Source organism: Hoeflea sp. YIM 152468, assembly GCF_029210485.1.
Lineage (GTDB): Bacteria > Pseudomonadota > Alphaproteobacteria > Rhizobiales > Rhizobiaceae > Hoeflea.
On sequence record NZ_JARGET010000021.1, the window covers coordinates 171040 to 260834 of the forward strand.

Below are 89795 nucleotides of genomic sequence, written 5' to 3' on the forward strand. Positions count from 1 at the left end.
AGCCGGTGTCGGCGTGGTGCATCCGGTGAATGCGCCACAGCCATGGCCATTTGTGACTGACCAGATGTTCGAGCCAGACGGCGAAATCCAGAATGATAAAGGCCAGAACTCCGGCCATCCACACGGGCAGCCCCAGCATCGCAAACAATCCCAGCCCGTTCGAATGAGCCCACAGCGCGGTGCCCACGGCAGCCAGCGGGAACAGGATCCGCAACGCCACCGAGGACAGCACCACCATCGCCACATTGGTGACCCAGCGCCGGGATTTCAGTGCGCCCCGCATCTCGTCGCGCTCAAGCCGTGGCGCCAGCAACTCAACCGCTGCGAGCGTGATGAAAATGGTTGAAAAAGCCAGGAGCCGGAGCACCGGCTCGGACAGTCCGAACAAGGTCATTGTGTGCCTCCAGGTGATGTTCTGGCGCTTTCATGCCACAAGCTGCCGGCCGCAGGCGAAACACGATCTGGTGAACCCCGGATCTGCCGGGTGCGCCTGTGCGTGCTCCGCCGTCTGCAACGCCTCAGGGACTCTTGAACCGGGCCATGGCACTGCGCTCGATGGCAGCACAAGTCAGCTTGTCCAGCCCCAGGCGGTCGCGCAACATCTGCAGCAGCCGGATTTCTTCCTGCTGAATATTGTAATCCGCCGATGCGACTTCCACAGCCAGCGCGTAAGCTGTGTCGTAGAATCGGTGTGGCACCGCGTCGCGCACCACTTCGAGCACGATGTCGAGCCCTTCAGGCCCCTTGAGCAGTTCGGCGGCGGCGCGGGTGACGCCGACGAGGCGATCTGCGTCAAACCCTTCAAACACCGGAAGAAAAGTCACCAGACGGCCTATGCGCGCCAGTTCCGCGTCATTCATCGCCTTGTCGACAGCGGACATGGTGACCATCAGATAAATCAGCGCGTCGTGGGTGGTGATACGGTCAGTCATCGGCAGATTATCTCCTGAGTGCTTGATGCAAGATAAGAAGCCCCCCTCCGCCGCGCAAGCGGGCCTTGGTCGATTGGGCCGGTCTGCGACAGTCTGGCGACCCCTCGGCTACTGGCTGGCCCAGATGATCCTGGCAATCCAGTCGATCTCGCTGACGTCAAAGCTGCGGTTGGCGTGATCGGGATTGAGCGAGATCAGCTCCACCGATCGCGGGCTCTGGCGGTTGAGCACCTTGGCCATGACTTCGCCTTCACGCGAGCGCACCACCACCCGGTCGCCGCGGCGGATCTGGGCGCCTGGCTCGACGATCAGTATGTCGCCGTCGCGGTACAGCGGCATCATGCTGTCGCCCTGGACTTCGAGCGCATAAACGCCGGGCCGGTCGGAAGCCTGGGCCGGAAAATCCACCACATCCCAACCCTGACCGGCGGGAAAGCCGCCATCGTCGAAAAAACCGCCGGACCCGGCCTGGGCGAACCCGAGCAGCGGGATCGAACCGGTCTGTGGTGGGAAGGGGCCTTCGGGAAACAGAGCCTCGGTCGGCTGCTGCTCGCCGCGCACCAGGCTCATGAAGTCTTCGAGCGAAGCCCCGGTGGCGTCCAGCACCTTGGCAAGAGATTCCGTCGACGGCCAGCGGTGGCGGCCATCGGCGCCGGAACGCTTCGACTTGTTGAAGGCCGTCGGGTCCAGGCCGGCACGCCGGGCAAGCCCCGAGGCTGTAAGCCCGTGGCGCTCCGCAAGCGCGTCGAGCGCTGACCAGATGCGTTCATGCGAGAGCATGGTCCAGGATCCCGCTGTTTCAGAACAGGGCCGGGCGTAGGATGCTCGGGCCCGACAGCTCTCTTTCTACATGATCAGCCGCTGCCGAGTAAAGAGCGATAGGAAAAATATCCTCACTGGCATGGCGCTCGGACAAGGTCTGCATCCGGCTCAGTGTGCCCGGATCGGTTTGCGGCCGGAGCTCAGAGCTTCGTCGAGCAACTCGATACGGTCCTGTCCCCAGAACGGTTCGCCGTTGAGCACATAGGTCGGCACTCCCACGGCGTCGGCGGCGATGGCTTCGCTCGAGTTGCGTTCGCGGATCGCGGCGATTTCGTCTGTCTTGGCCTCGGCAATGGCCGGCGCCGCATCGAGCCCCACCTGCGAAAGATAGGAGATCAGCACGGCTTCATCGGCGATGTTCTCGTCATAGGCCCACACGCCGGACAGCACCTTGGACATGAAGTAGCGAGGGTCATGACCGGAGTTGACCAAAGCGATGATGATCCGGTCGGCAAGGGCCGCATCCACCGGCCAGTACTTGGGTGTCGTCTTGATCGGCAGGTTGCGCCAGGCGGCGAGGCGCTGCAACTCGATCAGCCGCAACCGCTGCCGCACCGGTGGCCTCTGCCCAGGCGGAACGGCGCCTGAAATGTCCCACAAGGCGGCGAGGTTGACCGGCTTGTAGTTCAGCGTCGCCTTGTGGCGTTCCGCGACTTCGCAAATCCGATTGTGCCCCAGATAGGTGAAGGGCGATGCGCAGTAGAAATAGTAATCGATGACGGACATTGAACGGACCTCGCTTTTGACCGACAGTGCCGAATGGACAAATCCCGGCAAGGCTCTTTGGTATCATGCGTTTGCCCGGTTAATTTTCTGGCTATCAAGCCATACCGGCGTCAGCGCCCAGCTTCCGCTCTGTTATGCGCTGGTGGCAACAAGGCCCTGAAACAACAAACGGGCCAGAAGGCCCGTTTGAAGTTCCGTGACAAGCACCACCTGATCAGGCGGCGGCCTTGTCGTCGCGGTAGGGATTGAAGCGCCCGTAGAAGGTCTCGCCGTTCGCCGCCATCTCAACCAACAGCTTCGGGGCACGGAACTGCTTGCCGTATTTGCGCGCCAGCACCTTGCACATGTCGACAAAGGCCTTGGCGCCCATATTGTCGATGTAGCTCAGCGCTCCGCCGGTGTGCGGGGCAAAGCCGAAGCCAAGGATGGTGCCGAGATCGGCTTCGCGGGGATCGGTGACAATGCCTTCCTCCACGGTGCGGGCAGCTTCCAGTGCGATCACCGCCAGATAGCGGTTCTGCAATTCCTGCACGTCGATCTTGGCCGGGTCGAGCTGCGGATAGAGCGTCTTCAGCTCGGGCCACAGGTGTTTTTTGGCGGGTTTGGCCGGATAGTCGTAAAAACCCTTGCCGTTCTTGCGGCCCAGACGGCCCTCCTTCTCGACCATGCGCTCGACCAGCGCCAGGTGCCGCGGGTCGACCGCCTTCTCGCCCAGATCGGCAACGGCCGCGCGCAGGATCTTCAGCGAAAGATCAATCGCCACCTCGTCATTGAGCGACAGGGGTCCGACCGGCATGCCGGCCATTTTGGCGGCATTCTCGATCATTGCCGGCGGCACGCCTTCAGCCAGCATGTTGTAGCTCTCGTTCATGTACCGCAGCACACACCGGTTGACGAAGAAGCCGCGGGTGTCGTTGACCACGATCGGGGTCTTCTTGATCGCCGCAACATAATCGAGCGCCACGGCCAGCGCCTTGTCCGAGGTCTTGCGGCCAAGAATGATCTCGACCAGCAGCATCTTGTCCACCGGCGAGAAGAAGTGGATGCCGATGAAGTTCTTCGGCCGCTTCGAGTTCTTGGCGAGCCCGGTGATCGGCAGCGTCGAGGTGTTTGACGCATAGACCGTGGTCGGGCGGATCTGCGCCTCGATGGATTCGGTCACCGCCTTTTTGACCTCACGGTCTTCGAACACCGCTTCGATCACCAGATCCGCATCCGCCAGATCGGCGTGATCGGTCGACGTGCTGATCAGCGACAGCAGCTTGTCGCCCTCTTCCTTGGTGGTCTTGCCCCTCTGGATGCCCTTTTTCACCAGTTCCTCGGAGTAGGCCTTGCCCTTTTCAGCCGCCGCGACATCGCGGTCGATCAGCACCACGGGGATGCCGGCCTTGGCCGTCACATAGGCAATGCCCGCGCCCATGAAGCCGGCGCCGACAACGCCGATCTTGCGGAACTTGGTCGGCTTGATGCCCTCGGGGCGGCGCGCGCCCTTGTTGATTTCCTGCAGCGAGACGAACAGCGAGCGGATCATCGACTGGGCTTCCGGCGTCTGCAGGATATGGCTGAAATAGCGCTGCTCGATCCGCAAGCCGGTATCGAAGGGAACCTGCAGGCCTTCAAACACGCTCTGCAGGATCGCCTTGGCGGCGGGGTAGTTGTTCTGTGTCTCGCGCCGCAAGATGGCCGAAGCCGCAGGCCACAATTGCGCGCCCTGCGCAGACCAGATCTTGCCGCCGGGCAGCTTGAACCCCTTGACGTCCCAGGGCGCGACCGCCGACAGCCCGCCCTTGATCATCGCCTTGGCGGCAGCCACCAGTTTTTTCGGTTCGACCACCTCGTGGACAAGACCCATCGCCTTGGCGCGGGCCGGCGTCAGCGACTGCCCGGTGGTCATCATCTGCAGCGCGTCCTGCGCATTGGTCAGGCGCGGCACCCGCTGGGTGCCGCCGGCGCCGGGGAAAATGCCGACCTTGACTTCCGGCAACGCCATTTTGACGGCAGGCGAATCCGCCACCACACGGCCATGGCAGGCCAGCGACAATTCGAACGCGCCGCCCATGCACACACCGTTGATCGCCGACACCCATGGCTTGCCGCAGGTTTCGATCTTGCGGAACAACCCGCTCATCCGGCCGACCTGGTCGAACAGCATCTGTTGCGCCTTCTCCGGATTGTTGCGTTTCTCCTCTTCCATGCTGGCCAGCATGGTCTTCATCATGGTCAGGTCGGCGCCGCCGGAGAAGGATGATTTGCCGGAGGTGAATACGACGCCTTTGACATTGTCGTCGGCGACGAAGCGGTCAACCAGTCCGTCAAGTTGCTCCAGTGCCTCTTGTGTGAACACATTCATCGACCGGCCGGCCATGTCCCAGGTGACCAGCGCGATGCCGTCATTGTCGACGTCTACGGTGTAAATCTCATTGCTCATATCGGTTCTCCGGAAATCAGACGCGTTCGATGATCGTCGCGGTGCCCATGCCCGCGCCGATGCACAACGTCACAAGGGCGGTGTTGAGATCGCGGCGCTCAAGCTCGTCGAGCACGGTGCCCAGGATCATGGCGCCGGTGGCGCCGAGCGGGTGACCCATGGCAATGGCGCCGCCATTGACATTGATCTTGTCGGACGGAATGTCGAAGGCCTGTTGGAAGCGCAGCACTACCGAGGCAAACGCCTCGTTGAGTTCGAACAGATCGATGTCCTCGACCTTCATCTTGGCCCGCTTGAGCAGCTTTTCGGTCACGTCAACCGGACCGGTCAGCATCAGCGCCGGATCGGAGCCGATATTGGCGAAGGCGCGGATCTTGGCGCGGGGCGCCAGCCCCATCGTCTTGCCGCCGCGTTTGGAACCGAGCAGCACCAGTCCGGCGCCATCGACGATGCCGGACGAATTGCCGGCATGGTGGACATGATTGATGGACTCGATCTCGGGATGGGCCTGGATCGCAACCGCGCCGAAGCCGCCCATTTCCGCCATCATGCCGAAGGAGGCATTGAGGCTGGCCAGCGCCTGCATGTCGGTGCCCGGCCGCATGTGCTCGTCCCGGTCCAGAATGGTCAGACCGTTGATGTCCTTGACCGGCACGACCGACTTGTCGAAATAGCCCTTCTCCCAGGCCTGCGCGGCGCGCTTCTGGCTTTCCACCGCATAGGCGTCGACGTCGTCGCGGGAGAAGCCGTATTTGGTGGCGATCAGGTCGGCCGAAACGCCCTGCGGCATGAAATAGGCCGGAATGTTGACCGACGGATCCATGAACCAGGCACCGCCCTGGGCGCCGATGCCGATGCGCGACATCGATTCCACGCCGCCAGCGATGACGATGTCATCGGCGCCATAGGCAATCTTGCCGGAAGCGAGGTTGATCGCATCGAGACCGGAGGCGCAGAAGCGGTTGATCTGGATGCCCGGCGCCTCGGTGGCATAACCGGCTTCAAAGGTCGCAGCCCGCGCAATGTCGCCGCCGGCCTCGCCGATGGCATCGACGCAGCCCATGATGATGTCGTCGACCTTGCTGGTGTCAAGGCCGTTGCGGTCGCGCAGCGCCTCGAGCATGTGCGACCCAAGCCGCACCGATGGAACCTCGTGCAGGCTTCCGTCTTTCTTGCCGCGGCCCCGCGGGGTGCGGACGTGATCATAGACAAATACATCAACCATTGCGGTGATCTCCAGTGTTATCGTGTTCGGGTCAGGCGGTTGCCGTTGCAGGGTTCAGCCCGCTCGGCATCAGGTCTTCAGGTCGTTTGTAGCCGGGCAGGGCGGCAATGCGGTCGAGCCAGGCGGCAATATTGGGATAGGCTTCCGGATTCATGCCGATCTGATCGGGCCAGAACAGGTAGCCGCACAGCGACAGGTCGGCGATTGTCGGGTGTCCGCTGGCCACGAAATCGCGATCGGCGAGATGCGCTTCGAGCACCTTCCAGGCGCTGATGGCGCGGGCTTGCAGGAACTGCGTCGCCGGGTCGTCCGGCTTTTTCTGAAAGTGGCTCATGAAACGGGCGGTTGCGGTGTAGCTGGTCAGTTTATGGTTGTCCCACAACAGCCAGCGCAGAATCTCGCGGCGCTCGTCTTCATTGGCCGGTCCGAAGCGGTCAAACTCCCGCGACAGATAATCGAGAATGGCGCCGGACTGGCTCAGGACCAGATCGCCGTCCACCTTGTGGTGGGTGAGCACCGGCACTTCACCCATGACGTTCAAGGCGCGGAAATCCGCCGAGCGGGTCTGTCCGGTAAAGAAAGCCACCCGGCGTGGCTGCCAGTCAGCGCTGCACAATTCCAGCATCAGTGCCGCCTTGTAGGCGTTGCCACTTTCCACAAAACAATCGAGAGTGAAGTCGGTCATCGGCTTACAGACTCCGGGCTATCAGCAATTTCATGATTTCGTTGGTGCCGCCGTAAATCCGCTGCACGCGGGCATCGCGGAACATCCGTGCCACCGGATATTCGTTCATGTATCCATAACCGCCATGCAGTTGCACGCATTCATCCACCACCTTGCATTGCAGATCCGAGACCAGATATTTCGCCATCGACGCCGTGGTTGAGGTCAATTGGCCCTTGAGATGCTCGCCGATGCAATGGTTGACGAACACCCGTGCCATCACCGCCTCCGATTTCAGTTCCGCCAGCTTGAACTGGGTGTTCTGAAATTCGATCACCGCCTTGCCGAAGGCGCGGCGCTCCTTGACGTAATCGATGGTGATCGCCAATGCCCGCTCGATCATCGAGATTCCCTGGTTGGCAATCAGCAACCGCTCCTGCGGCAGTTCGGTCATCAACTGGGCAAAGCCTTGGCCTTCGTCAGTGCCGAGCATGTTGGCAGTCGGAATCCGCACGTCGTCGAAAAACAATTCCGACGTGTCGTTACTCTTGAGCCCGACTTTGTCGAGATTGCGGCCACGGCGGAAGCCGTCGACCTCTTCGGTCTCGATCACCATCAGGGAGACGCCCTTGGCGCCCTTGGTCGGGTCGGTCTTGCTCACCACGATGATCAGATTGGCGTGCTGGCCATTGGTGATGAACGTCTTGGAGCCGTTGATGACGTAGTGATTGCCATCCTTCCTGGCCGTCGTCTTGATCCCTTGCAGATCCGAGCCGGCGCCGGGTTCGGTCATGGCGATGGCGCCGATCATCTCGCCCGTGGCCATTTTCGGCAACCATGTCCGCTTTTGCTCTTCCGAGCCGAAATGCAGGATATAGGGGGCGACGATGGCATTGTGCAGCGCGATGCCGAAACCGTCGGTGCCGGTGCGCCCCAGGGCTTCGGTGATCGCCGCTTCGTGGGCGTAGCTGCCGCCCGAGCCACCGTAGTGTTCCGGCATCGAGGCGCAGAGAAGTCCGGCTGCTCCGGCACCTTCCCAGGCGCTGCGGTCGACCATTTCCTGCTTTTCATAGCGGTCGTAATGCGGCACGATTTCGGATTCAAGCCAGCGCTTGGCCATGTCCTCGAGCATCGCGACATCATCGTCCATCCAGTCCGGACGCGGGACACCGAGAACTTCAGATGGCAAGGTTGCCATGTCTTCCTCCCGAATTTTCAAGCGGGCGGCTCAGTCCGCCCGCTGACGTCACAAAGTCATCTGTCTGACGCAGCTCAAAAAGCCTCTTCGGCCAGGTCCATCATGGTCTCGCAGCCGGTTTCGATGCGGGACTTGCGCAAGACTGTTTCCGGCATGATGCGTTCCATGTAGAATTTTCCGACCAGCAGTTTGGCGGCGAGGAAGTCTTCCTTGCCGTCAGCGCCGTTGGCGCGCTTTTCGACAGCGGCCTTGGCCATCAGCGCCCACATGTAGCCGAGCGACACCAGACCGAAGAGATGCATGTAATCGGTCGAGGCGGCACCGGCATTGTCCGGCTTGGCCATGGCATTTTCCATCAGCCACATGGTCGAAGCCTGCAGATCATTGAGGCCCTTCTTCAGCCCCTTGGTGTAAAGCGTCAACTCTTCATTGCCGCGGTTTTCCTCGCAGAAGTCGCCGACTTCCTTGAAGAAGGCCATGACGGCGCGGCCCCCGTTCTGTCCGAGTTTGCGCCCGACCAGATCCAGCGCCTGGATGCCGTTGGCGCCCTCATAGATCATTGCGATGCGGGCATCGCGGACATACTGGCTCATGCCCCATTCTTCGATATAGCCGTGGCCGCCAAACATCTGCTGCGCCATCACCGCGTGGTCAAAGCCCTTGTCGGTGAGCACGCCCTTGACCACCGGCGTCACCAGGCTGAGCAGGTCGTCGGCTTCCTGAACCTCGCTCTCGACATCGGACTTGTGCGCAACGTCGGATTTCAGTGCTGTCCACAGCATGAAGGCGCGACCGGCCTCGTTGAAGGCGCGGATGGTCAACAAGGTCCGGCGCACGTCGGGATGCACGATAATCGGATCGGCTTTCCTGTCAGGATATTTGGGCCCGGAAAGCGACCGGCCCTGAAGCCGTTCGCGTGCATAGGCAACCGCATTCTGATAGGCGATTTCGCCCATGGCCTGGCCTTGCAGGCCGACGCCGAGACGCGCTTCGTTCATCATCACGAACATCGCCTTGAGACCAGCGTTTTCGGCACCAAGCAGATAGCCCTTGGCATCATCATAGTTCATCACACAGGTGGCATTGCCGTGAATGCCCATCTTCTCTTCGAGAGAGCCGCAGGTCACCGGGTTGCGCTCGCCCAGCGAGCCGTCTTCGCCGACCATGAATTTGGGCACGATGAACAGCGAGATGCCCTTCACCCCTTCGGGAGCGCCCTCGATGCGCGCCAGAACCAGATGGATGATATTGTCGGACATGTCGTGTTCGCCGGCGGAGATGAAGATCTTCTGGCCGGAAATCTTGTAGCTGCCGTCATCCTGCGGCACTGCTTTGGTGCGCAACAGCCCCAGATCGGTGCCGCAATGCGGCTCGGTCAGGTTCATCGTCCCGGTCCAGGTGCCCTCGATCATCTTCGGCAGATATTTCGTCTTCTGCTCGTCCGAGCCGTGTTCATTGATCGCGGCCACGGCGCCCTGGGTCAGGCCGGGATACATCAACAGCGACAGGTTGGCCGAGATCATGTATTCCGAAACGGCAGTGTGCAGCGTGTAAGGCAGGCCCTGCCCACCATATTCGGTCGGCGCCGCAAGGCCGAGCCAGCCGCCTTCACAATATTGCCTGTAAGCCTGCTTGAAGCCCTTCGGAGTCGAGACCGTCGCATCGTCATGCCGGGTGCAGCCTTCCTGGTCACCGATCTGGTTGAGCGGCAGCATCACCTCTTCGGAAATCCGCGCACCTTCCTGAAGGATGGCTTCGACGATGTCCGGGCTCGCATCCGCAAAGCCGGGCAAATTCATGTAGCGCTCGTAACCGAGCACATCATTGAGAATGAAAAGCGTATCGTCGACTGGCGCCTTGAAGACTGGCATGGACCCTCATCCCTTTTAGGTTCGTCGCATCAGGCACGATAGCCCGGCGAACTGCATGAAGATTGCATACTAAATTTTGACGTTCGCGTAAACGTAAAAAAAGGCTCTAATGGCCAGTGTCCTGTCACTGCGACCCTGAAAACCATCAATAATCGGCATTTTCAGGCCATTCCTTCAGGGGATGTGAAGAAAACGGGAGCCGAGGTGTTTTTCGAATTCAGGACAAGGGGCGTTGAAATCGCGATGAAAACAGGCATTCGAGGATGAAGGGGGATTGGGATAATCGTGCTGACTGCACGTTAGCCAGAATCCGGGTCAGAGATTGCCGGTGATCAATGACAAAACCCGCCTTTGGGGCGGGTTGGGAGGGCGGGACGTCTGTATTGCGATGGACTACTCTGATTCGGCCAGCATATCGCGGACCACCTGGATGGTACGCTCCAGCTCGGCAATCGCGACATGGATGTTGTCACGCTGCTGTTCAAGAACGCGCATCTGCTCTTCCCCTTTTGTCAGGGCGACCTTGAGCTGGGTGACATTCTTGCCGCGCGGATCATACAGGTCGATCATCCGCTTGACTTCAGTCAGGGAGAATCCGACCCGCTTGCCCAGCAGTATGAGTTTGAGACGGGCGCGATCGCGTTTGCTGAACAGCCGGGTGACGCCGACACGTGTCGGCTTGAGCAGGCCCTTGTCCTCGTAAAAACGCAATGTGCGCAGCGTCACGCCGAATTCTTCGGCCAGATCGCCAATTTTGTAGACCGCTTGATCGTGGTCCGCGCTGGTGTCGGTCATCTCATTCATCGTTGGCCAAATTCGCCATAGTGCAGTTTCGCCCCAGGGGTTTCCGGTGTGACACTATATCTTCCGGTACGTCAAGTCGTGCCAATTGCCCGCTGCCGGGTTGAAGAAAAGTAACTTTGGTTAACGGGTTGTTTACCACGTTTCGCCGAATGTGCGTGGGAAGAGCAGTGTGGCCGGGGTGCTTGTATCTCGTTTTACCCGTTTGAAATTTGGTCATCAGTGACGGGAGATTTGCCCGGCAAGCTGAAGAGCGGAACGGATATGCTGCGGACGGGGTGGAGTGGCAAGCTCCAGAATATAACGCGAAGCGGAAACGAAAATGAACGGATCGCGATCTCATTCCAATCGGCCTGGCGTCAGCGAATCCAATCTGGATGCGCTCAATCGTACCATCGAGGGGCTGGAAGCACGAATTGGAGACATCCTTGGCCGGAGCGGTACGGCCGCCGCCGGCCGGTCTGCGTCAGGTCCGCAGAAATCGTCTGTGCAGACTGTGCAGCCCGACGGTTTGGGCGCCGATCTGCTCGAAGGCATTCGCGCCAGACAACGAACCCTTGAAGGCGCGCGCCGTGGTGGGGCAACTCCCTCATCCGGGCCAGGACATTCGTCCCATGGCATCTCAGAACACGGCGCCGATCACCGTCAGCCTGCAGCAGGAGCCGCTGCAGATCCGACCTCGCCTTCGTTTCCGGGTCCCAGGCCTGATCTCAATCAATACCTGATCAGGGAAATGAGCGCTTTGCGCCAGGAAATGAACGATCTGCGCATGGAAGCGCGCAATCAGGCCCTGCCGCAGGAGTTGCGCCGTGATCTCGCTGGAATTTCCGCATCGATCGATGCGTTGGGTGAGCAGGGCAGTGGAGCCGATGCGCTTCGGCTGGAACTGGATTCCATGCGCTCGATGGTCGATCAACTGGCCCGTGAAGACAGTGTTCGTTCTCTCGAAACCCGCTGGCAGGCAATGGAGGAGCAGGTTTCTGGCCTCGATATCGGTGCTGTGCGCGATGAACTCGTCAACCTGGCTTACCGGGTTGATGATATCCGCGAATTTCTTTCGGCAATGCCCGCAAGCGGTCAAGGGCAGGCGATTGAAGACAAGGTTGCCGAGCTTTCACACGCAATCGAGGCAATGACCCGGCAATCAGCTCTGGCCAGTCCCGACTTTCCCCAGCAGTTCGATCTGCTGGGCGCAAGGCTCGACGAAATCACCCGTGCCATTGCGGCTATGCCCGCTCCCGTCGTGCCCGCGATGGACAATGCGCCGTTTGAGCGTCTGGAAGCGCGTCTCGCCTCCCTGGCCCGCAAACTTGATGATATGGAGCCTGCCGCGGCCGAATCGGAGATCGGCAGCCGGATCGAAAATCTGGCCGCGCGTGTGGCGCAGCTGGCGGATGACGAGGCGGTCACCCGGCTGGATGCCCGGATCGAAAACCTTCAGGCCTATATAGAGAACGGCAGCCGTGAAGACCGTATGCCGGAACTGACCGATTACCTCAACGACATCAACAGCAAGATCGAAGCTCTCGATGCACGCGGCGTCGATGAATCACTGATCTCCCGGCTTGATCAGCTCGCCCATCAGATTGAGAGCCTCTCGATCCCGCAGCAGCAGCAGCCCAGTGCTGTGCCCGAAGCTGTCATCGGTCGCCTCGAAGCCCTGATCGGCCGCGCCGAAGCCACCGCTTCGCGCACCGTTGATCCGTTGCCGGGCCTTGAAACACTGGAGGCCAGACTGGCCGAGATAGCATCCAGGCTTCAGCAAGCGGAACTGTCTGCGGCCAGCGTGGCCATGCAGCCGGTGAACGGGCTGGAAAATGTCGAGGCGCAACTGGCCGAGATAGCTGCCCGCCTTGACCGGCCGCAGACGGAGCATGCTCCGGTGATGATGCCCGGAATCGAAGATCTTGAAGCCCGGTTGGCCGATATTGCCAACAGGCTGGATATGTCGAGCAGCCAGCAGTCTGGCCACAGCGATGACGCCCTGCGGGGCCTGGAAGACCAGATCGCCAACCTCTCCCGACTGGTGAGCTCCGCACCTGCAACCGCAGGAAGCGAGATACTCGATGAGCGGTTAGCCTCGATCGAGGAGCATCTGGCCACCAGCGATGAGTTCGTCGTCGAGGCCGCCCGCCAGGCGGCTGAAGCGGCTCTGTCGGCCTATGCCGGCCGGATGGGCAGCACGCCGACGCCGCAGTCGATCGCCAACATAGAAATTATCACGGCCCTGGCGGATGACCTGAAAGCACTGGAAGGCCACAGTCGAAAGACTGAAGACCGGACCACCCGTGCCTTCGAGGCCGTTCAGGACACTTTGTTGAAGATATCGGGACGGTTGGAAAGCCTTGATGGCGCAGCTGTCGCGCAGCGCTTGGCTGCCAGCCCCATGCCGCAGGCTTCAACCAAAGCGCTTGATAACGACATGATGCCGGCCGGGTACGAGGACGATCTTGTCGCAACCGACCGCTCCCGCGCCGATCAGCAGAGCCAGGTCGGCCGTTCGCCGTCTGAAGCAGCGGCGCAGGCAGCAGCCTTTGCAATCCGCCAGAAGGCCGGAAATGGCGATGGCCCCGAGGCGTCGGAAACCACCACCGACAAGTCTTTCCTCTCCGGCTTGGCGGCGCGCATAAGGCCCGGCAAGGAAAGCGTCGACGCGCCGCGCGAGCCTCAGTTTGCCGTGGATGATTCCCCGCCGCTCGATCCATCCTTGGAGATGGATCAGGAGACAGCAAACATGCCGCTCGAACCCGGTTCGGGCGCACCGGATATAAACCGTATTCTGCAAAAGGTGCGTGAAGCTCAAGCCGCCGAACGGCAACGGGACACAGCAGGCGACGACGGATCGGGCAAGCCGGAATTCCTGGCCTCGGCACGCCGGGCCGCCATGGCGGCTGCAGCCGAAGTCGAAACCATCGGCAACAAGCGCAAATCTGGCGGCGGTATGCTCGATGTGCTCAAATCCCGCCGTCGCCCGATCCTCATGGCTGCCGGCGCGGTGTTGCTCGCGATCATGTCCTATCCGCTGGTCTCGGGATTGCTGCAGGATGGCAGCGAAGATGTGGCCACGGTTGAACCAGTCGTCATCGAACAGGCGGATCCGCTTGAACTGCCGACGGCGTTGGAGGGCGGTGACACCTCGCTTGACGATCTCCAGCCGCCGGAAGCTGCAGCCGAAGCGCGCTTGCCCGAGGTCCGGCTGATCGAGCCTGGCGAGACGCCCATGGCAACGGACACGCCGCAGGCCCTGCCCAGCCAGACGGCGGAAGTGGCCACCTCGCTCGAGGACACCGTGGCCATGCAGGCAAATGAAGCTCAGGCCCCGGCAGCCGACAGCCTGCTTGCAACGGAACTCGATGCTCTCCCCGAGGGGGCGGTCTCCGACACGCTCAAGGCGGCCGCGGCTTCGGGAAATCCGTTGGCATTTTACGAAATCGGCGCTCGCTTCACCGAAGGGCGCGGCGTCCCGGTCAATCTTGAGACCGCAGCTAGCTGGTACCAGCGCGCTGCCGATCTCGGGCACGCTCCCTCGCAATATCGTGTTGCCAACTTCTACGAAAAGGGAAGCGGCCGCGAGCGGGATCTCGATGCTGCCAAGAAATGGTACCAGATGGCTGCGGAACAGGGCAATGCGAGCGCCATGCACAACCTTGCTGTCCTCTATGCGACAGCCGGCGCGGTGCCGGATTTCGTCAATGCAGCGGAATGGTTCAGCCGCGCGGCTGAAGTCGGCGTTCGCGACAGCCAGGTCAATCTTGCGATCCTCTACGCCCGCGGCGACGGTATCGAGCGCGATCTCGAAAAATCCTATAAATGGTTCGCCATTGCCGCCAATGAGGGCGACAAGGATGCCGCGGTCAAGCGCGACGAAGTCTTCAACGCGCTCCGGCCCGAGCAGGTGGAGGCAGCCCGTGCCTCTGTTGCCAATTGGTCTGCAACTGAAGTCAGCCCGGACGCCAATATCGTTGAAGTGCCGGCATCGTGGGAAGGCGAATCCACTGAAACCGCATCTGTGGACATGACCAAGGCCGTGCGCAACATTCAGGCTATTCTCAACAACAATGGCTTCGACGCAGGCAAGCCAGACGGCGTGATGGGCAAGAAGACGATCGCGGCGATAAAGCAGTTTCAGGCCTCGATCGGCCTGGAGGCCACCGGGGAAATAGATGACAGGTTGGTCAGGGAGTTGCTCGACCGCAATAGCTGACCTCCAGGCTTGGAGCCTCGCCGGAATTGCAGCGCCTTCAGCAGGCGTCGGCTTTCTGCTTCTGCTGCGGCGCCCGAGTGCTGCCGTCGCAAATCCGCGGCCATGTCTCGCGACTGTTTGACAGGCATCGACGGCGCTGCGGCGTCTTTTTGCGGTCTTGCCGACAGTGTGGACAAGCATGTCAGGCGCAGCGGTAAAAAAATTTGGAAAATCAAGTACCTTGTGCTTCCAGAAGTGGCCATGCGATTTGACTCCCACGGCTGAAACGCGCAAAACCTTGTTGTCGGATAATCCCCGGCGTAACCCTTTTCCCAGTCATTGACGCCCGGGGGCGCAAGGTGACCATCTACCTGCCGATTGCAGAATTGTCGGTTAACATCTTCGTCATCCTCGGGATGGGCGCGGCGGTAGGATTTCTGTCGGGAATGTTTGGAATCGGCGGCGGATTTCTGATCACGCCGCTTTTGATATTCTACAATATTCCGCCGGCTGTGGCCGTTGCCACCGGCGCCAACCAGGTCGTCGCATCATCGGTTTCCGGTGCATTGGCGCATTTCCGCCGCGGCACGCTCGACATGAAGCTGGGGCTGGTTCTTCTCGTCGGTGGACTGGCCGGCGCAACGGTCGGCATACAGATATTTTCAATGCTGCGACGGCTTGGTCAGCTCGATCTGATCATTTCGCTGCTCTATGTCGTTTTTCTCGGTTCGGTCGGCGGACTGATGCTTTGGGAGAGCGTGATTTCGCTTCGCCGTGCCGCCAACAACAAATCAGTGTCGATGCGCAAGCCCGGACAGCACAACTGGGTGCATCGGCTACCGTTCAAGATGCGTTTCAAGCGCTCGAAGCTCTATCTCAGCGTCATTCCGGTCATCCTGCTTGGTTTCGGCATCGGCATTCTGACGTCCGTCATGGGCGTCGGCGGCGGGTTCATCATGGTTCCGGCGATGATTTACCTGCTGCGCATTCCGACCAATGTGGTCATTGGAACTTCGTTGTTCCAGATCATTTTCGTCACGGCCTTTACCACCGTCGTGCAGGCGACGACCAATTTTTCGGTCGACATCGTTCTGGCCTGGTTGTTGATGATCGCAGGCGTGATCGGTGCCCAGTACGGCGTTCGCGTCGGCCAGAAAATGCGTGGCGAACAGTTGCGCGCCGGTCTGGCGATTCTGGTTCTCGGCGTTGGCATTCGTCTCGGGTTCGAGCTGGTGCTGCCGCCCGATGAGGTTTACTCGGTGGTCAGTGGGAGCTTCGGATTCTGATGCGTACCGCGATATTTATGTTTGTCGGATCCCTTTTTGCCAGCCTGCCCGCTGCGGCCCAACTCGCTGACCCGACAGTCACCATCAACGAAAAATTTTCCGAGCGGATAGACATCGGGATCTCCACCAATGAAATTGCCATAACATCGGATTTCTCCGGTGCCGACATCACCGTCTTTGGCGCCATTGATCGCGCTGACGAGCTGCTGCTGGCAACCTTCGCCTATGACATTGTCGTCGCCCTTGAAGGACCTCGCCAGTCGACCACCGTTCGCCGCAAGGAGCGCGTAGCCGGAATCTGGATGAACCGCCACTCGATCCGGTTCGAACCGATCCCGGCGTCCTACTCGTTGTCCAGCACGCGACCACTGGCCGATATTGCCAATCTGATGGAGCTTGCCGCCCACGACATAGGCATCAACAATGTGCGGCTGGTGCCCACCGGTGTGGTCGGTGACGGCTCGAGGCTGACCGAGTTCCGTGAAGCGCTGCGCCGCATCAAGCAGAGCGACGGCCTGTATCAGCGTGCCCCGACCGGCGTCCAGTTCATATCCAAATCCCTGTTTCGCGCCTCGGTAAGGCTTCCGGCCAATATTCCTGTGGGCCCGCACAAAGTCCGCGCGGTGCTCTACAAGAACAGCCAGTTTGTCATGGAAAAGGTGATTCCGCTCCGGGTGGTCAAGACTGGCCTCGAGCAGTTCATCTACAATTTCGCCCATGCCAATTCGCTGGCCTACGGTCTGGTCGCGGTGCTTCTCGCCATGCTGACGGGATGGCTGGGAAGTTTGATATTCCGCAAGAATTGACGTTCGATGGCGTGCCGGGACGGGAGCGGCTCCGCCATGGGCCTTGTCAGCCATTCATCCGGGTGAAGGCAACCGAATACATCCGTTCACGGCCAATCAGATGGGCCACCAGTGCGTTCTGGTCGAACAGCCCACGCATCGCTGAATGTCGCAACTCGAGCCCGCCCGTGGTCGAGCCGAATGCTGGCATCAGCATCCGTTTGCCATCGCTGGCAAAACAGGGTCGCCGCACTCCCTTGCCGCGCCTGACCACGCGCGCCACCGGATGCAGATGACCGGCGATCTCGCCGTCGGCTGCGCCGTAGTTTGGCTCGTGGCGAAAAACCAGAGTTTCAACATGCAATTGGCTGCACCAGTCGCCCTCGAGGCCGGCGGGCCGTTCGGGATCATGGTTGCCTTCGATCCAGCTCCACTGCCGGCCCCGCTGCAGACCAATCAATTCGTCACGGTAGCAGTCGGGGAGATACTGGGAGCCGCTGCGGTCGTGAAAGCTGTCACCGAGGCTGATCACCAGCCGCGGATTGTAGCGCGCGATGGCAACCGCCAGCCGGGCCAGCGTGGCCGCCGTGTCGTAGGGCGGCAGCAACATGCCGCGCCGGGCATGGGCAGCCCCCTTTTCCAGATGCAGATCCGACACCACCAAGGTGCCGCTGTCGGGCAGCCAGATCACCCCTGTCCGGTCGCAGACGACAGCCGTACCGTTGACGGTCACATCGACCGTTGTCGGACCGCTTGCCGGAGTTCGGGTCTTGAGCGCCGCAGTCGCACCGGGCATGGCTGTTCCGTTTCGTTCAACTCAGGGTCTGTGCTTCGGCAAGCAGATCCTCCGCCGCCTCCGCCAGAATGCTTTCATGGGCTTCGCCGACCACCGGCTCACGTCCGATTTCCAGCATGATCGGGACAGCCAGAGGCGAAATGCGCTCAAGCGCGCGGTGCCTGATATGACCCTTGATTCGCTTCAGCATAGCCCCGAGCCTGTGAATATCCAAAAGCCCCTGCGCGGCGTCGGCACGGGTGGCGCGGAGCAGAATATGGTCAGGCTCGTGGCTTCTGAGCACATCATAGATCAGGTCGGCGGACACGGTGACCTGACGGCCGGATTTTTCCTTGCCGGGATGCCGCCGCTCGATCAGCCCGGAAATCACCGCGCAGGCGCGAAAGGTGCGTTTGAGCAGCCAGGATTCGTTCAGCCAGGCGTCGAGATCGTCGCCCAGCATGTCTTCGTCAAACAGATCACCGAGACTTAGCCGCCCATCGGCAATCATCGCTCCCGTATCTTGCAGTGCCCAGATCGCCAGCGAATAATCGGTCGCCACAAAGCCGAGCGGCTGGGCCCCCATTCGTTCCAGTCGTCGCGTCAGCAGCATACCCAGAGTCTGGTGGGCCACCCTTCCTTCGAAGGGATAGAACACCATGAAGTACCGCTCAGCCCTGGGAAAGGTCTCGATCAGCAGACTGTCGGCGGCGGGCAGCTGGGAAACCTGTTGTTGCAGCTGCAGCCAGTCGCTCACCTGGTCGGGCAACGCGCTCCATTTCGACGGATCAGCGATCATGGCGCGGACGCCTTGGGCCAGATAGGTCGACAGCGGAAATTTGCCGCCCGCATAGGCCGGCACCTTCGGATCCTGGTCCCAGGCTCTGGAGACCAGGCATTCGTTTTCGCGAATTCCTTCAAATCTGAGGATCTTGCCCGAGAACAGAAAGGTGTCGCCGGGGGAAAGCGTTTCGAGAAAATACTCCTCGACCTTGCCCAGCGGCGGGCCGCCGCGTCCGGACAGGGTGCCAGTCTTGCGGCTGGTCATGCGCACATTGAGCATCGGCGCCTCGATGATGGTGCCGATATTGAGCCGGTACTGCTGCGCCACCTGCGGATTGGAGATCCGCCACAGCCCGTCCGCCCGTTTGCGGATTCGGGCGTAGCGTTCATAGCTCTTGAGTGCATAGCCACCGGTTGCGACGAACGCGATGATCTTGTCGAAGGTGTCGCGGTCAAGATACGCATAGGGTGCTGCGCTGGTCACTTCCGCATACAGATCATCGGCAGCGAAAGGTGCTGCCGCCGCCATGCCGAGCACATGCTGGGCCAGCACGTCGAGCCCGCCATCGCCGCCCGGCGGTGTGTCTTGCGCACCGACATAATTGGCATCAATCGCAGCCTGGCATTCAAGCACCTCGAACCGGTTGGCAGGCGTGAGAATGGCCCGGCTTGGCTCGTCCATGCGGTGGTTGGAGCGGCCGATGCGCTGCGCCAGCCGGCTGGCGCCCTTGGGCGCACCGACATGGATGACCAGATCGACATCACCCCAGTCGATCCCCAGATCCAGCGTCGAGGTGGCGACCACGGCGCGGAGCTCGTTGCGTCCCATTGCCGCTTCCACTCGCCGCCGTTGTGCCGCATCCAGCGATCCGTGGTGCAGGGCAATGGGCAGATTGTCGTCATTGCTACGCCAAAGCTCCTGAAACAGCAGTTCCGCCTGGCTGCGTGTGTTGACGAAGATCAGCGTGGTGCGATGGTCCTTGATGGTCTGGTAGACCTCTGGAATCGCGTAGCGGGCCGAATGGCCGGACCAGGGAATGCGCTCGGCGCTTTCGAGAATGGTGATCACCGGACTGGCTCCGCCCGTCACCGTGATCCGTCCCGCCATCGCGTCGGATCCCGGCGATTGCGGCACCAGCCAGCGCTGCAGCTCTTCCGGGTCAGCCACGGTCGCCGACAGCCCGATCGTGCGCAGGTCCGGCGCCAGTTTGCGCAGCCGCGCCAGCGCCAGTGACAGCAGATGCCCCCGCTTCGACGCAATCAGCGAATGCAGTTCATCGAATATCACGTAGCGCAGACCCGCAAACAGCCTCTGGGCGTGCGCGTTGGCGATCAGCAGCGACACCTGCTCCGGCGTGGTCAGCAGGATATCGGGCGGATCACTGCGCTGCCGGGCGCGCTTGGATTGCGGCGTATCGCCGGTTCGGGTTTCAATCCGCACCGGCAAGCCCATTTCCGCGACCGGGCGGGCGAGATTGCGCTCGATATCGACCGCCAGCGCTTTCAGCGGCGAAATGTAGAGCGTATGCAGCGATCTGAAACCAGCAGCGCCGGGTTTGGGTGTGCTGCGCGCGGTCAATTCGGCGAGGCTGGGGAGAAAGCCGGCCAGCGTCTTGCCGGCGCCGGTGGGGGCAATCAGCAGCATCGAGCGCCCGGCCGCGGTTTCCGCCAGCAGCTCAAGCTGATGCGCGCGCGGTTCCCAGCCACGGCTGGCGAACCAGTCCGAAAACGGCTCGGGCAGTATAAGACCGGAACTGTTGATGACAGGTTTGGATCTGACTTTCACGATGGGTAATGTAGTGCAGCACCTTTGCCTCTCCAAGCCGCTCACTGATGATCAGGTCAGATGTTCACATCAGCGGCAACGCATGCGGCTCGCCGGTTTCCGCCATTGCGTCTGCGAAAGCCTGGTCTGAGGCTGCGGTCAGGTCCGCATCGGCAATTCGGGCACCGTCGGGCCTGCGGGCAATCACCAGAAGGCCCTCAATCGGCATTCCGCAATCGCGACGTATGGTTTCCCGCACCATTCGCTCGAGGACCAGGCCTTGCCGCTCCACAAGCCGGCGCAAATAGACCGCGCTGTGACAGTAGCGCAGCGACCCCTGCAACAACCAGTCGGCCGCGTCCGGTCCGGCCTCGCAGGAGAACGCGAGGAGCCCGCCGGGCTTGACCAGGGTCGAGGCAACAACAAGGACGCCATCAAGATCGCCGAAATAGGCAAACACGTCGGCAGCAGCGACCAGATCGGCCTGCGCCGCGTCTGCCGGCTGCGAGGCGAGACAACCATGCAGAATGTCTGCTTGGTCGAGATGATCGTAAACGCCCTTTTCGACGGCCTTCGCCAGCATGCCCTGCGACAGATCATATCCCTCCAGCCACGAGGTCATGTGCCGGATTCGTTCTCCGAACAGCCCCGTGCCGCAGCCCAGATCAATGGTCTTTGCAAACAGGGCGGCTTCACCGGCAACCTCGCCGATCAGGCAAGCCAGGCGTTCGGGGACGCAGTAGCCCAGCCTGTTGACAAGCGCGGTGTCGAAGCGCCCCGAGTACTCATCGAACAAGGCTTCGACATATTCAGATGGCGGAATCGCGGGCGGCGCAGCCTGGCCAGTCAGCGAGAGTTTCAGGCCGGCACCGAAAATGTCGACGGGAGACAGTGTCAGCACCTTGCGCCAGGCTTCGGCGGCTCCGGCCAAATCGCCCGCCTTCTCGCAATAGTCACCAAGCCCGTGCCATCCCGCCGCCCAGTCCGGTACAAGCTTGAGGGCCTGGTGCTGCAGATCGACGGCAGCCACCAGATCTCCGCCCTCGGCATAAAGACGTGCGTACTGGGCGCGACGATCGGCAGTCAGATCGCCCGAAGAAAGCTGATGAGGTGTCATGTATGGACCGGTAACTCCAGAGGAACCCGCCTATGCGGCGATTGATCAAGGAACGCAAGCCCTTTTACGTCCGGCAATACCGCCCTACTTATCTGCGATGTTGATGAAACCCGAAGATCTGCTGATCCCGCGCCGCGAAGGGCTGTATTGCCCACCCGGAGACTTCTACATTGACCCGGTGCGCGCTGTGGACCGGGCCTTGATTACCCATGGCCATGCAGACCACGCCCGCGCCGGCCACGGCCATGTGCTGGCGACGCCGGAGACGCTCGACATCATGTCGATCCGGTATGGCACCGATCATGCGCACCAAACCCAGCCGGCGGGACTTGGTGAATCCATCCGCATCAAGGACGTGACCGTGCGGTTTCATCCCGCGGGCCACGTGCTGGGTTCGGCACAAATTTCCGTCGAGATGAACGGACTGCGCATCGTAGCCTCTGGCGACTACAAGCCGAGGCCTGATCCGACCTGCGCCACGTTCGAACCGGTGGCGTGCGATGTCTTCATCACCGAGGCCACGTTTGCCCTGCCGGTGTTCAGGCACCCCGACGCAGCCCACGAAATCGCTCGGCTGCTGCGCTCGGTCGGGCGAAATCCGGAGCGGGCGCATCTGGTCGGGGTCTATTCGCTGGGCAAGGCGCAACGGGTGATCCGGCTGATCCGCGATGCCGGCTATCACGGGCCCCTGTTCATCCACGGCGCATTGCAGAAGCTGTGTGCGTACTATCAATCCCGCGGCATCGCCCTTGGTGATCTGCGTCCCGCCACCGTCGAATCGGGCGCCAAGGGAGATTTCGCCGGCGCCATCGTGCTTGGCCCGCCTTCGGCCTTCGGCGACAAATGGGCGCGTCGCTTTCCCGATCCGCTGGTAAGTTTCGCCTCGGGCTGGATGCAGGTGCGGGCGCGGGCGCGCCAGCGCGGGGTCGAGCTGCCGCTGGTGATTTCCGACCATGCCGATTGGGATGAACTGGCCGCCACCATCCAGACCGTCGCGCCGGGCGAGGTCTGGGTCACCCACGGCCGCGAGGAAGCGCTGGTGCGCTGGTGCGAGATGCAGGGCATCGCCGCCAGGCCGTTGCATCTGGTCGGTTATGAAGACGAGGGTGATTGAACCGTGAACCGTTTCGCTGACCTCCTCGACATGCTGGCGTTCACACCCTCGCGCAACGCCAAGCTCTCGCTGTTGCAGGACTATTTCCGCACGGTACCGGATCCCGAGCGCGGCTATGCGCTGGCCGCGATCGCCCGTGAACTCGACATACCGGCGGTCAAGCCGGCGCAATTGCGCCAGCTGATTGCGTCGCGCATGGACGCCCAACTGTTTGCCTATTCCTATGACTATGTCGGTGACCTGGCCGAGACCATCGCCCTGGCCTGGCCGGAAGCGTCCGGGTCGGCGAGGGGGCGCAACGATGCGCCGGGACTGACTGAAGTGGTCGAAACCTTGATGGCATCCTCGCGCCGTCAAGGTCCGGGGCTTGTCGAGGACTGGCTCGACCGGCTCGACCCGTCCGGCCGCTACGGTTTGCTCAAGCTGGTCACCGGCGGCTTTCGCATGGGGCTTTCGGGACGGTTGATCAAGCAGGCACTGGCGGCCTTTGGCGGTGTCGACGTCAATCAGATCGAGGAGCTCTGGCACGGTCTGACGCCACCTTATGTCGAACTGTTTGCCTGGCTCGAGGGTTCTGGCGAAAAGCCGGTCAATGCGAGCGCTGCCCCGTTCCGCCCGGTAATGCTGTCACACGCGATCGACGGAAAGGATTTCGAGAAGCTCGATCCGGCGGAATTCGTCGCCGAATGGAAATGGGACGGCATTCGCGTCCAGGCGACATCCGAGCGCGGCATCAGCCGGCTCTACACCCGCACCGGCGATGACATCTCGGCGACCTTCCCGGATCTGGTCGACGCGATCAGCTTTGATGGTGCTCTGGACGGCGAATTGCTGGTGGCGCGGCCATCCGGGGCGGGAATCGAAACCGGCAGTTTCTCCGACCTGCAGCAACGCCTCAACCGCAAGACGGTAAGCGCCAAACAGCTGCGTGAGTTTCCGGCCTTCTTTCGTGCCTATGATCTGTTGCAGGACGGAGCCGAAGATCTGCGTGCCCGGCCGTTCCTTGATCGCCGAACACGGCTCGAAGCGTTTGTTTTAAAGCTCGATCCGATGCGCTTCGATTGCTCGGAAATGCTGGAATTTGACAACTGGGACGACCTTGCGGCGCTGCGTGCCGAGCCCCCCTTTGCCGTCATTGAAGGCGTGATGATCAAGCGCAAGGCTGCGCCCTATCTGGCGGGCCGGCCAAAGGGCGAATGGTTCAAGTGGAAGCGCGATCCGTTTCTCATTGATGCGGTGCTGATGTATGCGCAGCGCGGCCACGGCAAACGCTCCGGTTTCTATTCTGACTACACCTTCGGGGTCTGGCGCGAGCCGGGCGAACTGGTGCCGGTCGGCAAGGCCTATTTCGGCTTCACCGACGATGAGCTGGTCGAGATCGACAAATACGTCCGCAACAACACCGTCGAACGCTTTGGCCCGGTCCGGTCGGTTCGGGCCGGCCTCGACAAGGGGCTGGTTTTCGAAGTCGCGTTCGAGGGCATCAACCGCTCGAGCCGCCACAAATCCGGTGTCGCGATGCGCTTTCCGCGGATCAGCCGCCTGCGCTGGGACAAGCCCCCGGCGGAAGCGGACCGGCTCGAAACGCTCGAGCGGATGATTGACGGCGGACCGTGATGGACTTGCCCGCCGCCACCGCCATGACTATGTGAGAGCCAACCGAACATGGGAACTGCCGTCATGAGCAATGGTTTGACACGATTTCTGGGAGATACGCCCGGCCGCACTGCACTCAAACTGCTGGTGGCATCCTTTGTGGTCGGCGTGATCATGGCGGCGTTCAACTGGTACCCGGTTGATCTTCTTTACATCGCCCGCGATTTTGTGCTGAACCTCTGGGAAACCGGCTTTGCGGCACTGGGCCGCTTTGGCGGCTATCTGCTGCTCGGCGCCGGCGTGGTGATTCCTGTCTTCATCGTCATTCGGCTTTTGAGCCTGCGGAGATAGATTCAGGCAAATTCGGCGGCTGCCTCGAAGGTCAGCAAATGCCGCCGCGCGACTGCGTCGACGTCGCGGCTGTAGCCGCCGCCGATCACGGTGGCGACCGGAATGTTGCGCTGCCTGAAAAACCAAAACACCCGGCGATCACGATCCTTGAGTCCCTGATCGGTCAACGACAGCCGCCCCAACCGGTCGTTTTCGTGCGGGTCCACGCCGGCATTGTAGAACACCAGATCCGGCGAGAACCCTGCGATGGTTTGAGGCAGCAGCCAGTCGAGCGTTTCCAGATAGGCGTCATCGCGCACCCCGTCCGGCAGGGAAACATCGATTGTGGAGGGCTGCTTGCGCGCCGGGTAGTTTTTCTCGCTGTGCATCGACACGGTGCGGATGGCGTCGATGCCTGCGCAGATTTCCGCCGTGCCATCACCCTGATGCACATCAAGATCGACAACCAGCACCCGGCCAATGTCACCGTCTGCAAGCAGCAGATGCGCCGCCACTGCCACATCATTGAAGGTGCAGAACCCGGCGCCTTGCGCGCGCCGCGCATGGTGGCTGCCGCCGGCCGTATTGCAGGCAAGCCCTGTGACCAGCGCCAGCCGTGCCGCCATCACGGTTCCCGCGGTTGCAAGCTGCGCCCGCATGCTGACACGCGCATCAACCGGAAAGCCGATCTCGCGTTCAATCAGGGCCGGTACATTGCAGGCCAGCACCTGATCGACATAGGCGCGGTCATGCGCAAGCGCCAGCCATTCGGCCGAAGCTGGCGCCGGCGCGTGACAGGCTGCGCGCGCACCCAGGGCACTTGATCTGATCAGCTCCATCAGACGGGTATATTTGCCCATCGGGAAACGGTGGTCGGGGGCGAATTCGGCGTCATAGGCTGGCGCATGGACGATTGGCAAGTAAGGCATCCGGAATGATGTGACGCAGGAATGTGATTTCGTCCATTCCTGCGGTGGGCTTTCCCTTGCGCCCGGTCTAGTTTCGATCTGACTTTCGTCAGAATCGCGTTTTTAACGGACATCTCCATGCAGCACCCACAAGCGCGGACCGAACCGCCGCAGCCAATTGCCCTGCTGGTCACCAACCGTATGGTGCTCGCCATCGCAGTGCCCATGACGCTGGCGTTTCTGACAACCCCGCTTCTGGGCCTGGTCGACACAGCGGTTGTCGGGCGTTTGGGTGACGCCGCGTTGCTCGGCGGGCTGGCGATTGCGGCAATCCTGTTCGATCTGGTCTTTACAAGCTTCAATTTCCTGCGTTCGGCGACCACCGGCCTGGTTGCCCAAGCCATGGGACGCGAAGACCCGTGCGAGGAGCAGGCCGTGTTCTGGCGGTCGCTGATGATCGCCGTGGTCGCCGGCGTCGCAATCATCGCCGCGACACCATTCTTGCTGTCAGCCGGCCTGGCCTTCATGGGCGCCAAAGGCGATGTCGCCGCAGCCGCCTCGACCTACCTGCTGATCCGTGCGCTCTCGGCGCCGGCAGCGCTCGCCAACTATACCATCCTTGGCTATGTGCTCGGCCGCGGCATGGGGGGAACCGGGCTGTTCCTGCAAACCGTCATCAACGGCACCAACATCGTCTTGTCGATCTGGCTTGGCCTGGGTCTTGGATACGGCCTTCAGGGGGTGGCACTGGCCACGGTAATCGCTGAAATCACCGGCTGTGTGACGGGCTTCTGGATTATTCATCGCCGGTTTGAGAAGCCCCATCGCCCGACGTGGAAACAGGTCATTGACCGCACGTCGATCAAGCGGCTGATGGCGCTCAACGGCGATATCATGATCCGCTCCTTCGCGCTGATTGCTGCCTTTGCCTGGTTCACCCGGCTGGGAACCGGCTTTGGCGACACGACATTGGCGGCCAACGCCATCCTGATGAATTTTTTCATGGTGGCTGGCTACTATCTCGATGGGTTTGCCACCGCCGCCGAACAGATATCGGGACGTGCGATCGGTGCGCGCAACCGCCAGGCTTTCACCAGGGCCGTCAAACTGACGCTGCTCTGGGGCTTCGGATTGGCCGGTTTCACAACCGTGTTTTTCCTGGTTTTCGGGTCCACGGTTGTGGCCTGGATGACAACGCTGGAAACCGTGCGCGTGGAAGCCGGCAGCTATCTGTTCTGGGCGGCGCTGACGGCGCTGTCCGGCGTGCTCGCGTTCGAAATGGACGGTGTCTATATCGGCGCCACCTGGTCACGCGACATGCGCAACATGATGCTTGTTTCGCTCGCCCTGTTTATCGGCCTGTCCGTCGCTCTCACCGGCCTGTGGGGCAATCTCGGGCTGTGGATATCCTTGAACATCTTTCTGGCAGCCCGCGGCTTCACGCTGCTGGCGCTCTTGCCGCGCCGCACCCATCAGGCCTTTGGCGCGGCGTGATCCTATTCGGGAATTGCCAATGCCGCGTAATCGGCCGTGCGGGAATCACGCAGATCCGACAGGTGAGCCAGGTTTTCGCGGTCGCAGATGCGTGAGAGACCGCGCAAAATGCGCCCCGGCAGCAATGGTCCGCCATAGATGAACCCGGTGTAAAGCTGGACCAGATCCGCCCCGGCGCGGATTTTCTCCGCCGCTGTGTCGGCGCTGTCGATGCCGCCGACACCGATCAGGGGCATATCGGGACCAAGCTTCTGCCGCATCTTGGCAAGCACGATTGTCGAGCGCGCGAACACCGGACGGCCCGACAAGCCGCCGGCCTCGCCTGCTTTCGGGTCTGCTGCCAATCCCGCACGTGACAATGTCGTGTTGGAGACGATGACGCCGTCGAGGTTTTGCGCCAGACATTCTGCGGCAATGTCATCGAGATCGGGCTCGGTCAGATCCGGTGCAATCTTCAGGAACACCGGAATCCGCCTTGTCTTTGCGTCGCGCTCGGCCAGAACCCGTGTCAGCAACCCGGCCAGAGCTTCGCGGGTCTGCAGGTTGCGCAATCCCGGCGTGTTCGGCGAGGACACATTGACCGTGAAATAATCCGCCACATCGGCAAAACAGGAAATACCGGCGGCATAGTCACCGACGCGATCGGCGGCATCCTTGTTGGCGCCGATATTGATCCCGAGAAGGCCTGTTTTCCGGCGCTGTGAAATCCGGGCATGGGCGTCGGCGTGCCCCTGATTGTTGAAGCCAAGCCGGTTGATCACCGCATGATCCCTGACCAGACGGAAAATCCGCGGTTTCGGATTGCCCGATTGCGGTTTCGGCGTCAGCGTGCCGACCTCGACAAAACCGAACCCCAGCCGCGCCAGTTCTGAGGCAACCTCGGCGTTCTTGTCATAGCCCGCCGCCATGCCCAGCGGATTGGGAAACGCAAGTCCGGCGACGGTGACCGCAAGCCGCGGGTCCCGGTCAGGCTGGCAAGCCGGCACGAGCCCGCTCTTGAGTGCAGTCAGGGAAAGCCCGTGCGCGGTTTCGGGGTCCAGCTTGAACAGCGCCCGCCGGGCAAGGTCATCCATCAGGCGGCTCATGGTTCCATGTCCGGAAATACATGGGCGCCGTCCGCTCCCAGTGGCAGCGGCTTGACCCATTTCACTGCCGACAGCGGCATCTCGGCGAACAGATGCGGGAACAGCGCACCGCCGCGCGAGGGTTCAAAAACCAGCTTCTCCCCCAGCGCGCCGGCATCGACGGCCACCAGCAGCAGGTTGTCCTGACCGCTGAAATGGCGCTTTGCGGTTTCGATTGCCTGGTCGCGGGTTGAAAAATGAATGAACCCGTCCGCAAGATCCACCGGCGCACCGGTAAACCGGCCTTCGGTTTCGGCAGTGCGCCAGAGAGCTTCCGGTGTGATTTTATAGATCGTCGCATGCATGGCAATGTGTCCCGCTTCTGTGCTGTCTGGCCTGAAACACCCTCGTGAAGGCCGCCTTCAGGAGGGTATTCTCGATTCTGACGCTATTGCATGCCATCACATACCCAATCAGGAGAGGAACGTCATGACCCGTTTTGCAATCTTGTCGGCTTTCGCCCTTTCATCGCTGATCCCGGTTGCGGCTCTGGCCCAGGAGTCCGCGACACATCGCTTTATCATGGAAAAGTCGGAAACCGGATTTGTCCGCATGGATGTCCAGACCGGCGAAATGTCGATCTGCACTGAGCAGTCCGGTCAACTGGTCTGTAAAATATCAGCCGACGAGCGCCGCGCCTTTGAAGACAGCCTCTCGCAGCTCTCGGGCCGGGTGGCCGATCTCGAGGCGCGACTTGACGCGCTCGATCACGCGGACGGCAGCCCTGGTGCAACTGACGAGGCCGAGCTGGATCGCGCATTGGGAACAATGGAGAAAATGATGCGCCGTTTCTTCGGAATGGTCGATGAACTCCGCAAGGATTATGAAGACGGCCCGGATGTGCCGCCCGAACCCGTGCCGGATCGGACCTGACGGCGTGGGACGGTGAGCAAGCCCGCTGGTCGGCAGATCATCGCTGTGCCACTCTTGCGTCAACGCTTGGCGCGCCGTTAAGGTGATTTTCGAGTACGGCGTCGCGCCAGACCCATTTTGACTGCGCGATCGGGAGGGGGAGCACGTATGACGCAATTGACTTTCATCATTGCGGACGATCATCCATTGTTTCGGGGTGCCATGCGGCAGGCCCTTGAGGGGATCGGTGAAGCCATCGATATTCTCGAGGCCGGAGATCTCGAGAGCGCCCGCAAGACCGCAGTTGATCATCCCGAAGCAGACCTCATCCTTCTCGATCTGACCATGCCTGGCGTTTCGGGTCTTTCCGGCCTGATCGCCTTCAGGGCCGAATTTTCCAGCCTGCCGGTGGTGGTGGTCTCGGCCAGCGACGATGTGTCCACCATGCGCCGCGCGCTGGAACTGGGCGCATCCGGCTTCATCTCGAAATCAGCCAGCATTGATGAGATCCGCCAGGGTGTGCGTACGGTGCTGGATGGCGGCATCTGGTCTCCGCCTGACGTCGATCTGGGGTCGGAGCACGATCAGGAAATTGCCGGCCTGATTGCCCGGATCCAGACACTGACCCCGCAGCAGGGGCGGGTGCTGGGCATGCTGGCCGAAGGGCTGCTCAACAAGCAGATCGCCTATGAGCTCAATGTTTCCGAAGCCACGATCAAGGCGCATGTCTCTGCGGTGTTGCAAAAACTTGGTGTCGACAGCCGCACCCAGGCGGTGATCCAGCTTTCCAAGATCGGTGCGGAAGTGCTGATCCAGAGTGACTGAAACATTCTATTCGGCAGCAGTGCGCTTTGAAACGGTCGCCTGATTGAGAAATGCGCGCAGGGCCGCAGGCTTGATCGGCTTGTTCTGAACGCCAATCCGGTGGGCTTCTGCCATACCGCGAATCTCGGGCGTGCGGTCTGCAGTCACCAGCAGGGCCGGGATATCCATTTTCCACAATTGGCGAAGCTCGATAATGGTGTCGATGCCGGTGCCGTCATCGAGATGGAAGTCTGCGAAGATGACATCCGGCGCATCTTCTGTTTCGGCAAGACTGAGGCTTTCGCCGAGGGAACCGGTCGCCAGGACCGTGCAGCCCCATCCGCTCAGAAGCAGCGCCATGCCCTCAAGTATTTTGGGTTCATTGTCGATGCACAAGACCCGCAGCCCCTTCAGGTTGGAGTTCGCCGCATCTGGTCCTGCACGTTGTGGTTGCGCCTGGATCCGTTCGGTATTGGTTTCGACAGGCAATTCTACCCGGAACTCGGTGCCTTTGCCCGAACGCGAGGCGATATCTACCGAATGCTTGAGAACCCGGGCTATGCGGTCGACAATCGACAAGCCAAGCCCCAGCCCCGAGGCGGTGCGCGCGCCTTCCTCAAGTCTGGCGAATTCACGGAAAACTGTGCGGAACTTGCTGGAGGGAATTCCGATCCCGGTGTCGATGACCTGGATCAGCACCTTGTCGCCGCGCCGCCGCACGCCGACCAGAACCCTGCCTTCGCGTGTATACTTGATCGCGTTGGAGACCAGATTCTGGATCAGCCGGCGCAACAGGTTGGGGTCGGAGCGCACATAGACACTTGTGGGCATCACCGTGAATCTGAGGTTCTTCTCGCGCGCCACCGGAGCGAAGTCGGTGACCACCCGCTGCAACAGCTCATTGAGGGGAAAGCTGGTCACTTGCGGCTTCATTGCCCCGGTATCGAGCCGGGAGATATCCAGCACCGCGCCAAGGATGGCTTCGACCGATTCCAGAGACGAATCGATGTTCTGGACAAGCTTCTGATCGGGAGAGTTGCCGAGCCGCTCGACCAGGGTTGAGGAATACAGCCGGGCGGCGTTGAGCGGTTGCAGGATGTCGTGCCCGGCTGCGGCAAGGAACCGGGTCTTGCCGATGTTTGCGTCTTCCGCCGTCAACTGCGCCTTTTCAAGCTCGTGGTTCACGCGGGTCAGTTCGGCGGTCCGCTTGCTCACCCTTTGCTCAAGCGTTTCATTGGCCTGTTTGAGAGCCACATCGGCTGCCACACGCTCTGTAATGTCGGCATAGGTTGTCACGATGCCACTGTCAGGCATCGGATTGGAACGGATCTCAATGATCCGTCTCTCGAGGCCGATGGTCAGCGAGAACGCCTGATCCATGGTCAGAAAACGGTCCAGCGTGGTCTGCTCCTCGCCGGCTTCGAGATCACCGCGATCAACCAGGATCGATATGATGTTCTCAAGCGAGAATCCGACCTGTCCCACCAGTTCGGGCAGTTCCAGCAGCGAGCGGAACCGCTTGTTCCAGACGGTCAGCCGGTTGAAGCTGTCAAACACGGTGATGCCCTGGTTCATCTGCCCAAGTGCAGTCTGCAGGAGATCGCGATTGTACTGCAGCGCTTCGGAGGCTTCATCCAGCAGCCGCGCCGTGTCGCCGGGAATGTCATCGGCGCGTTCGAACAACAGCGACAGCACCAGCCGGGCGGAGGCCGACCCGATGGCGCTGCCCAGCAGTTGTTCGGCGAACCGCAGCAGCCCCATATCGGCGGGGTCCTGATCGTTGATCCAGCGGCCGATGGCGCGCTCATGCGAATGAAAGGAACGCTCCGTGCGCTCTTGTCCCAGATAACGGCTGATGGTCTGTTTCAGATCGCCGACGGTCACTTTGGTTTTCCAGCTGCGTCCTGACGTCGTCAGCCGCTGGCTTTCCGGTATGAACATCGCAGCCTGGATCCGCTCGATCGATTTGGGGCGCCGCGACAAGGAGCCGAGCACATAAAACAGACAATTGACACTCAGGCTGAGAACCACCGCATTGAACAAGGGATCCGCGCCCGGTCCGTCGAAACTGTTGCTGCCTGGACTGATGAAATCCAGAAATTCTGCGGCGAGATGACTGTTGTCCGGACCGCCCAGGCTTGGCAGCATCAGGATATAGGCCCAGATGGCTATGCCGCTGGACAGGCCGGCGATTGCTCCCCGGGCATTGGCCTGGCGCCAGAACAAGCCGCCGAAAAAAGCCGGTGCGAGCTGGGCGATGGCGGCAAAGGACAAGAGGCCGATGGAGGCCAGTCCGGCATTGATGTCGGCGGCGCGATAATAGGCAAACCCCAAAAGCAGGATTCCGACAATCGCCGTGCGCCGGATGATCAGGATCCGGCCGGAAAAATCGCCGCCCTGACCGCGCCGGTCGCGCTGCCGCAACACCACCGGAACGATAATGTCATTCGACACCATGATGGCAATGGCGACAGAGGCCACGATCACCATCGCCGTGGCCGCCGAAAATCCACCAATAAACGTGACCAGGGTGAGGTAGGGCATGTCATTGGCCATCGGCAGGGCAAGAACAAACAGGTCGCTCGCGCCACCCGAGCCGAATTGCAGCACGCCCGCAATCGCAACCGGCAGCACGAAGATATTGATGGCGATGAGGTAAAACGGCAGCAGCCAGCCTGCCAGCTTGAGTTCGCCAGGTGTCCGGTTTTCCACCACCGCGACATGAAACTGGCGTGGCAGCAGGATGATTGCGAAGGCTGACAGCACGATCAGCATGATCCAGCGCATCAGCGGCGTTTCGTGAGACAGCGCCACCATCACTTCAGCATTGGCGGTGGCGGCGCGGAGCAGATCCCAGGGGCCGTCGAACATGACAAACACAACCGACAGCCCGATGAGTGTGAAAGCCAGCAGTTTGACCAGGGATTCCATCGCAATCGCCAGGATAAGCCCGTCCTGATGCTCCGTTGCGTCGGTGTGACGGGTGCCGAAAATGGCGGCGAAGGCAGCGAGCACCAGGGTGACGAAAAACGAGATGTCGGACAGGAAGAATGTCCCGGTTACCCGGTTCAATTGCTCGACATCGATCATGACTGCGACCGAGGAGGACACCGCCTTGAGCTGCAGGGCGATGTAGGGAATGGTGCCGATCACGGCAATCAGCGCCACCAGCGCTGCCACCGCCGGGTTTTTGCCATAACGCGCTGCCATGAAATCCGCGATCGACGTCAGTTTTTCGGCCTTGGCCAGCGTCACAATGCGTCGCAGGATCGGCATTCCCAGAGTGAACATCAGGATTGGGCCGATATAGATCGCGGTAAATTCGAGCCCGCGCGAGGCAGCCAATCCGACGCTGCCGAAATAGGTCCAGGACGTGCAGTAGATCGCGAGGCTGAGAGAATAGATGATCGGGCGGCCCGCTGTCCGTCGTTGCCTTTGCCGCGCCGACCGGTCGCCATAAGTGGCGATGGCAAACAGCATCAGCAGATAGAAAAGCGCTGATCCGAACACCAGCCAGCTAGGCATCATGATCTGTCTCTCTCCCCCGATCCAGCTCAGCATAGCCTTTAAGGCAAGCCAGACAAGACAGCCTTTGGTTGAGCATAGCCATGACTAGTTTTCCTGTGTTGAGCGCCGGGCCGGTGGTTATTTACTGTCACAACTGTGTTAGCTTTCAAAACCGATGTGGCGAGGCATACAGGCCAGTCGGGATTTCAAGAGGGACACTTGCGTCAAATGGAGAACTACCATGTTGAATGAGTTCAAGGCGTTCATCGCCAAGGGCAACGTTATGGACCTTGCGGTCGGTGTTATCATCGGTGGCGCGTTCGGACTTATTGTATCGTCGCTGGTCGATGACGTCATCATGCCGATCGTCGGCGCGATTTTTGGCGGCATCGATTTTTCCAATTTCTTTATTCCGCTTGCCAGCGGCGTGACCGCGACAACGCTGGAAGCCGCCAGGGAGCAGGGCGCCGTACTTGCTTACGGTAATTTCATCACTGTTCTGATCAACTTCCTGATCCTTGCCTGGATCATTTTTCTGATGGTCAGGGCGGTCAATTCATTGCGCAAGGGAGAAGAGGTCGCGCCGGCAAAGCCTGCCGCGCCGCCGGCTGACATCGCCTTGCTCAGCGAAATCCGGGACCTGTTGAAAAAGTAGGCCCCTGAAGCAAGCCGAGTGTGACGGGCACCGGCGGGCCTACAAGTCTTGCGAAGCCTCGGCCACCGGTCGGGGCTTTTTCGCTTGCGGTTTTGCGCCCATCAGAAACTTCAATGGATCGATGAACTCACGGATGATGCGAACCCGCGCATGAACGGCTATGAGAGGCAAACGGAGTTTTGCTATGAGTCAGTTCGACAGCCTTAGCCGCCGCGCCCTTCAATCCCCCGAAAGCGGCATCGTGGCCGTGGTCAATCACGGCCGTCTCAAGCCGGGACTGATTCCGCTCTGGGCGGGTGAGAGCGACGAAAAAACCCCGGATTTCATCAGCCGCCCCGCCGCCGACGCACTTCTGGCGGGCGAAACATTCTACACCTGGCAACGCGGACTTCCCGAGCTCCGCCAGGCGCTGGCCGATTACCATGCCCGCCTGTTCGGGCGCGAGCTGCCGCTTGATGCCTTCTGTGTCACCGGATCGGGCATGCAGGCCATCAAGATTGCCATCGAGGCTGTGACCAATCCGGGCGACGAGGTGCTCCAGCTCACGCCGGCCTGGCCCAATTTCTCGGCCGCGCTGGGCATGTCCGGCGGTGGATCTGTGGCGGTTCCGCTGGATCATGTCGACGGCGGCTGGAGTCTCGATCCGGACCGCCTGGCAGCGGCGATAACACCGAAAACCCGGGCCATCTTCTTCAATTCGCCCTCCAATCCGACCGGCTGGACCGCGACGCGGGAAGATTTGGTCGCCGTCCTTGATCTGGCGCGCAAGCATGGTCTCTGGATCATCGCCGACGAAATCTACACCCGGTTCTTCTATGCTGGCGGACGGGCGCCGTCGTTTCTTGACATCATGGATGATGCGGACCGGATCATTTTCGTCAACACGTTCTCCAAGAACTGGTCGATGACCGGATGGCGCATCGGTTGGATCGTCGCGCCGCCATCGCTTATTCAGGTGCTTGAAAACAGCGTCCAGTACCAGACCTCCGGTGTGGCGCAATTCATGCAAAAGGGTGCGCTCGCGGCACTTGAGCATGGCGAGGATTTCGTTCACTCCCAGATCGCCAAAGCGGCTGCGGCCCGGGATCTGTTCTGCGATGCGCTGACGGGCACCAACCGTGTGGTGACGCGCAAACCCGATGGCGCATTCTATGCATTTTTCCGGATCGATGGTATCTCCGATACCAGGGCCGCGGCAATCGACATTGTCGACCGGGCCAACGTCGGACTGGCGCCGGGGACGGCATTTGATGCAGGTGGCGCCACATTCCTGCGCGCCTGTTTCCTGCGCCGCCATGATCATGTCGAGGAGGCGGCTGGCCGGTTGGCAGCTTATATTTCCTCTCTGTAAACCCGGTCCGTGCTACGCTCCACTATGGAGACAGGCGCCATTTATGGTTTCTTGAAACTTGAGGGTCATCCTGTGGTGGGCAGCAGGCAACATCGAGGGTTGGCATGACGGTTCTGGTGACCGGCGGAGCCGGATATATTGGTAGCCACATGGTCTGGGCGCTCATCGACGCGGGTGAGAATGTCGTTGTCGTCGACCGGCTGTCGACGGGGTTTGACTGGGCTGTGGCGCCTGAGGCGAAGTTCATCCAGGCTGATGTTTCCGATACAGGCGCCATCGCCACCATCATCCGGACACACGATGTTACGGCGATCATCCACTTTGCCGGCTCGATCTCCGTGCCCGAATCAATTGCTGATCCACTCGGCTACTACCAAAACAACACTGCGAATTCCCTGGCCCTGCTCCGCACCGCGATCGAAACCGGGGTGGGTCAGTTCGTCTTTTCCTCGACTGCCGCTGTCTATGGCAGTCCGGAGGGTGACGACCCCGTCTCCGAAACCACCCCGACGGTGCCGCAGTCGCCCTATGGCTCATCCAAGCTGATGACCGAGACGATGCTCGCCGATACAGCCGCAGCACATGATTTCCGCTATGTCGCGCTGCGTTACTTCAATGTCTCTGGCGCCGATCCCCAGGGCCGCACCGGCCAATCCACTCGTGGTGCGGTCAACTTGATCAAGGTGGCGACGGAAGCCGCCATGGGCAAACGCGATGGTATTGAGGTCTTCGGCACCGATTATCCCACCCGTGACGGCACCTGCATTCGTGATTTCATCCACGTCACCGATCTGGTTGCGGCCCATCGCGATGCGCTGTCCTATCTGAGGGCGGGCGGCGACAGTCTGATTGCCAATTGCGGCTACGGCTGTGGTTATACGGTTCGCGAGGTGCTCGATTCGGTCAGGCGCATTTCCGGGCGTGATTTCGCCATCCGCCTTGGCCCCCGCCGGCAGGGCGATATCGTCACGTCGATCGCTGATTCAACCCGCGCCCGGAGCATTCTCGGCTGGAAGCCCAGTCACCAGGATATTGATGAAATCGTGGGGACCGCCCTGGCCTGGGAGGCCGCGTTGCAGCGAAGCAACCACGCCATATTCCCGTAGGCTGCCACCGGACGGGGGCTTCGGTTGTGACCGGACGCTGCGCTGTGGTGATCGGGACAAAGCGTCCTGCACTGCGCCGGCGTCAGGCGCCACGCTGTTGCGGCACCGTGTTGCGCCACCATGTTGCGACTGCATGAAATTTGATTGTCGGCATTGTCAGTCGAACCAACCCCGTCCGCAGCGCGTCAAATTGGCTTGGCAGGGCTTATTCAGTCGAGGCACCTTCAATGTTGCAAAAAACAAGCCTATAGCGTTGGTTAAGCCTGCATATGGACTGGCCTATTGGAAGAGGAGTTGAGGGAATGAATATCATGGCATCACCAGTGGATCCCGACGGTCTCATGGAGTTCTCGGTGGTCTTCACTGACCGCTCTCTCAATCACATGTCAAAGACATTTCAGACCGTCATGAATGACCTCAACACCATATTGCGCGAGGTCTATCAGGCCGATGCCGCCATTGTTGTGCCCGGTGGCGGAACGTTCGGCATGGAAGCGGTGGCGCGCCAGTTTGCCACCGGCCAGAATGTGATGGTCATCCGCAATGGCTGGTTTTCCTATCGCTGGACCCAGATCTTCGAAATGGGTGACATTCCGTCGGCAACAACCGTGATCAAGGCGACCCAGACCGGCAATGAAAGCACCTCGGCTTTCGCGCCGCTGCCGGTTGACGTGATTGCCGCCAAGATCCGCGAAGAGCGTCCAAATGTTGTGTTCGCACCGCATGTGGAAACCTCTTCCGGCGTCATTCTGCCGGATGAATATCTCAAGGCCATCGCCGAGGCCGCCCACGATGTCGGGGCCCTGTTCGTGCTCGACAGCATTGCCTCGGGAAGCATCTGGGTCGACATGAAAGCAACCGGTGTCGATGTGCTGATCTCCGCCCCGCAAAAGGGCTGGAGCGCCTCGCCATCTGCAGGGCTGGTCATGCTCGGCGCCCGTGCGCTTGCACGGCTGGATGAGACACGGAGTTCGAGCTTTGCGGTGGATTTGCGCAAATGGCACGACATCATGCAGGCCTATGTCGGTGGCGGTCATGCCTATCATTCGACGATGCCGACTGACGCCCTTCTGGTGCTTCGCGACCGGATGTTTGAAACCCGTGATTTTGGCTTTGACCTAGCCCGCGAACGGCAGTGGGAGCTTGGCCGCAAGGTCCGCGCGGTGCTGGCCGCGAGCGGCTTCAAATCTGTCGCGGCGCCAGGCTTTGAGGCACCGGGCGTTGTGGTCAGTTACACCAGGGACCCTGATTTTCAGAACGGCAGGAAATTCATGGCCGAAGGCATGCAGATTGCCGCCGGCGTGCCGCTGATGTGTGACGAACCCGCGGACTTCCGCACCTTCCGAATTGGCCTCTTCGGCCTCGACAAGCTTGCTGATGTCGATGCTACGGTGGCCAAACTGGAAACCGTCCTCGACAAGCTCGCTGAAGCGTGACGGCAAGCCGGCAGCAACCCGTTTGCCTGTCTCAGTTTCCGGTGCAGGTGCGGACAGGAGCCCGTCCGTGATGGCATTCCGCTACGGGCAAGCAGCTTCATCTGCGCGGTCTCCCGTATCCGCTGCGGGTAAGCAATATCGAGGCCTGGGTTGGCGGGGGCTGTTGCTTTGGCCACCTATTGGCTATTTGCTGACACGCAAACCAACCAGAGCAGACACCCATGCCCGACCATGACCTAGACGAGCCCCTTGCGGTTCGAGATCTGATTGCAGCACTTCCCTTGCCAACGCTGCTCATCGGGCGCACGGAAAAGGTCGAACTCGTCAACAGTGCGGCCGAAATGCTGCTGGGCACAAACCTTGCGGGACGGCATTTCACCACCACTCTGCGCCACCCCAAGCTGGTTGATGCGGTCGAGCACTGTTTGCTCGATCAGGAGCCGAGGCGTGTATCGTACCAGATTGTGGAAAACGGCAGCGACGCCTTCTATGATGTGCATCTGCAGACGATTGCCAATTCCGGTTTGCTGTTGCTCAGCTTTCAGAATGCCACAGAGATCGCCCAGGCTGAGCAGATGCGCCGCGACTTTGTCGCCAATGTCAGCCATGAATTGCGCACTCCGCTCACGTCTGTCATGGGGTTCATTGAAACCTTGCGCAACTCTGCCCGAGACGACACCAGGGCGCGAGACCGGTTTCTCGGCATTATGGCGGGTGAAGCCGAGCGCATGAACCGTCTGGTGGGGGAGTTGTTGACCTTGAGCCGGGTCGAGGCAGATCAACACGTGCGCCCGACGACACACCTTGACTTGCGGGATGTCCTGCGAACAGCGCAGCGCAATCTTGAGCCGTTGGCGCGGGAGAATGGCGTCGTTTTTCGCTATGATCCGGAGCCGCTGCCGCTGCGCATCATGGGGGATGCCGATCAGTTGTTGCAGGTCTTCACCAACCTGGTGGAGAATGCCATCAAATATGGCGGTGCGGATCGCCCGGTCGAGATCAGGGTGTTGTATTGCCTGCATGATCCGGTTTTGCGTGGTCCAGCGATCGAAATCGCGATATGCGACCAGGGGCCGGGCATTGACCCCATTCACCTGCCCCGCCTGACCGAACGGTTCTATCGCGCCGACAGCCACCGCAGCCGTGAACTGGGCGGCACTGGCTTGGGCTTGGCGATTGTAAAACATATCCTCAATCGTCACCGGGGCCGGCTAAAGATTACAAGCCAACCGGGACAGGGCTCACAGTTCACAGTCGTTTTGCCGGCCGGCAAATAGCACACGACATTCTGCCCAGATGCAGCCAACTGCTCAACTGTCATATAACTGTAACACACCTGTCACAAAACCGAGACGAGCGGCGCCGATAAGCGCGTCACGATCACCAGGGGGAGCGGGCTTTGATCAGGATTCGACAGGAGCCGTCATGTCATTCTTAAACCAGATGGCACCCACACGCCCCTGTGCGGCCATCATTGCCGGAGCCTTTGGTGAAAACTACGATTTTCCGGCGCCAATGGGTGAATCAGGCGGGGCGTCCGTGGCTCAAGCGGTTCTGATGCTCACCGCCCCGCTCGATCCCGGAACGGAAAGCTATATAACAGGCAGGATTGGATGATCTATGAAAGACAAGCACACATCATCGGCTTTTGATGCCGATCTTGAGGAGGTTCAGGCGCAGATCATGAAAATGGGCGGCCTGGTCGAAAATGCCATTCATCTCGGTATGAAGTCGCTCGAGACCCGCGATGAACACCTGGCGCAACAGGTGCGCGCGGCCGATGCCGCAATCGATGCGCTCGAAGAGACAATTAATGAGAATGCCGCCCGTATCATCGCATTGCGCGCACCAACGGCCATCGATCTGCGTCTGATCCTGAGCGTGATCAAGATCAGCGCCAACCTTGAGCGGATCGGCGACTATGCCAAGAACATGGCGAAGCGGACCGAGGTTTTGTCACAGGTTGCGCCAGTCAGCGAGAGCACCGGAACGCTTCGTCGCATGACACGTGCCGTCGAGGTGATGCTCAAGGACGCGCTGGATGCCTATATTCACCGCGACGCGGCATTGGCGGCCGATGTGATAGCGCGCGATGTTGATGTGGATCAGATGTACAATGCGCTGTTTCGCGAATTGCTGACCTTTATGATGGAAGATCCGCGCAACATCACGGCCTGTCTGCATCTGCACTTTATCTCCAAGAACACGGAACGCATGGGGGACCACGTGACCTCGATTGCCGAACAGGTCATCTATCTGGCGACCGGAAAGCGACCGGACGAGGCGCGCCCCAAGGCAGACACCACATCCATAAGCTGAGGGGCCTAAGTGATGACATCAATGCAAGCGCAAGTGTTGCTCGTCGAAGACGAACCGGCCCAGCGTGAGGTCTTGATCTACAACCTGGAAGCAGAAGGCTTCGCGGTGCGCTGTGCGGGAAATGGGGAGGAGGCGATGCTGATGGTTGCCGAAGCCCCGCCCGATTTGGTGATTCTGGATTGGATGATGCCGCTAATGAGCGGCATTGAAGTCTGCCGCCAGCTGAAAACCCATGAAGACACAAGGCACATTCCGGTTATCATGCTCTCAGCGCGCTCGGAGGAAGTTGATACCGTGCGCGGCCTGGAAACCGGTGCGGATGACTATGTGGTCAAGCCTTACTCGGTCAATGAGCTGATGGCACGTGTGCGCACGCAATTGCGGCGCAATCGTTCGGGGGCCGTTGGAGCCCTGTCATTCGAGGATATTACCGTCGACACCGAGAGCCATCGCGTCAGCCGTGGAAAACACGATTTGAAACTGGGGCCGACCGAGTTTCGACTGCTGGCCAGACTGATGGAACGACCGGGCCGTGTCTTCAGCCGCGACCAGCTTCTCGACCTCGTGTGGGGGCGTGACGTTTACCTCGATTCGCGCACCGTCGATGTTCATGTCGGGCGGCTGCGCAAGGCACTGACCCGGTTTGGCGGCACCAATCCGATCCGGACCGTACGCGGTGTCGGATATTCGCTCGGTTAGATATTGGCGCGGCAGGGCATGTGTTTTTCAATGCGTTCAATGCGTTCAATGCGTTCAATGCACTGGTGTCAAAAAGGCGGCGGCTGAAGAAGGCCGGTTTTGCGCGATGATCGCTCGCGTTCCGGCCGCAATCCAGAAAAAAGCCGAAATGGCCACAATGCGAAAGCTGGGCGCACCGACCAGCGCCTTGCGGCGAAGGGCAGGTCTGTCCGCATGTCGATGCTTGGCGAAACAATTCTGCACAAGGCACGACGGGTCGCCATGACGGGCCGACCATGCACGCTGAAAACACACTGTACAGGTTTTGCACGTTTCCGGGCGATTTCGGGTACAGTTTCGCGTTATGTTCCGCACAGTAGCGCGGCCACACGTAAACCTACATTTCTGTAATTGATTGATTTTACTAGTCTTAATGGTGCTGCCGGAGAGATTCGAACTCTCGGCCTCTCCCTTACCAAGGGAGTGCTCTACCCCTGAGCTACGGCAGCCCCGCGCCTCAAGTCCCGACGGACGGTCATGTTTCCGTCCCCCGTGTCCGTGTTACGCTCCCGGCACGACCGGAAGGCTGTAAACGACTGAAGCGGCCCGCTATTGCCACAGCTTTGGCATCAGCGCAAGCCCAAACGGGCTATTGGCGCAGCTAGTTTCAAAAAGCCCGGGAAAGCTCTGTCTGCACCTGCGAAATTGTGCGCTCCGCCGCCTCACTCTGACGCTCCAGGCCGCAGATACGGTTCAATGCCCTTCCGTCTGCCGCCGAGCCAGCCCCGGTTTGCGCTCGGTTACGGCGAAACGCCGGCGCACAACGCTGCTCAGGCCTGCCAGATCTTCACCTGCGCCGCAAATTGCGCTATCGATCCGGCATCATGACCGAGAAAACGCCCCCCGACTCGCCAGCGGCTGATCGCAAAAGCGAGGCCGAGATCCAGGCCGAACGGCGCAGCAAGCGGCTTGCCGAACAATTGCGGACCAATTTGCAGCGCCGCAAGGCGCAGGTTCGTGCCCGCCGCGAAGGCCGCGCGGACGAGGCGGAAGGCTTGCCCTCCGCCGGTGGTCCAGGCGCAGCCGACGATTCCGGCGATACCGATTGACCCCGAAGCCCGGCCTTGTATTGCCGCATTCCAGCTGATGGTCTAAACAGCGCCGCAGAGATGTTTCAGGACTCGGCTGCCAGACTCGGCGCAGTTTGAAAATCAAGAGGACAGTATGGATCGCATCAGGATCGTGGGCGGCAATCCGCTCAATGGCGTCATTCCCATTTCCGGCGCAAAGAATGCGGCGCTGCCGTTGATGATCGCCTCGCTGCTCACCGATGACACGTTGACGCTGGAAAATCTGCCGCATCTGGCTGATGTCGAGCAGTTGCAGCGAATTCTCGGCAATCATGGCGTCGATATCGCCGTGGTCGGCCGTCGTGAACGTCAGGACGGCGCCTATGCCCGCACGGTGCACTTCACCGCCCGCACCATTGTCGATACCACCGCTCCCTATGAGCTGGTTTCCAAGATGCGCGCCAGTTTCTGGGTCATCGGCCCGCTCCTGGCCCGGATGGGAGAGGCCAGGGTCTCGTTGCCCGGCGGCTGCGCGATCGGAACCAGGCCAGTGGATTTGTTCATTGACGGTCTTCGCCATCTTGGCGCCGAGATCGATATCGACAACGGCTACGTTGATGCCCGCGCCCCCAAGGGCCTGATCGGCGGACGCTATGTGTTCCCGAAAGTCTCCGTCGGCGCCACCCATGTCATGCTGATGGCGGCCACGCTTGCCAGGGGCCAGACGGTGATCGAGAATGCCGCACGCGAACCCGAAGTGGTCGATCTTGCCAATTGCCTGATTGCCATGGGCGCAAAGATTTCCGGCGCCGGCACCTCCATCATCACCATCGATGGCGTAGCCGCGCTCTCCGGCGCGCGCCATCGTGTGTTGCCCGACCGCATCGAGACCGGCACCTATGCCATGGCGGTCGCGATGACCGGCGGCGACGTGCTCTTGCAGAACACCTCCGAAAAACTTCTCGAGAACGCCTTGCTGGCGCTTCGCCGCAGCGGCACCGAGATCACAGCGGAAGCCGGCGGCATTCGTGTTCGCCGCAATGGCGGCGACATATTGCCGGTCGACGTCACCACTGACCCGTTCCCCGGCTTCCCCACCGACCTGCAGGCGCAGTTCATGGCGCTGATGAGCCGGGCCAATGGCATCTCGCACATCACCGAGACGATTTTCGAGAACCGCTTCATGCATGTCCAGGAGCTGGCCCGTCTTGGCGCGCAGGTATCCTTGTCCGGTCAGACCGCGACGGTGACCGGTGTACCGGTTCTGCGCGGAGCGCCGGTGATGGCGACCGATCTGCGGGCATCGGTGTCGCTGGTCATTGCCGGACTGGCGGCCGAGGGCGAGACCGTCGTCAACCGGGTCTATCACCTTGATCGCGGCTTCGAGCGGCTGGAAGAAAAGCTGACCAATTGCGGCGCCGTCGTTGAGCGCATCAGCGGCTGATCCGGTGCCGCCGATCGACCCATCGCCAGCTACGAATTATTGCAACTTGTCCCTGGTGCACCTACCTTGCACTGCAGCAGCACGCGCTGTGCGGTAAACACAGAAATTCCGAGGATCCCATGGGCAGCCTGAAATTGATCGCACTTGACGAAACCGACCTGGCTGTCGTTTCCGCCTGCCTGCAGGACGCCGTCTTCAAGACCGGCGACACGGCGTTTGAGGGAAAAGACAGCATTTTCACGCTTGAGACCAACCGGTTTGTCTGGGAAGACGGCAAGAACGACAAGACCTTCGAGCGCCGTCGCGCCCTGCTGGCGCTCAAGCAGGTCTCGGGTGTAAAATCCCGTGGCATAAATCTCAAGGCAACTGATGCGGTGCATTCGCTGCTTGCAGTGCGGTTTCTGCCCGGCGAGGAAGCGCCTGCGGGTGTGATCGAACTGGTCTTGTCCGGTGGCGCCGTGATTCGGCTTGAAGTCGACTGCATTGAAGTGCAATTGGCCGATATCGGCGGTGGATGGGAAACGAAATTCAAGCCGCGTCATCCTCTGGGCGACTGATCACGAGAACACGGCATGTGTATGGGGGCAGGGCATTGGTATTGAGGCTTGACTATGGGCAACCGGATTTTGAAAGCCGGTTCGCGGCTTTCCTGACCACCAAGCGTGAGGTCTCCGAGGATGTCGAGGCCGATGTGCGCGCCATCATCAAGGAAATCCGCGCCCGCGGTGATGCGGCCCTGCACGACTTCTCCCTGCGCTTTGACCAGATCGACACCCGTAAGCTGGGTCTCGCGGTCGATCCTGAGGAAATCGAAGCGGCCTATCAGGCAGCAGATCCCGAGATTGTTGCAGCCCTCGAATTTGCCCATGACCGCATCTTCAGCCACCATAGCCGGCAGATGCCCAGCGATGATCACTATGTTGACGCGCTGGGGGTGGAACTCGGGTCGCGCTGGACCGCCATCGAAGCGGTCGGACTCTATGTGCCGGGCGGCACGGCCAGTTATCCAAGTTCGGTGTTGATGAACGCGGTGCCGGCCAAGGTGGCCGGCGTCGAGCGCATCGTCATGGTGGTGCCGGCGCGCGACGGTGTGCTCAATCCGGTGGTGCTGGCCGCGGCCCGGATTGCCGGCGTTACCGAAATCTACCGCATCGGCGGCGCTCAGGCGATTGCAGCCCTGGCCTATGGCACGGAATCGATCAGGCCTGTGGCCAAGATCATGGGTCCCGGCAATGCCTGGGTTGCAGCCGCCAAGCGCCAGGTCTTCGGCACCGTCGGCATCGACATGATCGCCGGTCCGTCGGAAGTGCTGGTGATGGCCGACGCCGATAACAATCCCGACTGGATTGCCGCTGATCTGCTGGCCCAGGCCGAGCATGATGCGGGCGCGCAATCGATTCTGATGACCTGCGACGAGGCCTTTGGCGAGGCGGTGATCGAGGCGGTCGAGCGCCAGCTAGCCACCCTTGGCCGCAGCGAGACGGCGCACAGGAGCTGGACCGATTTCGGCGCGGTGATTCGCGTGCCTGACTGGGAGACGGCGATCCCGCTGGCCGACCGGATTGCAGCCGAGCACCTGGAGATTGCCACCGATGACGCCGAGGCGCTGGCGGCCCGGATCCGCAACGCCGGCGCGATCTTTATCGGGCGGCATACGCCCGAAGTGATTGGCGATTATGTCGGAGGATCCAACCATGTGTTGCCGACAGCCCGCTCCGCACGGTTCTCCTCTGGCCTGTCGGTGCTTGATTATGTCAAGCGCACCTCTTTGCTCAGGCTTGGACCGGAACAGTTGCAGTCGCTCGGGCCTGCTGCCATAACATTGGCAGAGGCTGAGGGATTGGACGGCCACGCCCGTTCGGTGTCGATCAGAATGAACCGCCGGTAAGGGAGCCACATAGGGGAATGACAGCGGCGGACACCCAACGGCTCTCGGATGTGGTTCTGGACGAAACCATCGGCCGTGCTACCCCCGATGTGGAGCACGAACGCGCCGTCGCGATTTTCGATCTGATCGAGGAAAACAGCTTCGCCCCGGCCGGCCACGATGCCGGTCCCTACAAGCTCAACCTGTCGCTGGTCGATTCCAGACTGGTGTTTTCCATCGTCAGCCAGACCGATGAGCCTGTCGCTATCCATATCCTGTCGCTGACGCCGTTTCGCCGGATCGTCAAAGACTACTTCATGATTTGCGAAAGCTATTACGAGGCCATTCGCTCATCGACCCCCAGCCAGATCGAAGCGATCGACATGGGCCGGCGCGGCATTCACAATGAGGGCTCACAGACGCTTATGGATCGGCTGGACGGCAAGATCAGCATGGATTTTGACACCGCCCGGCGTTTGTTTACACTCGTCTGTGTGCTGCACTGGCGCGGATAGAGACTGCCATGGCAGAGAGCAGCACGGATCCCGCCAAAACGCCCGGTGCGGTGCTGTTTGTCTGTGGCATGAACTCCATCAGGTCGCCGATGGCCGAAAGCATCGCCCGCACCATGCTGCCGGCAGGCACCTATATCGCGTCCGCCGGTGTGCGGCGCGGCGAGCGTGATCCCTTCGTCGATGTGGTGCTGGGTGAAATCGGGCTGGACCTGGGGGGGCGGCAACCGCAAACCCTGGACGAACTCGAAGACGACTATTTTGACGTCATCGTCACTCTGGCGCCCGAGGCTCACCACCAGGCTTTGGAACTGACGCGCAGCAATGCCGTTGACGTGATCTACTGGCCGACCCCGGATCCGACAGTGGCGACGGGAACGCGTGAGCACATCCTTGATGCGTATCGCGATGTGCGCGATATGCTGAAATTGCGCATCAGCTCCGGCAAGGGCTGGTCGCGGACTCCTGCGGGCATGTGAATCAATTTGGTTCACAAAGCGCTCGTCTTTGTGTAGGTTCCGGCCAAAAATAAGGCCCGCGCATTATGCGCCGCCTTTTGCAATAGAAAGACAGACACTGAATGGCGAAAGAAGAAATTCTAGAATTCCCGGGCGTGGTCACCGAACTGCTGCCGAACGCAACCTTCCGGGTCAAGCTCGAAAACGAGCACGAAATCATCGCCCACACCGCTGGTCGCATGCGCAAGAACCGCATCCGCGTGCTGGCTGGCGACAAGGTGCTGGTCGAGATGACGCCTTACGATCTGACGAAAGGCCGCATCACCTATCGCTTCAAATAGGCGTTAGGTGTAAGGCCTGACCATGGCACGACCGCAAAAACTGATCCTCGCGTCCGGATCCCCGCGCCGGGTTGAATTGCTTGGCCAGGCCGGCATCGTCCCCGACCGGCTGATGCCGATGGATCTCGATGAAAACCCGCAGCGTTCCGAACACCCGCGTTCTCTGGCCCGGCGGCTGTCGCGCGAGAAGGCCGCGGCGGCGTTGAGCCAAACCCGGCTGGACCCGGCCTGGAAAGGTGCGCATATCCTGGCAGCCGACACTGTCGTTGCCGTCGGTCGGCGCATTCTGCCCAAGGCGGAACTGATCGATGAGGCGTCGAACGCGCTCTACCTGCTCTCGGGCCGCAATCACCGTGTTTTCACCGGCATCTGCCTGGTGACGCCTGATCACACCATCCGCCAGAAAATTGTCGAGACCCGGGTGCGCTTCAAGCGGCTCTCCAGGGTCGAGATCGAAAGCTATCTGGCCTCGGGCCAGTGGCGCGGCAAGGCCGGCGGTTACGCCATCCAGGGCCTGGCGGGGAGTTTCGTGGTCAAGCTGGTTGGCTCCTACACCAATGTGGTCGGATTGCCGCTCTATGAGACCGTTGGTCTGCTGACGGGTGAGGGCTATGATGTCCATTTCAAATGGCTTGAAGGTTGAAGCGATGCCGGACTCGAAGGTGACACCATTGCGCAAGGCGCAGCCCTGTCCTGAATGCGGTCGTCCGTCGACCCGTGACAACTATCCGTTCTGCTCCGAGCGGTGCCGCGCGGTGGATCTCAATCGCTGGCTGGTGGGCGGCTATGCCATTCCGGTCACCGAAGGCGAGGACAATCAGGACGAGGATTACGACGACCGCGGCTAGGCCGGGCCGCGATTTCTTCACCGATTGCAAGAAACAGCAAAAGGGTGCTGGACAGTGCCTTCCAAGATGGTATAACGCGCTCGCTTTCGGTGTTGGAAAACTCCCTTGCCGGCAAGCCGCTGATCCCGCCTTCTGGCACTCGGATCGGATGCCCGGATAGCTCAGTTGGTAGAGCAGCGGATTGAAAATCCGCGTGTCGGTGGTTCAAATCCGCCTCCGGGCACCACTTCATTTTCCTAAGATACCCGAAAGATCAGGTCGTTAGCGGCCTTGATGCGAGCCCTGCACGGCATGACCCCAGGATCGGGTGCCACACCTTCCTGCCCGTCGCTATGACACCCGCGTGACTGGCTGTGGTTTCTGTCGACGGCACAGAGCGGCGCCGGGGGAGGCTCGGTCGGCACGCTTGGTTATCGCCTTCAACCACCCCGCCTGGAAGGGCGTGATGAAGGCCTCGGGCCGGATGTTGGATGCGCGCGGTTCCGGCGGCGGGGGGCAGGGCAGGCGCGGGCTCGGCGACAACGTGTTTGCCGGTTTGGTCGATCCGGCAGGGTTTGTGGTCGAGCGCACGACCGAAGTGCCGCAGGGCCTTTGTCCTGCCTTACATGTTCTTTTACGGCCCGGCGTTGATGCTGCAGGGAACCCCACTTCAAATCGGCATGGCCGTCATCAGCGGGCTCGCTGGCGTGTTTTGCGTGGCGGCAGGCGTGGTTGGTTATTTCAGAGTATCACTTGCCTTATGGCAGCGGGCTGTCATCTTCTGCTCCGGTATTGCGCTGATGGATCAGGGAGTTGAGTCCAATCTTTTGGGTGCGGCAGGAATTGCCATCGTCTGGGTCGCCGGTTCGATCGCACTCAAGCATGCGGGAGCGAAAATCGATGCTGTACAGGAGAAATGACGTTGGCATTTGAAGCGAGGAAATTCAGGCGCGTGGTCACCGGCCACGATGCAAGCGGTGTCGCGAAAGTTATCCGCGATGATACGGCCGCATGTGTCTTGCAGCGCCCGACCCGGCCCGGCGTGACGCTGACCAATTTCTGGCAACATAGCCAATCGCCCGCGCCGATGGAAACTCACGCCGATCCCGTCGAGGGTCCGCTGGTTCTGCATCCGCCAAAGAACGGTGCGGTGTTCCGGGTGGTTCAATTTCATCCCGAAGACCCGGATGTCATCGCCAACATTGACGGCAGGAAAGCGTTCGCAGAGATGGGAGCCGGCGCAAACGTGGTCGAAAATGCCCGTCATCCCTACATGCACCGCACGGATTCTCTGGATTATTCGATCGTGGTGCAAGGCGAGATCTGGATGCTGATGGATGAGGAAGATTTACTCGTAAGGCAGGGTGATGTGATTATCCAGCAGGGCACAAACCATGCCTGGGCCAATCGCGGCACCGAACCCTGCATCATCATGTTCGTGCTTAACGATGCGGTGAAATAACTTTCATGCCTCCCCAAATCTCATTCACCGATGGCTGGGGCCTGGCAGCCATTGCGGTCGCCATGATCCTCGGCGGTATTTTGAAAGGCGCAACCGGGGCCGGAATTCCCATCATTGCCATCCCGGTCATTGCGGCTGTCTACGATGTCAAGATTGCGGTTGCGGTGATGGTGGTTCCGAACCTGATTTCCAATTGCTGGCAGATTTACAGGTTTCGTGGCAATCCGACCGACAAGGGGTTTTGCTGGCAGTTGGCGGCCTTTGGAGCAATTGGTGCGGGCATCGGCACCGTTGTGCTGGCGGAACTGCCATCCAGCTTTCTGAGCCTTTGCATGGCCGCCATTGTCATCGCCTATATTCTGCTGCGCATTGCCAAACCCAGCGTTCATCTGTCCATGGCCAGCGCCAAGAAAATTGTTGCAGCGATCTCGACGCTAGGCGGCATATTGCAAGGCGCAGTCGGGATTTCCGCCCCGGCAGTCGTCACGTTTCTCAGCGCCATGAAACTTGCCCGTCCGGCCTTCATCTTCACGGTCTCGATATTCTTCGCATCGATGGCGGCTGTGCAAATTCCGGTACAGATCTATTATGGTCTCTTGACCACAGATATCGCGACGCTTGGGCTTCTCGCCTTCGTTCCGTTGTTTGCCGCATTGCCGGTCGGAGATTGGATTGGCAGGCGCATGAGCCCGAGAGTCTTCGATGCGCTGATTCTGACATTCCTCGCCATCCTGGCGATCCGCTTGATTTATGTGGAATTGTTCTGACAGGCAGTGCGCCCGGACGCCTAAGCTTTTGTCTTCGGCGTCAATTTCGCCTTGAGGAAATTTCCGGTTGTTGCGTAGTGCGACATCAGAAGCTCGACAGCGAGATCGGCATTCCGCTCAAGCACGGCGTCCGTAATGGCGTTGTGTTCGGCGTTGATGTCACGCGAGGGATATGCCTTGGATCCGGACAAATGACGGTAACGCACGTTCTGATCGTAAAGCTGGTCACAAAACTTGAGCATGATCGAAGACGGGCAGGCGGCGATCAGCGCCATGTGAAAATGCTTGTGACGGATTTCCCACTCCTCATTGGCGACAAAATGGTCATCCGTCTGCGAACGCGGCACGCGTGAAAGCCGGTAGGCGGAAAGGACGACTTGTTCTTCCCAGTTGCTGTCTCCATGAGCGATCGATTCGCGCAATGCCCGTTCTTCCAACCAGCGGCGGGTGCGCAGAAGCTCGTCAAATTCCTTTTCGCTGACATCGGCAACGCGAAAACCGCGCTGGTCGATACGCTCTACGAACAGATCCGAAGTCAACATGCTCAGCGCTTCGCGAATTGGGCTTGAGCCGAAATCATAAAGGCTGCGCAACTCCTCGATTTTCAGTTTCTTGCCGGGCGTAAGCACGCCTGACATGATGTCGGCGCGAAGTCTGGTATAGGCCTGACTGGTTATCGAGCTTGAACCGGATGGATCCTCATACTGCGCAAGCGCGGGGTCATCCTGGATTGCCGTGTCGTTTTTCTGGGCTAGCTCGTCCAATTCAATCCCCGTGCCGAGTACAGATTTGCGATGCATCATGGCATTCCCGCTGATTCGATGGAAGAAGACTCGCCGCGTAACGAGGCTTCCACCGGTTTTTGCCTGGCAAGGATACTGCCATAGGTTTTTGCCGCCTTTATAACGGCAGGTGATGCTACGACCACTCCATTGTTGGCAAACATCTCGTGATTGCGTTCGATTGCATCCAGTTGGTAGCGATAATTGACCATAATGCCGAACGAGCCGGCCATGCCCTTTTTCGACAGGTCTGCCGCCCAGTTCAGACGGTCCAGCCGTGCGCCATTCCCCAGGTGGAAACGGGCAACCGGATCGACCCGGTGGCGGTTGGCGCTGCTGTTGCAAAAGAACCATGCCGCCAATGGCATGAGTTGCGCCTGAACCACCGCAGCGGTCTTCGCATCGTCTTGCCAGCCTTCCGTCTGCGTCAGCTTCAGCGCCTTGATCGTCGTGCGGGGCAACCGAACTTGGGATTTTCCCTCAAGCGCATCTGTAACCCATTGCCTGAATGAGGGGGCCGGCGAAAGGGTGACAAAGCTCTTCAAGCCCGGATATTCGGCGCGCAGTTCCTCGACGACCTGTTTGATCAGGAAGTTGCCCAGCGGAATGCCGCGGAGCCCCCGCTGACAATTGGAAATGGAGTAGAAAATCGCTGTACTGGCTCGGCTGCTTTCCAGTGCGGGGTTGTGAGAATGCGCGTCGCCCAGCACAGTTTGAATTGATGCAGGAACGTCATTCATCAACGCCACTTCGACGAATATCAGTGGTTCGTCTCCGAGCCGGGGGTGAAAGAATGCAAAGATTCTGCGATCTTCCGGGTTGATCCGCTTACGAAGATCTTCCCATCCGGCCATGCCGTGGACTGCTTCATAGTGGATGATTTTCTCGAGGATGGCCGCTGGCGTGTTCCAGTCAATGCTTTTCAGATCGAGAAATCCACGGCTGAACCAGGCGGTGAACAGATGAACAAAGTCCCGGTCAACATAGCGCAGGTCTGGCTCTTTGCGAAGTCGGACCAGCAGATCGGCCCGCATCTCGACAAGAAATTTGGTCGCGTTGGGAGCCTGGTTCAAACGCATGATGAGGTTGAGACGAGGCGGCTGTGAAATGGTCAGCAGCCTGTCCAGGCTTTCATGGCCTGGATCGCTGACATAGTCGTTGGCAGCTTCAAGCGCCTTTTCCGGCTCGACCGAAAACTCCGACAACAGCAAGTGGAAGAAGTCGGTCTTCTCCGTCTCGCTCAGCGCCTGGTAGCAGTTGAGTATTTCCCGGGACACAGCGGCCCCGGAGGCTTCGCCGCGGCCCGAAAGCAGAAGGTGGCACAGACTGACAATCTCCTTGGGAGAATGCTTGCGGCCAGGCTGGGTCGACAGGCCGATGATGGAGAGCCCCTTATCGGCAATGGATTGCAATCGTGATCGGATCAAAGAGGACATCATGCGTTAAAATATCGATATTATTTCCAATCCGCAAGGGCTGGTTTTCGCCGAGTGTAACTCCAATGTCCCGCTGCATATGAAAATAACCGAATAAATACAGAAGGATAGAGTGTTGATTAGGTCTGAAGGTCGCGGAAATTGTTTTGTCGATCATGCACTCAAAAAATTCTCGTGAATAAAATGTTGATATTTTTGGGTGACTGGCTAAAATATACATAACATGGGTCAGCTGTCATGACGTGCATGAACGCGGTTCCGGAGATCGATTTTTCAAGGCAGAGGAGGCCAATTCATGCGCGAAACGCATTTTGAAGACGGAAAATGGTGGGTGAGCCCTTACAATTTTGTGCCGGAAGTGCGCAATTCTCTTGATTTGCCGCCCAAGGTTGAAATTCACGATGCAACCTTGCGTGATGGCGAGCAGACACCCGGCGTTGTCTTCTCGGTCGATGACAAGGTTGCCATTGCACAGATGCTCAACGATGTCGGTGTTCACCGGATAGAAGCGGGAATGCCGGCGGTTTCGCCGCAAGACGCGGAAGCCATCAAGCAGATTTCCAGGCTGGGGCTGAAGTCGAAAATTTTCACCTTTGCCCGGGCGATGAAGCAAGATATCGACATGGCGCTTGAGTGTGGCGCCCAGGGGGTCATCATCGAAGTCCCTATCGGCTATCCGAAACTTGTGACTCAATTCGGCTGGACCTGGCAGGATGTGCTCAAGCGCAGTGCGCCGGTCATCAACTACGCGCGCGAACAGGGCCTTTATGCCGTGTTCTTTCCCTATGATACCACCCGCGCTCGGCCAGACGATCTGGAAAACCTGTGCAAGGGGATTATGGCAGAATCTCCGCCCGACTCCATCGGCATCGTCGACACCATGGGATGCGCCACTCCGGAGGCGATCAAATACATGGTCCGCTGGGTCAAGCGCATGACCGGGCTTCCGATCGAGATCCACACCCACAATGATTTCGGCATGGGCGTGGCAACCGAGCTGGCCGCCGTGACCGCCGGTGCAGAGGTCGTGCACAGCTGCGGCAACGGGCTGGGCGAGCGGACCGGCAACGCCGCGCTTGAGGAGCTCATGCTGGGGCTCGATCTGCTATACGGGTATGACTCGGGCTACAGGTTTGACCGCTTGCCCGAACTGGGCAGGTTGTTGTCCGAACGCGCCAATATTCCGATTGCCCGCAACAAGCCGATCCTGGGCGCTGGCAATTTTACCCGCGAGTCCGGCATAGGCATCCAGTACGTCATGCACGATCCGCTTGTCATGTTTGGGACCCATCCGGCATTGACCGGCCGCTTCGGCGAAGTGGTGCTTGGCAAGAAGAGCGGCAAGGCCTCCATTGTCTACAAGCTCGATCAGTTGGGAATGGGCGCCGCAGACGACGCTGAAATCGCCGAGATACTGGATAACGTGAAGCAGGCCGGTATTCAGAAACGCGACATTCTGAGCGACGATGAATTCAAGGCAATTGCCGAGCGTGTCCTCGCACGCAGAGCGGCTTAACGGTCATAGCCATGGGAGCAGGCCGTGGCGCGGTAGCCGCGGCTTGTCCCGTGCCCTTTAGGCCGCTGAGCGGTCATCCGGCTCATACACGCGGCTTTTGCACATCCGGTACCCGCCGCTCAAGCGCAGCAGGGGTGTATGGCGCCTGTTCCACTTGATTGGCCATGCGAGCATCTCCGGAAGGCTTGCTCAGGAGCCTCAGTCATCTGCCCTTCCTGCATATCTATGTATGCAGGAAGGGCAGGGCAGCTTTCGTCCGGGAAGGACAAGGGCCGCCCGCCGCACATCGCTCTGTGCGGCGGGCTGGGCCATCACACCACCTTGATCTCGAGAGATTCAAGGCCTGCAATATTGATCACCATGACATCGCCCTTGACGATCGGGCCGACACCCGCTGGCGTGCCGGACATGATCACGTCGCCGGGCTGGAGTTCGAAATAATCCGAGAGGTAGGAAATCATCTCTGGAACCTTCCAGATCATCTGATTGAGATCGCCTTCCTGCTTGACCTCGCCATTGACCAACAGCTCTACGCGTCCCACGGCGGGGTGGCCGACCTGCGAAACAGTTTGCAATGGTCCAATTGGTCCGGAGCGCTCAAAGGCCTTTCCGATTTCCCAGGGGCGGCCCTTTTTCTTGGCGTCGTTTTGAAGGTCACGGCGTGTCATGTCCAGACACGGTGCATAGCCATAAACGTGGTCGAGCGCCGAAGACACCGGAATATTGGTGCCGCCCGACTTCAGCGCGACGGCCATTTCAACTTCAAAGTGAACGTCCGATGTCTGGTCGGGATAAGGAAAGTCTCCCGAACTGTCGAGGTTGTCCGGGTTCTTCTGAAAGAAAAACGGCGGATCGCGGTCCGGATCATCGCCCATTTCGATGGAATGGGCAGCGTAATTGCGGCCGATGCAATAGACCCGCCTCACGGGAAACTCCCCGCCACCCTGCACGGGAATTGTCGGAGTTTTCGGGGCAGGAATTACGTAATCAGGCATTGAAGTCTCCCAGCTGATAATGCGTTGTGGTGTCGACATATTGCACGGATCGATAAAAATCAATCGCAACCAATGCGAATAAACACCTTGCAGTTTCCCAACCAATTTGTAGTCTGCGGTTGATTGGTCTGGAAAATGATCAACCAATTTGGGGATTTGAATGCTCAGTAGAGACGGTTTTCTGACAGCAGGCGACACCATCACCGATTTGCGGGATTACATCGCTGCAAGCGGATTGAAGCCGGGTGAGAGGTTGCCGGCGGAAAGAGCGCTGACTGCCGAACTCGGCGTCACACGCAACACGTTGCGCAAGGCACTCGACGCTCTGGAGCGCGAAGGCACGATCTGGCGGCATGTCGGCAAAGGCACATTCGTTGCGGCCACGGCTGATGATCTGGACCGGATGACCCAGTCTCCAGCCGAGCTGGGAAAGCAGCTGACTCCGTTTCGGATGATGCGGGCGCGGCTGGCTATCGAGCCCGCGATTGCGCGTGAAGCGGCGATCAATGCGTCCGGCGATGTAATTGCCCGGTTGAAAGCCACGATACAGCGCATGCGCGCGGCGACGAGTTGGAAGCTGTACGAAACCGAAGATGACGTCTTTCATCGCGAGGTTGCCGAAGCGAGCGACAATTTGCTGCTGCTTTCGGTGTTCGACCAACTCAACATGGTTCGCCGGGCGGTTGCCTGGGGGGCGGTCATGCGGCAATCCAGCAAGCCGCCTGCCGATCACGGAAGCTTCGCGGAGCACGAGGAGATCGTACAGTCGATCATCAACCGTGACCCGGCTGGCGCACACGAGGCGATGCGGAAGCATTTGCGTTCGGTGGCGGAGCGGCTTTTTGGCGAAATTTGAGCGACGGACATGGGATGTCGGGCCGTCGGGCCTGAAATCACATGTCTGTAGGGAATTCGAAAGACCCCGCGCCAAGAAAATATCGATAAAAATAAACAAATGACAGAAAAATGTTGATAATTTAGGCTAGGTGGGGTTTATGGAGTAGAGCAGGTTTTATGGCAGCGGCATGTGCCCCTGCACTTTGGGAGGAGAGCCTATGAGACAGGTATTGAAAAGAATCGCGAGTATGGCCGTCGCAGTGCCGATGGCTGTGGGTTTGATGATGTCTGGCGCGCAAGCGGCAACACTCAAGATCGCGCTGGCGGAAACACCGTCGGACGAGCTGGCGGCATTCTTCGTCGCGCTTGACCGTGCAAAAGCCAATGGTCTGGATTATGAATGGACCGCTTTCTCGGACGAGGAGCTTGCCATTCAGGCGGTGCTCAGTGGTCAGATGAACATTGGCTTCGGCACACCCTATGCGGCGATGCAGCGATCAAAGGCGCCGATCCGGATCATTTTCCAGCTTTCCAAGCTGAAGTTCTTTCCGGTCACATCCAAGAAATACTCTGACTTGAAAGACCTCGATGGCGAGCCGATCTTGCTGCATTCGCGTGGCGGCGGCACAGATTCAATTGCCAACGTGATTGAAGAGAAGATCGGCATCAAATTCGGAGACAGATCCTATGTCCCCGGGTCCGCCAACCGTGTCGTTGCGCTTGCTTCGGGCCAGACCGATGCCACCATCATCGACCTTTCAAACAAGAACAAGATCGTGAAGCAGTTCCCGGACAAGTTCAACGTCTTGCCGATGTTTGAAGTCGATTCCAGCGATGAGGCACTCTTTGCCAATCTTGACTGGATCAAGGAGAATGAAGACCAGGTCAATATTCTGGTCTCCGCGCTGGTCAGTGTCTGGCAGGATATGCACAAGGATCCGACCATCATTGCCAAGGAGACCAATCCTGATGGTCCGATCGGCCAGCTGCCGAAAGAAATTCTTGCCGAGCTGGATGGATTTTACACCGACGCAATCGCTGGCGGTCTCTACGATCCCAACGGCGGTGGACGCAAGGCTGCGCAGGCCGATATGGAGTGGTACTCCGAGGCGGGACAGCTTGATGGCGATCCTTCGACCTTGAATATCGAGGACTTCTGGTACCTCGCGCCGCTTGATGCGGCGTTGAAGAACTAAACACAGACCTGGAAAATGCCACCCGTCGTCCAGTGCGGCGGGTGGCGTGCTTTCTCAAGCTTGGGGTGATCCAAGACTATGAATCGTTCTCTTCTTTTAAAGCTGTTGTCCGCCGTCATCGTGTTCGGCGCATGGGAGATCGCCGGTCGAGTCCCGGTCAGCTACGCCTTTCCGACATTTTTCGAATCCATGTACGCCCTGGGCGTCATGACCTTCGACGGGTCAATATTTACTGCCTATGCAGAGACGTTGAAACCGCTGGTCATTGGGGTGGCGATCTCGGCTTTCTTCGGCATCACAATTGGCCTTTGGGTTGGATTGAGCAACCGTTTTGAATGGTTGTTTTCGCCGATATTCGTGGTCATGCAGGCCGCTCCGCTGGCGGCACTCATCCCCATTCTGGTCATGGCCTATGGGATCGGATTGACATCGAAAGTCTTCGTCGTGTGCATCATGGCCATGCCGGTGATCGTTCTCAATACCGCCAGTGCGGTGCGCAACACGCCGGCGTCGATCAAGGACATGGGCAAATCCTTTCTGGCCTCCGATCGTGATATCATTCTCAAGATCGTCATCCCCGCCGCGTCCCCTGTGATTTTCTCCGGCCTCAGGCTCGGTATCTCCGCCGGCTTTATCGGCGCCATCCTGTCTGAGCTGAAAATCACCCCGACCGGTGTCGGGGACATCATCACCTATAGTCGCTCGATTGCCGATTATCCGTCGATGTACGCGGCGATCTTCTCCATCATCGTCCTTGCCGTTCTCTTCTTGAACCTGCTTGAGCGTACTGAAAACTATCTGTTTGAAGGGAACAATCGTGGTTATGTCACAGACTAATGATGCTTTCGCAAAGGCCGTGCCTCTGGACGCCGACAGCGCAGTCTCGGTCCGTAACGTCTCCAAGAACTATGGTGACGTTGAGGCGCTGAAGAACCTGTCTCTCGAATTTCCCCGCGGTCAATTGACGTCCTTGCTGGGGCCGTCCGGCTGCGGCAAGACGACCTTGCTCAAGATTATTGCCGGCCTGCTCAAACCAGATTCGGGCGAAGTCGAGATCGAAGGCAAGATCATTTCCAGCCCCGGACCGGATCGCTCCTTTGTGTTTCAGGATTTCGCGCTGCTTCCCTGGGCAAGCGTTCTTCGCAACGTCGCATTCGGGCTTGAGCTGCGCGGTGTTGCAAAATCCGAACGTGAGGCAATCGCGGAGAAATACATCAAGAATGTCGGGCTGACAGGGTTTGAAAAAGCCTATCCGCACGAACTCTCCGGAGGCATGCGCCAGCGTGTGGGACTGGCCCGGGCGCTCGCCGTCGACGCGCAGGTGCTGCTGCTTGATGAGCCGTTTTCGGCTGTCGACGAGCAGAACCGGCGCAAGTTCCAGGAGGACATGCTCGAATTGGTGCGCGGCGAAAACAAGACCTTTATTTTCGTCACCCATTCAATCGAAGAGGCGGTCTATGTGTCGGATCAAATCGCCATCCTCTTGCCGCGGCCAAGCCGGGTTTCCGAAATTATTCGTCCCACGAGTTTCCGCGGCACCGGCAAGGAGAACATTCGCCGTTCGCCGGAATATCTGGATATCGTGGATGAAATCTGGGCGTCATTGCGCAACTATGTGGAGTAGGCTGACATGACGGTACTTGGTTATAGACTGCCGGGAATGTCTTCGCTTCTGCTGTGGGCATTGCTGTGGGAAGTTGTCGGAAGGACAGGGTGGACATTCTTTATTCCACCCCTGTCCGACGTTTTCGTGACCTTGGTTGACGTGATCGGCACGCCGGCTTTCCTGAAGGCGATGTATGAAACCGCCTATGCTTTTCTTGCCGGTGTCTTTTTCGCCGTCATCATCGGCATTCCGGTTGGTATCCTGATTGGCAAAAGCCGCCTGCTCGATGAACTGATCCTGCCCTGGGTGAATATTTTTCTCAGCGCACCACTCACCGCACTGGTTCCGGTTCTGATGGTTCTGTTCGGCTTCGGCATGAAGTCGATCATCATCACCACAACTCTGTTTGCGATCTGGATCATCATTCTGAATTCGCGGGCCGGTGTGAAGCAGATCAACCGGTCGCTGGTCGACATGGCGAGAAGCTTCGGCGCGACGCCGATGGATGCTTTCTTCAAGATCTATTTTTGGGCGGCGCTGCCCGAGATCCTGGGCGGTGTGCGCATCGGCGTGATCCGTGCGGTCAAGGGCGTCATCATTGGCCAGTTGCTGATTTCGATCGTCGGATTTGGCGCCTTGTTTGAGCTCTACTCCAACAACTTCATGATGAAGCACTTCTGGGCGGTCTTGATCGTGCTGTTTGCTGTCGCCTTCTCACTGTCCGAGTTCCTGGCCTATCTGGAACGCCGCGTGTCCTATTACGCAGCTTCACGCTAGAGCTCGGGCCTTGAAATGACTGTACCGGTCAGCGGGAATGACACCCGCTGACCGGCCGGGACAAAATCAGGAGCGAGCACGATGAGCGGTACCCTCAAAGCACTGATTGCCAACCACGATGGCGAGCGTCTCGCCATCGGTGCCCCCGATCGGCAATGGCTTACCTATGCTGGCCTGCGTGATTTGGCGTCCGGCGTTGGCCGATCGCTGAACCGCCTCGGTATCGGGGCAAACGACCGCGTCGCCATTGTCCTGCCCAACGGGCCTGAGATGGCGACCGCTTTCATCACCATCGCCCAAGCAGCCGTGACCGCACCGCTAAACCCGGCCTACCGCGAAGAGGAATATGCCTTCTATCTGGGCGACCTCAAGGCCAAGGCGCTGGTCGTGCCGGAAGGCGACGAAGGCCCCGCGGTCACGGCCGCCAGAGCGCACCGCATATCGATCCTCAGATTGAAAACCGAGGCCTCCGCGCCGGCCGGCCATTTCACCTTGGAACTGGACGGGCAAATTGCGCCCGGTACCGATGTGAGGCCGCCGAACCATGATGATATAGCGCTGATCCTTCATACATCGGGCACCACGTCACGACCCAAAATCGTTCCGCTGTTGCACTCCAATGTCGCTGCCTCGGCAGAGCACATCCACGAGACCTTGCAGCTGACACCTGGTGATCGGTGTCTGAATGTGATGCCGCTTTTCCACATTCACGGGTTGATTGCTGCGGTCACTTCATCGCTGGCTGCCGGGGCGTCGATCTGGTGCGCTCCGGGCTTCGACGCGCTGCGCTTTTTCGGATGGATGAAGGAGGCCCGCCCGACATGGTACACGGCGGTGCCGACCATGCACCAGGCCTTGCTGAGCCGTGCGTCGCGCAACCAGGATGTCATCGAGGACGTGCCGCTGCGCTTTCTGCGCTCGTCATCGGCGTCTCTTCCCGCTCAAGTGATGTCGGAACTCGCCTCGACGTTTCACGCCCCGGTGATCGAGGCCTATGGGATGACGGAGGCGGCCCATCAGATGACGTGCAATCCACTGCCGCCACGGGCGCAGAAGCCCGGGTCGGTCGGCATCGCCGCCGGTCCCCTGGTCGGCATTGCTGCCGAGCTTGAAGATAGGCTTGTCGATGATGTTGGTGAGGTGGTCATCTCCGGGCCGAATGTGACGCCGGGCTATGAAAATAACGAGGAAGCCAACCAGGCGAGCTTCTTTGTTGCCGATGGTCGGCGCTGGTTCAGAACCGGCGACCGGGGAGTGCTTGACGGTGAGGGATACCTGCAACTCACCGGCCGGCTCAAGGAAATCATCAATCGTGGAGGTGAGAAAATCAGCCCGCTGGAAGTCGATGGCGTGTTGATGGATCATCCCGCGATCGCGCAAGTGGTTACCTTCGCGTTGCCGCATCCCAAACTGGGCGAAGAAGTGGCTGCGGCCGTTGTCTTGAGAGAAGGCATGCAGGCAACCGAGAGCGAGATTCGTGAATTCGCTGCAGCGCGAATGGCCGATTTCAAGGTTCCGCGCAAAGTCGTCATTCTCGATGAAATCCCCAAGGGGGCGACCGGCAAGATGCAGCGCATCGGTCTGGCTCGGAAGCTTGGCCTGATCACGTGATGGTGTGTGGAATAGTCTCATGAAGATTTGTGTTTTTGGCGCCGGTGCGATCGGCGGCTATATGGGGGCGAAGCTGGCGCAGGTCGGGGCAGATGTCAGTCTCGTCGCCCGCGGACCTCATCTTTCCGCCATGCGTGCGAACGGGCTGACCCTGATCGAGGAAAACGCCACCACCAACGTCGCTGTCACCGTCAGTGACGATCCTGCGGATCTGGGTCCGCAAGACTATGTGATCGTGACACTGAAGGCCCATTCGGTTCCGGCAATTGTCGGCAAGATAAAGCCTCTCATGGGCAAAACCACGACAATTGTCAGCGGCGTCAACGGTGTCCCCTGGTGGTATTTCCACAAGGTCGGAGGGGCACTGGAAGGCACCCGACTGGAGAGCGTCGACCCGGGCGGCGTCCAATGGGATGGCTTCGGTCCCGACAATGTCCTGGGCTGTGTCGTCTATCCGGCCGCAGAGGTCATCGAGCCGGGGATTGTAAAGCACATCGAGGGCAATCGGTTTTCACTCGGAGAACCGGATGGCTCCAAATCCGAACGCGCGACTGCATTGTCCAAAGTGCTGACCGAAGCGGGGCTGAAGGCACCTGTGCGGCCAAAGCTGCGCGACGAAATCTGGACAAAGCTCTGGGGCAATCTGTCCTTCAACCCGATCTCGGCGCTCACCCATGCCACGCTTGATGTTCTGTGCACGGACCCAGCAACGCGCCTCATTGCGCGCAACATGATGCTCGAAGCCCAGACCATCGCCGAGAAGCTCGGCGTCAGGTTTCCGGTCGATGTCGACCGGCGCATCGATGGCGGGGCCGCTGTCGGCGCACACCGAACCTCGATGTTGCAGGATCTGGACGCTGGGCGTCCGATGGAAATCGATGCCCTGGTTCGATCCGTCCAGGAACTGGGCCGGATTACGCAGACTCCGACGCCGATTACAGACACCGTCCTGGGGTTAACCCAGCTCCGGGCCCGGGTCGCAGGTCTGTACCCGTAACTCGCCCGAGCACAAGGAGGTGCCGCTGCGCCCGCGGAGCCGCGTTGCTGTGCCCGCGCCCAATGGGCGGGGCTGCAAGGTGGTCTTTGTCCGGGAATTTCGTCACCACAGATACGCCGCAAGCGGCGTCATCGTCGGGGTCTCAACTTCTCGTTCATGCGCGACCGCTCGGCACGACGCCAATCCACCCGGAAGGGACAATCTGGTGAAAGCCCGCAGCCAGCCGTCAGGCTGCAAAATCTTGCAGTCGGCGGTTAAAATATTAGCGTGCGGACATGTTTGTTGGGCCAGAGGGCAACAGCAAGCCATCCAACGGCAAACAGCAACGAGGTCGGGTCAGAAGATCCGGACCGACCGGCGTCGATTTTCACTTGCATAAAGAAGAAGGGAAATGCTTGCGAATGTGGCGGATGCGATCGCAATCGCACCTATTCCTAGAACAATCATTGCTCGGCCTCAGCTGACTTCATTGTCATCATGCGAGCTCAATCTGCCAGACGCAACTTGCCTGAAACTTGTGTGCGATGATCTGGGCTTTCTCGGCTGCGGTTGAACTTCGGCCAAGCGAAAACGTGGTTCACTGCCTGGATATGATTAACACTGCCATCGGCCGTTAACCTTCAGGCAAGGATTAATACGTAAAAAACAATCTAATTGTTGGATTGTGATGAGGCGCGGCCAGTCCGCTCCCACAAAGGCATGAAGCCGCTCCGACTTTCCGGGCAGGCTCGGATCACCAAAATCAAGGGCCATGCGGCGTGTAGGCAGCATACGGACTGTGGTCTTTCACGGCTGTGAAGGGCGCATCAGACGGTTTGTTGCCGAACCCTCCGCATTGCGGCTGCAAGAGCATTCGCGGCCGGTGGCCGTCGACCGGGGTCAAAGGCGTGGGGCAGGTTCAAGCAAGGGTGAGGGATAGGGCAGCCGCCGACGGTCTGCGCGCAAGGCTTGACCTGATCGCCCTGGACACCGGCAGCCGCGAACGCCTGCGTGAAATGCGGCCGATGATCGAGGTTGAAGCCAGAGCCGCACTCTCCGCATTTTTCGAACGTTTGCAAAACACCCCCCAAATCGCCTCGCTGTTTACCTCCGGCCGGCAGATCGATCGGCTTGAAGAGCTGGAGGCGGCGCACTGGTCGATCCTGGCCGACGGACGTTTTGACGGCCTTTATGTCGACCGCTCGGTCATTCTGGGGGAAGTCCGCCAGCGCATCGGACTGGATGCGGGCTGGTCGATTGCCGGTCACGGTCTGATCCTTGAACGGGTGATTCGCCGTCTCGTCGATGAAAGTCACACAGGTCTGTTCAAAGGGTTCTCGCGGCGGGCTGACCGGGCACGTCTGGCTGACCGTCTCGTTGACGTGGTCAAGGCTGCGCTTATCGATATCGACGTGCAGGTTTCGCACCGGCTGAATGAACAGACCAGAACATTGACCAAGCAGCGCGAGGACGCCATTGCGCATGAGCGTGGACTTGTTGATGCAACATTGGGTGCGGCGCTTGCGCAGGTGGCCGAAGGCGATCTGTCGGTGCGGCTCGATCCGCAGGCGCTCGAAGCGCACCATCAGACAGCCAATGATTTCAATCACGCGGTCGCACGTCTCGAAGAGCTGATGGCCCGGTCCGACGCCCGACTCCTGGATGCCGAACAGCTGGCCGCGCGCCTGTGCGATGATATCGAGACGGTGCGTGCCCAGGTCGAGCGCCACGGCACGACTGCCAGCGGTGAGCATGACACTCTGGCCGCCATTGCCGCGCGCATTCGCGTGACAGCGGAGACGGCCCGTACCGCCGAGGCCCTCATCACCGAGGCACGTGGCAGCGCCGAAGCCGGCGATCGCATCGTTGGAGACGCCATCGGCGCAATGGCCGGGGTTGCACAATCGGCTGAACAGATCGGCAAGATCATCTCGGTGATTGACGAGATTGCATTCCAGACCAACCTTCTGGCGCTCAATGCCGGCATTGAAGCCGCGCGCGCGGGCGATGCCGGGCGCGGTTTTGCGGTTGTCGCGACGGAAGTCCGCGCGCTGGCCCAGAGGTCTGCCGGGGCAGCCAACGAGATCAAGGATCTCGTGTCCGACGCAAAAACCCAGGTCGGCCGCGGTGTGGATCTGGTCGACCAGACCCGGTCGGCGATGTCCGGTCTGGTTTCACAGGTCGGCAAGCTATCGGAAACGGTTGCCGGTGTTGGTACCCAGGCGCAAGACCAGGCAGATCAGGTCAATGTGTCGGCGTCTTCCATTGGCCAGGTCGCTGAATCGATCACATCCGCTGCCGGAGATTATGCCGGCGTTGCTGAATCCGGCAACGATCTGCACATTGTCATCTCCGAACTGGGAGAGCAGATCAGGCTGCACCGTCAGGCGCGTCATGGCGGTTTTCAAAGCCTGGAGCTGTCGGCGCGCACGTCAGATGCATCCGTCAGAGACGATCAGCCCCAGCACCGCAGGGTCGCGCGATGAACCCGATCCAGACATGCGCCGCAGCACGCGGCAAACGCCCTTTCTCCAGCGAGGATAGTCAATATGGCTTCTGACGGCACGTCACCGAAGGTTTTGAAACTTCCAGAGGTTCTGGACCTCAACGCAGCCAGCCGGCTGCATGAACAGGTTCTCGCGCTCAAGGGTGAGGACATCGACATTGATGCGTCCGATGTCAGCCGGGTTGGCGCCCAATGCATGCAGGTGTTGCTGTCCGCCGCGATGACCTGGCGTGCCGAAGATCAGAACTTCAAGGTCGAGAAGGCTTCGGATGCGTTTGTCAAGACGCTGAATTTATTAGGAATTTCGGATGAGGCCTTGCTGCCGATGGAGACGCTGAAATGAAGAAAAAAGTTTTAACGGTCGATGACTCGCGGACCATTCGCAACATGTTGCTGGTGACGCTGAACAATGCAGGCTTTGATACCATTCAAGCGGAGGACGGCGTTGAGGGTCTGGAAGTGCTCGAAGAGTGCAATCCTGACGTCATTGTCACCGACATCAATATGCCTCGGCTTGACGGCTTCGGTTTTATCGAAGGCGTACGCCAGAATGAACGCTATCGCGCAATCCCCATCCTGGTTTTGACCACCGAAAGTGACGCGGAGAAAAAGAACCGGGCCCGTGAAGCCGGTGCCACCGGCTGGATCGTCAAACCTTTTGACCCGTCCAAGCTGATCGCAGCAATTGAGCGTGTAACTGCCTGACAGGATCTGCCCCATGGATATGAATGAAATCAAGGAGATCTTTTTTCAGGAATGCGAGGAGCAACTCGCAGAACTGGAATCCGGTCTGCTCCGACTCAATGATGGCGATACCGATCCGGAAACGGTCAATGCGGTGTTTCGCGCTGTACACTCGATCAAGGGTGGTGCGGGGGCTTTCGGCCTGGATGACCTCGTTTCCTTTGCCCATGTGTTTGAGACAACACTTGATTGCGTTCGATCCAACAAGCTCGAAGCTTCACCTGACTTGCTCAAGGTGATGCTCAGATCGGCCGATGTCCTGGCCGACCTCACCGCGGCCTCCCGCGACGGCGGCAAAGTCGAGACGTCCCGCACCTCAGGCCTGGTTGCGGAACTCGAGGCCTATGCCAAAGGCCAGCCGCGACCGGCTGCCGGCGCGCCGGTTGCCGCAAATCCGGACCCGGCTGCATCAACGCCGGCACCAGCCGATGACAACGGCTTTGAGCCGGTCCCTTTCAGCTTCGATGGTTTTGATGACGATGAGGCGGTCGGCGAGGGACGCTCGGTCTTCACCGTCCGTTTCAAGCCCCGCTCCGACCTCTATGCAAAGGGCAATGAGGCGGTCCTGCTGATCCGCGATCTGGCCAAGATCGGTGAATTGCAGGTGCATTGCCAAGTCGATCAGCTGCCGTCCATCGATCTCCTCGATCCCGAAGGCGCCTATTTCTCCTGGCTGATCCGTGTTGAAACCGACAAGGATGAAGAGGCCATCCGCCAGGCGTTCGAATTTGCCGAATGGGATGCGGAGATTGAAATTACCGCAGGTGCCGACGACGAGGCGTTTGCCGACCCGGACGCTTCGGCCGCTGACCAGCCAATGGCCCCTGTGCCCTTCGATCTGAATTTGCTGGATGACCTGCCGGTTGTCTCCGACGAAGCAGCCGCGTCTGAGCCGGCCATGGCCGAAGCGGCATTGGCGCCGGCGAACCTGCCGCTTGCAGCAAAGGCGATTGCTGCCGAGGTAGAGAAGAAGGAAGCCACGGTTGCCGCCGTTTCCGCGGCGCCGCAGACCATCCGTGTTGATCTTGACCGTGTCGACCGCCTTATCAACCTTGTCGGCGAACTTGTGATCAATCAGGCGATGCTGGCACAAAGTGTGGTTGAGAATGAATCCGGCAGCTCATCGGCGATCAATCTCGGACTGGAAGAACTGCAGCAACTGACCCGGGAAATCCAGGACAGCGTCATGGCAATCCGTGCACAGCCGGTCAAGCCGGTGTTCCAGCGCATGGGTCGCATCGTCCGTGAAATCGCCGACATGACCAACAAGCAGGTGCGTCTGGTCACCGAAGGTGAAAACACTGAAGTCGACAAGACCGTTATCGACAAGATAGCCGAGCCCTTGACCCATATGATCCGCAATGCGGTCGATCACGGTCTGGAAACGCCTGAAAAACGGACCGCTGCTGGCAAGAACGCCGAAGGAGTGTTGCGCCTGAGTGCCAAACACCGCTCCGGCCGCATCGTCATCGAGATCGCCGACGACGGCGCCGGAATCGACCGCGACCGCGTCCGTTTCAAAGCCATCGAAAACGGGTTGATCACGCCGGATTCCAACCTCAGTGACGAGGAAATCGATAACCTGATCTTCCATCCGGGATTTTCAACCGCCGACAAGATTTCGGATATTTCGGGACGCGGCGTCGGCATGGACGTGGTCAAGCGCTCCATTCAGGCGCTGGGAGGTCGAATCTCGATCACATCCAGACCCGGCAAGGGCTCTGTCTTCACCATGAGCTTGCCGTTGACGCTCGCGGTGCTTGACGGAATGGTTGTCACTGTCGCCAACCAGACGCTGGTGGTTCCGCTCACGGCGATCGTCGAAACGCTGCAGCCGGAGAAGAAGGACATTCACTCGTTCGGACCAAGCCAGCGGCTTATCGCGATCCGCGAGACCTTCTGCCCGCTCGTCGATGTCGGCAATATCCTCAATTTCCGCTCCGATCTCGCCGATCCTGTCGCCGGTGTCGCCCTGCTCGTCGAATCGGAAGGCGGTGGACAGCGCGCGCTCATGGTCGATGCCATCCAGGGCCAGCGTCAGGTGGTCATCAAGAGCCTTGAGGCCAACTACACCAATGTTCCGGGCATCGCCGCGGCGACTATTCTGGGCGATGGCCGTGTGGCCCTCATCCTTGATGTCGACGCAGTGGTCATAGCGTCCCGCGGACAGCCGCTCAGCTCCGAAATGGCGCTTGCGGCAACAGGCTAGGAAGGCTCTGATCCGATGCAGTTTTTTGCGAATGACATCCATGGTTTGAACTGTCTGGCTGAAACCGGTGACGGTGTCCTGTTCGCACAAGACCGTGTGGTTTGGGTGATTGAATGGAATGCCCGTCCGGGCAATATCGAAAGTGAGGCCTTATGAGCGCCGCTGCCATACTCCAGTCAGGTCGGCCTGATGAATGCCTCGTGAAGGGGGAATTTCCTCTCACGCGCAAGGATCTCTCCGAGATTGCCGGAATGATTTATTCCGACGCCGGCATTGCCCTCAATGAGACCAAGGCTTCGCTTGTCTATTCCCGTCTGTCCAAGCGGCTGCGCCAAATCGGAATGGCGAGCTTCCAGGATTATTGTGCGCTCGTCGGCTCCGCTGCCGGGGCGGATGAGCGGCGCGAGATGCTGAGCTTCCTGACCACCAACTTCACCCGGTTCTTCCGCGAGAACCATCACTTCGAATATCTTGGCCAGGAACTTCTGCCGGAACTCCTGGCCCGTGCCAGGGCTGGAGGCCGGGTCCGCATCTGGTCGGCCGGCTGTTCAGACGGCCAGGAACCCTATTCGATTGCGCTGACGATTCTGTCGATGGCGCCGAACGCCGCTGCGCTGGACATCAAGATACTCGCCACCGACATCGATCCCAAGATCATCGCCCAGGCCAAGGTCGGCGTCTATGATGAGCAGTCGATCGAGACTGTCGAGGCGGCCATGCGCAAGAAATGGTTCACCCAGACGCCGGAAAAGCGTTGGCGGGTCAGTGACCAGGTCAAGCAGCTGATCAGCTTCAAGGAACTCAATCTGATGGCTCAGTGGCCGTTCCGCGGGCCATTTGATGTCATTTTCTGTCGCAATGTCGTAATCTATTTCGATGAGCCCACGCAGGCGAAAATCTGGGTGCGCTACGCGGATCTGCTGCCGCCGGGTGGGCATTTGTTCATCGGCCATTCCGAGCGTCTGTCCGGTGAGGGCAAGGATCGGTTCGACAATACGGCCATCACCACCTATCGCCACAAGGGAAGGACCTGACAGTCATGACACAACGTGCACGGGTCCTTGTTGTTGATGATTCCGCCACCATGCGTGGCTTGATCAGGGCGGTGCTGCGCAGCGATGCGGGCATCGAAGTTGTCGGCGAGGCCGCCGACGCGATGGAAGCCCGCGCCGCAATCAAGCAGCTCAATCCCGATGTCATCACCCTTGACGTCGAAATGCCAAACATGAATGGCATCGAGTTTCTCGACAAGATCATGAAACTTCGGCCAATGCCGGTCATCATGGTCTCGACCCTTACCCAACGTGGCGCCGATGCATCGCTGGCGGCCTTGGAAATCGGTGCTTTCGATTGCGTCGGCAAGCCGCTGCCGGGTGATCCGTCGCCATTCGCCGGTCTGGCTGAAACGGTCAAGGCTGCGGCGCGGTCGCAGCGCCATCTGCCAGATCCCGTGAGTGCGGGAACGACAGTCACCGCAGCGCCGGCCTATTCGGCTGCCGGCGATTATCAGCCTGCCCGCAAGATTATCGCCATTGGAGCGTCCACAGGCGGAGTTGAGGCGCTGATCGCGGTTCTGACGAAGTTTCCGGCCAATTGTCCGCCAACGATCATTACCCAGCATATGCCGGCGACATTCACCAAGAGCTTTGCAGAACGGCTCAACCGGCTTTGCGTTCCGCAGGTCAAGGAAGCCGAGGATGGCGACCGGCTGGAAATTGGCCGGGTCTACCTTGCGCCTGGGGGGGATCGGCATATGGAGGTTTCCAACCCGAATGCGCCAAGATGCACCCTGCTCGAGGGGTGCCCGGTAAACGGTCATCGACCTTCCGTCGATGTGATGTTTGACTCCGTCACCAGAATTGCCGGACGCAAAGCCGTCGGCATTATCCTGACCGGTATGGGGCGAGATGGTGCTGCGGGCCTGCTCGGAATGCGCAAGGCCGGCGCCTTTACAATCGGTCAGAACGAAAAGACCTGCGTTGTCTATGGCATGCCGCGGGTGGCAAAGGAAATCGGTGCTGTCGAGTGTGAACTTCCGCTCAATCTGATCGGCGAAGAAATCCTTAAAACAACTACAATAACGTCTCGCAAAGATAGGGTCGCATGATGTCAATTGCACAGAAAATCAAGGTTCTCATCGTTGATGACCAGGTGACCAGCCGGCTTCTTCTCGGCGATGCGCTCCAGCAACTCGGTTTCACGCAGATTACCGTGGCCGGTGACGGAGAGCAGGGCGCCAAGATCATGAGCCAGCAACCGCACCACCTCGTCATCTCGGATTTCAACATGCCGAAAATGGACGGACTGGGGCTGCTTCAGGCGGTCCGCTCCAACCCGGCGACCAAACGCGCGGCATTCATCATGCTGACTGCCCAGGGCGACCGGGCATTGGTGCAAAAAGCTGCGGCCCTGGGCGCAAACAACGTTCTTGCCAAACCCTTCACCATTGAAAAGATGAAGGCGGCGATCGAAGCTGTGTTTGGGGCGCTCAAGTGACGATTGATGCCTCGTTTCGCCGGGTCCATGTCATCCAGGGCGAATTCAAAGTCTCGGATGATCCGGATGTGGTTCTTTCAACCATACTGGGATCGTGTGTCGCTGCATGCATGCGCGATCCGGTAGCCGGCGTCGGCGGCATGAATCATTTCCTGCTTCCGGGCGAGGCCAATGGTTCTGGCGGCGAAGCAACCCGGTATGGTGTGCACTTGATGGAATTGCTGATCAACGGCTTGTTGAAGAAAGGTGCCCGGCGCGACCGTCTCGAAGCCAAGATCATTGGCGGAGCCAAGACCATCGCCGGTTTTTCCAATGTCGGCGAAAAGAATGCTGAATTCGCGGAGCAATTTCTCAGTGACGAAGGCATTCGCATCGTCGGCAAAAACACTGGCGGTGATGTCGGCCGGAAACTGGAATATTTTCCGGTCAGTGGCCGTGCGCGTCAATATCCGCTGTCCGGCAACGAACTGCAGAAGACAGTGGCGCTCGAGACTGCGCCTGCCAGAATTGTTGTACCAAAGCCGGCGGACACGTCGATCGAGTTCTTTTGAGGAGTACCGGCACGATGACAAAAATGCCTACCGAAACCGGCTCCGATGTGCATGAACCATTGCGCGAAGTGATAGCCCGCATCAGCTCGGAACTCGTCGATGTCGCACAATTGATCGAGCGGCTCGAGCCGCTCCTGTCCAACGACCGATCGACTGAGTTCCTCGCTTCGCCCGATCACATGCGGGTCATGCAGGGCATTGACCTTGCGGTTCAAAAGACCCAGGGATTGGCGGTTTTTCTCAATCAGATCGGCGAACGGGTCGAGCCTGAGCACGTCATCGACATCACCACGGCGCTCAACCTGATAACTTTGGACGATATGAAGCGCCGTTTGAAGGCGTCTCTTCACGCCGAGCCTTCTGCAGAGATTTACCAGAAAGCGTCTGGCGACCTCGAATTCTTCTGACCGGTCGGGCTCATTCGGCTTCAGACCACCTTCGCGCAAGTTTCGCTTCCTAGGGTGCCCTCACCGGTCATCCTGGCCGGCAATTTTTATTGAGCGCGGATACAGAATGAGTCTGTTGAACCAGCTGTCACACATCTCCAAGAATCTGGCCGGACTCGGTCAGGCAAGGCTATTGGCCCTTGGCGTTGTCGGTGCACTTTCCATCTTGCTGATCATCGGATCTGCAATTTTTCTCAACAAACCAACGCAAGAGACGCTGTATATCGGTCTCTCGGGTGAAGATATTAACCAGATCAGTCTGGTGCTGGCTGAAGCCAATATCAATTTTGCCACTGGATCGGATGGGTCGTCGATACTGGTGCCCGCCGGCATGACCAACCGCGCGAGAATGCTGCTCGCCGAGCGTGGCCTTCCATCGTCAAACAACGCCGGTTACGAATTGTTCGACAATGTCGGCTCGCTTGGGTTGACCAGCTTCATGCAGGAAGTGACCCGGGTCAGGGCACTTGAGGGCGAAATTGCCCGAACCGTCCAGTCCATCAACGGCATCTCCGCCGCCCGTGTCCACATCGTGATGCCTGATCGCGGAAACTTCCGGCGAGGAGACCAGAAGCCGTCAGCCTCCGTGATGGTCCGCGCCGCCAGCAATATGGCCAACCGCACTGCGGATTCGATCCGCCATCTGGTTGCTTCCTCGGTGCCGGGCCTGACTGTGGATGAAGTCACCGTGCTTGATGCGACGGGTCAGCTTCTCGCTGCCGGGGACGATTTCTCCAACTCGAACATCAACCGCTCGATGTCGATTGTTCAATTGGTTCAGACCGAGGTCGAAACCAACATTGAAAAGGCGCTCTCGCCGTTCCTCGGGGTCGAGAACTTCAGAGCCAGCGTCAACGCCCAGGTCAACACCGACAGCCAGCAGATCCAGGAAACCGTTTATGATCCCGAATCGCGTGTGGAGCGCTCGATCCGGGTTACACGGGAAAACCAGACTTCGAGTCAGTCGGCTAGCGGAACACCTGCCACCGTTGAACAAAACATTCCGGATCAGGGTCCCGCCGCCACCGATGCAACCGGTCCGAAATCCAGTGAGTTGGCAGAGCGGAAAGAAGAGCAGACCAATTTCGAGATCAACTCCAAGACCGTGTCGACGGTGCGCAACAGCTACTCCGTTGAGGCCCTGTCGATAGCGGTTGTGGTCAACAAGTCCCGCATAGATGCCATGCTGGGCGGCGAGCCCACGCCGGAACAAATCGCAACCTACCTGGCGGAGCTTGAACAGGTTGTGGCCAGCGCTGCCGGTCTCGATATCGAACGCGGCGATCGCGCCACAGTCACCTTTATGGAATTCCTGGACAGTGAACTCCTGACAGCCGACGCGGCACAGCCGGGCTTTGTCGATGCTTTGCGAACCCAGCTCGGCACAATCATCAATGCGATCGCCTTCATCACGGTTGCGGTGCTGCTGATTATGTTTGGCTTCCGCCCGCTGCTGCGCGGGGCCACAGGGGCGGGCAGTCAGGCTGAAGAGGCGCTCGACAACGACGAGCTGGAGCTGCCTGACTTCTCGCCGGGTGCCATGGCCGGCGCCGGCATCCCGATGGAGGGCTTCGGCGCGGACTTCGGATTTGGCGAGGAAAGCGAATCTGAACTCGAACTTGAGGACAGCGGTTCCTTCAACCGCCGCGTCAAGGAAGGGCCGGAGCGGCGTCTTGCCCGCATGGTCGAGATCAACGAAGAGCGTGCCGCCAAGATTCTGAGAAGCTGGGCATCCAGCGAAGCAGCTTGACCGGCTTGATCAAGGCCTGATGAGCTCGATGAGAGTAAGCTGATACAACGCCGCCTATCCTTCTGGTTGGGCGGCGTTGTGGTCATGTATTGACCACCGTGGCTGTCGGCACCAAGGCCGGGCAGATTGCCAGGACAGCGTGAGGCTGCAGGCGCAGCTATCCCCTGAACAACGGATATCTCTGGTCTTCTCCTGTGCAATCCCGGCCCGTATCTCAAATATTCCCATTATAGATTCGAGCCTGCCGCCATGCTGGGCCGGCGGCGCAGTCGAACCCGCAGGCTCATCTATGCAAAGCGGAAGAGACATCTGTTTGTCGGTGAAACTAATTGCGCCAGTCTGGCAGGTAATTCTGTCGCTCATCCGCAATTTACGATTAAATAAAGCAAAAATGACCGATTTAATCGTGGTTGCCTTAAAAGGAGCAAGGTTAAGGTGGCATGCAGGAACTTGAACAAACTGCCTTAGCTTGGCAGCAGTGTGAAACAAAAGTGGTCCTGTCCAGCCCCCGAATATGGCTATGTTTTTTTACGGTCATGTCCTGCACACTGTAAGAGCCGGTCTGATGATTCGTCGGCCCGCAGTGTGCTCCGGGGGTAACGCGTTGGCGGCATGGGTATCAGGGCCGGGCAGCACGTCTGGCATGTGAATGCCGATACGCCGTGGGGCCATGTGGTGAATGAGAGTGCGTGAACTGTTGCGTGCTGAACATGAGGGAAGGGGGTCGGATGATCGCGCGCGGGGCGTTTATCCATGATCTGGAATCCAAGCGGAACAGTCGAGACCTGTCTGGTGGAATGGAGCTTGTGACGGCCTATGCCGGAGCGCGATGCTATCTCCTGGCTCGGACGGATCTGTATTCAGACAGAAATCATGATTTCATAATGACGTCGGACTGGCCATTCAATCTGGTCCGTAGCTTCGGCGTCTCGCTAGTCGATTTACAGGCACGCACAAGCGAAGTTCGTCGATGCCTGCAGGCTTTTGAACCGGCATTCCAGGAAATCGATCCTGTACTGGATGTGTCAGGTGAATTCTCCCGCAGGGTTTGCGTGATCCCGTACAATGCCGGCCAGGCGCGCTTGTTGCTGGCATTTCTGTTTGGCAATGATGCATCCTTGTCGCATGATCGCTTGCGGGATGTGGCGTTGGCTGCCGCCTACCACACCTCCCATTTTCCCGAAATCGTCTCCGACAATTGTGCCCTTTCAGATTTGACCGTTCGCGAAGTCGAGTGTCTGTCCTGGATCGGTGAGGGAAAAACCAGTGATGAAATCGCCTTGATCATCGGGATCTCCCGCAATACCGTCAACAACTACATCACCAGCATCATGAACAAGACCGGAGCAAAAACCCGTTCCGAAGCAGTCGCGTTCGCTGTCCGGCAAAGAATTATCTGACAGAAGGACCATCTTGATGGAATTCGAAACAGCTCAGTATGCCCAGGATCGCGGCCGGGACGTCTTGCAGGAAGCGAATGCTGGCATGGCGGGATCGACCGCCGATCTGTTCCCCAGGCTCGTGACGATGCAAAGGCAGTGTGGCAGCAGGATCTTTGCGCTGTTGGTCGCGGAAGCCCATACCTTGCTCAAGCCTGGCAAACTGGTCTGTGCGATCCAAAGTCCGGGAAGCCAGGACGCCGTCGCCGAGTTTGTCAGCGCTCAGGCGGGCTTTCTGCTGCACCATCTCGATGCCTCGCCATGCCCGTTGATTTTCACCCCGGACAGCACTCCCGTCGGGGAAACTTCCCCCGCCGTTGTGGTCAGCACGGAAACCGTGGCTGCCAAGACAATAGCGTTTCCGGTTCAACTTGGCGCGATGGGTAACGGCTTTGTGGTGTTCTTCGATGTCCACGCTGGCCTGAGCAACGACCTGCTCATTGACCTTCACCGGAAATCTCTGTCGGTGATGCGCGAAAAGCTGCGGCTTGCGTTCGGATTGGCCTCCGGTTCCGAGAACCTCAATGATCGGGAAATAGAATGCTTGCAACAGGTCGGCAATGGAATGAAAAGTGAAGCAATTGGTGAACTGCTCAACTTGTCGGTCCATACGGTCAACGCCTATCTGGGCTCGGCAACCACCAAACTGAACGCAGTCAACCGCATTCAGGCAATTGCCAAGGCCATCCGTTTGGGCATTATCGCCTGAGCCAGCTTTGCTGGCGTGGACGCCTGGCAGGCATTGGCCCGCGTCACCTTGGCGCCAGATCGACGGCTTTGCAGCCGCCTGGCCTTGAGCCGTCTTTGATTGAGCCCGTCTTGGATGCATGTAGGCTGATGTGCAGCGCCGCAGTCATCGCCTGACGCTGTGGCCGGAACCATCGGGAAAACATGGATTTCGGTCAGGCGACACGGCGGCTGATCTGCATGGCCGGGACAAATGGCCGAAAAGCTGCGGCGCGAAGGCTTTCTTCGAGCAAGGCTGTGGCATCATCCTGGCTGTCCGGGGTCTCGTCAAATGCAATGTGGTTGATGTCAATGCCGCCGCAATCCTGCTCAAGCATGAGCCGAGCGTAGATTGTCACATTCTTCGGCCGGATCACAAGGTCGAGCGTAACGCGCGGCGGCCCGCCCCAATCCAGACAGAAATCACCGCCGATGCCAAGCTTGATCGTGCCGGGCAGAAAATACATTTCGGCTGCGGACGCAACCAGATCCGCCAGATCGGCATACCGCTCGAACCGCAGCATCGAGATCAGGTCCGCGACATCGATGAGACGAAGCTCACTTGCCACCGTCCAGATGGCGTCGGCAACTATTCTTTCCTGTTCGGCGGAGAATGGATGTTGCTTCATGATCATACGCCCGGTGTCTTGGAATGGGATCTGGTCGAATAAATACGGTGTACCAGTTCGGCCACCGCCTTGTAGAACTCCGCTGGAATGAAATTATTCACTGAAACTTGTGCAAAGATGGAGCGGGCCAAGGGGGGGTCTTCGAAAACAGGAATACCGTGAGCTTCCGCGATTTCCCTGATCTTCAAGGCAATCAGGTCCTGACCCTTGGCGATTACGATCGGGGCGCCGCCCTCTTCACGCACATAGCGCAAGGCAACCGCAAAGTGGGTCGGGTTGGCGATAATCAGGGTTGCGCGCGGCACGTCGGCGATCATCCGGCGGCGGGCCCGGTCCCGCGCCAGCGATCTCTGCCGCGCTTTCAGGATAGGATCGCCGTCCGACTGCTTCATCTCATCCTTGATATCCTGCTTGCTCATTTTCAGGTCTTGGTGCCAGCTGTAGCGTGTCCACAACACGTCCAGCACAGCCAGTGTTGCGGTGAATATCAACACCACCACAATCACCTTGCCGGCCATCCGAGCCATATCGGGCGCGATCAGTATGGGGTCCATGAACATGAAATCCAGCGAGTGGAAATACTCGGACTGCATGACGGTCGCAACGACGATGGAGACAAATACGATCTTGGTGATGTTCTTGGCGAATTCAACAAAGCCCTTGGCGCCGTAGATACGCCCGAAACCCTTGATCGGGGAGATCCGTTCAAGCTTGGGCTGGATCCTGTTGAGCACCAGGCTGGGCATGTTTTGCAGCACCGACGCCGCCAGTCCGAAGCCCATCAACAGAGCGAAAGCCGGAAGAAGGACTCCGCCGGCTTCAAAAAACAGCAATCTGAACAAGGCGATCGCGTCACCGCCATTATTAAGCCGCCAGCCGTCCGACTGTTCAAACAGATCACGTAGGGTTTCAGAGAGCCGGCCGGCGCTGTTGGGCAGAAAGAATACAAGAAACACCAGCATGCCGAGGGTCGAGGCAAAGATCGGCACCTCGCGGCTGAAAGGCACATTGCCCTTGTCGACCGCGTCGCGGACCTTTTTTTCCGTAGGATCCTCTGTTTTGCTGTCCTTGTCTTCGCCTTCCGCCATGTCAGCTCAGGCTCATGCCGCTTCAGCTTCGGCGGGTGCGTCTTCACGCAGCGTCAACTGGTCGAGACCGGCAAGCCGAATGGCTTCCTGGGCAATGGTGCGTCGGGCAACCGCAATTTCGCGCGTGCTGACATTGCCAACCCCTGCGGCGAGATCGGATTCAATCATCCGGCGCTGGCGCGCGCCAATCGAGGACAGCACGGCCTCGCACAATGTCGGCTCCGCGCCGCGCAGGGCGATGGTGATGATATCACCGGAGATGTCGTTGAAGAGGGTAACCCGGCTGCGCTGCGGCATGTGCAGGATGTCGTCAAACAGGAAGATTCGAGGACGAACCTTGTCCACGGCGGACTTGGACACCGTCTCGAGCGCTCCAAGCAGCGATTCAACATCGGGCTTGGACAATTCGTTCATGATCTCGGCGACCTTGACCGAACCGGCACTGGCTCGTTCAGCTTCAATGCCTGCGACCAGATCCCTGACCCGCGCCTCGATGATATCGGCAGCCCGCGGGTTGACGTTCTTCAGATCCACGGCACGGCGAACGATGTCGGTCCGGATTTTCTCGGGAAGCCTCATCAAGGTTCTGCCGGCAAAAGCAGTCGGCAACATTGAAACGATATAGGCGGCCGTCTGTGGATGCTCACTCTGCAAGAACTGGCCTACGCGCTCGGGATCCGAGTCCTGCAGCTTGTCCCAAATCGAACTTTCATAGGCGGCAAACTGGGTCCGGCGTCCAAGCAGACCGTCGACTTCATCCGGGGTCAGGCCCTCTTCGAGAATGCCTTCCATCGCCTTGGCATTGTCCATCAGACCGGCGCCTTCGCTGAACAGGTCCTCGAATTCATTGACCAGTTCAATCAGCTCCTGTGGCTTGATGGTGCGCAGGTTTTGGGCGTTCTTGATGACTTCCTGCAACTCTTCATATTCGAAGAACTTGAGAAGTTTGCCGGCCACCGGTTTGCCCATGGCCAGCAGAACGGCTGCTGCCTTTTCAGAGGGTGTCAGGACAGTACCGACTTCCGTACTCCCGGGACTGAACTCATTATAGTCTGTCATATCAACTGGACTTCTTCTGCGGTTCGCCAATAACTTCAATGATTTTTACGGCAAATTTGGTGTCGTCTGTTTCCAAAACAGTGATCTCGCCACGTCCGATCAGCTTGCCGTTGACCATGATCTCGACAGGTTCGCCGATTTTCCGGTCCAGCGCGATGGTCGCGCCTTCGGAAAGATTCATCAGCGATGACACCGCCATGCGGCTCGAGCCGAGGATGATCTGGACATCGATCGGAATGCCAAGCACCAGGTCCGCACGGCTGTTTGCGCCGCTGGCGCCAAGCTTGACGCCTGAGGATGCTGCCGGGTTGGCGCCAAAGTCTTCCACCATGGAGCCGCCAAACCCGCCGCCGCCCTGGGCGCCGCCGCCCTGGGCGCCGCTGTCGGGGCCGTCGAGGTCCGGTGCGCCGCTAAAGTCGCCGCCGAAATCCATGCCGTCCAGGCCGGGTGCGGCAAAGTCATCGGCGCCAGCATTTGGCGCATCGCCTATGTTGAACGGGTCGTCGGCTGCTGTGGACGCATCATCAGTCTCGAAGTCTGCGCCAAAATCGGAACCCAAGGCTGCTGCGCCACCCATACTATCCACGCTTTCTTCAGTGAGAACCGGCTCCTCGCCGGCATCTTTCTTCAATACGCCGCGAAGGTCACCGACGGCTCCGTCGATTGCGCCGTCTTCCTGCGCCACCGGATCTGTTTCGCCATCAAGTGCATTTTCGCCAGCCATGAACCCTTATCCCGTTTTAAGCTTGCCCGGAGCCTGCCATGCGGCTTGCGAGCTTATTCCTATTTGAAATCAGTTTTCCAGTTTTCATCAGGGCCTGCCTGACCTTCGATCTTGACCATGTAGCGCGAGCCTGCCCGGCCGAGTGCACAGGTGTAAAGCGGCTGGCCATTTGCGCTAAGGGTAACTTGAATGTCGCCATTGTGCGCAAATGCAATCAGATCGCCGGACTGCAACCTGCTGATCTCGCCCAGCGCCATCGGCTGCAGCGCGACGGACGCCTGCAGGCTGATCTGCGATTTCGAAACCCGATCACTCAGCCGCTCCGACCAGTCGCCTCCTGCCCCGTCCGCCTTTTTATCCAGCCTGGTGGGGTTGAGTTTGGTCTTGAGCAGGATTGCCTGGGGCAGAATAAGGGTCAATGGCGCTGTAACTGCGCCGAATTCGATATCAAGCGTCAATGCCACCGCATGGAAATTCGCAATAGGGTCATCCTCCTCATCCGGGTAATCCAGTTGAGGATTCCTGGCGCTCGCCTTGGTGTCTGGTTTGGCCGACACCAGCCCGCGCAGGCTGTCGTTGAGCTGTTCAAACACCACCAGCGACATATCAAGTTCGATACCTGATAACGGCCGGGCGGCGATGTCGAGTTGATCGGGATCGGAACCGCCGAGCAGGCATTCGACCATGCCGATAATCAGCTTGGTTCCGCACAGGCTGGAAATGTCCCTGGACCAGTTGGCGATGCTCGCTTCGCAGTACACTGTGTCGCCGCTCAATTCCTCCAGCAAGTCCCTTCGCCGTCCCTGGCGAATGGCGCCTGGCCGGGCATCCAGCGAGATCCCGGTTGCGGTGTGAAAAGCTGCCGAAAGCAGCGGACCGAGCGCAGCAAGCAGGGGCTGGCTTCTCGATTCGATATCCTGCCCGTAGCCCTTCGCGCCGATCATCCGGTCGAGAAGGTCCGGATCAAACCCGTTGGAGCCTGCGGTAAGCTGGTTTTCCGTTGCCAGGGTCATCAGATCAGGCCGCCTTCACTTCGCCGCCGCCGGGATTCATCATCTCCTGCTCGACGGCGTCAATCGATGGGCGCTCATAGGATGAAATGGTCTTGCGGCCATGCTCGAGCGCCACTTGCGGAACCGAGCCGTTCATGTAGGCCAACAGTGTCTGCTTGACGATTGTGTAGAGCCGGTTCTGCTTGGTCCGGACAATTTTGATGTTCGTGGCGATCGGGCTGAAGATGCAATAGGACAAAAAGATCCCGAGCATGGTTCCGACCAGCGCAGCGCCGATCAGTCCGCCCAGCACGGCTGGCGATTCATTGATCGCGCCCATCGCCTTGATCACGCCCAGCACCGCAGCGATAATGCCGATGGCCGGGCAGGCGTCCGACATTGTGCTCATCGCATGATAAGGTTTCAGGCGGTCCTGCGCGATGGTCTGGATTTCCTCGTCCATCAAAGCTTCGATCTCATGCGGGCGGGCGTTGCCGATGATGATCAGGCGGACGTAGTCGCAGATGAACGAGGTCAGATCCTTGTTTTTCAACACGGTCGGCGCAGACTGGAACAGCTCCGATTCCTCGGGATTGTCAATGTGGCTTTCAATCTCGTTGCGGCTTTTTGTCCGCAGGTCGCGCATCAGCGAGTAGAGAATGCTGAGCGTGTCGAGGTATTCCCGCTCTTTGGGAACCTTGCCCTTGAAGGCCTCGCCCAACGCCTTCATCGTTTCCTTGATGGTCTTGACCGGGTTGGCCATGATGAACCCGCCAACCGCAGCACCGCCAATGATCAGAAGTTCGAACGGTTGGTTGAGCACCTCGATGTGTCCGCCCATGGCCATGAAGCCGCCGAGCACACAACCGAGTGTAATGACAAAACCAACAATAATATTCATAACGCCCCGCCGCGGAAATTGACCTGCACTACAGTCACTACGGTTTGAGCCTTGTGTGAAGCTGAATCTGGCTGCGTGATGAACGGCTTCCGGCCAATCTTCAGCTTCGCACAAGCAAGCTGACCTATTTCGGGACAAGCTTGTGGGAACTGTGCGGGTTTTGTGATCGCGCATTTTGCCCTGGTGGAGATGGAAGGGTAATCCGGTGACAACAACTTACACCAGTTACAATCTTATTGCTCGGGACTTGCCAAAGTCGATTGAGCGGGTGGCGGAACAGCCCCAGATTGCGCGAGAAAGTGAGTATTATCTTTCTCGTATTTCCGAGATCAAATCCATCGACGAATTCATGGCAGACACGCGCGTGTTCAACTACGCGATGAAGGCGCATGGTCTTGAGGACATGAATTACGCCAAGGCATTCATGCGAAAGGTTCTGACCGAAGGTGTCGACAAGGACGACGCCTTTGCCAACAAGCTGACCGATTCCAGATACAAGGAATTCGCCGAAACCTACAATTTTGCGGCGCACGGCGAGACCGCGACGATTTTTACCAAGGCACAGCAAGGCACCGTCGACAAGTATCTCCGGCTTTCGCTTGAAGAAGAAGCTGGCGAAGACAACACCGGCGTGCGTCTTGCACTCTACTTCGAGCGGACCGCGCCGACCATCGATTCGGTCTACAGCATTCTCGCCGACACGGCTCTTTACGATGTCGTGCGGACCGCTCTGGGCATTCCGGTCGAGTTGGCGGCGTCCGACATCGACAAACAGGCGGAAATGATCAAGTCGCGCCTTGATATCGAAGACTTCAAGGATCCGGAAAAGCTCAACACGTTCATGCAGCGGTTTGCAGCGCTCTGGGAACTCGACAATCCATCCTACGGCTCGTACGATTCCAGCCTGCTGCTCGGGTCATCCAGCGGTTTCGGCATCACTCCGGAGCTCATGCTCTCCATCAACAATCTCAAACTCGGAGGTCGCTGATGCAGAGTTCGCTTTACGTCGCCCTGTCATCCCAGATTGCGCTCGAGCGCCGGCTGACGACTTTGGCCGACAATGTCGCCAATTCAAACACCACGGGCTTTCGGGCCACGGAAGTCAAATTCAACGAGGTTATGGCCAACACCGGTGCCACCGACGTCTCTTTCGTTGATCAGGGGCAGGACTTTCTCAGCACGGCCAATGGCGGCCTCAGAGCCACCGGCAGCCAATTTGATTTCGCGCTGCGTGGCGACGCCTGGTTCATGATCGAAACCCCGACCGGCAACATGCTGACCCGCGACGGCCGGTTTACACTCACCGACGCCGGCCAGCTGGTCAATATCAATGGTCATCCGGTTCTTGATCCCGGTGAAGCGCCGATTCAGCTCGACCCGGAAGCCGGCCCGCCCAAGGCCGGACGGGACGGTACACTGACCCAGAATGGCTTCCAGCTTGGCGCCATTGGATTGTTTGAGGCCGACCTGTCGCAGGGGTACCATCGCAAGGCGTCACTGGGCATTGTTCCGGTGGTGGCGCCCGTGCCTTTGCTTGATGCCGGTGGCGCAGGTCTTGTGCAGGGTTACGTGGAAAACTCCAACGTTAATCCGGTCGCGGAGATGAGCCGCCTGATCACGATCTCGCGCGCTTTTGAAAATGCCTCGGCGATGATGAAGGCGACCGAGGACACCTTCAAGGAAGCCATCCGAACGCTGGGCAGCGGCAGATGATCAGCAGGCCATCTGATTTGCCAACGGCGTGTGGCGCTGCCGCCGAGCGGGCGTCATGAGTGGACGCTCCGGTCTGGCCGCCCTGGCCCAGAGTGTTCGGACATTCTCCAGTCCGGAGAATGCCTGCGACATCTCAGGCACGGTGATCTCTGTTGCACCGGGCCGGTGCGTCATCTCGGGATTGTCGCGGCATGTCAGGATTGGCGATTTCCTGGCGTTCCGCCAGGCCGATGGCGACAAGCTGGCTGAAGTGGTCAGTCTGGGGCCCGATGAACTGATTGCCTGTCCGGTCGACACGGCATCCCAGGCCAATATCGGCGAACGGATCTGGCGCCGCGGCCCGTTTCGAATCGCGCCCGACAAGAGCTGGTGCGGACGCACCATCAATGCACTTGGCGAACCCGTTGATGGTCTGGGAGCTTTGCCGAGCGGTCCGGTGGCCCGCCCCGTGACCGGAGCACCTCCCGCCTCGATGCTGCGGCAACGGGTGGACAAGCCGCTCAGAACCGGAATTCGGGTCGTTGATGTCTTCACGCCCCTGTGTCAGGGGCAGCGGCTCGGCGTCTTCGCCGGATCCGGTGTTGGCAAATCAACGCTGCTGTCGATGTTTGCCAAGGCCGCGGATTTCGATCGCGCCGTGGTGGCTCTGGTTGGCGAACGTGGCCGCGAAGTTCGCGAGTTCATCGAGGACACGCTTGGCCCCAACATGAAGAAGACCGTGGCGGTTGTCGCCACCAGCGACGAAAGCCCGATGCAGCGCAAGCTCGCGCCCTTGACCGCCATGGCCATTGCCGAGCACTTCCGTGATGCCGGTGAAAACGTGCTGCTGATCGTCGACAGCCTGACGCGGTTTGCGCATGCATTGCGCGAGATCGGCATGGCGGCTGGCGAACCGCCGGTCGCGCGCGGTTATCCGGCGTCGGTTTTTACCGCGTTGCCAGGTTTGCTCGAGCGGGCCGGGCCGGGGCCTGAAGGCGCGGGCGCGATCACCGCCATCGTCTCGATTCTGGTGGATGGCGACAATCACAATGATCCGGTTGCCGACTCCGCCCGCGGCATTCTTGACGGACATCTCGTGCTTGATCGCGCGCTTGCCGACGAAGGCCGGTATCCGCCGGTAAACCCGCTGACCTCGATCTCGCGTCTTGCCCGCAAGGCCTGGCGTGGGGACGAGGAAAAGCTGGTGATGCGCCTGAAAGCCCTGATCCATCGGTATGAGGAAACCCGCGACCTGCGGTTGATTGGCGGGTATCGCGCCGGATCCGATGCCGAACTTGAAATGGCCATCAAGCAAGCTCCGGTTATCTACGAGATGCTGCGCCAGTCACCCGAACAACCGCCCAGCACAGATGCATTTGCCGAACTGGCGGACGCGATGAAGGTCGCAGCCGGGCTGCCGGCTTCATCTTCCGCCAAGGAAAGGACGAGACAGTGACAGATGTCAGCGAGCCCGCCGTCGACGCCATCGAGAGCGAAGAAGAGACCCACGCTCCGGCACGCTCTCCTGGTCGCAAGCGTATGGGAGATCGCCTGTTGGCCGTGGCCGGGTTCGCTCTGGCGACCGCGGCGGCGTTTTTTCCATGGTATGTCTTTTTCAACCAGGAGAGTTTCGGCATTGCCCCCATGGGATATACGGAAACCAGGGATTTGCCCGAAATTCGCGGACGCTCCGTTGTCCAGGTATCGCCCCTTGCCATCCCGGATGAAGACGATGGGTCGGCGGAACCTTCGGCATTCGATCCGATTATCACGGCAACGGTATCAAATCTGGGGGATGAGCTCGATGGTGCGCCGCCGGCCACTCCGGCCATTGCCAATCAGCCTTTCCCTGGAAAGCCCAATTACAAGCTTTTGCACGTGGCCAATGGGCGCGCGCTTATCGAGGACAGGTCAGGCATGTATATTGTCCGCATTGGCTCGGTCCTGCCCGACAATTCGCGTCTCGCCACGCTTGAGAAACGCGATGGCCAATGGGTGATCATCACCTCCAATGGCGAAGTGATTCAACGCTAGCTCCGGCGCTGCGGTAACGGGCAGTCTTGAATCGGTTTGGCGAGCCCGGACCTGGCGTTCCATGCCCGGCTTGGGCCCCCCTGGTCTCTGGCGTCAGATCGGTGCTGCGCGAAAGATCTCCACACCGGCATCAGCGCGCCGGGTTCGAGGAATGTCGGCTGCCTCGTAAGGCACGCACAAGATTACTTGCCTAGTCTCTGAACTTGTTAAGGACAGGGATATGCCATGCAGCCGATTCAGCTTTTCGAACTGACGTCCAAGCAATCACATTGGCTTTCGGTGCGCCAGACGGTCGTCGCCGGCAACATTGCGAATGCGAACACGCCCGGCTACGCGGCGCGGGAAGTGGCGCCTTTTGACGCGGTTCTCGAGCAGACCGGTGTGCGCATGGCCGCGACCCATCCACGCCATATTCAGGAAGACTCATTGCGTAGCGCTGTCCGCACCCAAAACAGTAGTGACGTGGAAGTTCTGCCATCCGGCAACTCCGTCAATCTGCCTGAGGAAATGAGCAAGACCGGAGAAATCAAGCGAATGTACGAACTCAACACAGGCATGGTGAAAGCGTTTCACCGGATGATGCTCATGACTGTGAGGCGCTGACCATGGTTGATCCACTTTCACTGGCCTCCCGCATCGCTTCCTCCGGGCTGAATGTCCAGGAGACCCGCATGCGCATCCTGTCCGAAAACCTGGCCAATGCGCAGTCAACAGGGGATACACCCGGTTCGGACGCTTATCGGCGCAAGACAATCAGTTTTTCATGGGAGCTCGATCGCTCGGTTGGCGCGTCGCGCGCCGAGGTTTCCAGGATTGATGTCGATCCAAGCGAGTTCACCATAGAGTATGATCCGGGGAATCCAGCCGCGGACGACAAGGGCATGGTCAAGCTTCCCAACGTTAATGTGCTGGTCGAGCTGGCCGACATGCGCGAAGCCAATCGCTCGTATGAAGCCAATCTGCAAACCGTCAAGCAGACCCGCGAGCTGATCTCCATGACGATCGATCTACTGAGGGCCGGCCAATGATTAACATGATGGGCGGAGTTTCCGCACTGTCCGGCCTGTCCGGCTCACGCAGCGCTGACCTGGCCAGTGCAGCTGCCATGCCGCAGCTGCCGGGTGCCTCCGGAATGCCGGTGACAGCGTCCTTTGCCGAAACCATGAAGACCATGGGCGAGGACGCGGTCAACAATCTGCGGGTCGCTGAAGGTCAGTCCCTTGCAGCGGTACGCGGCGAAGTGCCGACGCGCGACGTCGTCGATGCCATCATGTCCGCCGAACAGACGTTGCAGACCGCTGTCGCGATCCGCGACAAGCTGGTCACCGCCTATCTCGAAATCGCACGTATGCAAATCTGAGGAACTCGCCATGAAGGCTTTGGCCATCGCAGCAACCGGCATGAATGCACAGCAGCTCAATCTTGAAGTCATCGCCAACAACGTGGCGAACATCAACACCACCGGCTTCAAACGCGCCCGCGCTGAATTTTCCGACCTGCTCTATCAGGTCGAGCGCAACTCCGGCGTCCCCAATGCTTCCAATCAGGCAATCGTTCCTGAGGGCGCGCATGTCGGTCTCGGCGTGCAGACCTCCGCAGTCCGCAATCTGCATATTCAGGGAAGCCTAGTCGGGACATCCAACAAGCTGGATCTGGCCCTGGTGGGGCGCGGCTGGTTCCAAATCGAAACCCCCGATGGCGACACCCAGTACACCAGAGCTGGTGCCTTCAACACCAATGCCGAAGGCCAGCTGGTCACCATTGATGGCTATGTCGTGGTGCCCGGTGTCACGTTCCCCGATGAAACCAGCGAAGTCGTGATCTCGCGCACAGGCCAGGTTTTTGCCCGGATTGGGGACGAAGTCGAACTGCAAGATTTGGGTCAGCTCACGCTCGCCAATTTCGTCAATGAAGCCGGTCTTGAGCCTTTGGGCGACAACCTCTTCCGCCAGACTGTGGCGTCCGGGCCGGCAATCGTTGGCGTGCCGGCTGATCCCGGTTTTGCTCACATTCAGCAAGGCTATCTGGAAGCTTCCAACGTCGACCCGGTCAAGGAAATCACCGATCTGATTTCGGCACAGCGCGCCTATGAAATGAATTCGAAGATCATCCAGGCCGCTGATGAAATGGCTTCTGTCGTTTCCAAAAACCTTAGGTAACAAAGGGTAGGGCAGACATGATGTTTCGCCATAGATTGCCTTTGCAGGGCTTTTCCGGTGCAGCCTTCGCAGCAATTCTGCTGTTCTGCCCCCTTGCGGCGGCACAGGCCGGGTCGAACACGGCGGTGGTGCCAGAGCGCACGATTTATCCCGGCGAAGAGCTTCACGAGGAACTCGTACGCGAAGTTGTGGTCACCAATCCGAACCTGCGCGCAGGCTATGCCGCTGTGACCAGCGAAGTCGTGGGCATGGTCACCACACGGACCCTGCTTCCCGGCCGCACCATTCCAGTCGGCGCGTTGCGTGAGGCCTGGACGGTTGTGCGCGGAAAATCGGTTCCGTTGGTCTTTAACCGTGGTGGCTTGACGATTACCGCGGTCGGCACCCCGCTGGAAAACGCCTCCATCGGCGATTTCATCCGGGTCCGCAACATTGAGACCGGTGTGATCATATCCGGTACCGTGATGGATGACGGCAGAATACAGGTGGCAGCGAAATGATTCGCAAACTCGCCAAAATTGTCGGCATCTGGATGGCCATGATCTGCCTGACCGGGTCCGAGCCCGGCCCTGGCTTCCATGAGGATTCCCAATCCGGGTCGGGGACCAGTCTCGGTTTCCTCCGGCCCGCAGGCGCGGCTTCACGCATCAAGGACATTGCCTCGTTGCAGGCCGGGCGCGACAACCAGTTGATCGGCTACGGGCTTGTTGTCGGTCTGCAGGGGACAGGCGACGGCCTGCGCAACTCCCCGTTCACCGAACAGTCGCTCCGCGCCATGCTGCAAAATCTGGGAATTTCCACGGAAGGCGGCAAATCCCGGTCGGCCAATGTCGCCGCTGTCATAGTCACCGCCAATCTGCCACCCTTTGCCAGTCTTGGTTCGCGCATCGACGTCACCGTGTCTTCGCTCGGCGACGCCACGTCCTTGCGCGGAGGCACCCTGGTGATGACGTCGATGTCCGGAGCCGATGGCCAGATTTATGCGGTCGCCCAGGGTTCGGTGATCGTTTCTGCGCTCGCCGCCCAGGGTGATGCGGCCACACTTCAACAAGGGACCGCCACAGCGGGGCGCCTACCCGGCGGGGCCATCATTGAACGCGAAATTCCGGCCAGGTTCAAACAGGTCGACGGCCTTGTCTACCAGCTTCGCAATCCCGACTTCACCACGGCCGTGGGCATGGCCGACGTGATCAACGCCTATTCCGAGGCGCGTTACGGGACGGCGATTGCCGAGGCCAGCGATTCCACCACGGTTGCCGTCCGCAAGCCGGCGAAAGCTGATCTTGCCCGGCTGACCGCCGAGCTGGAAGGGCTGATCGTGGAAACCGATGCGCCGGCCCGTGTTGTCGTCAACGAAAGAACCGGCACGATTGTGATCGGCAATGACGTCCGTGTGTCCAAGGTTGCGGTCAGTCATGGAACACTGACAGTCCAGATCAACGAGACGCCCACCGTCGTGCAGCCTTTGCCATTCTCCGATGGGGTCACGGCTGTGGAGCCGCTCACCGACATCACGGCGGGCGTGGAGGGCGGGCAGGTCGCCATCATTGATGGGCCCGACCTCAGGTCGCTGGTTGCCGGCCTCAATTCGATTGGGGTCAAGCCTGACGGTATCATCGCCATTCTGCAGGGCATCAAGTCCGCAGGCGCGCTGCAAGCGGAACTGGTGCTGCAATGACCCTCACACCACAGCCGGGACTCAACAGATGGTGGCGCGGCGGAGCCGTAACCGCCGTCCTCATGCTGGGCATGATTGCACCCGGCGCGTTTGCACAGCAAGCCGAGCCGGTGTCGCTGGACGACGAGATCCGCGCGTTTTGCGGGAACATTGCCGACGCCGCACGCGATCAGCGCTACCTGCTGCAAAAGCAAGAGCTCGAGCAGCTCCAGTCGGAGGTCGACGAACGCATGCGGCTGCTTGACGAGAGGTCTGTTGAGTACCGCGAGTGGTTGAAGAAACGCGAGGACTTCATGCTCGTCGCCGATACGCAACTCGTCGAGATCTACAAGAACATGCGGGCCGATGCCGCAGCCGGGCAGTTGGAAATCGTCAAGCCGGGGGTCGCGGCAGCGATCATCATGAAGCTCAGCCCGCGGCTTGCAAGCCAGATTCTCAATGAGATGGACACCAAGAAGGCTGCCACGCTCACCGGCATTATCGCCAGTGCGGCGGCACCCGACCAACCCAAGGATCCGTCATGATCAGGGCCTTAGCCTTTACCTTTGTCGCCCTCTCCCTGAGCGCTTGCAATTCACAAACCATCCGGGAAATCGGCCAGGCGCCATCAATGAGCCCGGTCGGTTCGGGTCTCGCTTACGGTGAAACCCCGCAGATGGCGGCTTACCCGAAACAACCGCCGCAACGATCGCGGAATTTCTCCCTCTGGGACGACCGCAGTTCGAAGCTGTTTCAGGATGCGCGCGCGATGAGCATCGGCGACATTCTCACCGTTGATCTTGCCATCAATGACAAGGCCACCTTTGACAATGCCACGGACCGGAGCCGCAAGAATTCGAGCGGCATGAACGCCGGGATCAACATACCAACGGTGGGCGCGGTGGGCGCGGGCGATCTTGAATTCGGCTCGAACACATCGACCAAGGGCACGGGCACGACCGCCCGCTCCGAGCAGCTCAGGCTGCGCGTTGCGGCTGTCGTCACCGGCATTTTGCAGAATGGCAATCTGGTGATCAGCGGCAGCCAGGAAGTGCGGGTCAACCATGAGCTGCGCATCCTCAATGTCGCCGGCATTGTTCGTCCGCTCGACGTCGACCACAACAACACGGTGGCCTATGACAAGATCGCTGAAGCACGCGTTTCCTACGGTGGTCGCGGACGGCTCACCGAGGTGCAGCAGCCACCGGTCGGCCAGCAGCTTGTCGACATCATTTCACCGATCTGATGGCGTGACCCATGGCTGACCAGGAAACAGAAGAAGACGGCAAAGCACCGAAGACGGGCCTTCTCATCACCGTCGCAATCGTGCTGGGTCTCAGTCTGATCGCCGCCGGCGGCGGCTGGATGGTCGGCGGCGTCATAGCCCCGCAGATGGATCAATCGGAAAGCGCCGCCGCAAAATCAGCCGGCGGGGACACCAAAAAACAAGAAGATGCGCAAGATAAGCCACGGCAAAACCTTGTTGCGCTTGAGCCGATCACCACAAACCTGTCATACCCCTCCGACAACTGGATTCGAATCGAAATGTCGCTCCTGTTCGAGGACCAGCCGGACAATGCGCTTGCCGACCGGATCCACCAGGATACCCTTGCCTATCTGCGCACCGTTTCGTTGCAGCAGATTGAGGGTCCGCGCGGGTTCCAGTATTTGCGTGACGATTTGCGTGAGCGCGTCAAATTGCGGTCGGAAGGCCGCGTCAACGACATCCTTCTGAGGACATTTGTGATCGAATGATTCGATTTATTTCAGCCTTTGCTGCCATGATGGCTCTTGCAACGGCGGCCCACGGCCAGATTCTTGATCCGGAAACCTTGCAGGCCCCGGTCGACGGCTCTGTTGCCAGTTGGATCATCCGGACCTTTGGCCTGCTGACTGTTCTGTCGGTGGCGCCGGGCATCCTCATCATGGTGACCAGCTTCCCGCGGTTCATCATCGCCTTCGCCATTTTGCGTGCTGGCATGGGATTGGCGACGACCCCGGCAAACATGATTCTGGTCAGCCTGTCCCTGTTCATGACATTTTATGTCATGGCGCCGACGTTTGATCAGGCGTGGGAGAAAGGTGTCAGTCCGCTTCTGGAGAACCAGATCAGCGAGCAGGAGGCGATCGCGCTGGTCTCCGATCCATTTCGTGAGTTCATGCTGGTCAACACCCGGCCGAAGGATCTGACGCTGTTCATAGATATTGCCGAGGAACGCAACCAGGCCACTCAATCGGAAGGCAAGATCGACATGCGGGTGCTGGTTCCCGCCTTCATGATTTCCGAGATCAGGCGTGGGTTCGAGATCGGTTTTCTTGTGGTGCTGCCGTTCCTGGTCATTGACCTGGTGGTGGCCACAATCACCATGTCCATGGGCATGATGATGCTGCCCCCCACCGCCATTTCGCTGCCCTTCAAGATCTTGTTCTTCGTTCTCGTGGACGGCTGGAACCTGCTTGTCGGCAGTCTGATCAGGTCCTTTGTCTAGCCCGTTATACAACTGTTAACTATATTGATTTTAAACGAAAAATCGGCTTTCTGTTAATCAATTTGAAAGCCGGAAAACGGATCATGCTGTCAACATGACGGGAAGGAACACCTCTGCCAAGTCAGAGGCGACCGACAGGCATGACGCCGAACCGCATGACCGGTAAATCCATAAGCCCGGTATGTCCCTCACTTGTATCTCGTAATTTATAAGGGACAACCCTATGACTAGCATCATGACTAACTCTGCAGCCATGGCTGCACTGCAGACCCTCCGTTCGATCAACAACGACATGGAAACCACACAGGGCCGCATCTCGTCCGGCCTCCGCGTCCAAACCGCTTCCGACAACGCCGCATACTGGTCAATCGCAACCACCATGCGGTCCG

At 59.6% G+C, this 89795-nt stretch carries 89 protein-coding genes, 2 tRNA genes and 1 pseudogene (1 of these 92 running past the window's edge); 64 read left to right on the top strand and 28 right to left on the bottom strand.

Annotation, left to right across the window (positions count from 1 at the left end; genetic code table 11):
• From PZ897_RS11360 to PZ897_RS11405, 10 genes are all read right to left on the bottom strand, one after another.
• Positions 1-394: the 5' end (the start) of a sterol desaturase family protein gene (locus PZ897_RS11360; RefSeq protein ID WP_275752398.1), read on the bottom strand. Its footprint begins 455 nt before the window's first position; 394 of the gene's 849 nt are visible here — the first part of the coding sequence; the start codon lies at positions 392-394; its stop codon lies beyond the left edge, outside the window.
• 124 nt (positions 395-518) lie between these two features.
• Positions 519-932: a tellurite resistance TerB family protein gene (locus PZ897_RS11365; protein ID WP_275752399.1), complete on the bottom strand. Its 414-nt coding sequence runs from the start codon at positions 930-932 to the stop codon at positions 519-521.
• Between the two features lie 108 nt (positions 933-1040).
• On the bottom strand, positions 1041-1712 hold the full coding sequence (locus tag PZ897_RS11370) for a helix-turn-helix transcriptional regulator (protein WP_275752400.1): 672 nt from the start codon (positions 1710-1712) through the stop codon (positions 1041-1043).
• 150 nt (positions 1713-1862) lie between these two features.
• A complete protein-coding gene (locus PZ897_RS11375; protein WP_275752401.1) occupies positions 1863-2480 on the bottom strand; it encodes a 2-hydroxychromene-2-carboxylate isomerase in 618 nt (205 codons plus the stop codon).
• Positions 2481-2694: 214 nt separating this feature from the next.
• A complete protein-coding gene (locus PZ897_RS11380; protein WP_275752402.1) occupies positions 2695-4908 on the bottom strand; it encodes a 3-hydroxyacyl-CoA dehydrogenase NAD-binding domain-containing protein in 2214 nt (737 codons plus the stop codon).
• Positions 4909-4924: 16 nt separating this feature from the next.
• Positions 4925-6133: an acetyl-CoA C-acetyltransferase gene (locus PZ897_RS11385; RefSeq protein WP_275752403.1), complete on the bottom strand. Its 1209-nt coding sequence runs from the start codon at positions 6131-6133 to the stop codon at positions 4925-4927.
• 31 nt (positions 6134-6164) lie between these two features.
• A complete protein-coding gene (locus PZ897_RS11390) occupies positions 6165-6818 on the bottom strand; it encodes a glutathione S-transferase family protein (RefSeq protein ID WP_275752404.1) in 654 nt (217 codons plus the stop codon).
• Between the two features lie 4 nt (positions 6819-6822).
• Positions 6823-7995 (bottom strand): acyl-CoA dehydrogenase family protein, encoded by a 1173-nt coding sequence (locus PZ897_RS11395; protein ID WP_275752406.1) that lies wholly within the window; start codon positions 7993-7995, stop codon positions 6823-6825.
• 74 nt (positions 7996-8069) lie between these two features.
• Positions 8070-9866, bottom strand: coding sequence for an acyl-CoA dehydrogenase C-terminal domain-containing protein (locus PZ897_RS11400; protein WP_275752407.1), 1797 nt, complete (start codon positions 9864-9866; stop codon positions 8070-8072).
• A gap of 393 nt (positions 9867-10259) precedes the next feature.
• Entirely contained in the window at positions 10260-10661 is a 402-nt protein-coding gene (locus PZ897_RS11405; RefSeq protein ID WP_275752408.1) for a MerR family DNA-binding transcriptional regulator, read from the bottom strand.
• 739 nt (positions 10662-11400) lie between these two features.
• Between PZ897_RS11405 and PZ897_RS11410 the strand changes: the two genes are divergently transcribed.
• The 3 genes from PZ897_RS11410 (at position 11401) to PZ897_RS11420 (ending at position 16942) form a co-directional block, all read left to right on the top strand.
• A complete protein-coding gene (locus PZ897_RS11410; protein ID WP_275752409.1) occupies positions 11401-14871 on the top strand; it encodes a peptidoglycan-binding protein in 3471 nt (1156 codons plus the stop codon).
• Positions 14872-15209: 338 nt separating this feature from the next.
• Positions 15210-16136, top strand: coding sequence for a sulfite exporter TauE/SafE family protein (locus PZ897_RS11415; RefSeq protein ID WP_275752410.1), 927 nt, complete (start codon positions 15210-15212; stop codon positions 16134-16136).
• Positions 16136-16942, top strand: a complete 807-nt coding sequence (locus PZ897_RS11420; RefSeq protein WP_275752411.1) for a TIGR02186 family protein — start codon at positions 16136-16138, stop codon at positions 16940-16942. Before PZ897_RS11415 ends, PZ897_RS11420 begins: the two co-directional genes overlap by 1 nt.
• Positions 16943-16988: 46 nt before the next feature.
• On the opposite strand, the gene pdeM is transcribed toward PZ897_RS11420, so the two are convergent.
• The 3 genes from pdeM to PZ897_RS11435 form a co-directional block, all read right to left on the bottom strand.
• Positions 16989-17717, bottom strand: a complete 729-nt coding sequence (pdeM, locus tag PZ897_RS11425) for a ligase-associated DNA damage response endonuclease PdeM (RefSeq protein ID WP_275752412.1) — start codon at positions 17715-17717, stop codon at positions 16989-16991.
• Between the two features lie 16 nt (positions 17718-17733).
• A complete protein-coding gene (locus tag PZ897_RS11430; RefSeq protein WP_275752413.1) occupies positions 17734-20265 on the bottom strand; it encodes a ligase-associated DNA damage response DEXH box helicase in 2532 nt (843 codons plus the stop codon).
• Positions 20266-20329: 64 nt separating this feature from the next.
• Positions 20330-21361, bottom strand: a complete 1032-nt coding sequence (locus PZ897_RS11435; protein WP_275752414.1) for a methyltransferase domain-containing protein — start codon at positions 21359-21361, stop codon at positions 20330-20332.
• Positions 21362-21464: 103 nt separating this feature from the next.
• On the opposite strand from PZ897_RS11435, the gene PZ897_RS11440 reads away from it, so the two are divergent.
• The 3 genes from PZ897_RS11440 to PZ897_RS11450 all read left to right on the top strand — a co-directional run bounded on the left by PZ897_RS11440 (position 21465) and on the right by PZ897_RS11450 (position 24422).
• A complete protein-coding gene (locus tag PZ897_RS11440; RefSeq protein ID WP_275752415.1) occupies positions 21465-22475 on the top strand; it encodes a ligase-associated DNA damage response exonuclease in 1011 nt (336 codons plus the stop codon).
• A gap of 3 nt (positions 22476-22478) precedes the next feature.
• Positions 22479-24092, top strand: a complete 1614-nt coding sequence (locus PZ897_RS11445; RefSeq protein ID WP_275752416.1) for a cisplatin damage response ATP-dependent DNA ligase — start codon at positions 22479-22481, stop codon at positions 24090-24092.
• A gap of 63 nt (positions 24093-24155) precedes the next feature.
• The gene (locus PZ897_RS11450) at positions 24156-24422 is read left to right on the top strand and encodes a DUF6460 domain-containing protein (protein WP_275752417.1); all 267 of its coding nucleotides are present in this window, start codon (positions 24156-24158) and stop codon (positions 24420-24422) included.
• Positions 24423-24424: 2 nt separating this feature from the next.
• On the opposite strand, the gene PZ897_RS11455 is transcribed toward PZ897_RS11450, so the two are convergent.
• Positions 24425-25330: a histone deacetylase gene (locus PZ897_RS11455; RefSeq protein ID WP_275752418.1), complete on the bottom strand. Its 906-nt coding sequence runs from the start codon at positions 25328-25330 to the stop codon at positions 24425-24427.
• Between the two features lie 117 nt (positions 25331-25447).
• Here PZ897_RS11455 and PZ897_RS11460 point away from each other — a divergent pair, with 117 nt between their 5' ends.
• Entirely contained in the window at positions 25448-26803 is a 1356-nt protein-coding gene (locus PZ897_RS11460; RefSeq protein ID WP_275752419.1) for an MATE family efflux transporter, read from the top strand.
• Positions 26804-26805: 2 nt separating this feature from the next.
• Here the strand turns inward: PZ897_RS11460 and PZ897_RS11465 are convergent, their stop codons facing one another.
• Positions 26806-27888: a quinone-dependent dihydroorotate dehydrogenase gene (locus tag PZ897_RS11465; RefSeq protein ID WP_275752420.1), complete on the bottom strand. Its 1083-nt coding sequence runs from the start codon at positions 27886-27888 to the stop codon at positions 26806-26808.
• The gene (locus PZ897_RS11470; RefSeq protein WP_275752421.1) at positions 27885-28232 is read right to left on the bottom strand and encodes a DUF952 domain-containing protein; all 348 of its coding nucleotides are present in this window, start codon (positions 28230-28232) and stop codon (positions 27885-27887) included. The genes PZ897_RS11465 and PZ897_RS11470 overlap by 4 nt, the downstream gene beginning before the upstream one ends.
• A 124-nt stretch (positions 28233-28356) precedes the next feature.
• Between PZ897_RS11470 and PZ897_RS11475 the strand changes: the two genes are divergently transcribed.
• Together PZ897_RS11475 and PZ897_RS11480 are read left to right on the top strand one after the other, a co-directional pair.
• Positions 28357-28800 carry a hypothetical protein gene (locus tag PZ897_RS11475; protein ID WP_275752422.1) on the top strand — a complete coding sequence of 148 codons (444 nt, stop codon included), beginning with the start codon at positions 28357-28359 and terminating at the stop codon, positions 28798-28800.
• A 147-nt stretch (positions 28801-28947) separates the two neighbouring features.
• A complete protein-coding gene (locus PZ897_RS11480; RefSeq protein WP_275752423.1) occupies positions 28948-29604 on the top strand; it encodes a response regulator transcription factor in 657 nt (218 codons plus the stop codon).
• A gap of 6 nt (positions 29605-29610) precedes the next feature.
• Here PZ897_RS11480 and PZ897_RS11485 read toward each other — a convergent pair whose 3' ends face one another.
• Positions 29611-33111: a hybrid sensor histidine kinase/response regulator gene (locus PZ897_RS11485; protein ID WP_275752425.1), complete on the bottom strand. Its 3501-nt coding sequence runs from the start codon at positions 33109-33111 to the stop codon at positions 29611-29613.
• Between the two features lie 220 nt (positions 33112-33331).
• Between PZ897_RS11485 and mscL the strand changes: the two genes are divergently transcribed.
• The 4 genes from mscL to PZ897_RS11505 all read left to right on the top strand — a co-directional run bounded on the left by mscL (position 33332) and on the right by PZ897_RS11505 (position 37638).
• Entirely contained in the window at positions 33332-33745 is a 414-nt protein-coding gene (gene mscL / locus PZ897_RS11490) for a large conductance mechanosensitive channel protein MscL (protein ID WP_275752426.1), read from the top strand.
• Between the two features lie 184 nt (positions 33746-33929).
• Entirely contained in the window at positions 33930-35096 is a 1167-nt protein-coding gene (locus PZ897_RS11495; RefSeq protein ID WP_275752427.1) for a pyridoxal phosphate-dependent aminotransferase, read from the top strand.
• 104 nt (positions 35097-35200) lie between these two features.
• A complete protein-coding gene (galE, locus tag PZ897_RS11500; protein ID WP_275752428.1) occupies positions 35201-36202 on the top strand; it encodes a UDP-glucose 4-epimerase GalE in 1002 nt (333 codons plus the stop codon).
• Between the two features lie 311 nt (positions 36203-36513).
• The gene (locus PZ897_RS11505) at positions 36514-37638 is read left to right on the top strand and encodes an aminotransferase class V-fold PLP-dependent enzyme (RefSeq protein ID WP_275752429.1); all 1125 of its coding nucleotides are present in this window, start codon (positions 36514-36516) and stop codon (positions 37636-37638) included.
• A 236-nt stretch (positions 37639-37874) separates the two neighbouring features.
• Here the strand turns inward: PZ897_RS11505 and PZ897_RS11510 are convergent, their stop codons facing one another.
• Complete coding sequence (locus PZ897_RS11510; RefSeq protein WP_275752430.1) at positions 37875-38825, bottom strand: hypothetical protein; 951 nt, start codon at positions 38823-38825, stop codon at positions 37875-37877.
• 433 nt (positions 38826-39258) lie between these two features.
• Between PZ897_RS11510 and phoU the strand changes: the two genes are divergently transcribed.
• Together phoU and phoB are read left to right on the top strand one after the other, a co-directional pair.
• Positions 39259-39957: a phosphate signaling complex protein PhoU gene (gene phoU / locus PZ897_RS11515; RefSeq protein ID WP_275752431.1), complete on the top strand. Its 699-nt coding sequence runs from the start codon at positions 39259-39261 to the stop codon at positions 39955-39957.
• A gap of 12 nt (positions 39958-39969) precedes the next feature.
• Positions 39970-40656: a phosphate regulon transcriptional regulator PhoB gene (gene phoB, locus PZ897_RS11520; protein ID WP_275752432.1), complete on the top strand. Its 687-nt coding sequence runs from the start codon at positions 39970-39972 to the stop codon at positions 40654-40656.
• 413 nt (positions 40657-41069) lie between these two features.
• Here phoB and PZ897_RS11525 read toward each other — a convergent pair.
• Positions 41070-41144: transfer RNA gene (locus PZ897_RS11525), tRNA-Thr, on the bottom strand.
• A 375-nt stretch (positions 41145-41519) separates the two neighbouring features.
• Here PZ897_RS11525 and PZ897_RS11530 point away from each other — a divergent pair.
• From PZ897_RS11530 to PZ897_RS11590, 13 genes are all read left to right on the top strand, one after another.
• Complete coding sequence (locus PZ897_RS11530) at positions 41520-41744, top strand: hypothetical protein (RefSeq protein ID WP_275752433.1); 225 nt, start codon at positions 41520-41522, stop codon at positions 41742-41744.
• Between the two features lie 115 nt (positions 41745-41859).
• Positions 41860-43149, top strand: a complete 1290-nt coding sequence (gene murA, locus PZ897_RS11535) for a UDP-N-acetylglucosamine 1-carboxyvinyltransferase (RefSeq protein WP_275752434.1) — start codon at positions 41860-41862, stop codon at positions 43147-43149.
• A 119-nt stretch (positions 43150-43268) separates the two neighbouring features.
• Entirely contained in the window at positions 43269-43706 is a 438-nt protein-coding gene (locus PZ897_RS11540) for a DUF2948 family protein (protein ID WP_275752435.1), read from the top strand.
• A 35-nt stretch (positions 43707-43741) separates the two neighbouring features.
• The gene (gene hisD / locus PZ897_RS11545; RefSeq protein WP_275752436.1) at positions 43742-45037 is read left to right on the top strand and encodes a histidinol dehydrogenase; all 1296 of its coding nucleotides are present in this window, start codon (positions 43742-43744) and stop codon (positions 45035-45037) included.
• 17 nt (positions 45038-45054) lie between these two features.
• A complete protein-coding gene (locus tag PZ897_RS11550) occupies positions 45055-45531 on the top strand; it encodes a UPF0262 family protein (protein ID WP_275752437.1) in 477 nt (158 codons plus the stop codon).
• A gap of 8 nt (positions 45532-45539) precedes the next feature.
• Complete coding sequence (locus tag PZ897_RS11555) at positions 45540-46007, top strand: low molecular weight phosphatase family protein (protein ID WP_275752438.1); 468 nt, start codon at positions 45540-45542, stop codon at positions 46005-46007.
• Between the two features lie 101 nt (positions 46008-46108).
• Positions 46109-46327, top strand: a complete 219-nt coding sequence (gene infA / locus PZ897_RS11560) for a translation initiation factor IF-1 (RefSeq protein WP_047031294.1) — start codon at positions 46109-46111, stop codon at positions 46325-46327.
• 22 nt (positions 46328-46349) lie between these two features.
• On the top strand, positions 46350-46970 hold the full coding sequence (locus PZ897_RS11565) for a Maf-like protein (protein ID WP_275752439.1): 621 nt from the start codon (positions 46350-46352) through the stop codon (positions 46968-46970).
• A complete protein-coding gene (gene yacG / locus PZ897_RS11570) occupies positions 46942-47175 on the top strand; it encodes a DNA gyrase inhibitor YacG (protein WP_275752493.1) in 234 nt (77 codons plus the stop codon). The genes PZ897_RS11565 and yacG overlap by 29 nt, the downstream gene beginning before the upstream one ends.
• Before the next feature lie 150 nt (positions 47176-47325).
• Positions 47326-47401: transfer RNA gene (locus PZ897_RS11575), tRNA-Phe, on the top strand.
• A 379-nt stretch (positions 47402-47780) separates the two neighbouring features.
• Positions 47781-48074, top strand: a complete 294-nt coding sequence (locus PZ897_RS11580) for a hypothetical protein (RefSeq protein ID WP_275752440.1) — start codon at positions 47781-47783, stop codon at positions 48072-48074.
• 2 nt (positions 48075-48076) lie between these two features.
• Positions 48077-48616 (top strand): cupin domain-containing protein, encoded by a 540-nt coding sequence (locus tag PZ897_RS11585; RefSeq protein ID WP_275752441.1) that lies wholly within the window; start codon positions 48077-48079, stop codon positions 48614-48616.
• A 5-nt stretch (positions 48617-48621) separates the two neighbouring features.
• Positions 48622-49383, top strand: coding sequence for a sulfite exporter TauE/SafE family protein (locus tag PZ897_RS11590; RefSeq protein ID WP_275752442.1), 762 nt, complete (start codon positions 48622-48624; stop codon positions 49381-49383).
• 20 nt (positions 49384-49403) lie between these two features.
• Here the strand turns inward: PZ897_RS11590 and PZ897_RS11595 are convergent, their stop codons facing one another.
• Together PZ897_RS11595 and PZ897_RS11600 are read right to left on the bottom strand one after the other, a co-directional pair.
• Positions 49404-50186 carry an FCD domain-containing protein gene (locus tag PZ897_RS11595; RefSeq protein ID WP_275752443.1) on the bottom strand — a complete coding sequence of 261 codons (783 nt, stop codon included), beginning with the start codon at positions 50184-50186 and terminating at the stop codon, positions 49404-49406.
• A complete protein-coding gene (locus tag PZ897_RS11600) occupies positions 50183-51604 on the bottom strand; it encodes a malonyl-CoA decarboxylase (RefSeq protein WP_343217456.1) in 1422 nt (473 codons plus the stop codon). Before PZ897_RS11600 ends, PZ897_RS11595 begins: the two co-directional genes overlap by 4 nt.
• Positions 51605-51896: 292 nt before the next feature.
• On the opposite strand from PZ897_RS11600, the gene PZ897_RS11605 reads away from it, so the two are divergent.
• Entirely contained in the window at positions 51897-53117 is a 1221-nt protein-coding gene (locus PZ897_RS11605; protein ID WP_275752444.1) for a hypothetical protein, read from the top strand.
• A 311-nt stretch (positions 53118-53428) separates the two neighbouring features.
• Here PZ897_RS11605 and PZ897_RS11610 read toward each other — a convergent pair whose 3' ends face one another.
• The gene (locus PZ897_RS11610; protein ID WP_275752445.1) at positions 53429-54112 is read right to left on the bottom strand and encodes a fumarylacetoacetate hydrolase family protein; all 684 of its coding nucleotides are present in this window, start codon (positions 54110-54112) and stop codon (positions 53429-53431) included.
• Between the two features lie 160 nt (positions 54113-54272).
• Here PZ897_RS11610 and PZ897_RS11615 point away from each other — a divergent pair, with 160 nt between their 5' ends.
• The 20 genes from PZ897_RS11615 to PZ897_RS11710 all read left to right on the top strand — a co-directional run bounded on the left by PZ897_RS11615 (position 54273) and on the right by PZ897_RS11710 (position 73965).
• Positions 54273-54968 carry a FadR/GntR family transcriptional regulator gene (locus PZ897_RS11615; RefSeq protein WP_275752446.1) on the top strand — a complete coding sequence of 232 codons (696 nt, stop codon included), beginning with the start codon at positions 54273-54275 and terminating at the stop codon, positions 54966-54968.
• Positions 54969-55179: 211 nt separating this feature from the next.
• Positions 55180-56145: an ABC transporter substrate-binding protein gene (locus PZ897_RS11620; RefSeq protein WP_275752447.1), complete on the top strand. Its 966-nt coding sequence runs from the start codon at positions 55180-55182 to the stop codon at positions 56143-56145.
• Positions 56146-56223: 78 nt separating this feature from the next.
• On the top strand, positions 56224-56982 hold the full coding sequence (locus PZ897_RS11625; RefSeq protein ID WP_275752448.1) for an ABC transporter permease subunit: 759 nt from the start codon (positions 56224-56226) through the stop codon (positions 56980-56982).
• Positions 56969-57769 carry an ABC transporter ATP-binding protein gene (locus tag PZ897_RS11630; RefSeq protein WP_275752449.1) on the top strand — a complete coding sequence of 267 codons (801 nt, stop codon included), beginning with the start codon at positions 56969-56971 and terminating at the stop codon, positions 57767-57769. The genes PZ897_RS11625 and PZ897_RS11630 overlap by 14 nt, the downstream gene beginning before the upstream one ends.
• 6 nt (positions 57770-57775) lie before the next feature.
• Entirely contained in the window at positions 57776-58528 is a 753-nt protein-coding gene (locus PZ897_RS11635) for an ABC transporter permease subunit (RefSeq protein WP_275752450.1), read from the top strand.
• An 81-nt stretch (positions 58529-58609) separates the two neighbouring features.
• Positions 58610-60139, top strand: coding sequence for an acyl--CoA ligase (locus PZ897_RS11640; RefSeq protein WP_275752451.1), 1530 nt, complete (start codon positions 58610-58612; stop codon positions 60137-60139).
• 19 nt (positions 60140-60158) lie between these two features.
• Positions 60159-61136 (top strand): 2-dehydropantoate 2-reductase, encoded by a 978-nt coding sequence (locus PZ897_RS11645; RefSeq protein ID WP_275752452.1) that lies wholly within the window; start codon positions 60159-60161, stop codon positions 61134-61136.
• 908 nt (positions 61137-62044) lie between these two features.
• A complete protein-coding gene (locus PZ897_RS11650) occupies positions 62045-63601 on the top strand; it encodes a globin-coupled sensor protein (protein ID WP_275752453.1) in 1557 nt (518 codons plus the stop codon).
• Positions 63602-63664: 63 nt separating this feature from the next.
• Complete coding sequence (locus PZ897_RS11655) at positions 63665-63964, top strand: STAS domain-containing protein (protein ID WP_275752454.1); 300 nt, start codon at positions 63665-63667, stop codon at positions 63962-63964.
• Positions 63961-64326, top strand: a complete 366-nt coding sequence (locus PZ897_RS11660) for a response regulator (RefSeq protein ID WP_275752455.1) — start codon at positions 63961-63963, stop codon at positions 64324-64326. Before PZ897_RS11655 ends, PZ897_RS11660 begins: the two co-directional genes overlap by 4 nt.
• A 13-nt stretch (positions 64327-64339) precedes the next feature.
• Positions 64340-66574: a chemotaxis protein CheA gene (locus PZ897_RS11665; protein ID WP_275752456.1), complete on the top strand. Its 2235-nt coding sequence runs from the start codon at positions 64340-64342 to the stop codon at positions 66572-66574.
• 15 nt (positions 66575-66589) lie between these two features.
• Complete coding sequence (locus PZ897_RS11670) at positions 66590-66730, top strand: hypothetical protein (RefSeq protein ID WP_275752457.1); 141 nt, start codon at positions 66590-66592, stop codon at positions 66728-66730.
• Positions 66727-67608, top strand: a complete 882-nt coding sequence (locus PZ897_RS11675; protein ID WP_275752458.1) for a protein-glutamate O-methyltransferase — start codon at positions 66727-66729, stop codon at positions 67606-67608. Before PZ897_RS11670 ends, PZ897_RS11675 begins: the two co-directional genes overlap by 4 nt.
• A gap of 5 nt (positions 67609-67613) precedes the next feature.
• Positions 67614-68681 carry a chemotaxis response regulator protein-glutamate methylesterase gene (locus tag PZ897_RS11680; protein WP_275752459.1) on the top strand — a complete coding sequence of 356 codons (1068 nt, stop codon included), beginning with the start codon at positions 67614-67616 and terminating at the stop codon, positions 68679-68681.
• Positions 68681-69070 (top strand): response regulator, encoded by a 390-nt coding sequence (locus PZ897_RS11685; RefSeq protein ID WP_275752496.1) that lies wholly within the window; start codon positions 68681-68683, stop codon positions 69068-69070. The genes PZ897_RS11680 and PZ897_RS11685 overlap by 1 nt, the downstream gene beginning before the upstream one ends.
• Positions 69067-69621, top strand: a complete 555-nt coding sequence (gene cheD, locus PZ897_RS11690) for a chemoreceptor glutamine deamidase CheD (RefSeq protein ID WP_275752460.1) — start codon at positions 69067-69069, stop codon at positions 69619-69621. Before PZ897_RS11685 ends, cheD begins: the two co-directional genes overlap by 4 nt.
• A 14-nt stretch (positions 69622-69635) precedes the next feature.
• Positions 69636-70028 (top strand): hypothetical protein, encoded by a 393-nt coding sequence (locus tag PZ897_RS11695; RefSeq protein ID WP_275752461.1) that lies wholly within the window; start codon positions 69636-69638, stop codon positions 70026-70028.
• Between the two features lie 106 nt (positions 70029-70134).
• A complete protein-coding gene (fliF, locus tag PZ897_RS11700) occupies positions 70135-71817 on the top strand; it encodes a flagellar basal-body MS-ring/collar protein FliF (RefSeq protein ID WP_275752462.1) in 1683 nt (560 codons plus the stop codon).
• A gap of 728 nt (positions 71818-72545) precedes the next feature.
• The gene (locus PZ897_RS11705) at positions 72546-73217 is read left to right on the top strand and encodes a helix-turn-helix transcriptional regulator (protein ID WP_275752463.1); all 672 of its coding nucleotides are present in this window, start codon (positions 72546-72548) and stop codon (positions 73215-73217) included.
• A gap of 16 nt (positions 73218-73233) precedes the next feature.
• Entirely contained in the window at positions 73234-73965 is a 732-nt protein-coding gene (locus PZ897_RS11710) for a helix-turn-helix transcriptional regulator (protein WP_275752464.1), read from the top strand.
• A gap of 193 nt (positions 73966-74158) precedes the next feature.
• Here the strand turns inward: PZ897_RS11710 and PZ897_RS11715 are convergent, their stop codons facing one another.
• Genes PZ897_RS11715 through motA form a run of 6 tightly spaced genes read right to left on the bottom strand, consistent with a single transcriptional unit; the run spans position 74159 to position 79375 of the window.
• Positions 74159-74611, bottom strand: a complete 453-nt coding sequence (locus PZ897_RS11715) for a hypothetical protein (RefSeq protein ID WP_275752465.1) — start codon at positions 74609-74611, stop codon at positions 74159-74161.
• 2 nt (positions 74612-74613) lie between these two features.
• Entirely contained in the window at positions 74614-75699 is a 1086-nt protein-coding gene (flhB, locus tag PZ897_RS11720) for a flagellar biosynthesis protein FlhB (RefSeq protein WP_275752466.1), read from the bottom strand.
• A 12-nt stretch (positions 75700-75711) separates the two neighbouring features.
• On the bottom strand, positions 75712-76758 hold the full coding sequence (locus PZ897_RS11725) for a flagellar motor switch protein FliG (protein WP_275752467.1): 1047 nt from the start codon (positions 76756-76758) through the stop codon (positions 75712-75714).
• A gap of 1 nt (position 76759) precedes the next feature.
• Complete coding sequence (gene fliN / locus PZ897_RS11730; RefSeq protein WP_275752468.1) at positions 76760-77482, bottom strand: flagellar motor switch protein FliN; 723 nt, start codon at positions 77480-77482, stop codon at positions 76760-76762.
• Positions 77483-77541: 59 nt separating this feature from the next.
• Positions 77542-78495: a FliM/FliN family flagellar motor switch protein gene (locus PZ897_RS11735; protein WP_275752469.1), complete on the bottom strand. Its 954-nt coding sequence runs from the start codon at positions 78493-78495 to the stop codon at positions 77542-77544.
• Positions 78496-78499: 4 nt separating this feature from the next.
• The gene (gene motA / locus PZ897_RS11740; protein ID WP_275752470.1) at positions 78500-79375 is read right to left on the bottom strand and encodes a flagellar motor stator protein MotA; all 876 of its coding nucleotides are present in this window, start codon (positions 79373-79375) and stop codon (positions 78500-78502) included.
• A 205-nt stretch (positions 79376-79580) separates the two neighbouring features.
• On the opposite strand from motA, the gene PZ897_RS11745 reads away from it, so the two are divergent.
• The 15 genes and pseudogenes from PZ897_RS11745 to PZ897_RS11815 all read left to right on the top strand — a co-directional run.
• Positions 79581-80363 carry a DUF1217 domain-containing protein gene (locus PZ897_RS11745; protein ID WP_275752471.1) on the top strand — a complete coding sequence of 261 codons (783 nt, stop codon included), beginning with the start codon at positions 79581-79583 and terminating at the stop codon, positions 80361-80363.
• Positions 80363-81088: a flagellar basal-body rod protein FlgF gene (gene flgF, locus PZ897_RS11750; RefSeq protein WP_275752472.1), complete on the top strand. Its 726-nt coding sequence runs from the start codon at positions 80363-80365 to the stop codon at positions 81086-81088. The genes PZ897_RS11745 and flgF overlap by 1 nt, the downstream gene beginning before the upstream one ends.
• A 55-nt stretch (positions 81089-81143) precedes the next feature.
• Positions 81144-82523, top strand: coding sequence for a flagellar protein export ATPase FliI (gene fliI / locus PZ897_RS11755; protein WP_275752473.1), 1380 nt, complete (start codon positions 81144-81146; stop codon positions 82521-82523).
• A gap of 83 nt (positions 82524-82606) precedes the next feature.
• Positions 82607-83101 carry a flagellar protein gene (locus tag PZ897_RS11760; RefSeq protein ID WP_275752497.1) on the top strand — a complete coding sequence of 165 codons (495 nt, stop codon included), beginning with the start codon at positions 82607-82609 and terminating at the stop codon, positions 83099-83101.
• A gap of 225 nt (positions 83102-83326) precedes the next feature.
• Complete coding sequence (gene flgB, locus PZ897_RS11765) at positions 83327-83704, top strand: flagellar basal body rod protein FlgB (protein ID WP_275752474.1); 378 nt, start codon at positions 83327-83329, stop codon at positions 83702-83704.
• Positions 83705-83706: 2 nt separating this feature from the next.
• Entirely contained in the window at positions 83707-84129 is a 423-nt protein-coding gene (gene flgC / locus PZ897_RS11770) for a flagellar basal body rod protein FlgC (RefSeq protein WP_275752475.1), read from the top strand.
• Complete coding sequence (locus tag PZ897_RS11775; RefSeq protein WP_275752476.1) at positions 84126-84461, top strand: flagellar hook-basal body complex protein FliE; 336 nt, start codon at positions 84126-84128, stop codon at positions 84459-84461. Before flgC ends, PZ897_RS11775 begins: the two co-directional genes overlap by 4 nt.
• 10 nt (positions 84462-84471) lie before the next feature.
• A complete protein-coding gene (flgG, locus tag PZ897_RS11780; protein ID WP_275752477.1) occupies positions 84472-85260 on the top strand; it encodes a flagellar basal-body rod protein FlgG in 789 nt (262 codons plus the stop codon).
• A gap of 17 nt (positions 85261-85277) precedes the next feature.
• Positions 85278-85760, top strand: a complete 483-nt coding sequence (gene flgA, locus PZ897_RS11785) for a flagellar basal body P-ring formation chaperone FlgA (protein WP_275752478.1) — start codon at positions 85278-85280, stop codon at positions 85758-85760.
• On the top strand, positions 85757-86938 hold the full coding sequence (locus tag PZ897_RS11790) for a flagellar basal body P-ring protein FlgI (protein WP_343217457.1): 1182 nt from the start codon (positions 85757-85759) through the stop codon (positions 86936-86938). Before flgA ends, PZ897_RS11790 begins: the two co-directional genes overlap by 4 nt.
• Positions 86935-87462 (top strand): MotE family protein, encoded by a 528-nt coding sequence (locus PZ897_RS11795; RefSeq protein WP_275752479.1) that lies wholly within the window; start codon positions 86935-86937, stop codon positions 87460-87462. Before PZ897_RS11790 ends, PZ897_RS11795 begins: the two co-directional genes overlap by 4 nt.
• Positions 87459-88163, top strand: coding sequence for a flagellar basal body L-ring protein FlgH (gene flgH, locus PZ897_RS11800; RefSeq protein ID WP_275752480.1), 705 nt, complete (start codon positions 87459-87461; stop codon positions 88161-88163). Before PZ897_RS11795 ends, flgH begins: the two co-directional genes overlap by 4 nt.
• A gap of 11 nt (positions 88164-88174) precedes the next feature.
• On the top strand, positions 88175-88672 hold the full coding sequence (locus PZ897_RS11805) for a flagellar basal body-associated FliL family protein (RefSeq protein WP_275752481.1): 498 nt from the start codon (positions 88175-88177) through the stop codon (positions 88670-88672).
• Positions 88669-89406, top strand: coding sequence for a flagellar type III secretion system pore protein FliP (fliP, locus tag PZ897_RS11810; protein ID WP_275752482.1), 738 nt, complete (start codon positions 88669-88671; stop codon positions 89404-89406). Before PZ897_RS11805 ends, fliP begins: the two co-directional genes overlap by 4 nt.
• A 223-nt stretch (positions 89407-89629) precedes the next feature.
• Positions 89630-89795 (top strand): annotated as a pseudogene (locus PZ897_RS11815) (flagellin); the annotation flags it as partial.

Coding starts and splice junctions, on each gene's coding strand:
- PZ897_RS11365 (WP_275752399.1), bottom strand. CDS start 932: ATGACTGACCGTATCACCACCCACGACGCGCTGATTTATCTGATGGTC.
- PZ897_RS11370 (WP_275752400.1), bottom strand. CDS start 1,712: ATGCTCTCGCATGAACGCATCTGGTCAGCGCTCGACGCGCTTGCGGAG.
- PZ897_RS11375 (WP_275752401.1), bottom strand. CDS start 2,480: ATGTCCGTCATCGATTACTATTTCTACTGCGCATCGCCCTTCACCTAT.
- PZ897_RS11380 (WP_275752402.1), bottom strand. CDS start 4,908: ATGAGCAATGAGATTTACACCGTAGACGTCGACAATGACGGCATCGCG.
- PZ897_RS11385 (WP_275752403.1), bottom strand. CDS start 6,133: ATGGTTGATGTATTTGTCTATGATCACGTCCGCACCCCGCGGGGCCGC.
- PZ897_RS11390 (WP_275752404.1), bottom strand. CDS start 6,818: ATGACCGACTTCACTCTCGATTGTTTTGTGGAAAGTGGCAACGCCTAC.
- PZ897_RS11395 (WP_275752406.1), bottom strand. CDS start 7,995: ATGGCAACCTTGCCATCTGAAGTTCTCGGTGTCCCGCGTCCGGACTGG.
- PZ897_RS11400 (WP_275752407.1), bottom strand. CDS start 9,866: ATGCCAGTCTTCAAGGCGCCAGTCGACGATACGCTTTTCATTCTCAAT.
- PZ897_RS11405 (WP_275752408.1), bottom strand. CDS start 10,661: ATGACCGACACCAGCGCGGACCACGATCAAGCGGTCTACAAAATTGGC.
- PZ897_RS11410 (WP_275752409.1), top strand. CDS start 11,401: ATGAGCGCTTTGCGCCAGGAAATGAACGATCTGCGCATGGAAGCGCGC.
- PZ897_RS11420 (WP_275752411.1), top strand. CDS start 16,136: ATGCGTACCGCGATATTTATGTTTGTCGGATCCCTTTTTGCCAGCCTG.
- pdeM (WP_275752412.1), bottom strand. CDS start 17,717: ATGCCCGGTGCGACTGCGGCGCTCAAGACCCGAACTCCGGCAAGCGGT.
- PZ897_RS11435 (WP_275752414.1), bottom strand. CDS start 21,361: ATGACACCTCATCAGCTTTCTTCGGGCGATCTGACTGCCGATCGTCGC.
- PZ897_RS11440 (WP_275752415.1), top strand. CDS start 21,465: ATGAAACCCGAAGATCTGCTGATCCCGCGCCGCGAAGGGCTGTATTGC.
- PZ897_RS11450 (WP_275752417.1), top strand. CDS start 24,156: ATGAGCAATGGTTTGACACGATTTCTGGGAGATACGCCCGGCCGCACT.
- PZ897_RS11455 (WP_275752418.1), bottom strand. CDS start 25,330: ATGCCTTACTTGCCAATCGTCCATGCGCCAGCCTATGACGCCGAATTC.
- PZ897_RS11460 (WP_275752419.1), top strand. CDS start 25,448: ATGCAGCACCCACAAGCGCGGACCGAACCGCCGCAGCCAATTGCCCTG.
- PZ897_RS11465 (WP_275752420.1), bottom strand. CDS start 27,888: ATGAGCCGCCTGATGGATGACCTTGCCCGGCGGGCGCTGTTCAAGCTG.
- PZ897_RS11470 (WP_275752421.1), bottom strand. CDS start 28,232: ATGCATGCGACGATCTATAAAATCACACCGGAAGCTCTCTGGCGCACT.
- PZ897_RS11475 (WP_275752422.1), top strand. CDS start 28,357: ATGACCCGTTTTGCAATCTTGTCGGCTTTCGCCCTTTCATCGCTGATC.
- PZ897_RS11480 (WP_275752423.1), top strand. CDS start 28,948: ATGACGCAATTGACTTTCATCATTGCGGACGATCATCCATTGTTTCGG.
- PZ897_RS11485 (WP_275752425.1), bottom strand. CDS start 33,111: ATGATGCCTAGCTGGCTGGTGTTCGGATCAGCGCTTTTCTATCTGCTG.
- mscL (WP_275752426.1), top strand. CDS start 33,332: ATGTTGAATGAGTTCAAGGCGTTCATCGCCAAGGGCAACGTTATGGAC.
- PZ897_RS11495 (WP_275752427.1), top strand. CDS start 33,930: ATGAGTCAGTTCGACAGCCTTAGCCGCCGCGCCCTTCAATCCCCCGAA.
- galE (WP_275752428.1), top strand. CDS start 35,201: ATGACGGTTCTGGTGACCGGCGGAGCCGGATATATTGGTAGCCACATG.
- PZ897_RS11505 (WP_275752429.1), top strand. CDS start 36,514: ATGGCATCACCAGTGGATCCCGACGGTCTCATGGAGTTCTCGGTGGTC.
- PZ897_RS11510 (WP_275752430.1), bottom strand. CDS start 38,825: ATGTTTTACAATCGCCAAGCCCAAGCCAGTGCCGCCCAGTTCACGGCT.
- phoU (WP_275752431.1), top strand. CDS start 39,259: ATGAAAGACAAGCACACATCATCGGCTTTTGATGCCGATCTTGAGGAG.
- phoB (WP_275752432.1), top strand. CDS start 39,970: ATGACATCAATGCAAGCGCAAGTGTTGCTCGTCGAAGACGAACCGGCC.
- PZ897_RS11530 (WP_275752433.1), top strand. CDS start 41,520: ATGACCGAGAAAACGCCCCCCGACTCGCCAGCGGCTGATCGCAAAAGC.
- murA (WP_275752434.1), top strand. CDS start 41,860: ATGGATCGCATCAGGATCGTGGGCGGCAATCCGCTCAATGGCGTCATT.
- PZ897_RS11540 (WP_275752435.1), top strand. CDS start 43,269: ATGGGCAGCCTGAAATTGATCGCACTTGACGAAACCGACCTGGCTGTC.
- PZ897_RS11550 (WP_275752437.1), top strand. CDS start 45,055: ATGACAGCGGCGGACACCCAACGGCTCTCGGATGTGGTTCTGGACGAA.
- PZ897_RS11555 (WP_275752438.1), top strand. CDS start 45,540: ATGGCAGAGAGCAGCACGGATCCCGCCAAAACGCCCGGTGCGGTGCTG.
- infA (WP_047031294.1), top strand. CDS start 46,109: ATGGCGAAAGAAGAAATTCTAGAATTCCCGGGCGTGGTCACCGAACTG.
- PZ897_RS11565 (WP_275752439.1), top strand. CDS start 46,350: ATGGCACGACCGCAAAAACTGATCCTCGCGTCCGGATCCCCGCGCCGG.
- yacG (WP_275752493.1), top strand. CDS start 46,942: ATGTCCATTTCAAATGGCTTGAAGGTTGAAGCGATGCCGGACTCGAAG.
- PZ897_RS11580 (WP_275752440.1), top strand. CDS start 47,781: ATGTTCTTTTACGGCCCGGCGTTGATGCTGCAGGGAACCCCACTTCAA.
- PZ897_RS11590 (WP_275752442.1), top strand. CDS start 48,622: ATGCCTCCCCAAATCTCATTCACCGATGGCTGGGGCCTGGCAGCCATT.
- PZ897_RS11595 (WP_275752443.1), bottom strand. CDS start 50,186: ATGATGCATCGCAAATCTGTACTCGGCACGGGGATTGAATTGGACGAG.
- PZ897_RS11600 (WP_343217456.1), bottom strand. CDS start 51,604: ATGATGTCCTCTTTGATCCGATCACGATTGCAATCCATTGCCGATAAG.
- PZ897_RS11605 (WP_275752444.1), top strand. CDS start 51,897: ATGCGCGAAACGCATTTTGAAGACGGAAAATGGTGGGTGAGCCCTTAC.
- PZ897_RS11610 (WP_275752445.1), bottom strand. CDS start 54,112: ATGCCTGATTACGTAATTCCTGCCCCGAAAACTCCGACAATTCCCGTG.
- PZ897_RS11615 (WP_275752446.1), top strand. CDS start 54,273: ATGCTCAGTAGAGACGGTTTTCTGACAGCAGGCGACACCATCACCGAT.
- PZ897_RS11625 (WP_275752448.1), top strand. CDS start 56,224: ATGAATCGTTCTCTTCTTTTAAAGCTGTTGTCCGCCGTCATCGTGTTC.
- PZ897_RS11630 (WP_275752449.1), top strand. CDS start 56,969: ATGTCACAGACTAATGATGCTTTCGCAAAGGCCGTGCCTCTGGACGCC.
- PZ897_RS11635 (WP_275752450.1), top strand. CDS start 57,776: ATGACGGTACTTGGTTATAGACTGCCGGGAATGTCTTCGCTTCTGCTG.
- PZ897_RS11640 (WP_275752451.1), top strand. CDS start 58,610: ATGAGCGGTACCCTCAAAGCACTGATTGCCAACCACGATGGCGAGCGT.
- PZ897_RS11645 (WP_275752452.1), top strand. CDS start 60,159: ATGAAGATTTGTGTTTTTGGCGCCGGTGCGATCGGCGGCTATATGGGG.
- PZ897_RS11655 (WP_275752454.1), top strand. CDS start 63,665: ATGGCTTCTGACGGCACGTCACCGAAGGTTTTGAAACTTCCAGAGGTT.
- PZ897_RS11660 (WP_275752455.1), top strand. CDS start 63,961: ATGAAGAAAAAAGTTTTAACGGTCGATGACTCGCGGACCATTCGCAAC.
- PZ897_RS11665 (WP_275752456.1), top strand. CDS start 64,340: ATGGATATGAATGAAATCAAGGAGATCTTTTTTCAGGAATGCGAGGAG.
- PZ897_RS11670 (WP_275752457.1), top strand. CDS start 66,590: ATGCAGTTTTTTGCGAATGACATCCATGGTTTGAACTGTCTGGCTGAA.
- PZ897_RS11675 (WP_275752458.1), top strand. CDS start 66,727: ATGAGCGCCGCTGCCATACTCCAGTCAGGTCGGCCTGATGAATGCCTC.
- PZ897_RS11680 (WP_275752459.1), top strand. CDS start 67,614: ATGACACAACGTGCACGGGTCCTTGTTGTTGATGATTCCGCCACCATG.
- PZ897_RS11685 (WP_275752496.1), top strand. CDS start 68,681: ATGTCAATTGCACAGAAAATCAAGGTTCTCATCGTTGATGACCAGGTG.
- PZ897_RS11695 (WP_275752461.1), top strand. CDS start 69,636: ATGACAAAAATGCCTACCGAAACCGGCTCCGATGTGCATGAACCATTG.
- fliF (WP_275752462.1), top strand. CDS start 70,135: ATGAGTCTGTTGAACCAGCTGTCACACATCTCCAAGAATCTGGCCGGA.
- PZ897_RS11705 (WP_275752463.1), top strand. CDS start 72,546: ATGATCGCGCGCGGGGCGTTTATCCATGATCTGGAATCCAAGCGGAAC.
- PZ897_RS11710 (WP_275752464.1), top strand. CDS start 73,234: ATGGAATTCGAAACAGCTCAGTATGCCCAGGATCGCGGCCGGGACGTC.
- PZ897_RS11715 (WP_275752465.1), bottom strand. CDS start 74,611: ATGAAGCAACATCCATTCTCCGCCGAACAGGAAAGAATAGTTGCCGAC.
- flhB (WP_275752466.1), bottom strand. CDS start 75,699: ATGGCGGAAGGCGAAGACAAGGACAGCAAAACAGAGGATCCTACGGAA.
- PZ897_RS11725 (WP_275752467.1), bottom strand. CDS start 76,758: ATGACAGACTATAATGAGTTCAGTCCCGGGAGTACGGAAGTCGGTACT.
- fliN (WP_275752468.1), bottom strand. CDS start 77,482: ATGGCTGGCGAAAATGCACTTGATGGCGAAACAGATCCGGTGGCGCAG.
- PZ897_RS11735 (WP_275752469.1), bottom strand. CDS start 78,495: ATGACCCTGGCAACGGAAAACCAGCTTACCGCAGGCTCCAACGGGTTT.
- motA (WP_275752470.1), bottom strand. CDS start 79,375: ATGAATATTATTGTTGGTTTTGTCATTACACTCGGTTGTGTGCTCGGC.
- flgF (WP_275752472.1), top strand. CDS start 80,363: ATGCAGAGTTCGCTTTACGTCGCCCTGTCATCCCAGATTGCGCTCGAG.
- fliI (WP_275752473.1), top strand. CDS start 81,144: ATGAGTGGACGCTCCGGTCTGGCCGCCCTGGCCCAGAGTGTTCGGACA.
- PZ897_RS11760 (WP_275752497.1), top strand. CDS start 82,607: ATGGGAGATCGCCTGTTGGCCGTGGCCGGGTTCGCTCTGGCGACCGCG.
- flgB (WP_275752474.1), top strand. CDS start 83,327: ATGCAGCCGATTCAGCTTTTCGAACTGACGTCCAAGCAATCACATTGG.
- flgC (WP_275752475.1), top strand. CDS start 83,707: ATGGTTGATCCACTTTCACTGGCCTCCCGCATCGCTTCCTCCGGGCTG.
- PZ897_RS11775 (WP_275752476.1), top strand. CDS start 84,126: ATGATTAACATGATGGGCGGAGTTTCCGCACTGTCCGGCCTGTCCGGC.
- flgG (WP_275752477.1), top strand. CDS start 84,472: ATGAAGGCTTTGGCCATCGCAGCAACCGGCATGAATGCACAGCAGCTC.
- flgA (WP_275752478.1), top strand. CDS start 85,278: ATGATGTTTCGCCATAGATTGCCTTTGCAGGGCTTTTCCGGTGCAGCC.
- PZ897_RS11790 (WP_343217457.1), top strand. CDS start 85,757: ATGATTCGCAAACTCGCCAAAATTGTCGGCATCTGGATGGCCATGATC.
- PZ897_RS11795 (WP_275752479.1), top strand. CDS start 86,935: ATGACCCTCACACCACAGCCGGGACTCAACAGATGGTGGCGCGGCGGA.
- flgH (WP_275752480.1), top strand. CDS start 87,459: ATGATCAGGGCCTTAGCCTTTACCTTTGTCGCCCTCTCCCTGAGCGCT.
- PZ897_RS11805 (WP_275752481.1), top strand. CDS start 88,175: ATGGCTGACCAGGAAACAGAAGAAGACGGCAAAGCACCGAAGACGGGC.
- fliP (WP_275752482.1), top strand. CDS start 88,669: ATGATTCGATTTATTTCAGCCTTTGCTGCCATGATGGCTCTTGCAACG.